The sequence below is a fragment of the Spirillospora sp. NPDC000708 genome (assembly GCF_040299565.1).
Taxonomy (GTDB): Bacteria; Actinomycetota; Actinomycetes; order Streptosporangiales; family Streptosporangiaceae; genus Spirillospora.
The window spans coordinates 1-98,195 of the sequence record NZ_JBEPCJ010000026.1 but is presented as its reverse complement, the minus strand read 5'-3'; the positions used below and the strand labels follow the sequence as shown (position 1 = coordinate 98,195).

Below are 98,195 nucleotides of genomic sequence, written 5' to 3'. Positions count from 1 at the left end.
CCCGGGGGGCCCCCCCCCCGGCACCCCCGCCCCCCGCGGCTGGGGTTTTTCCCCCCCCCCCTCGGCCTCCGGGCCCAAAACCCCCCGTCCGTCGTCGGGCATGCCCGCTCCGCTCGCTGCGCTCGCTCCGCGTGCCTGCCCGTGATGGTGGCCGGGCTTCAAACCCCCCGGCTGGGCTTCGAGTCTTCGGGCTGGGGTTCGAACCTTCGGGCTGGGGTTCGAGTCTTCGGGTTGGGCTTCGAACACCCGGGTTGGGCTTCAAAACCCTCGGGTCTGGCTTTGGACACCCGGGCCTGGGGGCGGGTTCCGGGGGGGTCGGGGGACCCCGGGGCGGGGGTCGCGTAGCCTCGCGCGGGACAATTCTTCGCAGGGGACGAAGACGCCCGAGCGTTGGGGGGCTTGTGTGAACGCCACGCCGTGGAGCGGGCCGGAGTGGGACGACCCGGCGCTGACCCGGCTCGCCCGGCAGCTGCGCGACGCGCACCGGGCCGTGGCGCCGCTGCCGCCGCAGACCCGGCAGCGGCTCATCCGCCACCTCCTGGCGATCACGGATCTGGCGAAAAGGGACTCCGACCTGGCCGCCCGCAGGCTGGAGGCGTTCCTGGCCGATTTCCACGAGGCGCCCGACGTCCGTTAGCGTGCGCAGTGGCCGGATCCGGTCCGGTCACCCGGCGAGACGGGGGCGAGGCCGACAAAAACGCCAGCGACACGGCAACTTCTGCGTGCAGGTGATTGTGTCCATGCTGAGGGTCCCTTAGTTTCGTTCGGGCAAGGGGGGAACTAGAGGAGTAACCCATGAACAAGCGTGAGCTGGTCGACGCCATCTCTGACCGGCTGGGCAGCAAGAAGGCCGCAGCCGAGGCCGTCGACGCGATCCTGGAGGCGATCCAATCCGCCGTCGCCAAGGGCGACAAGGTGGCGATCACCGGGTTCGGTTCGTTCGAGAAGGCCGACCGGCCTGCCCGTACGGCCCGCAACCCCGCAACGGGCAAGACCATCGAGGTTCCCGCGACGTCCGTGCCGAAGTTCAAGGCCGGGGCGGACTTCAAGAACCTGGTGGCCGGCAAGAAGTAGCCTCACCGCGGCAGCGCCCGGGACCGTTCCGAACGGTCCCGGGCGCTGCCGTTTCCACGGCCCGTTCAGGTCCCCGGCAACGGGAACGTCGACAGCGTCACCACCGCGACCCGGTCGCCCTCCATCGCCAGGTTCACCCGCTGCCCGAAGCGCAGCAGCCGCAGGCCCCCCGCCGCGAACGCGTCCGCGTCGAACGGCAGCTCCGTCCCGTCGTCCAGCAGCACGCTCCCCGCCCGCGCGGCCGGGTCGAAGTCCTTCACCGTCCCCTGCATGCGGGAACCCTATCCCCGGCCGTGCCCGGCGGACGGCGCGAAATCGGGGAGCAGCGCGGCGACGGCCGCGGTGCGCGGGCCGGTGCCGAGGGCCAGGGCGGCGCGGAGGTCGTCGGGGGTGTCGACGTCGCGCCGGACGCTGTCGGTCCCGGGCAGCAGCAGTTCGCGAGCGCCGCGCGCGCGGTGCGCGGTGCGGGAGTCCCCGCCGAACGCGGGAGAGAAAGGGACCCCGGGACGCGCCGTATAGAGCGTGGTGCCGATGCCCGCCGCGTCCGGGACGAACGCCTCCGGTGCCCGAGCCGCGGCGTCGAGGACCGCGGCGAGCTCGTCCGGCCGCAGGGCGGGCAGATCGGCGGACAGCGCGCCGACGCCCGCGTCCGGGGCGAGGTCGCGGCCGCGCCCCGCGCCGTAGATCAGGGCCGGGTTCAGCCCGGCGTCGGGCTCGTCGGGGACGATCCGGGCGCCGAGCGCGGCCAGCTCCCCGGCGGGGACGGGGTCGTCGGTGACCACTATCACATCGCGGACGCGCGCGCAGCGGAGCGCGGCCGCGACGGTGTCGGCGGCGACCGCCAGGGCGAGCGCCTCGCGGTGCGGCCCCGCCGCCGCCGACATGCGGGTCTTGGCCCTGGCCAGCACCTTGACCGGCACGACGAGCGACCACTCGGGATGAGGCGCGCTGGGCGCTGGGGTAGACATGGCAACTCGACACTATGCGCAGACAACCGCGACACTTGTGGACACCCCGCGTTCACGTCGGGTACGGATGGAGGAGGGACGGGTCATGAGCCACGGGTACTCGCCTGGCTGGCGCAAGCTCACGATCGTCATCCTGCGGCCCCTGCTGTTCGGGCTGCTGAGACGGGACTGGCGCGGCCGGGGCAACGTGCCCAGGACCGGCGGCGTGATCATCGCCGCCAACCACATCTCCGAGTCCGACCCGCTGGCCCTCGCGCACTTCGTCTACGAGGCGGGGCGCTACCCCGTCTACCTGGCCAAGGCCGCGCTGTTCAGCACGCCGATCGTCGGGGCCGCGATGCGCGGCACCGGCCAGATCCCCGTGCACCGCGACCGCGCCGACGCCGCGCTGGCCCTCAAGGACGCCGAGAAGGCGCTGGTGGACGGCGAGTGCCTGATGTTCTACCCGGAGGGCAGCTGCACCCGCGACCCCGAGCTGTGGCCGATGACCGGCCAGACGGGCGTGGCGCGGATGGCGCTGCAGACGGGCGCGAAGGTCGTCCCGGTCGCGACGTGGGGCGCGCACGAGCTGCTGCCGTACAAGAAGGCCGAGCAGCGCGGGCTCGCCGGGAGCCTGAAGAAGGGGTTCCACCCGTTCCCGCGCAAGACGATGAAGGTGATCGCGGGGCCGCCGATCGACCTGTCGAAGTACGAGGGGCTGCCGCTCTCCAAGGAGACGCTGCGCGCGGCCACCGACGAGATCATGGACGTGATCTCCGAGCTGCTCGGCGAGCTGCGCGGCGAGCGGCCGCCCGCCGAGCGCTACGACCACCACCGGGTGCTGGAGGAGCGGCGCCGCGCCGCCAAGGAGGCCGAGGACGCGGCGGCCCGGGACGCGGCGGCCGCCGGGACCGCCGGGACCGCCGGGACCGCCGGGGTGCCCGACCCGGCCGGGCCGGCGGACGGCGCGTCCGACACCACCGAGAAGACGAAGGCGGGTGACTCGTGACCTACCGCACCGCGGTGATGGGCGCCGGGTCCTGGGGGACCACGTTCGCCAAGCTGCTGCACGACGCGGGCGGCGAGGTCGCCCTGTGGGGGCGCCGGCCCGAGCTCGTCGAGTCGATCAACGAGCGGCACGAGAACGCCGACTACCTGCCGGGCGTGGAGCTGCCCGCGGCGATCCGGGCGACCCTCGACCCGGCCGAGGCGCTGGACGGCGCCGACTTCGTGGCGCTCGCCGTCCCGGCGCAGAGCCTGCGCGACAACCTCTCCGGCTGGGTGCCGCTGCTGCCGCCCGGAGCCGTCCTGGTCAGCCTGATGAAGGGCGTCGAGCTCGGCACCACCCGGCGGATGTCGGAGGTCGTCCGCGAGGTCGCCGACGTCCCGGAGGAGCGGGTCGCGGTGTTCAGCGGGCCGAACGTGGCGCGCGAGATCGCGACCGGCGAGCCGAGCGCGGCGGTCGCCGCCTGCGTGGACGAGCAGGCCGCGGTGGGGCTGCAGGCCGCCACCATGACCCCCTATTTCCGCGTCTACACCTCCACCGACGTGATCGGCGTGGAGCTGGGCGGGGCGATCAAGAACGTCGTCGCGCTGTGCGTCGGGATGTCGGTCGGGCTCGGGTTCGGGTCCAACACCCAGGCGGTGCTGATGACCCGCGGGCTCGCCGAGATCACCCGGCTCGGGATCGCGCTCGGCGCCGACGAGCACACCTTCGCGGGGCTCGCCGGGATGGGCGACCTCGCCGCGTCCTGCATGTCGCCGCTGGCGCGGAACCGGACGTTCGGCGAGAACCTCGGCCGCGGGATGACGCTGGAGCAGGTCGTCGCCGCCACCAAGCAGACCGCCGAGGGCGTGAAGTCCTCGGAGGCGGTGCTGGAGCTGGCCCGCAAGCACAACGTGGAGATGCCGATCACCGAGGCGGTCGTCTCGGTGCTGTACCACGGCACCCCCATCACGGAGGCGGCGATCTCGCTGATCTCCCGTTCACCGAAGCCGGAACGGTACGGAGTGTGACCCGTGGACGACGCGACGTCGCGTCCGGAGGCCGGGGCACGCCCGGATCGTTCGTGGCAGCACCGTACTGATCACCGGTAGGGTCGGGAATCATGTCCCAGGTTTCCAAGATTCGCGTGGCCGTGGTGTTCGGCGGGCGCAGCTCCGAGCACGCGATCTCCTGCGTCACCGCGGGCGCCGTGATGGCCGCGATCGACCGGGACCGCTACGAGGTGCTGCCGATCGGCATCGCCCGCGACGGCCGCTGGGTGCTCGCGCCCGAGGACCAGCGGCTCGCGATCCAGGACGGCCGCCTGCCCGAGGTGTCCGGCGCGGGCAGCGCCCTCGCGCTGCCGTTCGACCCCGACAGCCGCGGGCTGATGGTCGTCGAGCCCGGCAAGGTCCCCGCCACGCTCGGCGAGGTCGACGTCGTGCTGCCGCTGCTGCACGGCCCGTACGGCGAGGACGGCACGATCCAGGGCATGCTGGACCTGGCGGGCGTCCGGTACGTCGGCGCCGGGGTGCTGGCCAGCGCGGTCGGCATGGACAAGGGCTTCATGAAGCTCGTCTGGCAGGCGCGCGGGCTGCCCGTCGGCCCGTACGTGCTGATCGGCGACCGGGAGTGGCGCCGCGAGCGCAAGCGCAAGCTCGACGAGGTCAAGGAGCAGCTCGGGCTCGCCGCCGGACGGGCGGTGTTCGTCAAGCCGGCCCGCGCCGGGTCCAGCATGGGCATCACCCGGGTCACCGACGAGGCCGACCTGGAGACGGCCGTCGAGACGGCCCGCGAGCACGACCCGAAGGTGATCGTGGAGGCGGCGATCGAGGGCCGCGAGATCGAGTGCGGCGTGCTGCAGGGCGTGGACGACGGCCCGCCGGAGGCGAGCCTGCCCGCCGAGGTGCTGATGGCCGGCGACCACGACTTCTACGACTTCGAGACCAAGTACCTCGACGGCGGCACCCGGATGGCGATCCCGCCGGACCTGCCCGCGGAGGCGATCGACGAGGTCCGGACCATCGCGGCGCAGGCGTTCGAGGCGCTGGACTGCGAGGGCCTCGCCCGCGTCGACTTCTTCCACACCCCGGACGGGCGCTGGATCCTCAACGAGATCAACACGATGCCGGGGTTCACGCCGGCGTCGGCGTTCCCGCAGATGTGGGCCGCGACCGGGCTGGACTACCCGTCGCTCGTCGACCGGCTGATCCAGACCGCGCTGCGGCGCTCCACCGGGCTCCGCTGACCCCGGCGCCCGGCGCCCGGTGCCCGGTGCCCGGCTCCGGAAGCGGGCCGCGGCGCCGCCTTCCGGTTCCCGGTGAAGGCGGTTTGACGTGTCCTTCGCGGCGGTGAAATCCGGCTGAAACGCGCCCCGGCCAGGATCGGGACCGTTCCCGGTCACCGTTCTGGAAGGACGCCCGCCTTGACGCTCTCACCCGTTCCGCCCGCCCCGGCCGCCCCCTTCACGCTGGAGGGGAGGGGGCGGCCGGTCCCCGGGCACGACCGCTGGCATCCCGCCATCCCGGCGGTCGCCGAGGTGATCACCGGTGGGACCGTCCGGATGGAGTGCGCGGCCCGCGAGCCGGGCGAGGACGCGGTGCTGTGCGGCCCGCTCGTGGTCGTCGGCGCGGAGCCCGGCGACGTGATCGTGGTGGACGTCCTCGGCGTGGGGCGCGCCGACGGGGTGTACTGCGCGTCCGGGCATCCGGGCCTCATCGGGTGCGCGCCGCGGTCCGTCCGGGCCACGCCGGAGGGCGACCGGGGCCGGATGCTGCTCGGCGGGGTCCATCCGGCGGCCCGCGCCCGTGTCGCGGCGGAGGCGGTGCGCAGCGCGGACCGCGGCCGGGAGATCGGCGGCTGCGCGATCGCGCCGCTCACCGCCGGGTCCCGGATCCTGCTGCCGGTGCACGTACACGGCGCCAAGCTGTCGGTCGGCGACCTGCACTTCCCGCTGCGCGGCGCCCCCGACTGCGGCGCCTCCGGGCTGCCCGGCTGGATCGACCTGCGGATCAACCTGACCCGGCGGGGCGTCGAGCGGTTCCGGGTGACCGGGCCGATGCTGATGCCCGACCCGTCTCCGCGGATCGCCTAGCCGCGGGCGCGGCCCGCCGTCTCTCCGGACCGCGCCCGCACCGCCCGCCGGACCGGGCCCGCTCCCGCCCGCCGCTTCCGGGCCGCGACCGCGGCGCTAGGCGCGGAACACCTCGCCGCCGTCCACGTTCAGGATCTGCCCGGTGATCCACGCGGCGTCGTCCGACAGCAGGAACAGGCAGGCGCCGACCATGTCCTCGGGCGTGCCCATCCGCTTGAGAGCCATCTTCTGGTCGACGATCTTCTGCGACATGTTGCCGGGGACGACCTTGCGGTTCGCCTCGGTGTCCGTCGGGCCCGGCGCGATCGCGTTGACCCGGATGCCCATGCTGCCGAACTCGTGCGCGAGTTGCTGCGTCAGCCCGTTGATCGCGACCTTGGCCAGCCCGTAGAAGCCGGAGTACTGCCAGGCGGCCGTCGACGACTGGTTCACGATCGACCCGCCGCCTCGCGCCTGCATGTGCGGGTAGCAGGCGCGCGCGCAGAGCAGCGCGCCGTCCATGTTCACCGCCATGAACTTCTTGTAGTAGTCCCAGTCGACGGTGAACAGGAAGTCCAGCTTCATCGTGCCGAAGATGGCCGCGTTGTTCACCAGGTGGTCGATGCCGCCGAACCGCTCCACGGCGGCGGCGGCCATGGCCTCGGTGGACGCCGGGTCCGACACGTCCGTCCGCACGAACAGGCCCTTGATGTCGTCGGCGACGGCCTGGCCGCGCTCGTCGACGTCCGCGATGACGACGGACGCGCCCTCCGCCGCGAGGCCCCGCGCGTACGCCTCGCCGATGCCCTGGGCGGCGCCGGTGACGACCGCGACCCTTCCCTCGAACCTCATGCTCACAGTCCCCTCCGCGCGCGGCCGTCCGGCCGCTGTTTCTGGACAGGTGTCCAGACTACAGTTCAGGACCGTCCGGGGCGCAAGGGCGGATCACCTCGAACCCGGCGTCCATCGCATCGCGAAGATTCGGGGCGGGAGCCCCGAAGCCGGGGCGAAATGATCTAGGGTGAGCGCCGGGGGAGCGGTGGCACTGCAGCGGATCAAGGTCGGGGCCGTCTACGGCGGCGCGCTGCTCGGCCCGCTCGGCGGCGGCGTCGTCTCGCCGATGCTCCCCGAGATCGGCCGGTCCGTGCACGCCTCGGCGGGCGCCGCGGCCGCGTCGCTGACCGCCTACTTCGTGCCGTTCGCGCTGGTCCAGCTGGTGTCCGGGACGCTCGGGGAGCGGTGGGGCCGCCGCCGGACGGTCCGGATCGCCTACCTCGTGTACGCGGCGGGCTCGCTGGTGTGCGCGCTCGCGCCGGCGCTGGGCCTGTTCCTCGGGGCGCGGGCCGCGCTCGGGGCGGCCAACGCGTTCACCTCGCCGCTGCTGCTCGCCGGGCTCGGCGACATCGTCCCGCGCGACCGCCTCGGCCGGGCCGTCGGGGCGTACTCCAGCTGCCAGGCGGCCGGGCAGTCGTTCGCGCCGCTGGTCGGCGGCCTCGCCGCGGCGTCGTCGTGGCGGCTCGGGTTCGTCGTGGTCGCGGGAGCCGCCGTGCTGCTGGCGTTCGCGCCGCCGCCGGGGGACCCGCGCCCGGCCGCGGCGGCACCGCCCTGGCGGCCGCTGCTGAGCCGGCGGATGGGCCTGCTGTCGGCGGCCTCGTTCGTGTCGTACCTCGGCGCGTCCGCGCTGCCGTTCCTCGTGGCGCTGTACGCGCGGGATAAGCTGCACGCCGGCGCGGACCTCACGGGCGTCGCGCTGCTCGGGTTCGGGGTGGCGGGGCTGGCGCTCGGCGCGGTCTGGGGACGCGTCGCCGAGCGCGCCGGGGCACGGCTGTGCGGAGGCGTCGCGGCCGTCGTGACCGGAGGGTTCGTCGCGGTGGTCGGGACGTCCGGCTCCGTGGGCGCGCTCGCCGTGTGGTGGACGCTGGCGGGCGCCGGCGCGTCGATGATGACCGTCGCGCTCCAGAGCCTGACGATGCGGGCGGTGCCGCGGAACCGGGGCGGGGCGCTTTCGGCGGTGTCGGCGTTCCGGTTCGGCGGCGGGGCGGTCGCGCCGCTGGTGTGGCTGCCGGTCTACCACGCCGGCGCGGCGGGCGCCTTCGCGGCGGCCGCGTGCTCGTTGCTGCTGGTCGTCCCGGCCCTCGCGCTCGCCGGCGACCCGGCGGGGTGACGATCCTCACCGGACCGTGCCATTGTTGGGCGCCGGGACCGCCGGTAACTTACTAGACGTCTCGTCAATAGCCCGTCGGCGCGCCGGAGGGAAGCCCATGTCGGTCCAGCGTCCGCCCGTACGGCCCCCGGAGCCGGAGAACATCGTCCTGCAGGCGCGCGACGTCCGGTTCGACTGGTCGGACGTCCCCCTGCACTGGATCCCCCGCGACCCGGTGGCCACCCACCTCATCAACGTCCTGCACATGCTGCTGCCGGCCGGCGAGGAGTGGTTCGTCAAGGTCTTCAAGGAGGCCGTCCCGTACATCCGCGACGACCGGCTCCGCGAGGACGTGCTCGGCTTCATCGGCCAGGAGGCCATGCACGCCGCCTCCCACGACGCCGTCCTCGACCACTTCGTCGAGCAGGGCCTCGACGTGCGGCCGTTCGTCCGGCAGGTCGAGTTCGTCTTCGAGGACCTGCTCGGCGACCGCGGACTGGAGGGCGACCGCAAGCGCGCCTGGCTGTTCGAGCGGATCGCGCTGATCGCCGCGATCGAGCACTTCACCGGCGTCCTCGGCGACTGGATCCTCAACGCGAAGGCGCTGGACGAGGCGGGCGCGGACCCGATGATGCTGGACCTGCTGCGCTGGCACGGCGCCGAGGAGGTCGAGCACAGGCACGTCGCGCACGACCTGTTCATGCACCTCGACGGCTCGTATGCGGCCCGGCTCCGCGCGATGGGCGAGACGATCACCATGCTGGGGGCGCTGTGGCACCGCGGGCACCGCTTCCTGATGGCCCGCGACCCGATCGTCCGGGGCCGGATCAAGGGCGGGCTGCGGCACCTGCGGCGCACCGGCCCGGCCGGCCTCACCCCGGACGGCCGGATGGTCGGCGCGTCCGTGCGGCGCTACCTCAGGCGCACCTACAGCCCGCTGAACGAGGGGTCCACCAGCCAGGCGCTGGCCTACCTCGCCGCGTCCCCGGCGGCCCGGGCGGCCCTGCGATGATCCCGCCCGACCTGCGGGGACGCCGCGACCGCGACCCGTTCTGGGTCGCGGTGAACGCCGCGTTCAACGGCATCCAGCGGTTCCGCGCGCTGCGCGCCCCCGCCCCGCCGGCCGTCCGGCCCGTCGACCGGACGCTGCGCCTGACCGTGCGGGAGGTGCGCCGCGAAGCCGACGACGTCGTCAGCCTGCGGCTCGCCGCCCCCGACGGGCGCGTCCTGCCCCCGTGGCAGCCCGGCGGCCACCTGGACGTGCTGCTCCCGTCCGGGCGCCGCCGCCAGTACTCGCTGTGCGGCGACCCCGCCGACCGGCGCGCCTACCGGATCGCCGTCCGCCGCCTGCCCGACGGGGGCGGCGGATCCGTCGAGATGCACGAGCTGGGGGAGGGCGCGCCGGTCGCCGTCCAGGGACCGCGGAACGCGTTCCCGTTCCTCGCGCACGACCGGTACGTGTTCCTCGCCGGCGGCATCGGCATCACGCCGATCCTGCCGATGGCCGTCGCCGCCGACCGGTTCGGCGCGGACTGGCGCCTGGTCTACACCGGCCGGACCCACACGTCCCTGCCGTTCCTGGACGAGCTGCCCGCCGGCCGCGTGACCGTCCGCACCGACGACGAGCACGGCGTGCCGTCCGCCGCGGACCTGCTCGGCGACGTCCCCGACGGGACCGCCGTGTACTGCTGCGGCCCCGCCCCGATGATCGACGCCGTCCGCGCCGCCGTCGGCCTGAACGCGACCCTGCACTACGAGCGCTTCGCGCCGCCGCCGATCGTCGGCGGGAAGCCGTTCGAGGTGGAGCTGCGCCGCAGCGGCCGCACCCTCGCGGTGCCCGCCGACCGGTCCGCGCTCGACGTGATCAGGGACGAGCTGCCGGACGTGGCCTACTCCTGCCGGCAGGGCTTCTGCGGCACCTGCCGGACCGGCGTGCTGGCCGGCGCCGTGGACGACCGCGCGCCGTCCGACCAGGGCGACGACTCCATGCTGGTCTGCGTCTCGCGCGCCACCGGAGGGCGGATCACCCTCGACCTGTGACCCGGCGGAGGCCACGCCCGCTGCCCGGATATGCCAGGCTTGGGGAAAGTGGTCCCGTCCTGAGGAGAACGTGCCGTGCCGCCAGCCGACCTGCCGGATCGCATCGGCCCCTACCGGGTGGCGGACCGGCTCGGCGAGGGCGGGATGGGGACGGTCTACGTCGGGCTGGACGGGACCGGCCGCAAGGTCGCCATCAAGGTGATCCGCCGCGAGTACGCCGCCGACCGGCAGTACCGGGCGCGGTTCCAGGCGGAGGTCGCGGCGGCGCAGCGCGTCCGCCCCTTCTGCACCGCTCCGGTCCTCGACGCCGACCCGGCGGCCGACCCGCCGTACCTGGTCACCGAGTTCGTCAACGGTCCCAGCCTGGACGCCGCCGTCGCCAAGGACGGCCCGCTGCGCGGCGCCGACCTGGAGGCCGTCGCCGTCGGCATCGCGACCGCGCTCACCGCGATCCACGACGCGGGCGTCGTGCACCGCGACCTCAAGCCCGCGAACGTGCTGCTGTCCACGTTCGGCCCGCGCGTCATCGACTTCGGCATCGCCCGCTCGGTGGACGGGACGCGCCTCACCGCGACCGGCGGCATCGTCGGCACGCCCGCGTTCATGGCGCCCGAGCAGCTCGACGGGCGCGGCGCGACCCCCGCGTCCGACGTGTTCGCGTGGGGCGCGACCGTCGCGTTCGCGGCGCGCGGCGGCCCCTGCTTCGGCGGCGACTCGATCCCCGCGATCATCCACCAGATCGTCAGCGGGGAGCCCGACCTGGGCGGGCTGAGCGGGACGCTGCGGAGCGCGGTCGAGGCGGCGCTGGCGAAGGACCCGGCGCGCCGCCCGTCCGCGCAGGCGCTCCTGGACCGGCTGATCTCCGGCGGCGCGCCCCGGCAGGCGCCCGCCGGCGCTTCGCGGACCGGCATGACGTCGGCGGGGACGCCGGGGCACGCCGCCTCCGCGGGCGGCCCGGCGAGTCCACCGCCCGCACGGCATGCGGGCCTCTCCGCTGCACCGCCCCCTGCTCACGCCTCTACGCCGCCCGCTGCGCACGCCTCCATGCAGCGCCCGGCGCAGGCTCCGACACCCCCGCCCTCCCCGGCGCTCGCGGCGGGCGAGGCGGACGCGCTCGTCGAACGGCAGTACCGGCAGGCCGCGCAGGCGGGCGACCCGTCCGCGATGCGCAACCTCGCGGTGATGCTCGGCATGCAGGGACGCACGGCCGAGGCCGAGTCATGGCAGAAGTACGCCGACGCGGTCGCCGCGCGCCCGGCGCCGTATCCGCAGGGCACCGCGCCCGGCTACGCCCCGGCGACCCAGGCGCCGGGGGCCGCCGCCCGCCCGAACGGGTACGGCAAGCCGTCCTACAACCACGCCTCGATCTACGCGCTGACCTGCGGGCTCGTCGGGCTGATCTCGTGCGGGCTGACGTCCATCCCGGCGATCGTCGCCGGGCACATCGCGTGGGCGCGGGTGCGCCGCTCCCGGCAGCGCGGCCTCGGCTTCGCGATCACCGGGATCGCGCTCGGCTGGCTCATGGTCGCGTTCTGGCTGCTCGTCCTGCTCGGCTGGTCGCTGCCGGACGACACGTCCAGCGGATGACGCCGGGCCGGCCGCGCGTTTAATCCGTTGCGGGCCGTCCGGCGCGGATGGCACCGTAGAACACGTCAGCCCGTCGAAGACGGCGACACGAGACCTCGAGAGGAGGACCGGCCATGGCGATGGAGCAGCTACGACTTCGACTGCCCTCGGCGTCGCACGCCCGCCCCGGCCGGTATCCCCTCTCCTAGAGGCCCCTGGCCGAGCCGCCGCGAGCGACGCCTCGCACAGACCTGCGGCTCTACCCCAACAGGCAGAGGGGCCATCCTCAGATGGTGGACGTTCCGGGTTCGAATCCCGGGAGCCGCACGCACGCCTCCGTAGTCCAACGGTAGAGACAGCGGCATGAGGTGCCGTGTGCTGGGGGTTCGAATCCCTCCGGAGGTACTGGGCGGGCCGTCGGCCCGCGCCCGGGGCGGCGCCGACGCGGGAGAGTCGGGCCTGTCTGTAAAACAGGTGCAATGCTGAGTGGGTTCGAATCCCACCCGCCCCACCGGATCCCCCTCCCGGGGTGCGGTCAGCGCTGGCGCTCGTGGATGTAGAGCACCTTGCGGCCGGCGGGCCCGACGGAGCGGTGGTCGGGCACCGGCAGCTCGTAGCGGACCTTCCGCAGGTGGTCGCCGTACTGCCGGTCGGTGTTGTAGACGGACCGGAACTTCCAGATCGACCTGGCGAAGTTCGTCTGCCCGTGCCACAGGTGGCGGCCCATGATGCCGAGCGTCTGCGCCGCCGCGGCGACGCCGAGGTGCTTGCGGTTCATCACCGACTGCGTCTTCACCAGCTCGCGGTAGAACTCGTACAGCGGCAGGTTCGTCGGCACCACCGCGTGCTGGATGTCGAAGAGCCGGTAGTCGCGCGTCGTCAGCTTGCGGGACTCGGTATGCCAGATCTCCGTGCCGGGATAGGGCGTCATCACGGTGAGGTTGACGATCTCGGGCACCGACAGCGCCCATTCCCGGACGAGTCTGAACTGCCGGGCGTCCCAGGCCGGGTCCACGATCAGGTTGATGGCCACGGTGAGGCCCATCCGGCGCGCGAGTTCGAGGGCCTTGATGTTGGTGTCCGGGCTGGTCCGCTTGCGGTACCGGTCGAGCCCCTCCTCGTCGAGCGCCTCCATGCCGAGGAACATGTAGTTCAGGCCGAGCCGCCGCCACCGCTCGAAGACCTCGGGGTGGCGCAGCAGGACGTCCGCGCGGGTCTCCAGGTAGTACTCCTTGCGGATGCCGCGCCGCTCCACCTCGGCGGCGATCGCGTCGCCGTGCTCGGGCTTGATGAACGCGACGTCGTCCACGATGAACAGGCCGGGCTCGCGGATCGAGGCGATCTCCTCCGCCGCGGCCTCCGCCGACACCTTCCGGTACGTGCGCCCGTAGAACGTCCACGCGCTGCAGAACGAGCAGTCCCACGGGCAGCCGCGGGTGAACTCGATGGACGCGGCCGGGTCCAGGACGCCGATGAAGTACTTGTGGCGGCGCCGGGTCAGGTCGCGGGCCGGACGGGGCGCGTCCAGGCTGTCGAGCAGCAGCGGCACCTTCTTGCAGGTGCCGTCGGCGGTCACGGCGCCCGGCACCTCGCCGAGCCCGCCGTCGCGCGCGGCCTCCAGCAGCAGCGGCGCCGCGACCTCGCCCTCCCCGCGCAGCACCGCGTCCAGCGCCCCGTTCGCCTGGTCGAGGACGTGCTGGGCGATGAACGAGACGCTGTGCCCGCCGGCGAACACGAAGCACTCCGGCAGCCGGCGCTTGACCTCCTTGGCCAGGTCGATCATCTCCGGCACGTTGGCCAGGTAGTTCACCCCGAACCCGACGGCCTCCGGCCGGAACTCGCGCAGCTCGCGGCGCAGGTCGTCGTGGGTGAAGACCTGCAGGTCCAGCAGCCGGACCTGGTGGCCGGCGGTGCGCAGCGCGGCGGCGACCCGCTCGACCCCGAGCGGTTCCAGCCGCAGGAAGATCTCCGAGTACATCAGTCCGCTGGGATGGACCAGGAGAGTGCGCATCGGGTTCCCTTCCCAGGCGCGTCGGTCGTTCGCTGTGGTGCCGGAAACGCGGCGCTCCGGACAGCGGACTGTTACCCGTGATAACGGAGAGTTAACGAGTTGCCGGGGCGGCGGGCATTGAACTAATGTCTGGACATGTGTCCGGAGAAGTGTCGACCGAGCCCCCGCGCCGCCGCCTCACGCCGCGGCAGGCCGACACGGTGCGCCGGCTCACCGACGCCGCCGTCGAGGAGGTCCGCGACACCGGCTACGAGGGGCTGACCGTCCGCAACGTCGCCCGCCGCGCGGGCGTGGCGCCGGCCACCGCCTACACCTACTTCGCGTCCAAGAACCACCTGATCACCGAGGTGTTCTGGCGGCGCCTCAGCGCGCTGCCGCCCGTCGAGACCGGCGAGGACCCCGACGTCGCCGGCCGCGTCGAGCGGGTGCTGCGCGAGATCGCGCTGCTGGTCTCCGACGAGCCGGAGCTCGCCGCGGCGTGCACCACCGCGATGCTCGGCACCGACCCCGACGTCCGGGAGCTGCGCGCCCGCGTCGGCGTCGCGATCCGCACCCGGCTGCGGGACGCCCTCGGCGACCACGACGACCCCGCGGTCCTCGGCGCGCTGGAACTCGCCTACTCCGGTGCGCTCCTGCACGCCGGCATGGGCTACACCTCCTACACCCGCATGGCCGACCGGCTCGCCGAGATGGCGCGGCTCATCCTGCCCGGCGGCGACGGCGCCCGCGCGTGACGGGGACGGCCTAGATCTGCCCCTCCGGCTTCGCCGGGATCGTCGCCTTGATCGCCGGGGTCAGCTCGATCAGCACGTCCCCGGCCGGCCGGTACTTCGCCGGGACGGTCACCTCGACGTACGCCTGCCGCCCCACCGCCGTCCAGGTCACCGGACGGTCCACCGGCTGCCCGAACCAGCTGATCCCGTTGATGTCCACCAGCTCCGACGTCTGCCGCAGCGCCGCCGGTATCGGCACGCCGCAGCGCAGCGCGATCGCCGGTGACCCCCACGCCGCCGTCAGCTGCGAATCCGGCTTCGTGTCGCGCAGCGACCGACCGTGCACCTTCGCCGGCAGGCGAAGCCCCTCGCAGAGCCGCTGCGTCGCCGCGTCCGGATGCGGAACCGGGACCTCCACCGCGCCGTCCCCGCACGCGGCCGGCAGCAGCATCAGCGGAGCCAGCAGCAGCGGCGCCCAGCGGAACCGGAGCTCAGATGTGGACAATGGGGCAGGTGAGGGTCCGCGTGATGCCCTCGACCGTCTGGATCTGCGCGACGACGAGCTTGCCCAGCTCGTCCACATTCCGCGCCTCCGCTCGGACGATCACGTCGTAGGGTCCCGTGACGTCCTCCGCCAGGGTCACGCCGGGAACTCCGGAGATGTGCCCCGCGACCTCGGCCGCCTTGCCCACTTCGGTCTGGATGAGGATGTAGGCCTGCACCATCACGTCCTCCCCTGGGCGGAGAATTAGCCGTCGGACGGTCACCGTATCGTGTTAGGCGGCGCCGTGGGCGTTCGGGGGCCGCACAGCCCATTCACGGGCCGGACGAGGCCGGCGGGACACGGGCGCCGGGCGGTGAGAGGGCGGGAACGGGGCGGATGGGCACCATCGGGGAGCTGGGCGAGTTCGGGCTGATCGGCCGGCTGACGCGGCGGCTGCCGCAGGGCCCCGCCGTCCTGCTCGGCCCCGGCGACGACGCCGCGGTCATCGCCGCGCCGGACGGCCGGGTCGCCGCCACCACCGACCTGCTCGTCGAGGGACGGCACTTCCGCCGCGACTGGTCCGGCCCCTATGACATCGGCCGCAAGGCCGCCGCGCAGAACCTCGCCGACGTGGTCGCGATGGGCGCCCGCCCGACCGCGCTGCTCGTCGGCTTCGCGGCGCCGCCGTCCACCGAGACGGCCTGGGCCGAGCGGCTCTACGACGGCCTCGCCGACGAGTGCCGCCGCGCCGGCGCGTCCGTCGCGGGCGGCGACGTGGTCGGCGCCCCCGAGGTCACGCTCGCGATCACCGCGCTCGGCGACCTCGGCGGCGGCGCGCCGCTCACCCGGTCCGGCGCCCGTCCCGGCGACCTCGTCGCGGTGCGCGGCCGGCTCGGGCACGCCTCCGCCGGGCTGGCGCTGCTCGCCGAGGGACGCGACGGGCCCGCCGACCTGCTCGCCGCGCACCGCCGCCCCGAGCCGCCGTACGAGGCGGGCGCCGAGGCGCGGGACGCGGGCGCGACCGCTCTGCTCGACGTGAGCGACGGGCTCGTCCAGGACCTCGGGCACCTCGCCGAGGCGAGCGGGGTGCGGATCGACGTCGACTCCGCGAGACTGGTCGTCCCGGAGTTCCTCGGCCCGGACGGGCTGCGGCACGTGCTCACCGGCGGCGAGGACCACGCGTTCGCCGGCGCATTCCCGCCCGATTCGCCGCCGCCCCCGTCCTGGACGGTGATCGGAACCGTACGGAAAGGTGCGGGAGTGCGCGTCGACGGGCGCGTTCCGGACGCCTCCGGATGGGACCATTTCCGGGGGTGAACGGCCGGTCGACGCCGGGTGTCGACGGGGTGCGCTTTCCCTCATCCGGTAGGCATGTTTGGTACTGGTTTGGTATACATCCTGTGATCGAAGAGGAATGGGATGGGACGACACACCAAGCGCGAGCGACCCGATGACGAGCCCGCGCCGGACGATCCGGCGCCCGCGGGTTCGTTCCTCGGAGCCCCTCCCGGCCCGTCCTACGAGGCCTTCTCCGGCCCGACCGACGACCAGGTGTTCTTCTCCTACGAGCCCTACCCTCCCGCCTCCTCGCCCGGTTCCCCGGCCGGCCCGCCGCCCGCCGCGCAGCGCCAGCACGGCCCCCCGGACCCGCGCCGCTTCGAGCCCTATCCCGGCGACTACCCGGGCGACCTCCCCGCCGCCATGGCCGGCCGCGACGACCGCGTCCCCGGCGCTCCCGCCCCCTCCCTGCCGCCGTCCGGGCCCGCGTCGGGTCCCGCCGTCGACGGCATCGCGCAGCCACCCGCCGCGCCCGCCGCGCCCGCCGCGGACACCGCGGCCTCCCCGCGCTCGACGCGGGCCCGGGTCGCCCGGCTCGTGTCCGCGCTCCCCGTCCCGATGCTGCCGATCGTCGCGCTCGTCATCGCCGTCGGCGTCGTCGCCTACGCGCTGAGCACCCAGCAGATCTCCCTCAACTTCGCCGGCGGCGCCCCCAAGAACCCCGTCGACACCAACCCGCGCGACAGCACGGTCTCCCAGCGCGGGCCGGGCAACCGCGCCAGCCGCGCGAGCCGCCCCGACGGGCTCGTCATCGCCTTCCACGTCGTCTCCCGCACCACCACGGCCTTCCGCGCCACCGGCACCGTCACCAACCAGGGGCAGAAGGCGATCTCCCGCTGGGCGCTCGCGTTCAAGATCCCGAACGTGACGGTGCGCGCGGTCAGCGGCGCCATCGTCGTGAAGACCGGGCAGCTCGCCTACGTCCGCGGCCGCACGGGGCTCGCGCCCGGACGCTCCGCCCAGTTCGTCTTCACCGCGAACGGCACGCCGCGGAAGCCGACCTACTGCGTCATGAACAAGCTGGCCTGCACCATCCTGTGAGCGCCCCCGGCCGGGAGCCGCGCCGCGCGATGGATCGCCATAAAGTGGATGCCATGCAGCAGAACGCGCCCGCGCCCCGCCAGGCCCCGCCCCTCGTGCTCACCATCGCGGGCTCGGACTCCGGCGGCGGCGCCGGGATCCAGGCGGACCTGAAGACGATGCTCGCGCTCGGCGTGCACGGGATGAGCGTCATCGCCGCCGTCACGGCGCAGAACTCCCTCGGCGTCCAGGGCTACTGGGAGCTGCCGGTCGAGGCCGTCCGCGCTCAGCTCGACTCCGTGCTGTCCGACATCGGCGTGCACGCGATCAAGACCGGGATGCTGGCGTCGACCGCGCTCGTCGAGACCGTCGCCGAGGCGCTGGCCGCCTCCGACGCCCCGTCCGTCGTGGACCCGGTCGGCGTCTCCAAGCACGGCGACTCGCTGCTCGCGCCCGACGCCGTCGACGCGGTCCGCTCGGCGCTGCTGCCCGCCGCGACCGTCGTCACCCCGAACCTGTACGAGGTCGAGCAGCTCACCGGCGTCAAGGTGGTGGACGAGGCGGGCCTGCGCGAGGCCGCCGAGGCGGTCAAGGCGCTCGGCCCCCGCTGGGTGCTGATCAAGGGCGGCCACCTTCCCGGCGAGCCCGCCGACCTGCTGTTCGACGGGGAGCACGAGCACCGCTTCACCGCGCCGCGGCACGACAACCGGCACACCCACGGCACCGGCTGCACCCTCGCGTCCGCGATCGCCTCCCACCTCGCGCTCGGCGACGACGTCCCCGCGGCGGTCGGCAAGGCCAAGGAGTACGTCACCGGCGCGATCGCCGCGGGCTTCCCGCTCGGCGCCGGCATCGGCCCCGTCGACCACGGCTGGCGGTGGCGTTAACTCCCAAGCCCGGCCCGAGAGCCTCGCCTCCGGCGTCGCCTCCACCGGTCAGGTCACGCGCTCGCGTGACGGCCGGGCGCTTCTCGTCAAAAGTGTCCGGGCATGCGAAAACCGGCTCACCGGGCTGTCCCGATGAACCGGCTCAGGCTCGCGTCCCGCGGTTCAGACGGTCGGCTTGACGATCTTGCCGGCCTTGATGCAGGAGGTGCAGGCGTTGATCCGCTTGGTGCTGCCGTTCACGACGGCGCGCACGCGCTGGATGTTGGGGTTCCAGCGGCGCGGGGTGCGGCGGTGCGAGTGGGAGACGCGCATGCCGAAACCGGGTCCCTTGCCGCAGACGTCGCAGACGGAAGCCACGGGAAACTCCAAGTGGTGTCGATGCTCTACCGGAGCGCCGCCCGTCGCCGCCTCGGACGGGGCCGGGCATCGTGGGCGCTCACTGATCGCGCCTCGGACGAGGCGCACGGATCAGACTAGCCGAACGGTCCCTGACTAAGCGAATCGAAGCCGCGGTCAGGGCTCTGGCGCCCGGCGGGGAGGGCACTGCAAGATGACCCGATGGTCCTTGATGCGGCGTCGGTGCGGCGGTGGTGCAGGCTCGCGGCGGACGCCCTCGGCCGCACCCGCGGGGAGATCGACGCGCTGAACGTCTTCCCCGTCCCCGACGGCGACACCGGAACGAACCTGCACCTCACCGTCCTCGCGGCGGCGGAAGCGGCGGACGCCCTGCCCTCCGGCGCGTGCGAGGCGGACACGTGGCGAGCGGTCGCGCAGGCCGCGCTGCTGGGCGCGCGGGGCAACTCCGGGGTGATCCTCAGCCAGGTCCTGCGGGGCATGGCCGACGTGCTCGGCTCGCCGCCGGCGCGGACGGGGGGCGAGGCCCTCGCGGAGGCGCTGGAGCACGCGTCGGTGCTGGCCAGGGCGGCGGTCGAGCATCCCGTCGAGGGCACGATCCTGAGCGTGCTGGGCGAGGCGGCGTCGGCGGCGTCGGAGGCGTCCGCGACGGGCATCGAGGGGACGGCCCGCGCGGCGGCGGACGGGGCGCGCCGCGCGCTGCGCCGCACGACCGGGCAGCTCGATGTGCTGGCCCGCAGCGGCGTCGTGGACGCGGGCGCGGCCGGGCTGTGCGTGGTCCTCGACGCGCTCGCCGCCGTGGTCACCGACGAGTACCCCGAGCACTACGAGGTCCCCGCCCGTGCCGCCGGCGCGACGCCGCCGCCGGCCGCGCGCCCCGAACCGCAGGGACCCGGCTACGAGGTCATGTACCTGCTGGACGCGCCGGACGCGGCCGTCCACGACCTGCGGGAGAGGCTCGACGGCCTCGGCGACTCCCTCGTCGTGGTCGGCGGCGACGGCCTGTGGAACGTCCATGTGCACGTCGACGACGCGGGCGCCGCGATCGAGGCGGGCCTGGCCGCCGGGCGCCCGCACCGGATCCGCGTCACCTACCTGCACGCCGCGTCCCCGGACGAGCCGCACCGGCCGCACGCGGGCCGCGCCGTGATCGCGGTGACCGCCGCCGACGGGCTGGCCGCGCTGTTCGAGGAGGCCGGCGCCCGGGTCGTCCGGCGCGAGCCCGGCGCGGTGCCGCCGCTCGCCGTGCTGGCCGAGGCGATCCTCGCGGCCGGTGACGAGGTGGTGGTGCTGCCGAACGAGCCGGAGGTCCTCGCGCTCGCCGAGGCCGCCGCCGAGCGCGCGCGGGACGGCGGCGCGCGCATCGCGGTGGTCCCGGCGAAGGCGTCCGTGCAGGGCCTCGCCGCGCTCGCGGTGCACGACCCGCTGCGCCGCTTCGGCGACGACGTCATCGCGATGACCCGCGCCGCCGGCGCCACCCGGTTCGGGCACCTGGAGGTCGCCGCGCAGGAGGCGGTGACGAGCGTCGGCCTGTGCCGGCCCGGCGACGTCCTCGGCCTGATCGAGGGCGACGTCGCGACGATCGGCGCCGACATCGCGGAGGTCGCGCGGCGCGTCCTGGACCGGATGCTGTCGGGCGGCGGGGAGCTCGTCACCCTGATCGCCGGGCGCAACGCCCCGCCCGGGCTGGCCGAGCGGCTGGAGGACCAGCTGCGCGACGGCCGTCCCGATGTGGAGGTCGCCCTCTACGACGGGGCGCAGCGCCGCTACCCGCTGCTCATCGGAGTCGAGTGATTCGTGTCGCCGCCATGGGCTAGAAAGGGTCCGTGGCGAATCTCGACGAGCCGTTGCGCAAGGTTCTCGGCGACAAGACGGCCAAGGTGCTGGAGAAGGGCCTCGACCTGCACACGGCCGGTGACCTGCTGCACCACTATCCGCGCCGCTACGCCACCCGGGGCGAGCTGACGCCGCTGAACGAGCTGCTCGACGGCGAGCACGTCACCGTCATGGCGGAGGTCGTGAAGGTGCAGGGCCGCTCGCTGACCCGCAGCCCCGGCTACGTCCTGGAGATCACCGTCACCGACGGGACGGGGCAGCTCAAGCTGAGCTTCTTCGGCCGCAAGGGCTCCTACCGCCCGGAGAAGGACCTGTCGCCCGGCACCCGCGGCCTGTTCGCCGGCAAGATCAGCACCTACCGGCCGCGCAGCGGGAACGTGCAGCGGCAGCTCACCCACCCGCAGTACAAGGTCGTCGCGGAGCGGACCGCCGAGCAGGCCGCGCAGGAGTGGGCCGACGAGATCATCCCGATCTACCCGTCGACCAAGGGCCTGGACATCGAGACGATCGGCATGTCGGTCGGGATGGTCCTGGACCAGCTCGACCTGCCCGCCGACCCGATGCCCGAGGCGCTGCTGCGCCGCCGCGGGCTGATCGGCCTCCGCGAGGCGTACGAGGGGATCCACCGGCCGAAGTCCTGGGACGAGCTGACCCGCGCCCGCGCCCGCCTGAAGTGGGACGAGGCGTTCGTCGTGCAGGTCGCGCTGGCGCAGCGCCGGCTCGCGGCCGCCGCCCTCCCGGCGAAGCCGCGCCCGCCGTCGTTCGGCGGCGTCCTCGCCGAGTTCGACGCCCGCCTGCCGTTCGAGCTGACCAAGGGCCAGCGCGAGGTCGGCGACGAGATCGCCGCCGACCTGGCCCTCGAACACCCCATGCACCGCCTCCTCCAGGGCGACGTCGGCGCCGGGAAGGCCCAGCCGATCGACGCCGGCGTGTTGACGCCCGGCGGATTCCGGCCGATGGGCGACCTTCGGGCGGGGGACGAGGTGATCACGCCCGAGGGCGAGGTCACGGTGGTGACGGGCGTGTTCCCGCAAGGCGAACGGGAGGTCTACCGCCTCGTGTTCTCCGACGGGACCTCGGTCGAATGCGATGACGAGCATCTCTGGGCGGTGAAGACCGACACGGGCTGGCACCGCGGGAGTGATCTCAAGGTCCTGACGACGCGCGAACTGCGCCAGGACCTGCTTCGCAAGTCCGGAGTCAGCAAGTGGTACCTGCCCTTGGTCGAGGCGCCCGAGTTGGACGCGCCGATCGCCCGCCCGATCGATCCCTACCTCTTGGGCGTCCTGCTCGGCGATGGGTTCATGAAGTACGGGCGGCTGGCGATATCGACGCAGGACCGGGAGATCGTCGATGCGGTAGGGGAACTGGTGCCCGATGGATGCAGGCTCGTCCAGCGAGCGGATCGTCCACGCGACTGGTCGATTCTCGGTGAGCGTCGCGGTGCGGGAAACCCGGTCATCGCCGCTCTGCGGGACCTGGGCGTCTACGGCAAGGGGGCGCACGACAAGTTCGTTCCGGCCGGCTATCTGAACGCATCGGCGAAAGAGCGGCATGCGCTGTTGCAAGGGCTGCTGGACGCGGACGGGACGTTGCGAGCCGAGGGCAGGGACGTCAGCCTGCTCTCCGCCTCGCGGCGACTGGCGGAGGACGTCGCCTGGCTGACCCGGTCGCTCGGTGGCTACGCCCGGTGCCGTCAGACCATGAAGATGGGCAAGCCCTACTGGACGACGAGCGTCGCACTGCCGAACGCCTTCCCGCCCTTCCGGCTGTCCCGCAAGGCGAGCCGGTTGAGGCCGCGGACGAAGTACGAGCGCAGGCGCAAGGGCATCCGCGCGATCGAGTACGTCGGCCGCAAGGAGGTCCAATGCATCTCCGTCGCCCATCCCGGTCACCTCTACGTGACGGACGGATGGACGCCGACTCACAACACGGTGGTCGCGTTGCGGGCGATGCTGCAGGTGGTGGACGGGGGCGGGCAGGCGGCGCTGCTCGCGCCGACCGAGGTGCTCGCGCAGCAGCACTACCGGTCGATCACCGGGATGCTCGGGGACCTGGCGCAGGCCGGGCAGATCGGCGGCGCCGAGCACGCGACGCGGGTGGCGCTGCTCACCGGGTCGCAGGGCGCGAAGGCGCGCAAGGCGGCGCTGCTGGACGCGGCGTCCGGCACGGCCGGGATCGTCGTCGGCACGCACGCGCTGCTGCAGGAGACCGTGCAGTTCGCGGACCTCGGGCTCGTGGTGGTGGACGAGCAGCACCGGTTCGGCGTCGAGCAGCGGGACGCGCTGCGCGAGAAGGTCGACGGCGGCCGCCCGCACGTGCTGGTGATGACGGCGACGCCGATCCCGCGGACGGTGGCGATGACGGTGTTCGGCGACCTGGAGACGTCGGTGCTGGGCCAGTTGCCCGCGGGCCGCTCGGAGATCCAGACGCACGTGGTGCCGCCGGAGCGGCCGAACTTCCTCGCGCGGACGTGGGAGCGCATCCGGGAGGAGGTCGGGCAGGGCCGACAGGTCTACATCGTCTGCCCGCGCATCGGGGAGAAGGAGGGCGACGAGGGCGACGCCGTCGCCGCCGGCGACGAGGAGGGCCGGCGGTCGCCGCTCGGCATCATGGAGCTGCTGCCGCAGCTGGAGGAGCTGCTGTCCGGGCTGCGGATCGGGGTGCTGCACGGCAAGCTCCACCCGGACGAGAAGGAAGCGGTGATGCGCCGCTTCACCGAGCGGGAGCTGGACGTCCTGCTCGCGACCACGGTCATCGAGGTCGGCGTGGACGTGCCGAACGCGACCGTGATGGTGATCATGGACGCGGACCGGTTCGGCGTGTCCCAGCTGCACCAGCTGCGCGGGCGGGTCGGGCGCGGATCGCTGCACGGGCTGTGCCTTCTGGTGACCGACGCCGAGCCGGGGAGCAAGGCGCGCGAGCGGCTGGACGCGGTGGCCTCGACGACGGACGGGTTCCGGCTGTCGCGGCTCGACCTGGAGCAGCGGCGCGAGGGCGACGTGCTGGGGGCGGCGCAGGCGGGCCGCGCGTCCAGCCTGCGGCTGCTGACGCTGCAGCGCGACGAGGACGTCATCCGCGACGCGCGCGAGGAGGCGACGTCGCTGGTCGAGGCCGATCCGGACCTGTCCGGCCATCCGGGGCTGGCGACCGTGCTGGCGTCGCTGCTGGACGAGGACCGCGCCGGCTTCCTGGAAAAGACGTAATTCCTACCGATTAAGTTGACTTTCAGTCGGATCGCCGCCACGATGGTCGCGTGACCCCGAACTCGGCCCTCGTCGCCCGGCTGCACGTCGACCTGCGGCGCGTGGCCAGCGCCCTGTGTTCCCGTCGCTGATCCCGACCGGGGTCCGGGCGCCCGCCCGGCCCGTCCAGGACCGACGGCTTCCAGGAGGCCACACCATGACGATCACCCGGCTCGACGACGTGGAGGAGTCCCTCCGCGCGACCGACCCCGCGACCCGCGCCGCCGCGGTCACCGCGCTCACCGCCGCCGTCCGCGCGGGCGACGCGCCGCGCGGCGCCGGCGACACCCTCGCCTGGGCGCTCGCCGACGAGGACGGCGACGTCCGCGGCCGCGCCGCCGACGCGCTGCGCCGGCTGCCCGAGCTGTACATCGGCGAGGACGGCATCGGCGCGCTGCGGCTCGCCGCCGCCCGCGGCCGCGACCGCCTCGTCCGCGACACCGCCGCCGAACTGCTCACGATCCTCTCCCGCGGCGCCGGGGAGCTGTACGCGCAGGGCCTGCAGGACGACGAACCGCAGGTCCGGATCCAGGCCGTGCTCGGGCTCGTCGCGCTCGGCGCCGTGCCCGAGGTCGCCGACGCGGCCGACGACCCGTCCCGCGAGGTGCGGGTCGCCGTCGCCGAGGGCCTCGCCCGGCTGTCCGGCCCCGCCGCGCTCACCGCGCTGGAGCACCTGCTCGGCGACCACGACCCCGTCGTCCGGATGGCCGCGCTCGACGCGGCGGCGGAGCTGGGCGTCCCCGGACCGCTGGAGGGGCGCGTCGTCACCTCGACCGCGCACGCCAGCTGGCAGGTGCGGCGCCGCGCCGTGCGGGCGCTCGGCCGGGCCCGCGCCGACGTCGCCGTCCAGCCGCTCGTCCGGGCCCTCGGCGACCGGATCGTGGACGTGCGGCGCGCCGCCGTGCGGGCCCTGGAGCAGTGGGCGGCGGACCGTCCCGAGGTGGTCACGGCGCTCACCGAATCCCTCACCGACCCGGACCCGGGTGTGCGCACCCAGGTCCGCTGGGCGCTCGCGTAGGCGTACGCGGGCCCGCGGGCGGCCCGCTCTCACCTCCACCGCGCCGGTCTCGATGCGGGCGGGACGTTCTGGGGTGGGGCGCCCTGCTCGCTTCAAGACCTGCGCGGGACGGTCGGCGGGCGGTGACCGAGAACTCACGGACGATCACCGACGTCTAACGTGGCACCGGAAGGTAAGGGCCGGACGGTGCCCGCGCGGGTAGGTGTTCCCGTGGCGGTCCACGCGACGGAGGAGGGCCGATGACGCCCGTTGCCCCACTGCGGCCGGACGACCCGGGGCGGCTGGGGCGGTACGAGCTGCTCGGACGGCTCGGCGAGGGCGGGCAGAGCGTCGTCTACCTGGGCCGCCGCGACGACGGCATGCACGGCGCCGTCAAGCTGCTGCGCGCGCAGCTGAGCCGCAGCCCCGAGTGGCGGGCCCGGTTCGAGCGCGAGCTGAAGCTGATCGAGCGGGTCGCCGGGTTCTGCACGGCGCAGGTCGTCGACGCCGACGTGTCCGCCGAGACGCCGTACGTCGTCAGCGAGTACGTGCCGGGCCCGTCGCTGACCGGGCTGGTGACCGAGCGCGGCCCGCGGGCCGGCACCGACCTGGACCGGCTGGCGATCGGCACGGTCACCGCGCTCGCGGCGATCCACCGCGCGGGGATCCTGCACCGCGACTTCAAGCCGTCGAACGTGCTGATGGGGCCGGACGGCCCGCGCGTCATCGACTTCGGCATCGCCCGGCTGATCGGCGACGCGGCGGCGCGGGGCAGCGGCGTCGTCGGGACGCCGTCCTACATGGCGCCCGAGCAGGTGACCGACGCCGAGCTCGGCACCGGCGTCGACATGTTCACCTGGGCCGCGACGATGCTGTTCGCCGCGACGGGCCGGCATCCGTTCGGCAACGACTCGATCTCCGCGGTGTTCCACCGGATCCTGCACTACGAGCCGGACCTGTCGCCCCTGCCGGGGACGCTGCGCGGCTCCGTCGCCGCCTGCCTGGCGAAGGACCCGGCGCGGCGTCCCGAGGCGCAGCAGGTGCTGCTCGACCTGATCGGCCGCGACGTCCCGCCCGCGCCCAGGGACGGCGGCGCGCTGACGACCGGCGCGCAGCTGGCGGGGGACCGGCGCACGCCGCCCCTGCCGGACCGGTTCGGCGCGGCGGGGACCGGACCGGAGCCGCCGACGCCCGACACGGTCCCGCGCCCGGCCCACCGCGTCGGCCGCCGTGCGGCGCTCGCGGCGGTGCCGCTCGTGGTCCTCGCGGGCGGCGGGACGGCCTGGGCGGTGCTGGCGAACGGCTCGCCGGACGCGCCCGCCACGGCGTCCACCGACCAGGCGGCCCCGCCCGCGGCGGCGAGCGCGGCGATCGCGCCGGCCTCGGAGGCGGTCAAGACGGTGCTCAGCTTCGACCACTCCTCGCAAGAAGGAACGTGGCGGCGGCGCACCAGGTGTCGACGCCGCGCTACGGCGCCGACTACGACCGGCAGCTCGCGGCGAGCGGCTACCGCAAGGAGCTCCAGGACAAGAAGGGGTCGGTGACCACCGACGTCGTCGACTCCGCGGTGGTCGGCGCGGCGTCCGGCAGCGTCAGCGTGCTGTCGTTCGTCAAGCGGACGGTGCGCGCCGAGGGCGCGTCGCCGCGCCTGCTGTCGGACCCGATGCGCGCGACGATGGTCAGGCAGGGGAACCGGTGGCTCCTCGACACCCTCTACACGCTCAAGGCGGGGTCGCAGCGCGCCGACACCTCGGGCCTCCCGTGGCCGGGGACGCAGGCGCGCGGGGCCCTCGGCGCCGTCTACCGGGATCCGTCCGTCGCGTCGGGGACGCCGGTGGAGCTGGGCCTGCGCGCGGGCGACGGTCCGCGGGGGCTGACCGCGCTCATCGCCGTCGGCGACTGCAAGGGCGCGTGCACCGACAAGGACCCGGTCTCGTTCCACCGCCTGCTGCTGCGGCGGACGGGCGGAGGGTGGACGGTCGCGTCCTCGCAGCGGCTCTGAAGCCGAAACGGTCCAGGGGCGTCCCGGACGAGGGCGCCCCTGGACCGTGGACGCGGGTCAGGACTCGCGTGCCGCGGCGCGCCTGCGGGTCGCGGCGATCGCCGCGGCCCCGGCCGTGACGGCGGCGAGGCCGAGCGCGGCGATGGGCAGCGCGTCGGTGCCGGTGAACGGCAGGCCCTTCGGCGGGACGTACGCCGACGCGGAGACGCCGGACCCGAGCCCGCCGCCATGCGCGGACGGCAGGTCGGGCAGCAGCGGCGCCGACGGCGGCCCGGGCGGCGCCGGAGACGGGCTCGGCGGGGTGGTGGGGCCCGGGGGCGGCGTCGGCGGCGACGGCGGAAGCGGTGAGGTGGGCGGCGGGGTCGGCGGGCTCGGCGGCGCGGGGGCCTGCTCGCAGCCGCTGCCGACGCAGGCGCCGAGGTTCACGTGCGCCGACACGGGCGTGCCGCCCGCCGGCGCCAGCCCGGCGGCCAGTTCGGCGTTGCCGCTGATGAGCCGCCGTCCCGCCGACAGGGTCGTCCCGGCCTGCACCTTCAGGTTCGTGCCGCCGGCCGGTGTCCTGGCGTTCCCGTCCACGCGGGCGCCCGCGTTGAGCGTGGCGTCGTTGAGGCCGACGCTCGCGCCGGTCCGTACCCGGAGGCCGGCCTCGCCGTCCGGCGTCCTGACGCCCGCGCCCAGGTCGAGACCGGCGCCGGCGGTGTTCGTGCGCTGGTCGTAGGCGAGGGTGGCGTTCAGGTGCAGGTCCAGTACGGGTGCCGCCGGCTTCGCCTTCGCGACCGTCTTGGCCGCCGGCCGAGCGCGCTTCACCTTGTGCACGGCGCTCTTCGCGCGGTGGCGGTGTTCGGCGGGACGAGCCGGCTTCCGGGCCTTCAGCTTGTGGGTTCCCGCCGGCTGCGCGGCGGGCGCGAGCCGGAGGGACGGTCGGTCGGCGGGGGGCCGGGAGGCGTCGGCGTTCGACACGCCGCTCATGGCGGCGAGGCCGAGAACCGTCGCTCCGGCCGTCACCGCGATTCTCCTACCGTGGTGCACAGATGCTCCTGAGGGGGAGGGGGTTGGTCGCACAACCTGCGAGCACGTTGACACGTCACGTAGTCGAAGTGAACGGCGATCCCCGTATTTGGGGACAGGTTCACAACGGTCCCGGTGGTCGTTTGTGCACCTTCCGCAACGACCCGTGCGGTCGATCGAGTCAGGACGGCCCGTCGGAGCCCGCCGCCCGGAGCCCCGGACCGGCGCCCGGCCCCGCGGCACGGCACCCGCGGCGGCGCGGCAGGGCCCCGGATCCTGCGAAACTGGACGGATGACCAGGGTCATCGCGGGGAGCGCGGGCGGACGGCGGCTGGCCGTCCCGGCCGGACGGGACACCAGGCCGACGAGCGACCGGGCGCGGGAGGGCCTGTTCTCCACCGTGCTGGCCCTGCTCGGCCCGCTGGACGGGCTGCGCGTCGCCGACCTGTACGCGGGGTCCGGCGCGGTGGGCCTGGAGGCGCTGTCGCGGGGCGCGGCGCACGCCCTGCTGGTCGAGTCGCACCCGCGGGCGCTGAAGGTGATCCGGCAGAACGCCGCGGCGCTCGGGCTGCCCGGGGCCGTCCCGATGGGGGAGAAGGTGGAGCGGCTCGCCCGCACCGCGCCGGACGAGCCGTACGACCTGGTCTTCGCCGACCCGCCCTACGCCCTCGCCGACGCCGCCGTCACCGGCCTGCTCGAAGACCTGCGCGACCACGGCTGGACGGCCCCGGACGCGCTGGTCGTCGTCGAGCGGTCCGTCCGGGGCCATAACCTGGTCTGGCCGGACGGGTACGAGGGGGAACGCGACCGGCGCTACGGCGAGGCCGTGTTCTGGTACGGCAGAGCGCTCGGCGGCTGAACGCCCCCTGAACGGCCGCCCAGAGTCACCTGGGAGTCGATGGCGATGACGGATCGGGCGTCATGCGCGGGGTAGGGGCCTGGGCATGAGACCGGGGATCGACCGCGCCTTGGCGGCCACATGGGTCGTCGCGCTGGCGATGACGGTCGCGCTGCTCGCCAACATCACCTACGTTCAGGGCTTCCAGGCGCAGGACCTGCGGGACAGCAGCCTCAACGCGCGCCGCCTGCAGAACCGCAACAAGGTCGAGCGCGGTCCCATCGTCGCCGACGGGCAGCGGCTGGCCTGGTCGGAGCTCACCTCGGACGGCAAGACATACCAGCGGCACTACGCCGACAGCAAGGTCTTCTCGCCCATCACGGGATACTTCTCGCCCTTCACCGAGACCGGGCTCGAAGGCGCGGAGAACCACTTCCTGGACGGCAGCGACTCGCGGCTCGCCACCACGAACCTCGTCGACAAGATCATCGGCAAGCACATCCCCGGCGGCACCGTCGAGGCCACGATCAACGTCAAGGCGCAGCGCGCCGCCTACCAGGCGCTCCAGGCCACCGGCGCGCGCCGCGCGGCGGCCGTCGCCATCGACGCCAAGACGGGCGCCGTCCTGGTGATGGCCTCCACACCGTCCTACGACGCCAACGACGTGTCGGTCCTGAGCGGGGACAAGTCGCAGGCGGCCTTCAACAGGCTGAACTCCGAGCCGCTCAAGCCGCTGCTGAACAAGGCCACCGGCGAGGTGTACCCGCCCGGTTCGACGTTCAAGACGATCGTCGCCTCCAGCGCGCTGAGCGCGGGCAAGAGCGAGGACTCGCAGGTCCGCGCCGGGCGCAGCTACCAGGCGCCGGGCGGCGGGCAGCCGATCAACAACGACGCCGGCGACATCGGCGGCGAGTGCGACCAGAACCCGATCCCGCTCATCGACGCCTACGCCCAGTCCTGCAACACGACGTTCGCCTACATGGGCGCGCAGAACCCCGGCAACGCGGCGGTGCACGACCAGGCGGGCGAGTTCGGCTTCGGCTCCCGGATCAAGATCGCGGACGGGATGTCCGCGGCGCCCAGCGCGTTCCCGGAGACCGGCCAGCCGGTGCTCAGCGCGCTCGGCTCGATCGGCCAGGGCAGCACCGTCGCCACCCCGCTGCAGATGGCGCTGGTCGCCGCGGCGGTGCTGAACGACGGGAAGATCATGCAGCCGTACCTGGTGGACAAGCTGCGGGCCGCGGACGGGTCGGTCGTGCAGCGGGCGGACCAGAAGGTGATGGCGCGTCCGCTGACGTCCGACCAGGCGAGCCAGATGCGGGACCTCATGAAGGCCGTCGTGGCGAAGGGCACCGGCAAGCAGCTGCGGGGCACCTCGGTGGCCGGCGGCAAGACCGGCACCGCCGACGTGGAGAACGAGCCCTACAACGACCGGTGGTTCATCGGCTTCGGGCCCGCCAGCGACCCGAGGTACGCGGTCGCGGTCATGACGGAGAAGAAGGGCTACGGCATCGAGTCCGGCCCGATCGCCGCGAAGATCTTCGACGCGCTCGGCGGCTGACCGGCGGCGACCGGCGGCCGACCTGCGGCCGACCTGCGGCGGGCACCGAGCAGCCCGGGTGAAAGCGGGCCGAACCGGATTTGGTACGTTCGCGCCGCAGGTCAGAAACCGGGACCGAAGGGGTTCGCGCCGTGCGCCGTGTCGTCTGTCCGGGATCGTTCGACCCCGTTACCAACGGGCACCTCGACATCATCAGCCGCGCCTCCCGTCTCTACGACGAGGTGGTCGTGGCCGTCCTGATCAACAAGAACAAGAAGAGCCTGTTCACCGTCGACGAGCGCGCCGACATGATCACGGCCGTGGTCAAGGAGTACGGCAACGTCAAGGTGGACAAGTTCTACGGGCTGACCGTGGACTACTGCAAGGAGCAGGACATCCCGGTGATCGTCCGCGGGCTGCGGGCGGTCAGCGACTACGAGTACGAGCTGCAGATGGCCCAGATGAACCACCGCATCGCGGGCGTGGAGACGCTGTTCATGGCCACCAACCCCGAGTACGCCTTCCTGTCCTCCAGCCTGATGAAGGAGGTCGTGAAGTTCGGCGGCGACATCTCCGGCCTCGTCCCCGACCTCGTGCACGACCGCCTCGTGGAACGGCTGCAGCAGCAGACCTGACCGGCGCCCCGAGCGGAGTCGCCCGCCGCGGCGCCGGCCCGGGCGGCGCTGGTGGGAGGGGCGCGAGTTGGGGCATCGGCCGGTGTTCGGTACCCTGGGACATCGGCCATTACGGCGGCCGCAGTTCGCCATGCCTCACGAAAGCAGGACTCCGCTGACTCGCCTCGATCCCAACGCCCCGCTCGTGCTCGACACCCGAGCTCTCAGCAGGCAACCCGGGTCGTCGCGGGAGATGCGCCTGTCCGTGCCGGCTCCGGAGAACTTCGGCGTCGAGATGGTGGGCGTCCCCGAGGGCGCCGCGATCGAGCTGGACCTCCGGCTCGAGGCGGTGCTGGAAGGGGTGCTCGTCACGGGCACGGCGACCGTCCCCCTGGAGGGGGAGTGCGCCCGCTGCCTGGACCCGATCGCCTCGACCTTCGAGGCGGACTTCCAGGAGCTCTTCGTCTATCCTGACACCCGCTCCGGCGGGAACGCCGACGACGACGAGCTCCGACTCGAGGACGATCTGATCGACCTCGAACCGGTGCTCCGGGACGCGGTGCTGCTCGCGCTGCCGCTCTCGCCGCTGTGCCGGGACGACTGTCCCGGCCTGTGCGCGGAGTGCGGCGCACGGCTGGCGGACGACCCGGACCACCACCATGACGTCGCCGACCCGCGCTGGGCGGCGCTGCAGGACCTCGCCGGCGAACTGTCGCCGGAGCCTCCCGAGGGGGGACGCGGGGACTCCGGTCCCCGTGGATCAGTCGACCAACAAGGAAAGCAGGAGGGCTGACGTGGCCGTCCCGAAGCGGAAGAAGTCGCGCAGCAACACGCGGCACCGGCGCTCGCAGTGGAAGGCCACCGCGCCGACCCTCGTCGAGTGCCCGACGTGCCGTGACAAGAAGCTGCCCCACACCGCGTGCGCGACGTGCGGCACCTACGACCGGCGGCAGGTCATCGCCCCGTCGGCCTGAGCCTTTTCGCATCCCCGGGGGGCGGATCCGCCCGTGCGCGCCGAACGGCGCGGGCGGGCGCCCGCCCCTCGCGGACGCGCGGCAACCCGACCACCCCGGCGCGTGACGTCGGCGTGGTGAGCGGCGCGGACCCTGCGCCCGGAGCCGTGGTGCACGCCGGGATCATCCGAACCGGCGCGCACCTCGTCTTCGCGGACGGCGTCCTTCCGGGGCGACCCGGACGCGTCGTGCTTGCTCGCCGTCGCGGCCTCCCCGGCCGCCGCGCCACAGCGGCGACCGCGCCCTGCGCGGTGCCCGGCCTCCAAGGAGGGCCTGTGAGCAAGAAGTCGTCCGAACCCGCTCCCGACCGCGCGGAACTGAGCGCCGCCCTCGGCGTCGAGGTCACCGCCGACCTGCTCGAGCGGGCGCTGACGCACCGCTCGTACGCCTACGAGAACGGCGGCCTGCCCACCAACGAGCGGCTGGAGTTCCTCGGGGACTCGGTGCTCGGCCTGGTCGTCACCGACACCCTGTTCCGGGGCCACCCGGACCTGCCCGAGGGGCAGCTGGCCAAGCTGCGCGCCGCGGTGGTGAACATGCGGGCGCTGGCGGGCGTCGCGCGCGCCCTCGGCGTCGGCGCGCACATCCGGCTCGGCCGGGGCGAGGAGGGCACCGGAGGCCGCGACAAGGCCTCGATCCTCGCCGACACCCTGGAGGCGCTGATCGGCGCCGTCTACCTGGACCGCGGGCTGGACGAGGCGTCCGCGCTCGTGCACCGGCTCTTCGACGCGCTGATCGCCCGCTCGGCGGGCCTCGGCGCCGGCCTCGACTGGAAGACCTCGCTGCAGGAGCTGACCGCGGTCGAGGAACTGGGCGTCCCCGAGTACCACGTCGCCGAGAGCGGCCCCGACCACCAGAAGACGTTCCGGGCGTCGGTGCGGGTCGGCGGGGCGACCTACGGGTCCGGTGAGGGCCGCAGCAAGAAGGAGGCCGAGCAGCACGCCGCCGAGGCCGCCTGGAACGCGATCCGCGAGATCGTCGTCCAGCGGGAGGCGACCGAGCAGGCCGGGCGAACGGGCCAGGCGGGCGCCGTCGCGGAGCCGGAGAACCGGCCGCAGCCCCAGCCGCAGGCAGGGCCGAAGGGATCGCGCTCGGCCGGGCTCGCCGGTGCCTGAGCTCCCCGAGGTCGAGGTCGTCCGGCGCGGGCTGGAGCGGTGGACGGCAGGCCGGACGATCGCGTCGGCCGAGGTGCTGCACCCGCGGTCGGTCCGCCGCCATGAGGCCGGCCCTGCCGACTTCGCCGGGCGGCTCGCCGCCCGGACCGTGCTCGCCCCGCGCCGCCGCGGCAAGTACATGTGGCTGCCACTGCGCGCCGAGGCGGAGGGCGACCCGGGCGAGGCGCTGCTCGCGCACCTCGGGATGAGCGGGCAGCTGCTCGTCGGCGAGCCGGACCGGGAGCGCGAGAAGCACCTGCGGGTCCGGATGGTGTTCGACGACGGCGGCCACGACCTGCGCTTCGTCGACCAGCGGACGTTCGGCCACCTGATGGTGACCGACCTCGTGCCGGACGCGTTCGACGCCGCCGCGCTCGTCCCCGAGCCGATCGCGCACATCGCCGCCGACCCGCTGGAGGACGCGTTCGACGCGGAGGCGTTCTACCGCGCGCTGCGCCGCCGCAAGACGGGCATCAAGCGGGCGCTGCTCGACCAGTCCCTCATCAGCGGGGTCGGCAACATCTACGCCGACGAGGCGCTGTGGCGGGCGAGGCTGCACTGGGCGCGGCCGACCGAGACGATGACCCGCGCGGAGGCCGCGCGCGTGCTGGAGGCCGCCAGGGAGGTCATGGGCGCCGCCCTGGCCGTCGGCGGCACCTCGTTCGACAGCCTCTACGTCAACGTCAACGGTGAGAGCGGCTACTTCGAGCGGTCCCTGGAGGCGTACGGGCGCCGCGGCGAGCCGTGCGGCCGCTGCGGGACGCCGATCCGCCGCGACGAGTTCATGAACCGCTCGTCCTACAGTTGCCCGGTGTGCCAGCCCAAGCCCCGCCGAGCGCGGTATTAGGCTTCCCAGGTTCGGGAAAGAGGGGGCCGGGAAGGGCGCGATGGGGGACGTGGAGCAGGAGACGGTGCGGCTGACCGCGTGGGTGCGGGGCCGGGTGCAGGGCGTGGGCTTCCGCTGGTGGGTGCGGGCGCGCGCGCTGGAACTGGGCCTGGTCGGCAGCGCGACGAACCTGAGCGACGGCCGCGTGGAGGTCGTGGCGGAGGGGACCCGCGAGGACTGCGAGCGGCTGCTGGAGCTGCTGGAGGCCGATCCGCTCGACGGCCCGCCGCAGGTCGCGGGCCCGCCGGACCGGCCGGGGAAGGTGACCGGCGTGACGCGGCGGTGGAGCGAGCCGCGCGGCGAGGCCGCCGGTTTCCTGGAACGGTGACCGGGTAGGGGGTTCCGGTTTTTACCTGCTAAACTAGTAGAGGAAGGTTGTTACCGGCCTGTGATGTGCGTCTTGACCAGGACACCGGCCGGTGCGACTCTAGACGATACGCGCACCGACTTCAGATGCTTCTCGTGCGCGATCCCTGCTGGTTACTCAGCGTGGAGGACCCTTAGTCATGGCGAAGGCTCTACTCGGCCACGTCGGCGGTCCCGACCCCCGGATGGTCGCGGAGATGCGGCGCCTGCAGCAGCGCGTACGGGACCTGGAAGCCGAGCTCGTACGGCTCCAGGCGGAGAACGACGCGCTTGCGACGGCGACCGACGACGACGTGATGTCGCTCGCGGTGAAGGATCGTGAGCCGGCGCTGACCTGATCGGCGCCTTTTTCTCGAAGTGGACAGGGGACGCCGTCATCAGGCGTCCCTTCTGTTTTGCCCATGCCACCCGGTGACGGGCGTCACGGCGTGCCGCCGGGCGGTCGGACTCCGGTCAAACCTTCGTAGGGTTTTGGTCTGACCGAGTTCGGGGCCTTTGCGGCCATTCGCCGTATTAACGGGCCTACGTCCGGCGTTCCGGGCCGTGCCCCGAATCCGCCTCCCATCCGTGCGGGTGCCGTGCTCGCACCGCCCGCGGCCGGTATCGTTCGTTCGGATTCCCGGAGCCGGCAGCGCAGGAGGAGGACGGCGGGCGCGTGTACCTGAAGACCCTGACGCTGCGCGGCTTCAAGTCCTTCGCGTCCTCCACGACGCTGAAGTTCGAGCCGGGCATCACCGCCGTCGTCGGCCCCAACGGGTCGGGCAAGTCCAACGTGGTGGACGCGCTGGCCTGGGTGATGGGCGAGCAGGGCGCCAAGTCGCTGCGCGGCGGCAAGATGGAGGACGTCATCTTCGCCGGCACGGCGAACCGGGCGCCGCTCGGCCGCGCCGAGGTCGTGCTGACGATCGACAACGCCGACGGGGCGCTGCCGATCGACTACACCGAGGTCACCATCAGCCGGCTGATGTTCCGGTCCGGGTCCAGCGAGTACGCCATCAACGGCGACTCGTGCCGGCTGCTGGACATCCAGGAGCTGCTGTCGGACTCCGGCATCGGCCGCGAGATGCACGTCATCATCGGGCAGGGGCAGCTCGACCGCGTCCTGCACTCCGGCCCGGAGGGCCGCCGCGCGGTGATCGAGGAGGCCGCCGGCGTCCTCAAGCACCGCAAGCGCAAGGAGAAGGCGCTGCGGAAGCTGGACGCGATGCAGGCGAACCTCACCCGCGTCCAGGACCTCACCACCGAGCTGCGCCGCCAGCTCAAGCCGCTCGGCAAGCAGGCCGAGATCGCCCGCCGCGCCGCCGTCATCCAGGCCGACCTGCGCGACGCCCGGCTGCGGCTGCTCGCCGACGACCTGGTCACGCTGCGCACCAAGCTGGAGCAGGAGGCCGCCGACGAGGCGGCGATCCGGGAGCGCCGCACCGAGACCGAGCGCGCCCTCGCCGAGGCGCAGGAGCGCGAGGCGGTCCTGGAGGCCGAGGAGGCCGAGCAGGCGCCCAAGCTCGCGCAGGTGCAGGACACCTGGTTCCGGCTGTCGGCGCTGAAGGAGCGGCTGCGCGGCGTCGCCGACCTCGCCGCCGAGCGGAACCGCAACGCCTCCGAAGCCCGCGAGGAGGAGCGCCGCGGGCGCGACCCCGAGGACATGGAGCGCGAGGCCGCCGAGATCCGCGAGCAGGAGGAGATGCTCCGCGCCGCGCTCGACGAGGCGCAGGACGGGCTGGCCGACGCGGTCGAGCAGCGCACCGGGGCCGAGGAGGCGCTCGCCGCCGAGGAGCGCCGGCTGCAGGCCGCCGCCCGCGCCGCCGCCGACCGCCGCGAGGAGCTGGCGCGGCTGCGCGGCCGCGTCGAGGCGCTGCGCAGCAAGGCGCAGGCGGGCCGCTCGGAGATCGGCCGGCTCGCGGACGCCCGGGCCGAGGCCGAGCAGCGCGCCGAGACCGCGCAGGCCGAGTTCGAGGCCTTCGAGGCCGAGGTCGTCGAGGACCCGGCGCTCGCCGCCGAGCACGAGATGGCGCAGGAGGCGCTCGCCACCGCGAAGGACGCCGCCGAGGCCGCCCGCGCCGCCGTCGACGAGCCGCGCCGCGCGCTGAAGGAGGCGCGCTCCGCCGTCGCAGCCGCGCGGACCGCCGACCAGGCCGCGCAGAAGAAGGTCACCGCGCTGCAGGCGCGGATCGAGGCGCTGAACCTGACCCTCGCCAGCGCCGCCGACGGCGGCGAGGCGCTGCTCGCGGCCGGCGCCGACGGGTCGGTCGACGGCGTGCTCGGCACGGTCGCCTCGCTGCTGACCGTCCGCCCGGGCTACGAGACGGCGGTGGCCGCCGCGCTGGGCGACGCCGCGCAGGCCATCGCGGTCGGGTCGCTCGACACCGCCGAGGCGGCGCTGACGCTGCTGCGGTCCCGCGACGCGGGCCGCGCCGGCCTGCTCGTCGGCGGGGGAGACCCCGACCGGTCCGAACGCGTGCCCGGCGTCGACTACGCGGCCGACGCGGTGACCGTGCCCGGCGCGGTGCGTCCCGCGCTGGAGCACCTGCTGCGCGGCGTCGCCGTCGTCGACGACGTCCCCGCCGCCGCCGCGCTCGTCCGCCGCGAGCCCGCGCTGCGCGCCGTCACCCGCGACGGCGACCTCGTCGGCGCGCACTGGGCGCAGGGCGGCGCCGCCGGAGGCGGGCAGAGCCTGCTGCAGATGCGCGCCGCCCTCGACCAGGCCACCGAGGACCTCGCCGCGGCCGAGACCGCCGCCGCGGCCGCCGCGGAGGGGCTCACCGCGTCGGCGGAGGCCGAGCAGTCCGCGCAAGCGGCGCTGGACGCGGCGCAGGCCGCCGCGAACCAGGCCCAGACCGGGGTGAACCAGGCGCAGTCCGACCTCGACCGGGTCCGCGCGCGGCTCCGCGAGTTCGACGCGCAGGCCGCGCAGGAGGCCAAGCGCGCCGCCCGGCTGGAGGCCGACGTCCGTGCCGCGCGCGGCGAGGCCGAACGGCTCACCAAGGCCCTCGACGCGGCGAACGAGTCGCTGGAGCGCGACACCGAGGCCGCCGAGGAGCTGGCGCTGCGGCTCGCCGAGTCGGAGGAGGCCGCCGAGGTCGCCGACGAGGCCGGGCACGACACCGACGCCCGCGACGAGCTCGCCGAGCGCTGCCGGGTGCTGCGCTCGTCGGAGATGGAGGCGCGGCTGGCCGTCCGCACCGCCGAGGAGCGCGTCCAGGCCATCACCGGCCGCGCCGACGCGCTGGAGCGCGGCGCCCGCCGCGAGCGCGAGGAGCGCGCCCGCGCCGCCGAGCGCCGCGCCCGCCGCGAGCTCCAGGCGAGGACCGCCAAGGCCGTCCTCAAGGGCGCGCGCACCGCGCTGGACCGGATCGAGCTGTCGCTGGCCGCGGCCGTCCGCCGGCGGGAGGCCGCCGAGCAGGCCAAGGCGGCCCGCGAGGCCGAGCTGAAGGTCGTCCGCACCCAGGTCCGGGAGCTGTCGGGCACGCTGGAGCGGCTCGTCAACGTCGTGCACGGCAACGAGGTCGCGCGCGCCGAGCAGCGGCTCCGCCTCGAACAGCTGGAGCAGCGCGCGCTGGAGGAGTTCGGCCTGGAGACCGAGTCCCTCGTCAACGAGTACGGTCCCGACCAGCCCGTCCCGCCCGACCCCGACCAGGGCGAGGACGCGCGGCCCGCCCCGTACGTGCGGGCCGTCCAGGAGAAGCGCGCCAAGGCCGCCGAGCGCCAGCTCAACCAGCTCGGCAAGGTCAACCCGCTCGCGCTGGAGGAGTTCGCGGCGCTGGAGGAGCGGCACGCGTTCCTCACCTCGCAGCTCGACGACCTGAAGAAGACGCAGCGGGAGCTGCTCGCCCTGGTCAAGGAGGTCGACGACCGGGTGCAGCAGGTGTTCGCCGCCGCCTACGACGACACGGCCCGCGAGTTCGAGCGGATCTTCGCGCGGCTGTTCCCCGGCGGCGAGGGCAGCCTGTCGCTCACCGAGCCGGAGGACATGCTCGCCACCGGCGTCGAGGTCGCGGCGCGCCCGCCCGGCAAGAAGGTGAAGCGGCTGTCGCTGCTGTCGGGCGGCGAGCGGTCGCTGGTGGCGATCGCGTTCCTGGTCGCGGTGTTCAAGGCCCGGCCGTCGCCGTTCTACGTGCTCGACGAGGTCGAGGCCGCGCTGGACGACACCAACACCCAGCGGCTGATCACCGTGTTCGAGGAGCTGCGCGAGTCGTCCCAGCTCATCGTGATCACCCACCAGAAGCGCACCATGGAGGGCGCCGATGCCCTCTACGGCGTCAGCATGCGCGGCGACGGCGTCACCCAGGTCGTGAGCCAGCGGCTCCGCGAGCAGGAACCCGCCTGACCAGTCATTCGCCCGCGAAATTGGACCATTCCAATTGGTCTATCGGTGTAGACCGCCGTCTCGTTGCGTGGACGTTCCGGATGTTCACCCGAAATATTTCGCGTCCGAATAGCGCATTGCCGTCGCCGCATTTTCCCCGGTGACGGGTGAATGGTGCCGGCGGTGTGCACCGACCGTGATCCCGCGGCGACGCTGACGGGCTTGTGCCCGCCCGGTGGTTCCACTAGTCATGTGCCCCGTGGTTCTCCGGCTCCCCTCCCGGACACCCCGCCCGGGCTCGGCGAACCGCTGGAGAGGACACCCGTGGACCCGCAGAAACTCAAGGACAATTTCGCGCAGGTGGGAGCGAACGGCATTGTCGTCGCCGAATATTTCTACGCCGATCTGTTCGCCCGGGAACCGCAGCTCAGAAGCATGTTCCCGGCCGCGATGAGCAAGCAGCACGAGGTGCTGCTCGGCGCGCTGTCGCACATCGTGTCGACGGTCGACGACACCGATACACTCGTCCCGTTCCTTCAGGATCTCGGCCGCCGGCACCACGGATTCGGGGTCGCCGCCGAGCACTACGCCCCCGTCGGCGCCAGCCTGCTGGCGACCCTCGCCCACTTCAGCGGCCCCGACTGGAACGAGGACCTGGAGCGCGACTGGGCCGCCGCCTACGGCCTGGTCGCCCAGGTCATGACGGAGGCCGCCGCCGAGCCCGTCGCCTGACCGCCGCGTGGACGCCCAGCGCCTGAAGGACAACTTCGCCGCCGTCGCCGGGCAGGGCGACGCCGTCGCCCTGTTCTTCTACTCCGACCTGTTCGTGCGCAACCCGCACCTGCGCGACATGTTCCCGATCGGGATGACCGGGCAGCGCGACAAGCTGCTGCGCGCGCTCGGCCAGATCGTCTCCAAGGTCGACGACCTGCCGTCGCTCGTGCCCTTCCTGCAGCAGCTCGGCCGCGACCACCGCCGGTTCGGCATCGTCGCCGAGCACTACCCGCACGTCGGGGCGAGCCTGCTCGCCACGCTCCGGCACTTCTCCGGCCCGGCCTGGAGCGCGGACGTCGAGAGCGACTGGAACGCCGCCTACAGCCTGGTCGCCAAGGTCATGCTGGAGGCCGCCGACGAGGACGCGCTCGCCAGCCCCGCCTGGTGGAACGGCCAGGTCGTCGCGGTGGAGCGGCGCCGCTTCGACATCGCCGTGCTGCGGATCCTGCCGGACCGCCCGCTGCCGTACACGCCGGGGCAGTCCGTCGCGCTGGAGGTGCCGTCGCGGCTGCGGCACTGGCGGTACTACTCGATGGCGAACGCGCCGCGCCCCGACCACACCGTCGACTTCCACGTCCGGCTGGTGGACGGCGGGCCGGTCAGCCCCGTCCTGGTCCGCGCCACCGGCCCCGGCGACCGGGTCCGGATGGGCGCGCCCGTCGGCACGCTCACGCTGGACGAGTCGTCCGGCCGGGACGTGCTGCTCGTCGCGGGCAGCACCGGGCTCGCGCCGCTCAAGGCGATCCTGGAGCAGATCGCCGGCCGTCCCGCGCCGCCGCGCGTGCACCTGTTCTTCGGCGCCCGCGACCGCGACGGCCTGTACGACCTGGAGGACCTGAGCAAGCGCGCCGCCGTGCTGCCGTGGCTGACCGTCGTCCCCGCCGTGTCGGACGAGCCCGCGCCCGACGAGTCCGGCGGGCACGGCTTCTCCGCGCTGCTGGGGTCCGGCGGCGGCCGCGGACCCGGCCCGGAGGGCATCGAGCACGGCGACCTGCCCGACGTGGTGGCCCGGCGCGGCCCCTGGCCCGGCCACGACGCCTACGTGTGCGGGCCGGCGGCGATGACGGAGACCGCCGTCGACCGGCTCATCGCGGCGGGCGTCGCGCGCGACCGCATCCGCCTGGAAACCTTCGCCGACGCACAGAGGTGACCGCAGTGAACTCCCCGAACCTCCCCGTCGTGCCCGACGGCACCCGGCTGACCCCCGGCGAACTGCAGTCGGTGGTGTTCGCGCGGGCCGCCCTCGGCCGCCGCGGCTACGACGAGGACCAGGTCCGCGGCTTCCTGCAGTACGTCGAGCGGGAACTCGTCCAGATCCTCAACCAGAAGGCCGCGCTGGGCGAGGAGGTGAACCGGCTGCGCGCCCAGGCGGGCCGCGGCGCGGGCGGCGTCATGGCCCCCGAGGACGCGCACTTCCAGGCCGTCCGGATCCTCTCGCAGGCCCAGCAGACCGCCGACCTGTACGTCGCGGACGCCGAGCGCTACACCCGCGAGCTGGCGCACGAGGCCCGGCTGCACCGCGAGGCGATCCTGTCCGACGCGAAGGGCCGCGCCGAGCAGATGCTGGAGGACGCGCACCGCAAGGCCGCCGAGGTCGCCGACGCCGCGGTCCGGTCGGTGCCGCCGCCCGCCGCGACGGCGCCGCCCGGACCGGCCGCCCCTGCCGACGAAGGGCGGCGGCACGAGCTGGAGCGCGAGATCGCCTACCTGCGCACCTACAGCGAGGTCTACCGCACCCATCTGCGCTCCTACCTGGAGGCCCTGCTGCGCAACGTCGACGAGTGGGAGAGCTCCGAACGGGCATCGGTACCGGGGGAGACCCCGGGGCCGCCGCTCCGGGGCTGATCGGCACGCCCGCCGGGGGCGTGCCGTTCAGGTGCGGGGCGGGCGCGTGATCGGCGGTGGTTAGGTCCAGCGCCGCCGGTCTGGAAAACTGGGGACGCTATGGAATATGTGATCGTCATCGTCGCGCTGTGCGCGGTCGCGCTGATCGTCGGCGGGGTCACGCTGCTGCGCCGCCCGGTCCGCCGCCGCCGTCCGCCGGTCCCGCCCGCCGAGCGGCCGCCCGCCGAGCAGCACGGCGCGACCGCCGTCGACGAGGCGGAGGCCGCGGCCCCCACCATCGAGCGGGCGCCGCCCACCGAGGCCCCGGCCCCGCCGCCCACCGTCGAGATCGAGCGGCCGCCCCCCGGCGCGGGACGGCTCGTCCGGCTCCGGGCCCGGCTCGCGCGCTCCCAGAACACGTTCGGCAGGACCCTGCTCGGGCTGCTGTCGCGCGACACCCTCGACGACGACGCCTGGGAGGAGATCGAGGACACCCTCATCACCGCCGACATGGGCGCCGCCGTCGCCCGCCAGGTCACCGACGACCTGCGGACCCGGGTGCAGGTGCTCGGCACCCGCAGCCCGGAGGAGGTCCGCGCGCTGCTGAAGGAGGAGCTGGTCAAGCAGATCGGCGCCGACCTGGACCGCTCGCTGCGCACCGAGTCGCACGGCGACCGGCCCGCGGTGCTGATGGTCGTCGGCGTCAACGGCACCGGCAAGACCACCACCTGCGGCAAGCTCGGCCGCGTCCTGGTCGGTGACGGGAGCACCGTGCTGCTCGGCGCCGCCGACACCTTCCGCGCCGCCGCCGCCGACCAGCTGGAGACGTGGGGCTCGCGGGTCGGCGCGCAGGTCGTCCGCAAGGACGAGGGCGCCGACCCCGCCAGCGTCGCCTTCGACGCGGTCAAGCAGGGCATCGACACCCGGGTCGACGTGGTGATCATCGACACCGCGGGCCGGCTGCACACCAAGACCGGGCTGATGGACGAGCTCGGCAAGGTCAAGCGGGTCGTGGAGAAGCAGGCCGAGGTGGACGAGGTCCTGCTCGTCCTGGACGCCACGACCGGGCAGAACGGCATGCAGCAGGCCCGCGTGTTCGCGGAGGTCGTCAACATCACCGGCGTGGTGCTGACCAAGCTGGACGGCACCGCCAAGGGCGGCATCGTGGTCCAGGTGCAGCGCGAGCTGGGCGTCCCGGTGAAGCTGGTCGGGCTGGGCGAGGGCCCGGACGACCTCGCCCCGTTCGAGCCGGAGGCGTTCGTGGACGCGATCCTCGGCGACTGAACGGCACCGCCGCACGGCGCCCCGTGACCCCTTCCGGTCGCGGGGCGCCGTTCTTTCCGGGCGCCGTTTCACCTGGACCGGAGCATGACCCGGGGAAAAGAAAACGGTTGCCGACGGGCGGGTAAGGCGGTGAGGGTTCCGAAACAGCCGTGAAACACGCCGCGGCGGGGTTTCACACTCCGGAAACACGGGCGGCGCGCCCGTGAAACGGCCGCCCAGGAATCTCGGGGCATCCACGTTTCCGGTCGAGGAGGGGCACTCTCCGAGATGAAGATCGATACAGGCGCGACCGCCTGGATGCTGGCGGCAGCGGCGCTGGTGCTGCTCATGACACCCGGGCTCGCCTTCTTCTACGGCGGCATGACGCGGGCGAAGAGCGTCCTCAACATGATGATGATGTCGTTCGGCGCCATCATCAGCGTCACCATCCTCTGGGTCCTCTTCGGGCACTCCATCGCCTTCACCGACAACGGTAGTTCGTTCGTCAACAAGTTCATCGGCGGATTCGACGCCGTCGGGCTGAAGGGCGTCGCGACCCAGGTCTCCGAAGGGCTGCTGAAGGACCAGAGCGACAACATCCCGACCATGGTCTTCTCGATGTTCCAGCTGACGTTCGCGATCATCACGGTCGCGCTCATCAGCGGCGCCATCGCGGACCGTGCCAAGTTCGGCGCCTGGATGACGTTCACCGTCGCCTGGGCGACGCTGGTGTACTTCCCCGTCGCGCACTGGGTGTGGGGCACCGGCTGGCTGAACAAGCTCGGCATCGAGGACTTCGCGGGCGGCACCGTCGTGCACGTCAACGCCGGAGCGGCGGGCCTCGCGCTGGCGTTCGTCCTCGGCAAGCGCCGGGGCTGGCCGAAGGAGCCGATGCGGCCGCACAACCTGCCGTTCGTGCTGCTCGGCGTCGGCCTGCTGTGGTTCGGCTGGTTCGGCTTCAACGCCGGGTCGGAGCTCGCCGTCGACGGCACCACCGGCCTCGCGTTCATGAACACCCAGATCGCCACCGCCGTCGCCGCGGGCGCCTGGGCCCTGGTCGAGAAGCTGCGCGACGGCCACGCCACCACCCTCGGCGTCGCGTCCGGCGCCGTCGCCGGCCTCGTCGCGATCACCCCGGCGTGCGGGTTCGTCGACCCGTGGGCGGCGATCGTCCTCGGCGCCATCGCGGGCGTCGTCTGCGCCTACGCGATCGGCCTGAAGTACAAGCTCGGCTACGACGACTCCCTCGACGTCGTCGGCGTCCACCTGGTCGGCGGCGCGATCGGCGCGCTGTCGCTCGGCTTCCTGGCCGCCTACCCGTTCCTGCCGGGCCAGCACAAGGGCCTGTTCTACGGCGGCGGCGCGCACCAGCTGGGCCTGCAGGCGCTCGGCCCCGTCGTGATCGGCCTGTACTCGTTCGTCATGGCCTGGGTCATCGGAAAGATCATCGACATGACGATCGGGTTCCGGATCTCCGCCGACGACGAGGCCGCCGGGATCGACGTCACCGCGCACGCGGAGACGGCGTACGATCTCGCTCCCGCGGGAGGAGGCGCCTCCCGCGCCGCCGTTACCGGCACCGCGGCACCGCGCGCGGTGTCGCCCGACAAGAAGGTGGAGGCCGACGCGTGAAGCTGATCACCGCCGTCATCAAGCCGTTCAAGCTGGACGAGGTCAAGGCGGCGCTGGAGACCTTCGGGGTCAAGGGGATGACCGTCAGCGAGGCCAGCGGCTACGGCCGCCAGAAGGGCCACACCGAGGTCTACCGCGGCGCCGAGTACAAGGTCGACCTCGTGCCCAAGCTGCGCGTCGAGGTGCTCGTGGACGACGAGGACGCCGACGACATCATCGACGTCATCGTCAAGTCGGCGCGCACCGACAAGATCGGCGACGGCAAGGTCTGGGCGGTCCCCGTGGACACCGTGGTCCGCGTGCGGACCGGCGAGACCGGCTCGGAAGCCCTGTAGGAGCGGTGTGACCCTCGTCCATCCTCCGGCCGGAGACCGGGCTCCCGAGGCCGCCCGCGCCGCCCTCGCGGCGGCGCGGGCCGCCCGCGCCGGCGACCTGGACCGCCGCCTCGCGGCCCTGCTCGCCGCCGCCCTCGACGTCCCCGGCCGGTCGGCGCCCCCCGCCACCCCGCCCTCCGGCACCGTGCCCACCGACGCCGGGCCCTCCGACGCCGCGCCCTCCGACGCCGCCCTCTCACGTGCCGCGTCCTCTGGCGCCGCGTCCTCTGGTGCGGCCTCCTCTGGTGCGGCGCCGTTCGCCGTCCGGGCCTCGGCCGCCGCGCCCGGCACGCCGCCCGCCGATGCCCTGCCCTCCGGCGTCGCGCTCGCGGCCGTCGGCAGCCACGGGCGCCGCGAGCTGACCCCCGGCGGGGACCTCGACCTGGTGCTGCTGCACCGCGGGCGCCCCGACATCGCCGAGATCGCCGACCGCCTCTGGTACCCCATCTGGGACTCCGGCCTGCGCCTCGACCACTCCGTCCGCACCGTCGCGGAGGCCAGGACCGTCGCGCGCGCCGACCTGAAGGCGGCGCTCGGGCTGCTGTCGGTCCGCCGCGTCGCCGGCGACCACACCCTCGTGGACGAGCTGCGCGCCGCCGTCCTCGCCGACTGGCGCGCCGACGCCCGCGTCCGGCTCCCGGAACTGGCCGAGCTGTGCCGGGAGCGCTGGGAGAAGCAGGGCGAACTGGCTTTCCTCCTAGAACCCGACCTCAAGGAGGCCCACGGCGGCCTGCGCGACGTCCACGTCATGCGGGCCGTCGCCGCGTCCTGGATCGCCTCCGCGCCCGACGGGCGGGTCATGGCCGCGCACGACCTCCTCCTCGACATCCGGCACGCCCTGCACGAGTCCACCGGGCGCTCCACCGACCGGCTCGTCCTCCAGGAGCAGGAGGCCGTCGCCCGCGCCGTCGGCCTGCCGGACGCCAACATCCTGCTCAGCGCGATCGCCGAGGCCGCCCGCACGGTCACCTACGCCGCCGACCACCTGTGGCGCCGCGTCGCGCGCAGCACCGGGCCGCGCCGCGCGCCCGTCGAGCGCCGGCCGGTGGGGGACGGCGCCGTCGAGCACGACGGCGAGGTCGTCCTGGCCCGCAACGCCGACCTGAGCGACCCCGCGCTGGTCCTGCGCGTCGCGGCCGCCGCCGCCCAGGCGGGCCTCCCGCTCGCCCCCGCGACCGTCGCGCGCCTCGCCGCCGACGCCGCCCTCCCGGACGCCCCGTGGCCCCCGGAGGCCCGCGGCGCGCTGGTCTCGCTGCTCGGCGCCGGACCCGCCGCCATCGGCGTCTGGGAGGCCCTCGACCAGGCCGGCCTGATCGTCCGGCTGCTGCCCGACTGGGAACGCGTCCGCAACCGCCCGCAGCGCAACCCCGTGCACCGCTTCACCGTCGACCGGCACCTCGTCGAGACCGCCGCCGGCGCCGCCGCCCTCACCCGCGAGGTCGCCCGCCCCGACCTGCTGCTGGTCGGCGCGCTGCTGCACGACATCGGCAAGGGCTGGCCCGGCGACCACTCCACGAGCGGCGCCGTCGTCGCGCACGACCTCGGCGCGGCGCTCGGCTTCCCCGACGGCGACGTCCGGGTCCTGGAGACGGTCGTCCGGCACCACCTCCTGCTGCCCGAGACCGCTACCCGCCGCGACCTCGACGACCCCGTCACCGTCGGCACCGTCACCGCCGCCGTCTCCGCCGTCCCCGGCCGCGAACGCGAGATCCTCGAACTCCTCGCCGCCCTCGCCATCGCCGACGGCACCGCCACCGGCCCCGCCGCGTGGGGTGCCTGGAAGGCCAGGCTCGTCGCCGAACTCGCCCGCCGCGCCGCCGCCGCCCTGTCCGGCGGCACCCCGCCGCCCCCGCCCGTCCTCGGACCCGACCGGCTCGCCCTCGCCCGCCACGACGGCGCCGCCGTCCGCGTCATCGGCTCCCGCATCACCATCGCCGCCCCCGACCGGCCAGGGCTGCTCTGGCGCGCCGCCGGCGTCCTCGCCCTGCACCGCCTCGCCGTCCGCACCGCGCACACCGTCTCGTCTCCGGCCACCGACGCCCGAACCGCCGTCCTCGACTTCACCGCCGTCCCCGAGTACGGCGCCCCGCCCGACCCCGCGGCGCTCGAAGCCGACCTGCGCCGCATGCTCGCCGACCGGCTCGACGTCGCCGACCGGCTCGACCGCCGTGCCCGCTCCGTCCGGATCCGGCCCGGCGCCGCCGTCCCGCCCCCGCGCGTCATGATCGTGGAGGACGCCTCCGACACCGCCACCGTCGTCGAGGTCCGCGCGCACGACCGGCCCGGCCTGCTGTGGCGGATCGGCCAGGCCCTCGGCGCCTGCGGCCTGCACATCCGCGCCGCCCAGGTCGACACGCTGGGAGCCGAGGCCGTGGACGTCTTCTACGTCGTGGACGGGGACGGCGCCCCGATCACCGACACCGCCGCGCTCGCGGCGGTCCGCTCCCAGGTCCTGTCCGCGCTCGCCTGACGGGGACGGTGGCGCCGCCTCCTCTGCCGTCCGCAGTCCCGTATCCGGCGACCGGGCGGGGACCGGCCGGTGACCCTATACGCTGATAGGCGATCCCAGAAGCTTTCCAAGGACGGTCCAGACACGTGTTCGAGACGCTCTCCGACCGGTTGACGACGGTCTTCTCGTCGCTGCGCAGCAAGGGCCGGCTCTCCGAGGCCGACATCAACGCGACGGCCCGCGAGATCCGCATCGCGCTGCTCGAGGCAGACGTCGCGCTGCCCGTGGTCAAGGACTTCATCGCGCAGGTCAAGGAGCGGGCCCGCGGCGCGGAGGTCTCGCAGGCGCTGAACCCGGCGCAGCAGGTCGTCAAGATCGTCAACGAGGAGCTCATCAACATCCTCGGCGGCGAGACCCGCCGGATCCGGTTCGCCAAGACCCCGCCGACCGTGATCATGCTCGCCGGCCTTCAGGGCGCGGGCAAGACCACCCTCGCCGGCAAGCTGGCCCGGTGGCTGAAGGCCGAGGGCCACACCCCGATGCTCGTCGCCGCCGACCTGCAGCGCCCGAACGCCGTCCAGCAGCTCCAGGTCGTCGGCGAGCGCGCCGGCGTCGCGGTCTTCGCGCCCGAGCCGGGCAGCGGCGTCGGCGACCCCGTCGACGTCGCCCGCCGCTCCATCGACCAGGCCCGGCACGCCCAGCACGACATCGTCGTCATCGACACCGCCGGCCGCCTCGGCATCGACGCCGAGATGATGCAGCAGGCCATCGACATCCGCGACGCCGTCAAGCCCGACGACGTGCTGTTCGTCGTCGACGCCATGGTCGGCCAGGACGCCGTCAACACCGCCCAGGCGTTCATGGACGGCGTCGGCTTCGACGGGGTCGTGCTCACCAAGCTCGACGGCGACGCCCGCGGCGGCGCCGCGCTGTCGGTCCGGCACATCACCGGCCGTCCGATCATGTTCGCCTCGACGGGCGAGAAGCTGGAGGACTTCAGCGTCTTCCACCCGGACCGGATGGCCGGCCGCATCCTCGACATGGGCGACATCCTCACCCTGATCGAGCAGGCCGAGCAGGCGTTCGACGCCGAGCAGGCCGAGCGGATGAGCAGCAAGTTCGCCTCGGGCGAGGACTTCACCCTCGAGGACTTCCTCGAGCAGATGATGATGATCCGCAAGCTCGGCCCGATCGGCAACCTGCTCGGGATGATGCCCGGCATGGGGCAGGTCCGCGACCAGATCAGCCAGATCGACGACAAGGACCTGGACCGGATCGCCGCGATCATCCGCTCCATGACCCCGCAGGAGCGCGCCCAGCCGAAGATCATCAACGGCTCCCGGCGGGCCCGCATCGCCAAGGGCTCCGGCGTCGGCGTCGGCGAGGTCAACAGCCTCGTCACCCGGTTCTTCGACGCGCAGAAGATGATGCGGCAGATGGCCGGCGGCATGGGCCTGCCCGGCATGCCCGGAGGCCGCCGCAAGGCGGCCAAGGCCGCGAAGGCCGCCAAGAACAAGAAGGGCAAGCAGCGCAGCGGCGACCCGCGCAAGCGCGCCGGCGGCAAGCAGCCCCAGGAGCAGCAGCCGGCGGCCGGCGGCGCGCCGAAGGGACTGCCGCCCGGCCTCGGCGGCCCCGGCGGCGGCCTGCCCCCGGGCCTCGGCGGCCAGCTGCCCCCCGGCTTCCAGATGCCCGACCTCGGCAAGCTCCAGAACCGCAAGAACAAGTGACCGCGCCCGGCGCACCGCCCTGACGGGACGGTGCGCCGGCCCGCGCACACCCCGCCGCCGCCTCCCGAGCGCCCTCCCGCGCACCCCTCGGCGCCGGGCCATCGGAGCGCCCGAAGGGAAGCGCCGCCCAGCTCAGCGGGGCCTTCGGGGCGGCGTCGCGCGACAGGGCAACACGGCTTCCGCCGATTGCGCGTTCACGGCGACGATCTGGCAGAATGACAGGCTGGAAACCCGGACCCGCGAGGCGCCCTCTCTCGTCCTGCGCGGCCGGAGTCCATCGGGCGGCGGTGAGCCGGTGTTCCCCACCTGGCACGGGCCGCCCACCCTGTAATGAAGTCTGGAGTACACCACACCCGTGGCAGTCAAGATCAAGCTCAAGCGTCTGGGGAAGATCCGGAACCCGCAGTACCGGATCGTCGTCGCCGACGCCCGCACCAAGCGTGACGGGCGGGCCATCGAGGAGATCGGGCTCTACCAGCCCAAGCAGGAGCCGTCGCTCATCCAGATCGACTCCGAGCGCGCGCAGTACTGGCTCGGCGTCGGCGCGCAGCCGACCGAGCCCGTGCTCAACCTGCTGAAGATCACCGGCGACTGGCAGAAGTTCAAGGGCGAGCCCGGCGCCGAGGGCACCCTCAAGGTCGCCGAGCCCAAGGCCGACCGGAAGGCCGCCTTCGAGGCCGCCGTCAAGGAGTCGATGGGCGACGACGCCGCCGAGGCCACCGCCGCCCGCGGCAAGAAGAAGGCCGAGCCGAAGAAGTCCGAGGCGAAGGCCACCGAGACCGACGAAGCCAAGAGCGAGGGCTGACGTGCTCGAAGAAGCGCTCGAGCACCTGGTCCGCGGGATCGTGGAGAACCCGGACGACGTCCGGGTCCGCGCCCGCCGGATCAGGGGCGGCCGGGTCCTGGAGGTGCGCGTGCACCCCGAGGACCTCGGCAAGGTCATCGGCCGCAGCGGTCGTACCGCCAAGGCCCTGCGCACCGTCATCAGCGCCCTTTCCGGGGGCCGGTACGTGCGCGTGGACCTGCTCGACGTCAACGAGGTCCGCTGAGTGAGCCCCTGGCATCGCGCATGCCGGGGCACGCTCGCCCCGGTGGTGGCCGTCCCGGCCGCCGCCGGAAGCGGTACGCCGGCGGGCCTCGCGCCCGCCGGCCCTCGTAGCCTCGCCCTCCGGGGGCGGGGCCGATGAGCGACCCGCTGGTCGTCGGGCGCATCGGCCGCCCGCACGGCGTCCGCGGCGAGGTCACCGTCGACGTCCGCACCGACGACCCGGAAGGCCGGTTCGCCGCCGGCACCCGGATCGAGACCGATCCCGCGTCCACCGGCCCCCTCACCGTTGAACGGGCCCGATGGCACTCGGGACGCCTGCTCCTGCGCTTCGCCGGAATCGACGACCGCGATGCCGCGGAGACCCTCCGCGGCACCTGGCTGGTCGTCGACTCCGGTGACATCCCCCCCTCCGCCGACCCCGACGAGTACCACGACCAGGAACTGATCGGGCTCGCCGTCGTCACCACCGCCGGCGCCGACGTCGGCGAGGTCGCCGGCATCCTGCACCACGGCCAGGACCTGCTGGTCGTGCGCGGCCCCGGCGGCGAGACCCTCGTCCCCTTCGTGGCCGCGCTCGTCCCCGAGGTCGACGTCGCCGGCGGCCGGCTCGTGATCGACCCGCCCCCCGGCCTGCTCGACGGATCATGAAACTCGACATCGTCACGATCTTCCCGGAGTACTTCGCGCCCCTGGAGATCTCCCTGCTCGGCAAGGCCCGCCGCACCGGGCTGCTCGACGTGCACGTGCACGACCTGCGCGACTGGACCCACGACCGCCACCGCACCGTGGACGACACCCCCTACGGCGGCGGCCCCGGCATGGTCATGAAGCCCGAACCCTGGGGCGAGGCCCTCGACGACCTCGCGCCGCCCGGCGCCGCCCCCCGCATGATCATCCCGACGCCCAGCGGCCGCCCGTTCACCCAGGCGCTCGCCGCCGAGTACGCCGCCGAGCCGTGGCTGCTGTTCGCCTGCGGCCGCTACGAGGGCATCGACTCCCGCGTCGCCGAAGACGCCCGCACCCGCATGCCGGTGGACGAGGTCAGCCTCGGCGACTTCGTCCTCGCCGGCGGCGAGGTCGCCGTCCTGGTCATGGTCGAGGCGGTCGGACGCCTCCTGCCCGGCGTCCTCGGCAACGCCGACTCCGTCGCCGACGACTCCTTCGCCCCCGGCGCGATGGAGTCGCTGCTCGAAGGCCCCGTCTACACCAAGCCGCCAGTCTGGCGGGACCGCGCCGTCCCCGACGTCCTGCTGTCCGGCCACCACGGCGCGATCGCCCGCTGGCGCCGCGACGAGGCGCTGCGCCGCACCGCCCGGCACCGCCCCGAACTGCTGCCCCGGCTCGCGTCCGGCGGCCTCGACGAGCATGATCGCCGGGTGCTGCGGGAGGCCGGTTTTCCGGTTGACGCCGAAGATATGGCAGACTAAAGCGTCCGTGCGCTCGTACGCGCGGTACGAAGACCACTCTCCGCGGCGCGACGCCCCCACCGATGTCCCATGGGGCCTCTCGACGCCCGCGTTCGACCAAGAGGAACCGCTGCGATGCACACCCTGATCCAGGAGATCGAGAAGGCCGCCATGCGCGCCGACGTCCCGGACTTCCGTCCGGGCGACACGCTGAAGGTGCACGTGCGCGTCACCGAAGGCAACCGGAGCCGTATCCAGGTCTTCCAGGGCGTGGTGATCCGGCGGCAGGGCGGCGGCGCCCGCGAGACCTTCACCGTCCGGAAGGTCAGCTACAGCGTCGGCGTCGAGCGGACGTTCCCGCTCAACAGCCCCTCGATCGACAAGATCGAGGTCGTCACCCGCGGCGACGTCCGCCGCGCCAAGCTGTACTACCTGCGCAACCTGCGCGGCAAGGCGGCGCGCATCAAGGAGAAGCGCGACTTCTGAGCCCGCTGATCGCCGACGCCCCGGGAACCCGCTGCGGTCTCCGGGGCGTTGCCCGTTTCGGGCTGATACGCGGTCGCGGTGCACGGCGACACGCCCAGCCGACCGGTGCTCGGGGCAGGTCGCCGCTAGGCTTTGTCCCTGATGACTGACGAGGACGATCGGAGAGACGTGCGATCCGAAGCCGAGGGCGCGGTGCCCGATGAAGAGGAGACCGTGACCTCCGCCGAGGAGAAGACGGCCGACGCCTCGGGCGACTCCGCCGACGACGGGAACGGCGGAGACGAGAAGGACTCCGCCGACGACGACGGCGAGAAGAAAAAGAAGAAGCCGGGCTCGTTCTGGAAGGAATTGCCCGTCCTGATCGTCGTCGCGGTCGTCCTCGCCCTCGTCATCAAGGCCTTCGCGGTCCAGGCGTTCTACATCCCGTCCGGTTCGATGGAGAACACCCTCCAGATCGGCGACCGGGTCCTCGTCAACAAGATCGTCTACCACACCCGCGACATCCACCGCGGCGACGTCGTCGTCTTCAACGGCCTCGACTCCTGGGACCCCGAGACCCACATCTCGAAGCCGACCAACCCGTTCTCGAAGGCGCTGCGCGCCGTCGGCACCGCCTTCGGCGTGGCGCCCAACGAGAAGGACTACATCAAGCGCGTCATCGGCGTCCCCGGCGACCACGTCCGCTGCTGCGACGCGCAGGGCCGCGTCACCGTCAACGGCGTCCCCCTGAACGAGAAGTCCTACCTCTACACCGACCCGGTGACCCACGAGCAGAACAAGCCGTCCAACGAGCCGTTCGACGCCTACGTGAAGCCGGGCCAGCTCTGGGTCATGGGCGACCACCGGGAGCTCTCCTACGACTCCCGCTCCCACCGCGGCGACCCCGGCGGCGGGACCATCCCCACCGACCGCGTCATCGGCCGCGCCTTCGTGATCGTCTGGCCGCTGAACCGCATCGACACCCTGCCGATCCCGGACACCTTCAAGCAGGCCGGCTTCAAGACCGCCTCCATGGCGGCCCCTGCCACGCCCATGGCCCTCGGAATCCTCGGCACCCTTCCGATCGCCTACCTGCGCCGCAAACGCCGACGCCCGTAACCGCAGGTACGCGACCCGCCGCGCCGCAGGCCAGCCCGGCGCCCTTTCGTTCCCGGCGCGCCCGCAACCGCCTTGTGGCCGGTCATGGGGGCGGCGTGATCGGGGACATGCCCGGAACAGTGGCATTCGGTGAGCGGCGGGGTGTTCGGGCGACGTACGCTGCGGAGCATGAAGGGTCGTCCACTTCGCTTCACGCCGCGCCGTGACGCGGGGCTGCACGCCTACGAGCGCGCCTTGGAGCACGCCGGGTTCAGTCCCGTGGCGGGCGTCGACGAGGCGGGCCGCGGGGCCTGCGCCGGCCCGCTGGTCGTCGGCGCCGTGATCCTCCAGGGCGGCCGGGGCGGGCGGATCGAGGGCCTCACCGATTCCAAGCTGCTGACGGCGGCGCGCCGCGAGGAGCTGTACGCCGAGATCACCGCGCGGGCGCGGGCGTGGAGCGCGATCGTCGTGCCCTGCCATGACATCGACAGGATCGGCCTGCACCGCTGCAACGTCACCGGCATGCGGCGGGCTCTGGCGGTCCTGGACACCCGTCCCGCCTACGTCCTCAGCGACGGGTTCCCGGTGCCGGGGCTGGAGGCCCCGGGCCTGGCGGTGATCAAAGGCGACCAGGTCGCCGCCTGCGTGGCCGCCGCCTCCATCGTCGCGAAGGTCACCCGGGACCGCATCATGGTGGATCTCCATCAGCGCTACCCCGAGTACGGCTTCGACGTCCACAAGGGATACGTGACGCGCGCGCACGGTGCGGCGCTGGCCGAGCACGGGCCCTGTCCGGAGCATCGGTTCTCCTACGTCAATGTCGGGCGTGCCTTGCGTAACAATGGGGAGATGGCCTTGGGGGAGGAGACCGAAGGGGAGGTCCCCGGCGAGGGCCGTACGGAAGGGGCACGGGCGTGAGCGCCGAGGATCTCGAGAAGTACGAGACCGAGATGGAGCTGCAGCTCTATCGCGAGTACCGCGACGTCGTCGGGCTTTTCACCTACGTCGTCGAGACCGAGCGGAGGTTCTACCTCACCAACTCGGTCGACCTGCAGGTGCGCGGCGCCGACAACGGCGAGACCTACTTCGAGGTCACCATGCAGGACGCCTGGGTCTGGGACATGTACCGCCCCGCGCGCTTCGTCAAGAACGTGCGTGTCGTCACCTTCAAGGACGTCAACGTCGAGGAACTCGCGAAGAGCGACTTCGAACTCCCCTCCGATCAGTGACCCTCGCGCCCACCCCGCCCGCACCCACCACTCAGCGCCCCCACTGACCGTTCGGTGCGTTGGCGGCTCCAGACGCCTGGGGGCTGGGATGGGGGCATGTTGTCTCCTTGGCTGGACGAGTGCGTTAGCGGGGGGATTTGGCGGTCTTGGTGAGGCGCCAGCCGCTCGGGGCCCGTTCTATGAAGCCGGACGCCGCCAGCAGGCCGAGCTTGGCGTTGATGGCGGCCAGGTCCATGCCCGCCTTGGCGGCTAGGACCGCCGGGCCGGTCGCGCCCCGCGCGGGAAAGGCCTCCAGGACGGCGCGGGTGACCGGTTCCAGGCGGTCGCGGGGAAGGACGGGCGTCTGCGGAGGCGGCGCGAGGTCGGCGCCCAGCCGACCGACGGCCTCGATGATCTCCTCGGTGCGGCTCACGAGGACGGTGCCCTCCTGCCGGAGAAGCTGGTGGCAGCCGACCGATGAGCGGGACGTGACCGGCCCCGGCATGGCCATCAGCACGCGGCCGAGCCTGCGGGCCCACGCTGCGGTGTTGAGGGCGCCGCTGCGGGCCTCCGCCTCGACGATCACCGAACCGCGGGAGAGAGCGGCGATCACCCGGTTGCGGACGAGGAAGCGCAGCCGGTGCGGATGGGTGCCGGGCGGCGACTCGCTCACCAGCAGGGACCGGCGTGCCATCTCCGCGAACAGGCCCTCGTTCGAGGCCGGGTAGGGCACGTCCACGCCGTTGGCCAGGACCGCGACCGTGCGGCCGTCGGCGGCCAGGGAGCCGCGGTGGGCGGCGGCGTCGATGCCGAGCGCTCCGCCGGAGACCACTGTCCAGCCGTCGTCGGCGAGCTCGGACGCGAAGTCGGAGGCCATCCGCTGCCCGTACGGGGACGAGGCGCGCGAGCCGACCATGGCGACCGATCTCAGGCAGGCGTGGCGCAGGTCCTCGGGGCCGCGGAGCCAGAGCGCGTAGGGCCGTTCACCACCGAGATCGTCGAGGGTGGTGGGCCATTCCGGTTCCCCGGGGCAGACCAGGCGGCCGCCGAACTGCGCGCAGACGGCCAGGTCGCGGTCGGGTTCGGCGGCGGCCAGGCGGATGCGCCAGTGCTCCAGCCGCTGGATCTCCTTCGGCGCGGTGGGCAGGTCGGCGGGGACGGCGCCAGAACGGATCACGTCTAGCGCCCCTTCGGCGCCGCAGTGCCCGACGATGCGGTTGAGGAACGCGTCGCCGGGTTCGGCGACGGCGGTGAGCGCGGCGCGGGCCGCCCGCTCCGGCGTCATGGGCATCGAGGTCATGACCGCCCCGCGTGCCAGAGCGCCAGGGCGCCGCCGATGTCGTCCGCGTCCGGCTCGTCGTGACCGGCGAGGTCGGCGATCGTCCACGCGACGCGCAGGACGCGGTCGAGGCCGCGTGCGCTGAGCGTTCCGCGTTGCAGCGACTCGTCCACCATCCGCATGGCCTCCGCGGCGGGCGTGAAGCGGCGGCGCAGCTCGGGACCGGGGATCTCCGAGTTCGTTCGCCATGGGGTACCGGTCAGGCGTTTCAGCGTCCGCTCCCTGGCGAGCATGACCCGGTCCGCCACCACCTTGCTGGCCTCGGCGAACTCCAGGTCGTAGCGGAGTTCGGCCTTGGTGGCGGGAGCGAGTTCCAGTTTGAGGTCGATGCGGTCGAGGAGCGGCCCGGTGACGCGGGTGCTGTACTTGCGGCGCACTCCGGGGGCGCAGGAGCAGTCGACCTGCTTGGCGGCGGCGCACGGGCACGGGTTGGCCGCGAGGACGAGGGTGAAGCGGGCGGGGAACCGGGAGGTGCCCTCGGCTCGGCTGATGCGCACCTCGCCCTCTTCGAGGGGCTGGCGCAGGGCGTCGAGGGTCCCCGCCATGAATTCGGGAGCCTCGTCCAGGAACAGGATGCCCCTGTGGGCGAGGGAGACGGCGCCCGGTTGCAGCACCCGGCCCGATCCGCCGCCGACCATGGACGCTCGGCTCGCCGTGTGGTGCGGCGCGTGGAACGGGGGCTGGGTGATCAGGGGCTGGCCGGGAGGGAGCGTCCCCGCGACGGAGTGGATCGCGGTGACCTCCAGCGCCGAGTCGGGCTCCAGCGGCGGCATCAGCGTCGGCAGCCGTTCCGCCAGCATGGTTTTCCCGCAGCCCGGCGGCCCGGTGAAGTACAGGTGGTGCCCGCCGGCGGCGCTGATCTCCAGCGCCCGCCGCGCCTCCGCCTGGCCGCGGACGTCGGCCAGGTCGAGATCGGCCGGGACGTCGAGCCGCCGGATCGCCGACCCGTCGGCCGCCACCGACACGTCGTCGGGCTCCGCCTCCTCGATGGGCGGCGGTTCGTCCCGCAGGATGCAGAGCAGGCCGCGCAGCGTCGCGGCGGAGACCACCTCCACGCCCGGGACGAGCTCGGCCTCGGCGGCGTTCGCCCGCGGGACGACGACGGTGCGGCACCCGTAGTTGGCGGCGGCCAGGACCGCGGGCAGCACGCCCTGGATCGGCCGGAGCCGGCCGTCCAGGCCGAGCTCGCCGATCATCACCAGCCCGGCGCAGGACCGCGCCGGGACGACCTCCGCGGCGGCGAGCAGGGCCACGGCTATGGCGAGGTCGAAGATCGACCCTTTCTTGGGCATGCTCGCGGGGAACAGGGAGACGGTGACGTGCCGGTTGGGCCAGCCGAACCCGAAGTGATGACAACTACGTCAGCGGGGTAACCTCGCTGGCCAGGAAGGCGGGGATCATGGCAGACAAGCGGCGCGCGGTCGGAGCCATCAGGCTCTCAAGCCTCACGGAGGACACGACGTCCCCCGAGCGTCAGAAGACCCTCATCCAGGCATTCGCGGATGCCAACGAGATTGAGATCATCGGTTGGGCTATCGACCTGGACGTATCGGCGGGCATCCCGCCGTGGGACCGTCCCGAACTGGGCCAGTGGCTCAAGCGTCCTGATGAGTTTGAGCTACTGATCTTCGCCAAGCTTGACCGGGCCGTCCGCAGGCTCCGGGACTTCGTTGATCTGGACGAGTGGACCACAGACCACGCGGTTGACCTAGTGGTCCTCGATCCGCCCTTGGACCTCACAACCTCATCCGGCCGCCTCATGGCGCGAGTCCTCGCCATCTTCGCCGAGTTCGAGCGCGAAATGATCGCGCAGCGAACCAAGGAGGGTTACGAAGAGATCTTGCGGCAAGGCCGCTGGCCCGGTGGCCGCGTCCCCTACGGCTACACGAAGACCCAGATTCCAGGCCGCAAGGGTTGGTATCTGGTCATCGACCCTGAACAGGCCGAAGTGATTCGGGGGGTTGTGGACCGGATCATTGGGGGTGCCTCGACCCTGTCTCAGGCGAAGCGGCTCAACGAGGAAGGGATACCGACCGCCAGGGACGGCAAAGGGTGGGCGTACACCGCTCTCTACGACATCCTCAGGTCCCCGAGCCTGCTGGGCCAGCGGAAGACGGCGGACGGGGATGTCGTCCGCCACCCGGACGGGATGCCGGTCCAGTACGCCGACCCGATCCTTACCCGCGCCCAGTGGGAACGCCTACAGGACAAGCTGAAGGACAACGCCCAGAACAAGACGGGGAGCCGCAGCGATGCGGCTCCGCTCCTTCAGGTGGCTTTCTGTGGACGCTGTGAGCGGCCTATGTACCGGCGGGGCGTGAAGAAGGAGAACGCCAAGGGCGAGATGGTTCCGTACTTCTACTACCGGTGCGCGTCGACCAACGACACGACGGTGGAGACGTGCCCGGACAAGCCGTACCGGTCTCACGAGCTTGAGTCGGTGGTGTACGGGGAGTTCCTCGCGAAGCTGGGCAGCATGGAAGTTGAGCGGCGGGTCTACGTGCCGGGGGAGGACCACACGGAAGCCCTGGAAACGGCTCAGGCCGCCTACGACGCCCTCACGACGCAACTCACGATCACCAAGTCCGCCGGTGCGCGGGAGCGCATTACAGCGCAACTCACGGCCCTGGACGAACAGATTGCAGAGCTGGAAACCCTCCCCAACCGTCCGGCCTCATGGCGGTACGAGGGGACCGGCCAGACCTACGGGGAGCTGTGGGAGACGCTGGACGACGCGGAACGGGGCGCCAACCTCCGTGAGGCAGGGGTCAAGGTGATGGTTCGCCGCACGGTGAACGGGACACCAGCCGTGGGGCTGGCCCTCCCGCAGGATCTTGCGGACCGAGTGAAGGCTTGGGCCGCTGCTCGCTGATCTTCCTTCCTTCGACTGAGGGCCCCGGAGTGATCCGGGGCCTTCCTTCATGTTTCGGTCTTTTGGTGAAGCGCGCTCCATCAGCCGCACAGTCACGTATTCTGGTGGACGTGCCCGGGAGAGCGACCCGGGCATGGAACGGTGTCCAGGGGGAATCCAACAGAACCCCACCCGGTGGACAGCGTGACAAGGAGTCCCGGACCGATCTGAGTGTCCGAAGGCTAGGGCAAGGGTTTGCCCGTGGCGGACAGCAAGATAACGACCAGACCGACCCCTGCTCCGGGTGGCAACGGGCTTCGGTTCTGCCAGGGATTACGTAAGTCCTGGTGGAGCTGAGGCACGCCTCTCTCCCCAGGTCTATCGGCCAAAGAGAGAGGACATGCCGGCCGTGGACCCCAGCAAGCGCAAGTTGTGTGTATCGCTCGCGATCTCCCTTGGTTTCAACATCACGTTCGTGATCGTCTTCCTTATTGTGTTCGGCGGCAAAGTGGGAGAGATCATTGCTGCTGCCCTCGGTGTGGGAATTGGAGTCACCGGGGCCATCCTTGGGATCATGACGGCCTACGGTCTCTTTGGCCCTCCCCACCCCCCGAGAAGCTGAGCCCTCCTCTCCAGATCGTCCTTCGAGCTTCAGGTGGAGGTGCGGTCTGCTAAGCTCGCCGACCGGGTGCAGGACGGGTTAACTAGCCTTCCTGTGTCGTTCGCTGCCCTGTCCGAGTTCGGCGGACAATGGGTGTTACCTCCAGCGAACGGGGATGCCGCGCCCTTAGTACAACTGAGACTTCCCTCCAACGTTCCCGGAGTACCCGGGCGGGTTCCGAACAGGGCAGGACTCAGCCCACCAGGTTCTTACCTGGTCGAGCTGAGGCATGCCCGCCCTTCTCGACCGGGAGAAGGGAAGCAAGGAAGTGGACACCCGGACCCGCCTCCTCACCATGGGGCTGATCCTTGCGCTGGCCGTCATCGCGGGCATTGTGGCCGCCCTGCTCAAACAGGCCAGCGGTTCCCCCCTTTCGGACACCGTCCTTTATGGTTTCGCCGCGTTCGGTGGCACGGTCGGGCTCATTCTGCTGGTAGTTGAGGGCTTCAAGCGGTTGTGAAGTACCCGAGCTAGCCCGCCGGCTGTTCCTTCGGTTCCTTCAACCGTCAGAAGCGCCGGCGGGCCGGGCAGACAGAAACCCCCGCCGCCTGGCAAGGGCGGCGGGGGCTCTCACGTCCCGCGGAGCGGCCGGACCTCTGAACGGTGTGGGGCGAGATCACGGGGCCGCGCGGGACGGGTCACCACATCGCGCGATGCCGCCCCCTGTACCGGCGCGGACGGCGGTCCAGCGCGAACGCGAAGATCCCGACTGACAGGAACGCGGCGGACAGGATCGCGGTCCCCCACATGGCGAACGCACTCACTCCGCACCTCCCGCAGGCGGGCCGGACGTCCGTTCGGTCCAGTCAGGCGGCGCGGTCCGCAACACGTCCGCTACCGCGTCTTCACGCTCCACCAGGCGGGCCAGCTCCTCCCGCGTGTCCGCGTAGAGCTGTTTCGACAGACCAGCGAGGCTCTCCCGCGTAGTCAGCGGGCACGCGATGCGGCGCGCGATCGTCCATACCTGGCGTCCCTCGCGCTCGGTGAGGAATGGCAGGGCCCAACGGCCGGACGGTTCCCGGAAGCCCGGAAGGGGGTCGGTGTGCTCGATTCGAGGGATGCCGCTCCCCGGTCCCCTAGAGTCGTTCATTGGGTCGGTCGCCTCCCTGTAGGCGGTCGGTCCTAGACCCCGGGTGACGTGGCGCGTTGCCCGGGGTCGCTTCGTTTCCGCCGCCCACGTTACGCGAGGTTAGGAAGCAAGGGGAAGCTTTGCGCGTGGTTACGCGCCATAGGGAGGCATTGCCCCTGGTCAGGTAGCGTTTAGCGCATGATCGACTTGGAGGGCCCCACACCCCTCTACGTCCAGATTGCCGACGTGATCATGGGACGGATCGCCGACGGCACGTATCCGCCTGGGCGTCGCATCCCCTCCACCGCCGCCATTGCCGACGAGTTCGGGGTATCGCGGCGGACGGCAACGGAATCACTCCGCCTACTTCGCAATCGCAAGGCCGTGTTCGGGGTCCGAGGTCGAGGGACGTTCGTCGCGACGGACGAGAGCCCCCGCCCGTAGGCGGGGGCTCCTTCCTTCACTCAGGCCGTGATGTTGGCGAACTTGCAGGCGGCCAACAGGTCCGAGAGGTCGTCGTCCTCCTCGGGGTCGTCCGTGGGGATCTCCTCCTGTACGGCAACGACTTCACCGGGCTTAGGAGCCGTGTAAACGGGCTCCGGGGCGGCCTGGGCGTCCAGCATCGCCCGGAGGGCATCCACACCACGCATGGCCGGGGCAGGCTTCGGGGTCTCGACCTTGACCGGCTCAGTCTTCCGGGGAGCGTCCAGGAAGGCCCTCAGAGCGGCAACAGCAGAGTGCACGGGGGGCGTGTTCTCCTCAGGCCGGGGGTCCTGTACGTCACCGTTTTCACGTACTCCCGTGGCCCCGTACATGACGGCTTCAAGCTCAGCCACGCTGATCTCACCGGCCGCCCCCTCCGTGGTGTCTTCCTTCGTGGGGAATTCGTCCGCCACGTAGCGGAACACCTCAGCCCGCCGACCGCCCGTGTAGGCACCCCTCCCAACCTTCAGGTGAGGGTCCCCGGCAACGATCATGTCGAGTTCCTCGCGCTTGATGCCGTACCGGCGAAGGATCTCCGATGACGTCCGGCCGTCCTCACCGGCCTCCCGAATCCAGTTCGCGACCCTCACCGGGAGGTCACCGTTAGCGGACTGGGCGTCCGGGAGGACGTGAGTCACGGTGTCCACCATGTAGGTGACCAGAGCTGTAGCGGCGTCCAGGTCCCTCACGTTGATCAGGTCCCGCTTGTCTGCCAGCGCGTACAGCGCGGCGAGACGGAGCATGTAGGCAAGGGCCCGCTCTGCGTACTGGGCCAGAGCCTCAGTCCCGAGCGTGAGAGCCTCCACAACCGGCCTGTGCTTCGACTCAAAGACGTCCTCGACGTCAGCGGGCATCGTCACCTCGGAGACGTTCACGGCGTAGGCCGCCATGTCCCGGAGTTCCCGTGCCAGCGGGACAACGACCTCAGACGGGGTCCGAGCCTGCGAGAGACGGACTCGCTTGGACCTCTCGACGTACACCGGGAAGAACCGGTTGTACGTCCCCCCAGTGGCATCCTTCGTTCCGGAGATGGCACCCCAGTTCTTCGGCTGGACGTGCATCACGAATCCGACGTGAGGCCGCTTGACCGTGATCGAATCGGCCTTAGTGATGTTGGTGACGGTGGAGCCGTCCCAAGCCTTCCGGAAGGCCACGCCAAGCGTCTTGGAGCGCTTGGCAGCGTCGATGAGGTTGTCTCCCTCTTCCTCGACCAGGAAGACGGGCATGGCCACGTCCCCGACGGCCTTCTCTGCCAGCGTGGCCACCAGACCCTCACCGGTCCGAGGGCATCCCTCGACCTGCTGAGTGTCCATGAAGCCCGCGTAGGCCACGTTCAGAACCTGCATGGCGGCCCCGTGGGCAGTGCCCTTCCTGCCTTTGCCCGTGGGGCCCACCAGGACCGGCCAGAAGCCGAGCGGCTGAGACTTGCCGTGGGCCACCTTGACGTCGTGGCCGATCACGGCGGAGAAGGCAGACAGCAGGGTGACCAGCACCCCGACACGGTCACCTTCGGTGTGAGGGTCGATAGCAGCTGAGATCCGGCCGAACGGCCCCGCGTAGGCCGCTCCGGAGACGGTGGGACGGTTGGCAGCGATGCTGCGGGACATGGGACACTCCCTGTGTTGGCCCCTCAGCGCGTGACTTGGCGGTTGTGACGCTGGGGGGCTGGCCTGTTCTCGGGGTCCCCTTGTGGGGACTGCCCGGGGCCCATGAGGGCCGCTGCCCGGTCGAGCCGGGATCACCAAGGAAGCACGGGCTCAACCATTCCGCAACCCGTCCCCGCCATTCCAGCGCTCAAAGAGCTGGGGCTCAGAGAGCAAAAGAGCTGGTCAGCTCAGCAATGGCGATGACTTGAAAAAAGTTGAGACTGAGAGAATGAGCAAGGGCTGAGGGAAGAAAGAACAGGGGACTGGGAGTGAGCAACTCAGTTACAGGCTGTAGAGCGTTCTTTCTTCAGGTGGCAGGCATGGCCACATCTTGCAGGGGTGGGGGGATTCCTTCGTTCCGTCCGTGCGCTGGGGAGGGCAGTTTCCCATCTCGCTGAATGTACGAATCTGGGACAATGAATTTGAGGCGCTTCGGGCCTCAAAGTAGGGATTGACCTGCAAGAAGTTAAAAGTAACAAGATAGTAAAACTGGTCTATAAGTCAGAGGAGATGCAGGGAAGGTGAAAGCCGCCCCGTAGACCCACGACCTTGGCGGGGCGGCCTTCTGATGCCTTCATGCTGTGCCATCATCACACTCGGAATGTGTCCCTCACGTTCGTCGTCCTTGGTCGACTAGGAGATTTTCCGAGCCTCTTTCGGCCTATGCCTTGCTGCCGAGCCCACTCGCTTGGGCGTGGGCCGCCCATTTTGCTCTTCCACTTTCCAGTGGACCGAGAGTCCGATCACTTTTAGTCTGAACGACATCTCGGTGATGCCGCACCGGCGAGCAATCACCGTCGAGGCAATTGCTCCCAAGAGAGCCAGTGCGATGACAACACCGAAGACCCAAACAGACCCCTGACCGATCGCGTCCAGAACGCGACCGACCATATGTGATCTAGACCTCCAGAACCTCTCGGCTCATCGATACCCTTCCTGCTCAACTTTCCGAGAGACCTCAGCGGTCGCGCCTTCCGACGCACGGGAAGCTCGCTCGGTTCCAGGTATAACGAGAGTGATCTAGATCAACGCAAGAAGCCCCCGAGCCAGCCAGGAAGGCCAGCCCGGGGGCTCACTTGCATGAAGTTCTGAAGGATCAGCCGGCGGACTCGGTAGCGACAGTGGCCTTCAGGATGCCGACCGTTGCCTTGGTCTCGTCGAAGGCGTTCGGGTTACCGGTGAGGGTGGCGTCCAGCTCCGGGAACCGCACGACCTTCGCGCCGTAGAGGCTCAGGCCGTCGATCTGGTCCTGGCGGAACTTCTCAACGGGCTGCTGCCGGAAGCCCTCGAACTGGTGGGCCACGGTGAGGAACTCACGCTGTCCGGCGATCATGTCCACACCACTCGGCATGTTGGTGGTGCTGAGGATCGTGAAGCCCGCCAGGCGAGCGACCGTGCCGTTCCGGGTGACACCACCCTCGCCGAACGCCGAAGCGTTGGCGACGGCCTCAGCGCGGACCAGGTATCGCTTCACGCGCGGGGAGACGATGACCCACCGGCCGGAGGTGTCCACGTCGTTCTCATCGAGCTGCTGCATCATGTCGAAGGCAGCTTCAAGGATGACCTCACCCTTCTCCGGAGCGGAGGTCAGGGCGGAGGCGTCAACGGCACCGTAGGCGGTGGCCTTGGCAGCTGCCGCGCCACCAACGAAGGTGTCCATAGACTTGGCGAGGTTCTGAATCGCTCGGCGAACGGCCGGGGTGTTCAGGGCACCGGCCGCCTGAACGGTCTCGATGTCGCCGACGTAGAAGGCGACGTAGTCGGCCTCAGTGATGTCGAGTTCCTGCTTGACGGTCGAAAGCTGCTCGATCGTCATACCGGTCGAGTCGTTGTACTTCCCGACCTCGGGAGTGACAATGCCATTAATGACGACCTTGTCACCGCGGCCCCGAATGTCGCCCTCATAGTTGCGGTTGCTCACAACGTCCGAGGCGAACACAAGCTGAGGGTCAAGGGCCTCCAGGAGGCCCGCATTCCACTCAGCGGGAACGTAGGTGGCGGTGCCGGTATTGGTGTAACTGGGGGCCGGGTCAATGGCCATGTGCTACTTCCTTCCAAAGGGGTTGAACTTGCTACTACGGTTCCGAGCGTCCAGCCGGGAGCCGGTGCGGCCTTCAAAGCCCGCGTTGGGATCGGGCTGGTTACCCGAAGTCTGTGCGCCCACGTGAAGGTCGCTGGCGGACCGTTCGAACCGCTTGACAGAGAACAGCTCTACGAACTGCCTCACGGCATCCCGGTTGGGGAGGCCGTTCTCATCCGCAAGCGCGGACTTGTCAACGAACTGCATGTGTGGCTCGGAAACCTTGGAACCAATCTCGGCCTGTACCGAGCTAAGGGTTTCGTGCAGTAGTCGAGCCTTGAGAGCCTCGACCTCGGCGAGAAGCTCGTTTACACGGCTCTCTGCGTCCTGGTGCTTGGTGGTGAGGTCATCTCGCTCAGCCGTGAGCGAGTCACGCTCAGAGGCCAGCTCAGCTAGCTCGGACTCCCAGTCCCGAGCTGGCTCCTCCTCTTCCTCGAATGAAGAAGAAGGTTCTTCGGCCGGCTCATCACTCGGGATGTCCTCGGTTGAAGGATCTGAAGGAAGTGCCGGCCCCTCGGCCGGGGCCTCCTCTACGGAACCTACTGAAGGAACCTCGACAGGGCCCGCCTCAGCGGGCATGGCCTCAGTCTCCATTTGCAAGCTCTCTAATCACGGCCACGTAGCCCATGTGCTCGGCGTGCTTGCGCCACTTCTTGGCCTGCTTCTCATGCTTGCGGCTCTTTCGCTTCCAGTAGGTCACTTCGGTCTTCAGTCGCTCTAGCTCATTACTCATACGAACTCCATAAATAGAAAAGGCCCCGGAAGGGGCTAGGACCAACAAGCCGGGGAGTTCGCAGGTACCCGGCAAGATCCCAGCCCTTCCGGGGCCGAGGGGTCCCCAGCCTTGCGCCGGTAGACCGAAACTGAGTGCGAACTCTGGTGATGCGCTAGGGGCACCTGCCATTGCGGCAGGTGCCCCCGAGGAGAACACCGACAGGAAGCTTGGTGGCCCTCCTTCGCAGGAGGGCCGGTGAGTTAAGACGAAGTTTCTCCGTCCAGACGCGCGGGAGACCTATTTCCGCGCTTGCCGCTAACTCAAGCGGCGAGTCTCAAAGTCTGTGTGTGGTCTATGAGGTAGCCCGGCCCCGAGGGAGGCCGGGCCTACCTACCGTTCATCCCAGGAAGAAGTACCAACCGACCACTAAGGAGAAACGGAGGGGCGGGAAGCTGAGGAGGAAACCCGCCCTCCAGCTACGTATTACCAAAATTGCTACTGGTGGCAGACCAGAGCCTTAACCCTGGCATCAGGCCACACAGGTTCAGCCGTCGAGTTGAGGTCGTAGACCCGGTGAATCCTCTCGGGCCGGGGCCAGTCATCGAGACTGACCGGCTTACCGTCCAGCATCGACCGTCGCCAATCGTCGCCCGGTACTGGAATCTGTGCGATCGGCGTAGTGGACGGCTTAACGCCCCACCCGCCCAGGTGATCGGGCTTAGGTTCCTCCCACCAGTTCGGGTGAGACTCAAGCCATGTCCGGCTTTCGTCGTCCAGGGCAGCGAACGGGATAGCCACGGTACGGCCCTCAGAGGGTCCCTGAGATGTTCTCCAGCTCTCCTCAGAGCCCTGATACGCCAAAGCCCGCGTCAGGGTGTCAGCGTCACTGTCGCCGCTCGGCACGCGGGCTTTCCTTGGCCGCCTATCGGGCGTCCCGTAGCCACGGACAAGGTTGAGGTCTAGCCGAGAAGTCTCTAGCTTCTCGGCCTGGATCAGGTTCCAGACATCGCCACCACCACCGTCTCCCCACTCGTCAATGTTGGCAAGACCGATTCCCGCCGCATTCGAGATGGCTTTCCGGGCACCGGGGCCCCGGTGCTCAGTCTGGTCCCATAGTGGAGCCTCAGCCCGGTATTCTGGAATATGCTGGCCGGCACGGATGGCGCGCTGTTTCTCACGGGACTTCCCGCGGTTGGATTCCACGCTGCAATGGGGGTGCATCTTGGGAATCCGCCCACGACTTCCCTTGGGTCGATGGATGATCAATTCCTCACGGCAGTGAGAGCACTGCCTTTTTATCGTTCTCACGCCGCCTCCCTCTCGTCGGCCTCCAACGCCTTCATTTCGTTCCAAGCTTCATTGAGGGCCTCTTCATGGGCCCTCCTCCGTTCTTGGGACTGGACGTTGTAGACCGTGTTCGCGGGCACCTCGAATCCGCGCTCGGCTAGGTATTCCTGAACCTCGGCCCGCTTGGCGTCCAGACCCAGAACCTCAAGCGCGTACCGGACACGGGCAGCATCGGACGGCATCGCTGCCAGGAGATCCCTCTCAGTGGGCTCAGGAAGCGCGTCAGGGTCGCTCACTAGCTCCGGAAGGGTCTGGGGTACTTCCCGTACCGGGGACGGCTCTACGGGCGTCTCCGGGGCTATGGGGACCTCCGCCGGGGTCTCCAGGAACCTCATGCGGACGGTGGCAATCAGCCGGTCACTGGTCGCCGCATAGAGCACAGCGGGCATGACGTAGGCGACCATGGCCGGGGCCGACCCAGGAGGGGCGGCGAGAGCGTTCATGCCAACGGACGCACCAACGCAAGCCACGTTGAGCGTCCGCTCTGTGAGGGCCTGCTTTCCGAGGCGGGCCGCCACCAGGCCGAGGAGGGCAAAGACCACCGAGGCAACGTCCAGGCCCAGGGCCTCCAGGTGCACGTCAAGCCCTGGGCCCTTCACCTCCTCAACGAATGCCGCTTGAGCGGCATAGCTGACGTAGCCCATCGCTCCGGCGAGGGCTACTAGCAATGTGCTGGCCGTCCCCAGCAGGACGGCCCCAATCCTGTCCTTGATCTTCACTGCTTACCTTTGCTAGTTGCGGCTGGCGATAGCCAGCACTGTGGTTGTTAGAAAGAAGTAAGTAGCCAGCGGTTGGGTCGCTGGCCTTGAACTGTCAATAGCAAGGGACCGGGCCCGAAAGCCCGGTCCCAATGACTGTCTGTATTGTCTAGAGGCACGTAAGTGGCTCGGAGGATTGCCAGAACAGTGTCATCCTCCGGCCGATGAGTAGAGAGCATGGAGAGAAATCGACGTTTCAGCAGGGAGCAGACTCGATGAGTCCAGCCTCCCAAGTCGATCCGGTCTAAATCACTCTCCCCAGTCCTACGGAACTAGACTGTCAGGATCTGGGCTGGCCCACCACGAGTCGCCCTCTCCACTGCCACCGTGGAAGATCGAACCGTCCGGAGTCTGGATCACGTTGGACACGGAACCAGGCTTGCGGGTGTGGTGCACCGGGCACCATTCCTGGGACTGGCTGACCTTCCCTCGGGACCAGAACTCCCGAGGGAGCCACAGGCAACGCTCCCCACCGCCAGGCAGCAGTAGCCCGGACTCCCGAAGCTTCTTCAGGTTGTTGAACACGGTCGCCCGAGAGACGGGCTTTCGAGACCCGTCGCTAGTGGGCTTTGCCAGCAGGTAACGCAACTCCCCTTCCTCAAACAGAGCATGGCCCGCGTTGTCTGCGCGGCTCATCGCAATCAGCAACATCCGGGAGTCCAGGGAAAGCCTGGATTGAGTGAACCCGACCGTCCCGGAGTAGTCCTGCTGAACCTTGCCGAACATGTCGTTCATGTCTCCTCCTCGATCAGTTGCTGAACGTCAGGACCAGAGCGTCACTCTTGCGATCCCGATAGGTCTTCACCATCTGGTGGTCCGGGTGCTCGTCGGCGAAGGCGCCGACGGCTGCGGCGAGATCGTCAGCCGTAATCCCCACGGGAATGCTGATGTACTTGATATCTCCGGTGCGGACTTCCACGGTCTTCTTCTCCTTCAGTCGGGCGAAGTGCTTGGGGCTGGTCATGTTTCCTCCGGGCACACAGAAGGCCGCCCACAAAGGGACGGCCGGCGCATGGTTCATTCAGTAGGTCATAGTCAGGATGATGAATCCCTCTGCTGCCTCTCCTAGTTCTTCCTCCTCTGCTATCCGGTCCAATGCTTCTTTGAGGTCCCGGAGAACCGGGTCAGGTTCACTCATCGTCTTCGTTCGGATCGAAGAACTTCCTCTCGACCTCACGGAACCCGTTCGCAACCAAGTACCGATCAAAGTCAACGAACTCGTCCCACAGGTCCGCATTGAGGAGGTGGGCCCTGTAGGCGCGGACGGTTTCCCAGAGCATCGTTTCGACGTTGGTTGGTTCGGTCATGGGCTGTGCATCCTCCTTGGCAAACGAAAAGACCCGCACCGTGTTGGTGCGGGTCTGTGGTGGCGAGGGCTGCACAGGGCCTCACCCTATCCCCGTTTTTCGGTAGATCCGCAGGTGGGGCAGTCGGTCGCCCTCTTGGGACGTGAGTTCCTCCGGGCATCCGTCGTCCGTTTAGACGGTCGAGTTACGGTGACCGGCCCGTCACCCTACAAGAGTTAATCAAGACATCGCAGGTCACGACGGGGTTGTCGGGTGCCTTCACCCTATACTCGTTTTTTCGCAGATCCCCAGATCAGACCCTTTATTCTTTGATCTGACGAAAGTCCGAGGGCTGGGCGTTCGCTCGGGTAGCAAGGCGGGCTGCACTGTGAAGTCCCTCGCCCTATACTCGTTTTTTCCATCAGCCCAGGTCAGGCAAGGTTTGCGGTCTGTCTGCTAGTCTTCAGCACTAGTTCGGGTTGGGCCAGTCCTCGCCGGAGTTGAAGATCGCCGCGCGGACGCGGTCGCGCGCCTCGCTGAGCGCGGTGTCGGGCAGCCCGACCAGGTGCAGGCCGGGCACTCCGCTGGTGAGGGCGGCCTCGACGTCCACGACGAAGCCGTCCACCCCCACCAGGGACACCGAGCGGGTCTTGGCGAGCGTCATTCAGCACACCTCCTTCAGATGATCGATCGAGAAGCCGTCGCCCTTGACGACCAGGCCGAGCACGTCCACCCGGACCTGCGCGCCGCCGACGCCGTGCGCGGCGGCCCACCGCCAGGCCAGCCGCCGTAACCGGGACGACTTGGCGGCCGTGATGGCCTCGAGCGGGTCGCCGTACAGGGCCGAGCGGCGGGTCTTCACCTCGCAGACGACGTGGGCGCGGCCGTCGTGCGCCACGATGTCGAGCTCGCCTTCGGGACAGCGCCAGTTGCGGTCCAGCACCGTCCAGCCGAGCCCGGTCAGGTAGGCGGCCGCCGCGTCCTCTCCGCGCCGGCCCAGTTCGATGTGGGCGGTCATGTGCCTCACCTCCGGCCTCCGACGCTGCCGGAGGCCGGATCCGCGAAGCATGAGAACCGGGTTCTGTGGATAACCACCGGCGACATTCGCGGCGATCCGGCGGAAAGCGGCGGTGCGTGCTTGCTCGGGGCGGTCGGGTGCCGCAGCGTGGCCCTTGTGGATCTGAACGAGGCCGTGGACGAGTTCGGGCGGCACCTGCACGTGGAACGCGGCGTCTCGCCGCACACCCTGCGCGCCTACCTCGGCGACTTGGCGGACCTGTGCGCGTACGCGTCGGACGTCGGGGTGACGGACCCGGCGGGCCTGGACGTGTCGTTGCTGCGCGCCTGGCTCGCCCGCCAGCACGCCCTCGGGCGGGCGCGCGCCACGCTCGCCCGCCGGACGGCGGCGGTCCGGGCCTTCACCCACCACCTCCACCGGCGCGGGCTGCTGGAGAACGATCCGGGCCTGCTGCTGGGCACGCCGAAGAAGCGCCGCGACCTCCCCGGTGTGCTCACCCAGGACGATGCGGCGCGCCTTCTCGACACCATGGACGCCGAAGGGCCGATGGGGTTGCGCGACCTGGCCGTCCTGGAGGTCCTCTACGGGACGGGCGTGCGCGTCAGCGAACTCTGCGGCCTCGATATCGACGACCTGGACACCGGCCGCCGGACCATACGCGTTCTGGGCAAGGGGAACCGGGAACGCACCGTCCCGGTGGGCGAGCCGGCCGTCCGGGCCGTGGAGGACTGGCTCAGGGCCGGCCGTCCGGCCGTGGCGACCGAGGACAGCGGCCCGGCCCTCTTCCTCGGCGCACGCGGAGGGCGCCTCCACCCCACCAGCGCGCGCCGCATCGTCCATTCACGGATCTCCGACGCCGGCACGATGCCCGACCTCAGCCCGCACGGCCTGCGCCACACCGCGGCCACACACCTGCTGGAGGGCGGCGCCGACCTCCGCAGCGTCCAGGAGATCCTCGGCCACGCGTCTCTGCAGACCACCCAGCTCTACACGCACGTCTCGGCCGAACGGCTCAAGCAGGTCCACCGCCAAGCCCACCCTCGCGCCGCCCGAGAGAACTAAGCGGTCCCTCCGCAGCTCACCCCGGCTGTTCAGGGCGCTCCTAGGTGCGTTCCTCGCGGCGTTGGGGGACGCGGCGCAGGCGCCGCTCGTGGGCGAGGTCGATGACCCCGGGCGGCGGCCGGCGGGACCGGACGCGTGCGCGGCTGCGGCGCCAGGCGAAGGACAGCGAGTAGGCGAGGACCAGTCCCGTGACGGCCCCACCGGTGGCCGTCGACGCGTCGCGGAGCGTCATGCCCGGAGCCGAGGGCTGCTCGGACGGGGAATGCCGCTCGTGTTCCTGCGACGATGCCTTCTGCGGCGGTGCGGCCTGCGGCCACTGGGGGAGGAGCCGTACTTCCCGCCTGACCAGGCTCAGCGGATCCAGGTAAACGCTGCCCTTGCGCAGGCCCCAGTGCAGGCAAGGCGTCGGGCAGTGGAGAGGCGCGTCCTCCAGGATGCCGATGCGGGCGCCCAAGGTCACCTGTAGCCCGGCCTTGACGCTGGGCTTGACGGGCAGGTACGTCGTGCGCAGCGGCCCGTGGTCGACGGCGACGACGCCCCGCCCCGCCAGGCGCCCGGCATACGAGACCCGTCCGGCCCCGGCGGCGTACACCGGCTCGCCGGGCCGTGCCGAGAGGTCGACCCCGCGGTGGCCGGGGCCCCACGGGACGGCGGGCGGGGAGAACGCGCGCAGGACCCGTGGCGTGGGCGGGCCTAACGGCCAGCGCCAGGCGCTCACCCCCGGAGAGCAGGCGGTGATCACGCAGGTGAGGAGCAGTGTGAGCAAGGTCATGCCCAGGAGCCTGCCGCCCGCGAACCCGGCCGTCGAGGAGGTCCGCCAACTGTGGATAACCGCTCGGTCCGTTGATTCCCGGGGGCGTCCGGGCCCTGATAATCTGTATGCGTGCCCGGAAGGACACCGGCCAGGGCCAGGCCGTCGCCGATCCGCCGTCAGGCGGGGAGGCGGGAAGCCGCTCTCGTGAGCGGAGAGGTCACGGATCCGGGGAACGTTTCCGGATCACAGCCGCCAGGGGCGTCCCGGCGGCTGATTTCACGCGTCCGCATGCCACCGAAAACATGGTGGGGCGCCGCCCCTCGGTCCGTCGCCGCGGCGACGGTGGGGCGATGCCCGGGCGCAGGGCGACAACCAAATGCGGCCCGGAAGGGCCAGAGAAGGAGAACACGGGCAATGGCACCCGTCGTCACCATGCGGCAGCTCCTGGAGAGCGGCGTCCACTTCGGCCACCAGACCCGCCGGTGGAACCCGAAGATGAAGCGCTTCATCCTCACGGAGCGCAACGGCATCTACATCATCGACCTGCAGCAGTCGCTGTCCTACATCGACCGCGCCTTCGAGTTCGTCAAGGCCACGGTCGCCCACGGCGGCACGATCCTGTTCGTCGGCACCAAGAAGCAGGCTCAGGAGTCCATCGCCGAGCAGGCCACCCGCGTCGGCATGCCCTACGTCAACCAGCGCTGGCTGGGCGGCATGCTGACCAACTTCTCCACCGTCCACAAGCGGCTCACCCGGCTCAAGGAGCTGGAGGAGATCAACTACGACGACGTGGCCGGCTCCGGCATGACCAAGAAGGAGCTGCTCGGCCTGCGCCGCGAGAAGGACAAGCTGGAGCGCACCCTCGGCGGTATCCGCGACATGGCGAAGGTCCCGAGCGCCATCTGGATCGTGGACACCAAGAAGGAGCACATCGCGGTCAACGAGGCCAAGAAGCTCGGCATCCCGGTCGTGGCCATCCTCGACACCAACTGCGACCCCGACGAGGTCGACTACCCGGTCCCGGGCAACGACGACGCCATCCGCAGCGTCAGCCTGCTGACCCGCGTCGTCGCCGACTCGGTGGCCGACGGCCTCCTCGCGCGCGCGGGCGCCGCGTCCGGCGGCGACGAGAAGCCGGCCGAGGGCGCCGCCTCCGGTGCCAGCGAGCCGCTCGCCGAGTGGGAGCGCGACCTGCTGGTGAACAAGCAGGCCGAGGACGAGGCCGCCGCCGCTCCGGCGGAGGCGGAGACCTCCGAGGCGCCCGCCGACGCCGCGCCGGCCGACGAGGCCGCGGCCGAGGCTCCGGCCGCGGCGGCCGACGAGGCGCCCGCCGAGGCTCCGGCGGAGGCCCCCGCCGAGGGCCAGCAGGCTTGATCCAACGGTCCCGGCGGCGTCGTGGCGACGCCGCCGGGACCGTCGCGGGTCCACGACCAACGACGAGAGAAGCGAAGAGAGCGATGGCCAACTTCACCGCCGCTGACGTCAAGCGGCTCCGCGACCTGACCGGCTCCGGCATGATGGCCGTAAAGAACGCCCTGACCGAGGCGGACGGCGACTTCGAGAAGGCCACGGAGCTGCTGCGCCTCAAGGGCGCCAAGGACGTCGGCAAGCGCGCCGAGCGCACCGCGGCCAACGGCCTGGTCGCCGAGCACTTCAACGGCTCGGGCGACGGCGCGCTGCTGGAGCTCAACTGCGAGACCGACTTCGTCGCCAAGAACGAGCAGTTCATCGAGCTGGCGAACCGGCTGGTCGAGTTCGCGGCGGGCAGCGGCGCGGCGGACGCGGCGTCCCTGCTCGGCGCCGAGATCGAGGCCGGCAAGACCGTCCAGGCCCTGATCGAGGAGAACAGCGCCAAGATCGGCGAGAAGCTGGAGCTGCGCCGCTTCGCCCACTTCCAGGGCGCCTATGTGGCCAGCTACCTGCACAAGTCCGACCCGTCCCTGCCGCCGACCACCGGCGTGCTGGTCGAGCTGGACAAGGAGAACGCCGAGGTCGCCAAGGACGTCGCGCAGCAGATCGCGGCGATGGCGCCCAAGTACCTGAACCGCGACGAGATCCCCGCGGACGTGATCGAGAAGGAGCGGGCGCTCGCCGAGCAGCTCACCCGCGACGAGGGCAAGCCCGAGCAGGCCATCCCGAAGATCGTCGAGGGCCGGGTGAACGCCTACTTCCGCGACTTCGTGCTGCTCGAGCAGGCGTTCGTGAAGGACGGCAAGAAGACCATCGCGAAGGTCCTGGACGAGGCCGGCGTGAAGGTCGTGCGCTTCGCCCGGTTCAAGGTCGGGCAGGCGTAAGGGCACTCTGGAGACAGGGACCCGAGATTCAGCGACGCAACGAGGAGGCCGCCGACGTGCCGGAGAAGACGACCACCAGTGCGACGGCGGCCCCGTCGTCCGGGCAGCACGCGCCGCGCGCGGGCTGGAAGCGGGTGCTGCTGAAGCTCTCGGGCGAGGCGTTCGCCGGGCGCGATCCCCTGGGCATCGACCCGGAGGTCGTGCAGCACGTGGCGGAGGCCATCTCCGAGGCCGTGAAGGACGGCGTGCAGGTCGCGGTCGTGTGCGGCGGCGGCAACATGTTCCGCGGCGCGGTCATGGCCGAGCGCGGCATGGACCGCGGCCGCGCCGACTACATGGGGATGATCGGCACGGTCATCAACTGCCTGGCGCTGCAGGACTTCCTCGAGAAGCTCGGCCTCGACACGCGCGTGCAGACGGCCATCACCATGAGCCAGGTGGCCGAGCCGTACATCCCGCGGCGCGCCATCCGGCACCTGGAGAAGGGCCGGGTCGTCATCTTCGGCGCGGGGCTCGGGCAGCCGTTCTTCTCCACCGATACGACCGCCGCCCAGCGCGCGCTGGAGATCGGTGCCGAGGCGGTCCTGAAGGCGACTCAGGTCGACGGCGTCTACGACGCCGATCCTCGTAAGAGTCCAGAGGCGGTCAAGTTCGACCGTTTGGATTACGGTGAGGTTCTACAGCGGGGTCTGAAGGTCATGGACGCCACGGCCATCAGCCTCTGCATGGACAACGCGCTCCCCATCGTGGTCTTCGACCTCATGGGGCAGGGCAACATCGTCCGGGCCGTCCGGGGTGAGAAGATCGGCACGCTGGTCAGCCCGGCACAGGGCTGACCGCGGCCCGGAACGCGGTGCCAGGGCCGACCAGATGACATGGGAGTCACAGTGATCGACGAGACCCTCCTCGAAGCCGAGGAGAAGATGGAGAAGGCGGTCGCGGTCGCCAAGGAGGACTTCCAGGCCATCCGCACCGGCCGGGTCACCCCCGCCATGTTCAACAAGATCACCGCGGAGTACTACGGCACCCCGACGCCGGTCAACCAGCTGGCGTCGTTCACGCTGCCGGAGCCGCGGATGGTCATCGTGCAGGTCTTCGACAAGTCGTCCATGCAGGCGGTGGAGAAGGCGATCCGCGACAGCGACCTCGGCGTGAACCCCACCAACGACGGCAACGTCATCCGGGTGGTCTTCCCCGAGCTGTCGGAGGAGCGCCGCAAGGACTTCATCAAGGTCGCCGGCACCAAGGCCGAGGACAGCAAGATCTCCATCCGCAACATCCGCCGGCGCGCCAAGGACACCCTCGACAAGCTCGCCAAGGACGGCGAGGTCGGCGAGGACGAGGTGCGGCGTGCGGAGAAGGAGCTCGACGACACCACGCACAAGTACGTGGCGCAGATCGACGAGCTGCTCGAGCACAAGAAGGCCGAACTGCTCGAAGTTTGATGGGACTCGACGACGCCGGGGAGTCCACGGGCTCCCCGGATGAGCCGGAGGTCGACATGCCCGGCCCACCCCCGGGAGAAGCTCTGGACTCGCCCTCCGGCGAGGCGCCGGACGTCCCCGCAGGCACCGCCGCCGAAGACGCGGCGCCCTCCGGTGTGACGTCCGTGACGGGCGCGCGCGCTGGATCCGAGGGGGAGCCGCCACCGGACCCGTCCGGCGGCGGGCGCCAGAGCAAGACCGGCAGGAACCTGCCGATGGCCATCGGCGTGGGCGTCGCCCTCGGCGCGCTGGTACTGCTCTCGCTCTACACGGTGAAGCCGATCTTCCTCGCCGTGATGGTGGTCTTCCTCTTCCTCGGTATGAGGGAGCTGACGGACGCCTTCAAGTCGCGCGGCATCCGGGTGCCGTTCATCCCGGTGGCGACCGGCATGGTGGCCACTCCGGTGGTCTCCTATGTGTGGGGGACCACCGCGGTGGTCGCGGCGGTGTCCCTCACGGTGCTCAGCATGATGCTGATCCGGATGACGGAGGGCGCGGACGGCTACGTCCGGGACGTCAGCGCGGGCTCGTTCGTCGCGGGCTACCTGGTGCTGATGGGCGGGATCGTCGCGCTCCTGATGCGGCCCGGCGACGGGGACGACCGCACGGTCATCTTCATCGCGACGACGGTGGCCAGCGACATCGGCGGCTACTTCGCCGGCACGTTCCTCGGCAAGCACAAGCTCGCCCCCACGATCAGCCCGAAGAAGACGTGGGAGGGCGTCACCGGCTCCGCGATCACCTGCATGATCGTCGGCGGGTGGCTGGTGTGGTGGCTGCTGGACGGCGGTCAGCCCTGGCAGGGCGCGCTGGTCGGCCTCGCCGCCGTGGTGACCGCGACCGGCGGCGACCTCATCGAGTCGATGATCAAGCGGGATCTCGGCATCAAGGACATGGGCACGCTGCTGCCGGGCCATGGCGGGGTTATGGACCGCCTCGACTCGCTGGTCGCGACGGCCCCCGTGGTGTGGCTGCTGCTGGAGCTGTTCGTCCCCAGCTAGACCTCTCAGGCGTCTTGGGCGGGACCGGCCCCTGGATGGGGCCGGTCGTCTCCGGCCTAGGAGAACGGCCGGCCGTCTCCGGCCTAGGAGACGACCCAGGAGCGTCCCTGCTGCGCCAGGCGCCGGATGAGCGCGTCCGAGCCCTCGCTCTTGGCGTACCGGTGCTCCTCGCCCGAGATGGGGACGAGCCATAGCCACCGGACGGGATCGCCGTGCAAGGTCAGCCCCGTGAGGGCGGGCGCCTCCGGCCCGGCCAGCCGCGCGGGATCTTCCAGGAGGAGCACGCCTTCCCACGCGCCGTCGCCGCTCCCGAGGGGGAACGTGCGGGCCTCGTGGTACCACTTGACCACGTCCCCCGGGGCGAACCAGGTCACCGATCGCCACGGGTACTGGGCGAGCCACGGGAAGATGCTTCCCGCGCGCTGGCTGGGCAGTGTGCTCGCCACAGCGAGTTCTATGCGGGCGTACGGGGCGACGTCGTCCTCGTACAGCTCCACGGTGGGCATCCGCTGGCGGCTCATCCCGACCGTGCTGAGCACGGTGAAACCGCGGTCGCCGCGTGCGGGCCGCTCCGTCACGCCCACGGTGGGGGACGGGCTGACCTTGCCTCCCGCGAGCTGGCGTCCCACGTCGTGCCAGTAGTGGCCCCCGGGGCCGAGCCGCTGCAGCAGGTGGCCTAGGACCGACTGCTGGAACTCCGCCCACGAGCCTTCCGCGCGGCACATCTTCCAGTGCTCGCGCGCGCGCTCGATACGGGGGCCGAACTCCGCGATCTCTTCTTCCATAGGGAAGGCGAACGGGCTCTGCTCCGTCGCGTCGCGCGCGTAGCCGGGGATGCCGCGGCCCATGTCCGACCATCCCGGGATCACGAACAGCGGGTCGCCCGCCTCCAGCACGGCGACGCCGTCGCCCTCCTCGAACCACACCACCTCGAGGGCGGAGGCGTCGAGGGCCTCGCGTCCCTGCGGATGGGCGACATGGGACTCGGGGAGCAGCGGTGCGCCGCCGGCGTCGAGCCGCGACCGGTCCAGCGACGACGGCGCCTTGCGGTGGTTGGCGACCCAGACGGCGCCGATCACCGAATCCCGCGCGTCCCGCAGGTAGGCCGAGGTCACATCGCCGTCGGACTCGACGACGAGCCTCCGGCTGCCGTACGGGCTGGCCTCGGCGTGGACGATCGTGGCGGCGGGGGTCCTGGGCGAAGCGGTGCCCCTGCGCAAAACCGACATGATCAGACCTTAGTCGCAGTGAAGGTCATGCGCAGCGATGTCGCAGCGCTCGCCGCAGGACGCCGGGCGCGCGCGGGGGAAGAGCGCCCGGATGCGGACGAGGCATCGGCAGGTGTTTGCGACACTGGAAGGACCATGTCTGCCACCACCGAGCCCGCCACCGCGGGCGCCGCGCCCAAGAAGACCCCGGCGAAGCTCGTCTTCGCCGCGCCGCGGCGCGGCAAGCCGCCGCGGCACCTGGCCGACCTCACCCAGGCCGAGCGCCGCGAGGCGGTCGCGGAGCTGGGCGAGAAGCCGTTCCGGGCCGACCAGCTGTCGCGGCACTACTTCGCCCGGCTCGTCGACGACCCGGCGAAGATGACCGACCTGCCGGCCGCCGTGCGCGACCGGCTGGTGTCGGAACTGCTGCCCTCGCTGCTGACCCCGGTCCGCGAACTGGACTGCGACGGCGGCAGGACGCTGAAGACGGTCTGGAAGGCGTTCGACGGCGTCCTGTTCGAGTCGGTGCTGATGCGGTACCCCGACCGGGCCACGATGTGCGTCTCGTCCCAGGCGGGCTGCGGCATGAACTGCCCGTTCTGCGCCACGGGGCAGGCCGGTCTCACGCGCAACCTCTCTACGGCCGAGATAGTGGAGCAGGTCGCGGCGGGCGCGCGCGCGATGGCCCGTGGGCGCGTCCCCGGCGGGCCCGGCCGCGTCTCCAACATCGTCTTCATGGGCATGGGGGAGCCGCTCGCGAACTACAAGGCCGTCATCGGCGCGGTCCGCCGCATCACCGATCCGGCGCCGGCCGGCCTGGGGATCTCCCAGCGTTCCGTCACCGTGTCCACGGTCGGCCTCGTCCCGGCGATCGAGAAGCTCGCCGCCGAGGACATGTCCGTGCGGCTCGCGGTGTCCCTGCACGCCCCGGACGACGAGCTGCGCGACGACCTCGTCCCGATCAACAACCGGTGGAAGGTCGCCGAGGTCCTGGACGCCGCCTGGGCCTACGCCGACCGCAGCGGGCGCCGCGTCTCGATCGAGTACGCGCTCATCAAGGACGTCAACGACCAGGCATGGCGGGCCGATCTTCTCGGCAGGCTCTTGCGCGGCCACCTCGTACACGTCAATCTGATCCCGTTGAATCCGACGCCGGGGTCCAAGTGGACCGCCTCGCGGCCGGAGGACGAGCGCGAGTTCGTCCGCCGCCTGGAGGCCCACGGGGTTCCGGTCACGGTGCGCGACACTCGGGGCAGGGAGATCGACGGGGCCTGCGGACAGCTGGCCGCGGCGACCAAGGACTGAGCGCGCCGGCGGCGCCCCCGGGGCCCCGCGGGCGCGGGGACGAGGGCTGAGGAGCACGGTGGCGCTGATGAGCACGCGGCTGCCGGTGGCGTTGCGGGGCTACGACCGGACACAGGTGGACGGCCTTCTCGAACGGATCTCGGGCGCGCTGAACGGCGGGCCGCCGATGTCCGCCGACGAGGTGCGCACGGCGCGCTTCGACGTCGTCCTGCGCGGATACGACCGCCGCGCGGTGGACGACCTGGTGCGCGAGTGCATCCGGGAGCTGGAGACGAAGGCGCCGATCGCCGAGCGTCCCGGCCGTTCCCGGGCGAACCCCGCATGGCTGATCAACTGGATCCAGAACGCCCGGTTCGCCGGCTCGGGCATGCGCCCCGGCTACGACGTCCGGGACGTCGACGCGTTCCTCGACCGCGTCATCTCCGGGCTGCGCGGTGCGGCGCCGCCGGTGTCGGCGCGCGACGTCCGGGAGAGCGTCTTCCGCGTCGTCCGCCTCGGCCCCGGCTACGACGAGCAGGAGGTCGACCGCTTCCTCACCCAGCTCGCCGGGGCCCTCGAAGGCCGCTGAGAACGATCATCGCCGCAGAGTTATCCACATTTTCGCCGCGGGGTGGTGACCGCCGCCAGGCCCCAGCAGCCTTCGGTGCATGGACGACTTCGACGCGCAGCGCCAGCGGCTGAGCACCTTCCTCGGCCTGCTGTTCACCCCCGAGATCATCTCGGTCCTGCTGTCCCTGGCCCGGCCCGCGGTGCGGCTCGGAGCCGGCGGCGGCGTACCAGTCCGGCTGGGCGGTGCCCCGCTACTGCCGGCCGCCGCGGCCTGGCCCGCATGGAGGGGCCGTCCGCTCGACTTCCTCGGCGCCGTCGACTTCACCGAACTCGCCGTCTTCGGCGCGATCCCGGGCCTTCCTCGGGGCGGTCCGGCCGCCTTCTACTACGCGAGCGAGATCCCGAGGCCGTGGGGCGACGCGTCCGGGCAGCGGGACGGCTGGCGCGTGTTCACCGGCGACCTGCATCCCGCCGAGCCACCGCCCGGCGCCCTGTCCTATCCACCGACCGAACTGGGCGCCACTCCGTTCCTGTCGCTGCCCTCGCCGCAGGAGATGGTCGTGCAGCGGCTGGAACGCGTCCATCGCGGCTTCCTGGCCGAGTACGAGCAACTGCACGCGGTCTGGTCCCGGCACGTCACGTCCGAGGCGCCCGCGCATCAGCTGGGAGGCTGGCCCGACCTCGTCCAGCGGCCGATCGGCCCCGACTGCCTGTACGCCTCCACGGGACGTCCGCTCGACGGCCTCGACGCCCCGGAGCTGTCGGAAGACGATCTGGCGGCCGTCGACGACTGGCGCCTCCTGCTCCAGCTCGACTCCGACCACCGCCTCGGCTGGTACTGGGGCGACCCCGGCCGCGTCTACTTCTGCACCCGCCAGAGCGACCCGCTGGAGCGAGCATGGCTGACCGTCCAAGCAGCCTGACGTCAGGAGGGACCATGCGCCTCAGCGATCCCTTGACCCCGTATGGACGGTCAGTGACGCAGCCGGGCGACGAATACGTAGGCGGCGCCGACGACGGCCGACCAGAGGGCCAGGTGCAGCACTAGGCCGGGGAACTCCGCGACGAAGCGGTCCGGGCCGTCGTGCGCCACCCTCAGCCACTCGATCATCGGAACCGAGAGAAAGGAGAGCCGGCCCAGCCCCAGCAGGAGGACCACGGTCACGCCGCTCAGCAGCGCCAGCAGCGACACTCCCGGATCCGGGATGAACGCCCGGCTCGTCCAGGCGCCGAGCAGTGTGCCCGCGAGCGCGACCGGCACGCTCAGCGCGCACCCCGCGAGGATCGCCCGCCCCGGCGCACCCGCCTCGAGCCCCTGAAAGAGAGGAATGGCCAGCACGATGACGCCCAAGCACAGGTTCACGGCGTACGCGGCGACCAAGCCCGCCCATGTGGGCGTCCAACGGTGCCGTGCCGCGGTCGCCGACAGCGCCCGCTGCTCGTCGGGCTGCGTGTCCAGCAGGGCCCGCGCCGTCCACGCCCAGATCGGGAACATGAACGCCGCCACATCGCCGAACGTCCCGACGGACAGCTTGACCCGCTCCGGCCCGCCCGGCCCCTGGAAGAGGACGAGCGTCATGACCAGCGCCACGACGATCACCGGATGCAGGACGCGCAGCGAACGCACGTACCCCTCGACCTGGAACCGCGCGAGCGCGATCACCGTCCCCACCTTGCACGCTCGCCCCGGCCCCGGCCCACCGCACACTGCCGATCGCGGTCCGCCGACCCTCGCTGATTCCAGCGCCCTGCCCGATCGCGAACGGTGCCCGGCCCCTTCGAGGCACCGGGCCGCCTGCCGCATCGGCACGCTTCGTCCCCTGCGCGGGACATGGTGATCATTGGTCGGGCCTCCGCACGGTGTAGCCGTCCGCGCGGAGCTTGGTCTCCACGGTGTCGGCGTCGGCCTCGGGCACCACGACCTCGAGCACCGTCAGCCTCGGCGCGCCCGGCTCGTCGGCGGCGGCCAGGCGGGTCACCGTGCCGCCCGCGACCTGGAGCCGGTCGATGCCCGGCAGGGACTCGATGCAGCGCTGGTGGTCGCTGATGACCACGGTGGCACCGTCGGCGGCGAGACCGGCGATCAGCCCCGGCAGGGTGTCGCGGGTGGCCGCGTCCAACCCGGCGAACGGTTCGTCGAGGATGAGGAGTCCCGGGTCGTCCATGAGCGCCTGGGCGAGGCCGACCTTCTGCGCACTGCCCTTGGACAGCTCCGGCAGCCGCACGTCGAGGAGGTGATCGAAGGCCAGACGCTCGGCCCACGTCCCGATCGCGTCCTCGGGCACCCGCCTGACGGCGGCCATGTGGCCGAGGTACGAGCGGACGGTGAACGGCTGGTCCACCGGGAAACGCTCGGGTGCGTACCCGATGCGGCTCGGTCTCTCTCGGACCGATCCCTTCTGGGGCCCGCGCAGGCCGGCGATGAGGCGGAGAAGGGTGGACTTCCCAGCGCCGTTCCGTCCCGTGACCTCGGTGACGCTGCCGGGCGGGAGGGAGAGCGTGACGTCCCTTAGCACCCAGGGACCCCTCCGGTGGTAGCGGAAGGCGACGTCGTCGAGCCGCATAGGACACGAAGGGTAGCGGCGAAAACCTAAGGGGGCCGTTAGGGAGGAGGCTGCGCACGCAGGCCGGGGGGCGGCAGAATGCCGCGCATGGCTGACTCCGTGTCCGGCAAGTCCTGCGTCTTCTGCGAGATCCTGAAGGGAGAGCGTCCCGCGCACGTCGTCCTCGACGCCCCGGACGCGCTCGCGTTCCTCGACGCCCGGCCGCTCTTCAAAGGACACACGCTGCTGGTGCCGCGGACGCACGTCGAGACACTGCCGGACCTGCCCGCCGACCTCGTCGGCCCGTACTTCCAGCACGCGCAGCGGCTCGCGGCGGCCATGGAGTCGGTGCTCGGCGCCGCCGGCTCCTTCGTCGCCGTGAACAACCGCATCAGCCAGAGCGTCCCCCACCTGCACGTTCACGTCGTCCCACGCAACCGCAAGGACGGCCTGAGGGGCTTCTTCTGGCCCCGCCACAAGTACGACTCCGACGCCGAGGCCGCCGACTACGCGGCCCGCCTGTCCACGGCCCTCACCGACCACACCTGAACCCGCCCCACCACCTCACCCAGACCGGACACCCCGCCGAACCAGCACCTCGCCGCCCAGCCCGCACCCTCGCCGACCCCCTCGCCCTCGGCGAGCAGGTGACCTCGGCAAGCCCGCGACCTGGACACGAGCCGGTGACCTCGGCGAGTCGGAGACCTCGTCGGGGCTGCGATCTTGGCGAGCTGGTCTGGACGCGAGGGGGTGATCTGGACGGTTCGGTGAGCTCGGCGAGTGGGTGAGCTCGTTGGGGTCGCGATCTCGGCGAGCTGGTCTGGACGCGAGCTGGTGATCTGGGCGAGTCGGTGACCTCGTCGGGGCCGCGGACTCGGCGAGCTGGTCTGGACGTGAGGCGGTGATCTAAACGGTTCGGTGAGCTCGGCGAGTGGGTGAGCTCGTTGGGGTCGCGATCTCGGCGAGCTGGTCTGGACGCGAGCTGGTGAGCTCGGCGAGTCGGTGACCTTGTCGGGGCTGCGATCTTGGCGAGCTGGTCTGGACGCGGGCCGGTGAGCTCGTCGGGGCCGCGGACTTGGGGAGCTGGTCTGGACGCGAGCCGGTGGGCTCGTTGAGGCGAGGAGCGCGCGGAGCTGGTCGGGTGCTGAGCCGCCTGGCTCGCCGGGGTGGTGGGCTCGCCGGGGAGGCGGGTTTTGGCCGGTGGGCGAGGTGGAGGTGGCGGGTCAGTGATTTGGGGTGAATCCGAGGTGGGCGGCTTCGGGGATCAGAGGCTCAGATGGATCGGTGATTCGCCTCGGAGATGGCCGTCTTGCCGAGTCTATTGGCGAGTGGGGGGTGGGGCTGTGGTGCTCTGCCGGGGGCTGTGGTGGCCTGCCGGGGGCTTCGGTGCTCCCGCCGAGGGGCTGTGGTGCCCCCGCCGGAGGTGGCGGGGGCAGGGGTGGGCGGGAGTCAGGTCAGGGCTAGGAGGAGGGCTATGTAGGGTTCGGTCGCCTTGGGGTCCGGGGGCGGGTCGGGAGCGGCGGCGCGGAGGGCGGCGGCGTGCTCGTAGAGGTCGCGTTCCGCGCGGTCGAGGGCGGCGGACAGGATGTAGTCGGCGACGCTCCAGCCGATCAGGTCGGCGGCCTTGCGGATGGCGAGGAGCTGCTCGGCGGTCGTGCTCAGCGCGATGCGGTCGGTTCCGGGGGCGGGAAGGTCCGGGCGGACCGACTCAGACATGGCCGGTCTCCTTCCTTACGGCATCCCAAAGTACGCCGCGAGGGGTTGCCGGAACATCCTCATTCGGGACGAGAATCGACGGATGGCGGGCGAAGGCGGACGGCGGCGCGCGGCCTCAGCGGGTCCCCCAGGAGTAGGTCTGTTTCCGCAGCTTGAGGTAGACGAAGCTTTCGGTGGAGACGACGCCCGGGACGGCGCGGATCCGGCCGAGCAGCTCCAGGAGGCGCTCGTCGTCCTCGCAGACCAGTTCGAGCAGGATGTCGAACGAGCCGGCGGCGATGACGACGTAGTCGATCTCGTCGAGGGCGGCGAGCTCGTCGGCGATCGTCTCCAGGTCGCCCTCGCACTTCACGCCGATCATCATCTGCCGGGAGAAGCCGAGCATCAGCGGGTCGGTCACGCCGACGATCTGCATGACGCCGGTGTCGAGGAGCTTCTGCACGCGCTGGCGGACCGCGGCCTCGGAGAGGCCGACGGCCTTGCCGATGGCGGCGTAGGAGCGGCGGCCGTCCTGCTGGAGCTGCTCGATGATCCGCTTGGCGGTCTCGTCGAGATGCACGGGAGACCGGGCGGACCCCCGGCGGGAGGGAGGGCGCTCCTCCGTCATCGTAGGTACTCCTAGCTGCGGCATCGAGGGTGTGAGGCGGTCGGTCCAAGTGAATCAGTCGTGAAACTGGATCGTAACAACGGAATCACTTGTATTGGGCTGGAACCTCTGTCAGGGTCAGGCCAACGGGACAGTTCGGGCGGCGGCGCCCAGGAAGGATCGAGATGAGCGGCGAACGGCTGCGCAACTTTATCGGTGGCGAGTACACCGACGCCAAGGACGGGCGGACGCTGGAGGTGGTCGACCCCAGCACCGGCGAGGCGTACGCGGAGGCGCCGGTGTCCGGCGCCGAGGACGTCGACGCCGCGTTCCGCGCCGCCGCGGAGGCGTTCCCCGCCTGGCGGGACGCGACGCCCGGCGAGCGCAGCCTGGCGATGCTGCGGTTCGCCGACGCGGTGGAGGCCCGGGGACGCGAGCTGGTCGAGGCGGAGAGCCGCGACACCGGCAAGCCCGTGCAGCTCACCATGGAGGAGGAGCTGCCGCCGATGGTGGACAACCTCCGGTTCTTCGCGGGCGCGTCCCGCGTCCTGGAGGGCAAGGCCACCGGCGAGTACCTGGCGGACCACACCTCGTCCATCCGGCGGGAGCCGATCGGGGTGTGCGCGCAGGTGACGCCCTGGAACTACCCGATGATGATGGCGGTCTGGAAGATCGGGCCGGCGCTGGCGACGGGCAACACCGTGGTGCTCAAGCCGTCGGAGACGACCCCGGTCAGCACGCTGATGCTGGCGGAGATCGCCGCGGAGTTCCTCCCGCCCGGCGTCTTCAACGTGATCTGCGGCGACCGCGACACCGGCCGCGCGCTGGTGGAGCACCCGACCCCGCAGATGGTGTCGATCACCGGCAGCGTGCGGGCGGGCATGGAGGTCGCCGCGGCCGCCGCGAAGGACCTCAAGAAGGTCCACCTGGAGCTCGGCGGGAAGGCGCCCGTCGTGGTGTTCGACGACGCGGACGTGGAGTCGGCGGCGCAGGGCATCGCGGAGGCCGGCTACTTCAACGCCGGGCAGGACTGCACCGCGGCGACGCGGGTGCTGGTCGCGGACCGGCTGCACGACGAGTTCACGGCGGCGCTCACCGAGGCGGCGCGCGGTACCGTCGTCGGCCCGCCGAGCAACACCGACGCCTTCTACGGCCCGGTGAACAGCGCCGCGCAGCTGGAGCGCGTCCAGGGCTTCATCGACCGGGTGCCGGGGCACGCGGAGGTGCTGACCGGCGGTTCGCGGTCCGGGGACGCCGGCTTCTTCTTCGAGCCCACCGTCGTCGGCGGGCTCCGCCAGGACGACGAGATCGTGCAGAACGAGGTGTTCGGCCCGGTCATCACCGTCCAGCGCTTCTCCGACGAGGCGCAGGCGATCGAGTGGGCCAACGGCGTCCGGTACGGGCTGGCGGCCAGCGTGTGGACGCAGAACCACGGGCGCGCGATGCGCATGAGCAAGGCACTGGACTTCGGGGCGGTGTGGGTGAACACCCACATCCCGTTCGTCTCGGAGATGCCGCACGGGGGCTTCAAGCACTCCGGCTACGGCAAGGACATGTCGATGTACGGAATCGAGGACTACACCCGCGTCAAGCACGTCATGCACTACATCGGCGCCTGAGGGACGTACCGCGGCGGTGCGCGGACCGGTGCCCGTCCCCTGGACGGGCACCGGCCGGCGCGGGGGCGCCGCCGCGGTGGTCGGGCGCCACGAGCTCGTGAAGGAAACCCCTGCCCATGACCGAAACCCAGCCCGCCCCGGCGCGCGACGACCCGGGTCGCGCAGTTCCCGCCATCGAGCTCACGGGAGTCGAGAAGACCTACCACGCGTACGGTGAGGCCGTCGCCGCGGTCCGCGGCGTGGACCTGACGATCGCGCAGGGGGAGTTCTTCTCCCTGCTCGGCCCGTCCGGCTGCGGCAAGACCACCACCATGCGCATGATCGCCGGCTTCGAGGAGCCGACGGCCGGCGAGGTCTACCTGCACGGACGCAGCGTCACCGGCGTGCCCGCCAACCGCCGTGACGTCAACATGGTGTTCCAGTCGTACGCGCTGTTCCCGCACATGAACGTCTTCGACAACGTGGCGTTCGGGTTGCGCCGGCGCGGCGTCGGCAAGGCCGACGTCAAGGCGCGGGTCGGCGAGATGCTGGAGATCGTCGACCTCACCGGGCGGGAGCGGCGCCGGCCCGGGGAGCTGTCGGGCGGACAGCAGCAGCGGGTCGCGCTGGCCCGCGCGCTGGTGAACCGGCCGCGCGCGCTGCTGCTGGACGAGCCGCTCGGCGCGCTGGACCTGAAGCTGCGGCAGGCGATGCAGGTCGAGCTGAAGCGCATCCAGCGGGAGGTCGGCATCACGTTCGTGTACGTGACGCACGACCAGGGCGAGGCGCTGACGATGTCGGACCGGATCGCGGTGATGAACGACGGGCTGATCGAGCAGCTCGGCACGCCGCGGGAGATCTACGAGCATCCGGCGACGCGGTTCGTGGCCGGGTTCATCGGGACGTCCAACCTGCTCGGCGGGGAGGTCGCCGAGGTGTCCGGGGGCGGCGCAGTGATCTCCTACGGGCCGGACGGGCGGATCGAGGTGCCGGTGCGGGACGGGCTGGCGGTCGCGGCGGGGGAGCGGCTGGAGCTGACGGTGCGGCCGGAGAAGATCGGCATCGGGACGGACAAGCCGGCCGACGACCTGTGCCGCGTCCGCGGCACGGTCACGGAGGTCGTCTACCTGGGGACCTCGACGAACTACAACATCACCACCTCCACCGGCGCCGACGTGGTCGTGTTCCTGCAGAACGCCACGAACGCCGACGACATCGCCGTTCGCGGGGACGGCGTCTGGCTGTCGTGGGACCCGCGCCACTCGTACGCCATAGGAGCCCCCCAGTGACGAACATCGACCCCGCGTTCCTGCGCGGACTGACCCGCCCGCGCCTGGCACGGTCCACCGCGTCCCGCCGGGACGTGCTGCGGCTGATGGGCGCGGCGGGCGCGGGCCTCGCCCTGTCGGCCTGCGGCGTGAAGGGGCAGGGCGGCAAGGAGAAGGTCACCCAGACCGACGTGCAGAAGTACTGGGCGGGCAAGGCCAAGACGGGCAAGCTGAGCTGGGCGAACTGGCCGGGCTACATGGAGGACGACCACTCGACCATCAAGGCCTTCGAGAAGGCCACCGGCATCAAGGTGGACTACAAGGAGGTCATCCAGGAGATGGGGCCCTGGTTCGGCAAGATCCAGGCGCCGCTGGCGGCCGGCCAGTCCATCGGGTTCGACCTGATGGTGATGACGAACGGGATCCAGCTGGAGCAGGCGCGGCAGCTCGGCTACCTCGCGCCGCTGGACCAGTCGCGGCTGAAGAACTTCCAGGCCAACGCCGGCCCGACGTTCAAGAACCCGTCGTACGACCCGGGCAACGCGTTCACGGTCCCGTACGAGTCGGGCGTCACCGGGATCGCGTACAACACCAAGTACGTCAAGGAGGAGATCACCAGCATCGCGCAGCTGTTCGACCCGAAGTACAAGGGGCGGGTCGGCATGATGGGCGACTCGCAGGAGCTCGGGAACTTCGGGATGTTCCTGCTCGGCATCGACCCGGAGAAGTCGACGCAGGCCGACTGGGAGAAGGCGGCGGCGAAGCTCCGCGAGCAGCGCGACAAGGGGATCGTCCGCAAGTACTACAACCAGGACTACGTCGACGCCGTCAGCAAGGGCGACGTGTGGATGACGATGGCGTGGTCGGGTGACGTGTACAGCATGACCAGTCCGGACGTGCGGTTCGCCATCCCGAAGGAGGGCGGCACCATCTGGACGGACAACATGTGCATCCCGAAGACCGCGGGCAGCCCGGTGGACGCGATCACGCTGATGGACTGGCTGTACGTCCCGGAGAACAACGCGCCGCTGACCGAGTTCGTCAACTACATCACGCCCGTGCCGGGGGTGAAGCAGGTCGTCGCGGCGGACGCGGCGAAGGCGACGGGCCAGGAGAAGAAGGACCTGACGCGGCTCAGCACGAGCCCGCTGGTGTTCCCGTCCGAGGCGGACATGCAGCGGCTGCGGCGCTACCGGCGGCTCACGCAGGCGGAGGAGACGCGGTACCAGAAGATCTTCGAGCCGATCGCCAAGGGCTCGTGATGGCCCGGCGGCCGCGGGGCGGCGCGCTCGCGCCGTACCTGATGATCCTGCCGAGCGGGCTGTGGATGCTGGCGTTCTTCATCGTGCCGATCGTGCTGATGGTGTCGCTGTCGCTGCAGACGGGGAACCTCATCGACGGCTTCCGGCAGACGTTCCACTGGCAGAACTACACCGACGGCCTCAACACCTACGGCGACAAGGTCGTGCGGTCGCTGTGGTACGGGCTGATCGCGACCGTCCTGTGCATCGCGCTCGCCTACCCGGCCGCGTACTGGATCGCCTTCCGCGGCGGGCGGCACAAGTCGACGTACCTGTTCCTGCTGCTGCTTCCGTACTTCGTGTCGTTCGTCCTGCGGACGGTGTCGTGGAAGCTGGTGCTGACCGACAACGGGCCGATCCTCGGGCCGCTGCGGAACCACGGCCTCCTGCCGTCCGGCTTCCACGTGCTGGACACCGGCGTCGCCGTCGTGTCGGGGCTGACGTACAACTTCCTGCCGTTCATGGTGCTGCCGATCTACGTGGCGCTGGAGCGGATCGACGAGCGCGTCGTCGAGGCCGCGTACGACCTGTACGCGAGCCGGGCGCAGGCGTTCGCGCGGGTGGTGCTGCCGCTGTCGCTGCCCGGCGTGTTCGCGGGCGTCATCATGACGTTCGTGCCGGTGTCGTCCGACTACGTCAACGCCGAGGTGCTGGGCGGCCCGCAGAACACGATGATCGGCAACGTGATCCAGACGGAGTACTTCGACAACAGCGCCTACCCGGTCGCGTCGGCGCTGTCGTTCGCGCTGATGGCGATCCTGCTGGTCGGCATCTTCGTGTACGCGCGGTCACTCGGCACGCAGGACGTTCTGGAGGCGGCGGGACGATGACGACGATCGCACCCACCGCGGCACCGCGCCCCGCGCCGCCGCGCCGGCGCCGCCGGATCTCCGGCCTGCACCTCTACACGCTGCTGCTGATCGCGTGGCTGATCCTGCCGATCGCCATCATGATCATGTTCGGGTTCAACGACACGCACAGCAAGCAGAACTTCCAGTGGCAGGGCTTCACGTTCAAGTGGTACGTCCACCTGTTCGACAAGGAGGACCTGACCACCGCGGTCATCAACTCGCTGACGATCGCGGTGCTCAGCACCGCCATCACCACGGTCATCGGGACGTTCGCCGGGATCGCGCTCGGCCGGCACCGGTTCCGCGGCAAGGGCGTGACGAACCTGGTGCTGTTCATGGCGATCTCCTGCCCGGAGATCGTGATGGGCGCGTCGCTGCTGTCCATGTTCGTCACGTTCAACCTGCCGCGCGGCTACCTGACGATCCTGCTCGCGCACGTGATGTTCTCGATCGCGTTCGTGGCGGTGACGGTGCGGGCGCGCGTGGTCGGGCTGGACCCGGCGGTCGAGGAGGCGGCGCAGGACCTCGGGGCCGGGCCGCTGACGCGGTTCCGGCTGGTCACCCTGCCGATGATCATGCCGGGCGTGGTGGCGGGCGCGCTGCTGGCGTTCGTGCTGTCCATCGACGACTTCGTGATCACCAACTTCACCAGCGGCTCCACCATCACGTTCCCGCTGTGGATCTACGGCTCGACCCGGACCGGGACGCCGCCGCAGGTCAACGTGATGGGCACGATCATCTTCGCGGTCGGCGTGCTGATCGCGGTGGTGTCGGCGCGGCGGAGCATCCGCGCGTCCCGCTGAGCGCGGGGACGTGCCCGACTCCATGAAAGCGCCGGACTCATGAAAGGGCTGGACTCCGCGAACGTGCCGGACGGAGTCGTAAAGGCGCTCGCGGACGCCGAGCCCGTGCCGTACTGGCTCGCCGACGCGGCGCGTCCCGAGCCGGAGCCGCCGCCGGCGGGCGAGCGGTCATGCGACCTCGCCGTGGTCGGCGGCGGCTACGGCGGCCTGTGGACGGCCCTCCTCGCCAAGGAGCGCGACCCGTCCCTGGACGTGGTGGTGCTGGAGGCGGGACGGGTGGGGTCCGCCGCGTCGGGCCGCAACGGCGGGTTCTGCGCGGCGAGCCTCACCCACGGCCTGGAGAACGGCCAGGCGCGCTGGCCGGACGACATGCACGAACTCGAACGGCTCGGCTGGGACAACCTGCGCGCCATCGGCGCGACCCTCGCCCGGTACGGCATCGACGCCGAGTGGGAGCCGACCGGGGAGATGACGGTCGCGACGCGGGAATGGCAGGTCCCGGCGCTGGAACGGGCGGCGGAGAAAGCGTACGAGCTGGGCTGGGAGCCGATCCTGCTCGGCCCGGACGCCGTCCGCCGGGAGGTCGCCTCGCCCACGTACCTCGCCGGGCTGTGGGACCGCGACGCGGTCGTCATGGTCCATCCCGCGAAGCTCGCGTTCGGGCTGGCGGAGGCGTGCCGGTCCCTCGGCGTCCGCGTCCACGAGAACGCGCGGGTGACCGGGGTGCGCTCGGACGCCCGCAGGCTGCGGCTGAGCGGCGCGCACGGGTCGGTGACGGCCCGGCGCGTCGCGCTCGCCACGGGCGCGTTCCCGCCGCTGCTGCGGCGCATGCGCGGCTTCCTCGTCCCCGTGTACGACTACGCGCTGGTGACCGAGCCGCTGTCCCCGGCGCAGCGCGAGGCGATCGGCTGGAAGCACCGGCAAGGGCTCGGGGACGCCGGCAATCAGTTCCACTATTACCGGCTCACGGCCGACGACCGGATCCTCTGGGGCGGGTACGACGCCGTCTATCACTACGGCAACGGAATGCGGCGCGACCTGGAGAGCCGCCCCGCCACTTTCGCCACGCTGGCGCGGCATTTCTTCGCCACGTTCCCGCAGCTGGAGGGCGTCCGTTTCACGCACGCGTGGGGCGGTGTCATCGACACGTGCAGCCGTTTCTGCGCCTTCTACGGGACGGCGTTCGACCGCAGGCTCGCCTATGCGGCGGGGTATACCGGCCTCGGTGTGGGGGCCACCCGTTTCGGCGCGGACGTCATGCTCGATCTGCTCGGCGTGGGCCTCGCCCCCGGCGAGGAGACCGAGCGGACGCGGCTGGCGATGGTGCGCTCCAAGCCCGTCCCGTTCCCGCCCGAGCCGCTCAGGTACGGCGTCATCGAGCTGACCCGCCGCGAACTCGCCCGCGCGGACCGCGACGACGGCCGCCGCGGTCTCTGGCTCCGCACCCTGGACCGCTTCGGGCTCGGCTTCGACTCCTGACGGGGCCGCGCCGGCGGGATCAGTCCGGAGCCGCGTCGACGGTGCCGAAGACGAACGACGAGACCTCGAGGTACAGCTGCTCGGGATACGGCACGAAGCGGACCCTCCGGAGCCCCTGCTTCTGCCCCGCGGACTCGATGATGAACTCGCCGTAGCCGAGCGCCCGGCCCGTGTAGGAGCGCTTCAGCTCTATGTTGTCGACCTTCGCCATCGGCATCATCGCGATGTCCCGGTTGAGGACGCCGCGGATCACCATGATGCGGTGCTCGGTGACCAGGAAGAACTGCAGGGACCAGGCGGCGAGGTTCCAGAGCAGGTAGCCGAGGCTCACCAGCCACAGGAGCCAGATCCACGCCAGGCCGATGGTCACCTGGACGGCCGCGCACAGGATGAGGGCGGCGACCGCGTAGACGATCGGCAGCAGGAGGAGGGCGGGGTGCCGGCGCACGGCGATGACCCGTCCTTCGTAGGACATCAAGTACCTGTCGACCATCCGCGTCGTCGTGTCGTCGCGGTGGACCACCATGTCCTGCAGATTCACTGCGGTTTCCCATCGTGTCCGGTGGTCCAACGGTAGCCCAACGCGCGCGGGCCGTGCAGGTACCGCGGGGGTGATCGCGGCGGGTCGCGGCGGGGAACGGCGCATCGGCCTTGTGCGCGCCGGGCGCGCGGCTGATGATGTTCCGCATGGACGGCGTTGGGGAGCCCGGTCGGCAGCCGCAGGAGGGCCGTGCGGGCGCTCAGGGAGCGCAGGGGGAGTTCGCCCACGACGTCATGGGCCGCCCGATCTGGCGGCTGCTGCTGCGCGGCCTCGGCGTGTACCTGCCGGGCTGGCGGACGCCGGAGACGGTGCTGCGGGTGCCGGGCGGCGCGGTCGGGTTCGGGCCGCCCGCGTTCCTTGACGGCGACGCCGGGTTCGGATTGCAGCTCCCGGACCGGCGGAAGGGCCTGGAGCCCGACCGGGAGATCTACGTGCGGGGCCGGGAGAACCCGAGCTTCGGCATCGTCGTGGCGGGCCCGGCGGCGGCGATCGGCAGCCGGGTCGTGGACGCGGAGGTGCTGATGCGGTTCGCGCGGCGGCTGACCTTCGAGGAGCTGTTCGACACCGGCGACGCCGACTCGGTGCCGTACGCGGTGCGCGGCGCGCGCGCGGTGGAGAACGTGGTGTTCCTCGACCGCGCCGCGGGCGTCGGGCTGTGCGCGGAGGTCGAACCGGTGACGCGCGCGCTGCACTGCCCCCTGTACGTGCGGATCGGCGGCCCCGCTGAGCGGACCGTCCGCGCCTATGCCCCGAACCCCGAACACGTCCCGAACGGCGCCCAGCGCGAGAACGGGCCCGGCGCGGCCTACAGTGCGTCCTACGGAGCGGACGACCAGGCGGTGAGATCCCACAGCTGATGGGACGGCAGCCGCCGCAGCCGCTCGGTGGCGGACGACGGGTCCCAGAACACCTCGTCGCTCTCCAGCTCCAGCGACTGCGCGGCGGTCAGCACCGCGCACAGCAGCTCGTCGCGGGTGCGGACGGCCATCAGCGGCCCGATCTGCGCCACCGCGCCCGAACACTCCGACAGGGTGCGCAGGAGCGCCTTGAGCGCCTCCTCGTCCTCCGGAGCACGCGCGGGCTCCACACCGGGCGGCAGGCCCGGCTCGACGCGGGCGAGGCCGCCGCGGCGGTCGCCGCCGTTGGCGGTGAGGCCGTTCTTCGGCGGCTCGGTGCCGGCCGAGATGAGCAGCGCGCTGAACGCGCCGGCGAGGTCCTCGGCGGCCTGCCCGCCGAGGAAGTAGCGGCGCCGCTCGGGGGAGCCCGGCGCCGTCCCGTCGGTGCCCTCGGCCGTGCGGAACCGGACGTTCAGCCGGCTCGCCCGCACGCACCGCTCGTACATCTCGGTGAGGATGTCGTCGAGCTGCCCGTCGCGGGTCCACAGCCGCCCCGTGGCGGTCACGGACGTCCCGCCGGGGTGGTCGCGGGGGCGGCCGGTCAGCGCGGCCGTGACGGTGTCGTCGAGCTCGCCCTCGGTGAACTGGAGCAGCTCGGTGACGACGTCCTCGACGTCCTCCAGCGTGCGGGTGAGGGTGCGCTGCAGCTCGAGGATCTCCTCGCCGCCGCGCTCCAGCTCGGCGAGCCGGTCCAGCGCGCCCTCCACCTTGCCCTCGACGGCGGCGGCGCCGGCGCCGGTCACCGACCGCACCGACGTCTCGATCTCGGCGAGCTTGCGGCGCAGCGCGGCGAGCGTGATGCGCTGCTGCTCCAGGTCGTGCAGCCGGCCGGCCTGCACGCGCAGGTGCTCGTCGGCCTGGTGGACGCGCCCGGCCAGCTCCTCGACCTGCTCGTGGTTGTGGCGCAGCCGGCCGTCGAGCGCGGGCAGCACGTCCTGCTTGACCCGCGACAGCTCGGCGGTGAGCTGCTCGCCGACCGTGACCAGCACGTTGTTCTGCTTGGTGACCTGCTCGTTCAGCTCGTCGACGCGGCGGGTGAACGCGTTGGCCTGGTTGCGGGACTGCCGGCCCGCGTACAGTTCGAGCGCCCCGACCACGACGCACAGCACCACCAGGACGACCGTCGTCATGGCACTCCTCGGGCGGGGCGGTTCCTACCGGAATGGGTTTTGATCGCGACCATAACTTACGATCACGCGCGCCGACCGGAACTTACGTAACCGACTGATCTCAGTGACCCTCCGGTTTCATCGGCCCTTCACGCCCCGCCGTTCCTCGCAATGCGCATCCGCGCGGTCACGACTCGTCACAACCCTCGAATTGGGGCACGGTGGTGGTGACTTTCAGGCCCGCGGGATCGAACCATTTGTGCAGCAGCCGCGGCACGGTCCCGTCCTGGTACATCTTGGTGAGGACCTTGTTCACCTTCTCGCAGCCGTCCACGTCGTCCTTGCGCAGCCCGATGCCGTACGGCTCGTCGGAGAACGGCGCGTTGACGATCGCCACCTTGTGGCCCTCCTTGACGGCCTTCGCCGCCAGGCCCGCCAGGATCAGGTCGTCGGTCGAGACGGCGTCGAGCCGGTCCGAGGTCAGGCCGTCCAGGCAGGCGGCGTAGCCCTCGCGCTCCCCGACGTCCGCGGGAAGCGCCGCCACGCCCAGCTCGTCGTGGACGCGCGGGTACGACACCGACCCGGCGACCCGGCACAGCCGCTTCCCCGCGAGGTTGTGGACGTTCTTCACCGCCGACGCGTCGGACGCGCGGACCAGGATGTCCTGGTGCGCGACGTAGTACGGGCCCGCGAACGCCACGTCCAGCTTCCGCTCGGGCGTGATGGAGTAGCTCGCGACGACGAGGTCGACCTTGCCCTTCTCGATCAGGCTCTCGCGGGTCTTGGACGTCACCGGCGCGAAGCGCAGGTGCGAGCCGGTGACGCCGAGCCGCCGCGCGACCTCCCGGGCGACGTCGATGTCGAAGCCCGCGTAGGTGCCGCCGCTGCGCGACCCGACGCCGGGCTGGTCGGTGTTGACGCCGATCGTGAGGTCGCCCTTGTGCACGATCGACGTCTCGCCCGCGTCGGCGATCCCGCAGGCCGCCGCCGACAGCGCGGCCGTCCCGGCGGTCAGCAGCGCCGCCGCCGCGCGCAGGACGTTCCCGTTCCGCCGGATCCCCATGGTCCCCATCCCGCGCCTTCTCATCGCTGCCACCGGTACTCCGCCAGGCGCGGCCGCACTCCGGCGAGCGCGAGCGCGACGATGGCGATGCCCGCGACCGGCAGGATCGCGTACCAGCTGCCCGTGCCGTCCTCGCCGTCCTTCACGGCCTGCTGGAACGCCCCCCAGTGGATGCCGATCAGGGACTGCATGTCCTTGTCGTACCGGGTGAAGTCGGCCGTGGCCGCGCCGCGCGCCGCGGCGGCCTGCGCCTTCTGCCCGCCGTCGACGAGCGCGCGCATCCGGTGGTCGTTCTCCTGGACCCTCTGGTAGTCGGCCAGCACGCGCTTCAGGGCGTCCTCGGTGTCCACGGGCCTGGCGAGGTCGTCGACCCGGTTGGCCTCCGTGCCGAGGAAGCCGAGGAACGGCGCGCGTCCCTGCTCGACCGGCAGCCCCTTCTGCACGGCGGCGTTGTACTCGTCGAGGTTCCCGGCCTTCAGGTAGAGGACGGTCTGCGACTTCTTCAGGTAGACCTGCTCGTAGGAGTCGGCGCGGGCCGGGTCGAGCAGGAAGCGCGTCTCGTCGGCGTTCGCGCTGTTGCTGATGGCGCGCGCCCGCGACAGCGACAGGATCGGGTCGAACCCCTGCTCCTTCGCCCTGCGCAGGTCGTCCGCCTGCCCGGCGAGCATCGCGGCGCACGCGGCGACGAGGACGAGCGCGCCGAGCGTGGCGACGGCCAGCGCCGGGTTCAGCAGCCGCCGGAAGCGGCGCGCCAGGTACGCCTGGAGCCCCAGCAGGACGGCCAGCAGCACGATCCCGGTGACGACGACCCACAGGGTCCCCGACCGGACGTCGGAGCGCTTGTTCTCGTAGGTGTGCCGGACGAGCGTGCCGTTGTCGAGCGTCAGGTTGTACGCCTTGGGCAGCAGGTCGAGCTTCATCATGTCGGTCGCCTGCCGGTACAGGTCCAGGACCTTCTTCGGCGGCTGGCCGGAGGTGCGCCCCGACTGCTGGTCGAGCAGGAGCGCCTGCGAGGCGAGCCGCTCGTAGCGGCCGATGCCGTCCAGCAGGTCGCGGGCGGTGTCGTCCTCGGTGGTCTCGTCGGCGAGCTTCGCGGCCTTCAGCAGCGCGACGCCGGCGCGCTGCCGGTCCTGGTCGTAGCGGGCGAGGGCCTGGTCGCGGCCGCCGCCGGCCGCGGGTCCCGCGAGCAGCGCGTTGGCCAGCTGGGCGTCCATGTCCGACAGCTGGAAGTACATGTCGCCGGTCGCGACGACCTGCGGGCCCGCGTCCTTCCCGATGACCTTCACGCCGTCGCGGGCGTCGGCGATCGCCGCCCACGCCGCCACGAGCAGCGCCACGAGGACCACGGCGACGGCCGCGGTCAGCGCCCGGACCCGGCCCGCGACGGTGCGGGGGAGCGCCCGCGCGATGCCCGACGGCTCGCCGGGGACCGCGCGCCGCAACCGCCGCTCCGATGGGCGCTCCGGCGGCGGCGCCGCGCCGCCGGGAGCCGGGACGCCGCCTCCGGGACGGCCGGACGGTGCGCCCGGCGGTCCTCCCGGCGCCTGCTGGACGGCCGTCATGTCGCCTCGTCTCTGGTCAGCGTGATGGTGGTCCAGGCGCCGACGTGGATGCGGTCGCCCGCGGACACGGGGACCTCCTCGTTCAGCGGGATCGGATCGGTGGAGCCGTTCAGGCAGGTCCGGTTCCGGGAACCGGGGTCGACGAGCGTCCAGGAGCCGTCCGGCTTGGCCAGCAGCACGGCGTGGACGTGCGAGACGCCCGGGTCCTCCGGCGGCTCGCGCAGGTCGATCTCCGGCGGGGACGGCTGCGCCGAGCTGCGCCGCCCGATGCGGATCTGCTGCCCGGCGAGCGGGATCCGCCGCTCGGGCGCGTACGGCGGGAACGCCAGCCTCGCCGAGTCCGGGCCCTCCTCGGCGATGACCGCGTTGTAGTACTCGCGGTCGGCGGCCACCACGGCCGTCCAGCCCGTCGCGTTCGGCGCGGGCGGTGGAGGCGGCGGAGGCGGTCCCGGTGGTCCCGGGGGCGGTCCGGGCGGTCCTGGCGGTCCCGGGGGCGGGGGAAGCGGCCGGTCGGGCGTGGGCCTGCCGCCGCCGGTCGCGAAGTCGTAGCCGCAGATCTCGCAGAACCGGTCGGTGCCGGGCTCTCCGCAGTCGGGGCAGCGCCGCTCCCCGGACGGCGCCGCCGGCCCCCCGCTGGACGGGGACGCGGGGGGCGCGGCGGGCGCGCCGATGAGCTCGCCGCAGTCGTCGCAGTAGTCCGCGGACCGCGAGGTGTGGCCGTTGGGGCAGATCGCCATGCTCAGCCCTCGCCCCGCCGCGTCGGGACGGTCTCGTCCTTGCGGGTCGTCGGGGTCTCGGCGCCGCGCGTCCGGACGGTCTTGGTGGAGCGGGTGTCGAGCGTCATCTCGTCGGCCTTGTCGACGTCGCGCTTCAGCCGGACGGTCCCGGTGACCGGGTCGACGACGTCCACGACGCGGCGCAGCAGCGCGGTGATCTCCTCGTTGCCGGCCTGGTCGGCGAGCACGACCGCGCGGCCGAGCCGCGCGGTGGCGGTGTCGACGTCGCCCTTGCCGCGGGCCTCCAGGCCCTCCTGGATGGCCTGCGCCAGCTCGGCCTGCCCGGTGTAGTCGGCGACCCGCGAGTTGATCTTGGTGGAGAGGGCCTCGTCGTCGGTCCACTGCGCGAGGACGTTCCCGGTCGCCAGCACCTGCGCCTCCTCGCCGGGGGCGCCCGGCACGACCAGCTTCACCCAGGCGGCGCGGACCTCCTTGCCGATCTCGCCGGGCGGCACCTCGACGCAGACGTGGTAGTCGCGGCTCTCCGCGCCCCACGCGCCGAGCGGGTAGTCGCCGGCCTGCGGCGCCGACTCCACGCGCTTGCCGCTGAGGTCGTCCACCGACGGCATGACCTGCTTGACGAACTTCAGCGTCGCGGTCTTCGGCGTCCACACCCGCAGCGCCACGTCCGCGACGGCCTTGCCCATCGCCGCCTCCGTCATCGCCCGGAAGTCGGCGGCGAGGTCGTTGGTGTCGCGGATGAACTCGACGCTGCCGAGCATCGCGGACGCGATCCGGCGCAGCTCGGCGACCTCCCAGTCGGTGCCGATGCCGCGGCAGTCGCAGACGAACCGGCCCGCGCAGCGCGCCAGCGCGGCGTTGAGCTGCTCGGGCGTCTCGTGCTGGTTCTTGCCGTCGGTCAGCAGGATCGCCTGCCGGATCGCGCCGGGACGGGCGTCGAAGATCTGGTCGGCGAGCCGCAGCCACGACCCGATGGCGGTGCCGCCGGACGCCTTCAGCCGCTTCAGCTCCTGCTTGGCGCGCTGCCGGGCGCCGTCGGACGCCTTGACCAGGCCGGGCTGCTGCGGGAAGACCATCGACGCGGAGTTGGAGCCGGAGACGATGGCGAACTCGACGCCGTCGCGCAGCGTGTCCACCGCGGTCTGCGCGGCGGCGACCGCGGCGCGCAGCTTGCTGTCGGGGTACGACATCGAGCCGGACGTGTCGATGATGATCACCACGGCGGCGTCCACCGCGGACGGCGACGGCAGCGCCGGGCCGGTCGCCTCGACGGACACGATGGCGTGCACCTCGCGGCCGCCCGCGGGCAGGTACTTGTTCTGGTCGACCTTGATCGTGAATTGCGGCTGCTCGCTCATCGGTGCTGCTCCGTGCTCTCGGGGTGCGTGCGCGGGGGGACTGGGGGAGGGGGGAAGGGGATGACCGCGACGGTGATGTTGTCGCGCCCCCCGGCGTCGAGGGCGTGCCGCACGAGCGTCCGCGCGGCGCCGAGCGGGTCGGCGGCCGGGTCGGGCCGCTCGTTCTCGG

At 71.8% G+C, this 98,195-nt stretch carries 98 protein-coding genes, 3 tRNA genes and 4 pseudogenes; 71 read left to right on the top strand and 34 right to left on the bottom strand.

Translation table 11 applies throughout. The features are described 5' to 3' along the window. The first annotated feature begins 403 nt into the window (after window positions 1-403). Both ABT299_RS20515 and ABT299_RS20510 read left to right on the top strand, forming a co-directional pair. Window positions 404-637, top strand: coding sequence for an SCO5555 family protein (locus ABT299_RS20515; RefSeq protein ID WP_190859668.1), 234 nt, complete (start codon window positions 404-406; stop codon window positions 635-637). A gap of 158 nt (window positions 638-795) precedes the next feature. After that, on the top strand, window positions 796-1,074 hold the full coding sequence (locus ABT299_RS20510; RefSeq protein WP_151542535.1) for an HU family DNA-binding protein: 279 nt from the start codon (window positions 796-798) through the stop codon (window positions 1,072-1,074). Between the two features lie 65 nt (window positions 1,075-1,139). Here ABT299_RS20510 and ABT299_RS20505 read toward each other — a convergent pair whose 3' ends face one another. Continuing rightward, the gene (locus ABT299_RS20505; protein ID WP_190859670.1) at window positions 1,140-1,346 is read right to left on the bottom strand and encodes a hypothetical protein; all 207 of its coding nucleotides are present in this window, start codon (window positions 1,344-1,346) and stop codon (window positions 1,140-1,142) included. A gap of 9 nt (window positions 1,347-1,355) precedes the next feature. Next, window positions 1,356-2,042 (bottom strand): 2-phospho-L-lactate guanylyltransferase, encoded by a 687-nt coding sequence (cofC, locus tag ABT299_RS20500; RefSeq protein WP_190859672.1) that lies wholly within the window; start codon window positions 2,040-2,042, stop codon window positions 1,356-1,358. 85 nt (window positions 2,043-2,127) lie between these two features. Here cofC and ABT299_RS20495 point away from each other — a divergent pair, with 85 nt between their 5' ends. From ABT299_RS20495 to ABT299_RS20480, 4 genes are all read left to right on the top strand, one after another. Next, window positions 2,128-3,030, top strand: coding sequence for a lysophospholipid acyltransferase family protein (locus ABT299_RS20495; protein ID WP_500251693.1), 903 nt, complete (start codon window positions 2,128-2,130; stop codon window positions 3,028-3,030). A 17-nt stretch (window positions 3,031-3,047) separates the two neighbouring features. After that, window positions 3,048-4,037, top strand: coding sequence for an NAD(P)H-dependent glycerol-3-phosphate dehydrogenase (locus tag ABT299_RS20490; RefSeq protein ID WP_190859846.1), 990 nt, complete (start codon window positions 3,048-3,050; stop codon window positions 4,035-4,037). Window positions 4,038-4,129: 92 nt separating this feature from the next. Beyond that, window positions 4,130-5,254, top strand: coding sequence for a D-alanine--D-alanine ligase family protein (locus ABT299_RS20485; protein ID WP_190859677.1), 1,125 nt, complete (start codon window positions 4,130-4,132; stop codon window positions 5,252-5,254). Between the two features lie 177 nt (window positions 5,255-5,431). Beyond that, complete coding sequence (locus ABT299_RS20480; RefSeq protein WP_241755850.1) at window positions 5,432-6,100, top strand: acetamidase/formamidase family protein; 669 nt, start codon at window positions 5,432-5,434, stop codon at window positions 6,098-6,100. Between the two features lie 96 nt (window positions 6,101-6,196). On the opposite strand, the gene ABT299_RS20475 is transcribed toward ABT299_RS20480, so the two are convergent. Then, complete coding sequence (locus ABT299_RS20475) at window positions 6,197-6,931, bottom strand: SDR family oxidoreductase (RefSeq protein WP_190859679.1); 735 nt, start codon at window positions 6,929-6,931, stop codon at window positions 6,197-6,199. A 169-nt stretch (window positions 6,932-7,100) separates the two neighbouring features. Here ABT299_RS20475 and ABT299_RS20470 point away from each other — a divergent pair, with 169 nt between their 5' ends. The 7 genes from ABT299_RS20470 (at window position 7,101) to ABT299_RS20440 (ending at window position 12,339) form a co-directional block, all read left to right on the top strand. Next, window positions 7,101-8,243 carry an MFS transporter gene (locus tag ABT299_RS20470; RefSeq protein ID WP_500251692.1) on the top strand — a complete coding sequence of 381 codons (1,143 nt, stop codon included), beginning with the start codon at window positions 7,101-7,103 and terminating at the stop codon, window positions 8,241-8,243. 97 nt (window positions 8,244-8,340) lie between these two features. Continuing rightward, window positions 8,341-9,234 carry a metal-dependent hydrolase gene (locus ABT299_RS20465; RefSeq protein ID WP_433139744.1) on the top strand — a complete coding sequence of 298 codons (894 nt, stop codon included), beginning with the start codon at window positions 8,341-8,343 and terminating at the stop codon, window positions 9,232-9,234. Next, complete coding sequence (locus tag ABT299_RS20460) at window positions 9,231-10,262, top strand: PDR/VanB family oxidoreductase (RefSeq protein ID WP_500251691.1); 1,032 nt, start codon at window positions 9,231-9,233, stop codon at window positions 10,260-10,262. Before ABT299_RS20465 ends, ABT299_RS20460 begins: the two co-directional genes overlap by 4 nt. A gap of 75 nt (window positions 10,263-10,337) precedes the next feature. Continuing rightward, window positions 10,338-11,849, top strand: coding sequence for a protein kinase domain-containing protein (locus tag ABT299_RS20455; protein WP_387027289.1), 1,512 nt, complete (start codon window positions 10,338-10,340; stop codon window positions 11,847-11,849). A 232-nt stretch (window positions 11,850-12,081) separates the two neighbouring features. Continuing rightward, window positions 12,082-12,155, top strand: a tRNA-Leu gene (locus ABT299_RS20450). Between the two features lie 5 nt (window positions 12,156-12,160). Further along, window positions 12,161-12,233: transfer RNA gene (locus tag ABT299_RS20445), tRNA-Leu, on the top strand. 25 nt (window positions 12,234-12,258) lie between these two features. Next, window positions 12,259-12,339 (top strand) — tRNA-Tyr (locus ABT299_RS20440). A gap of 24 nt (window positions 12,340-12,363) precedes the next feature. On the opposite strand, the gene hpnR is transcribed toward ABT299_RS20440, so the two are convergent. Then, window positions 12,364-13,839 (bottom strand): hopanoid C-3 methylase HpnR, encoded by a 1,476-nt coding sequence (gene hpnR, locus ABT299_RS20435; RefSeq protein WP_500251690.1) that lies wholly within the window; start codon window positions 13,837-13,839, stop codon window positions 12,364-12,366. A gap of 137 nt (window positions 13,840-13,976) precedes the next feature. On the opposite strand from hpnR, the gene ABT299_RS20430 reads away from it, so the two are divergent. Then, window positions 13,977-14,573, top strand: coding sequence for a TetR/AcrR family transcriptional regulator (locus tag ABT299_RS20430; protein WP_347256818.1), 597 nt, complete (start codon window positions 13,977-13,979; stop codon window positions 14,571-14,573). A gap of 10 nt (window positions 14,574-14,583) precedes the next feature. Here the strand turns inward: ABT299_RS20430 and ABT299_RS20425 are convergent, their stop codons facing one another. Together ABT299_RS20425 and ABT299_RS20420 are read right to left on the bottom strand one after the other, a co-directional pair. Continuing rightward, entirely contained in the window at window positions 14,584-15,057 is a 474-nt protein-coding gene (locus ABT299_RS20425) for a DUF3515 domain-containing protein (RefSeq protein ID WP_241755851.1), read from the bottom strand. Next, window positions 15,044-15,277, bottom strand: a complete 234-nt coding sequence (locus ABT299_RS20420) for an Lrp/AsnC family transcriptional regulator (protein ID WP_151542521.1) — start codon at window positions 15,275-15,277, stop codon at window positions 15,044-15,046. The genes ABT299_RS20425 and ABT299_RS20420 overlap by 14 nt, the downstream gene beginning before the upstream one ends. A gap of 155 nt (window positions 15,278-15,432) precedes the next feature. Here ABT299_RS20420 and ABT299_RS20415 point away from each other — a divergent pair, with 155 nt between their 5' ends. The 3 genes from ABT299_RS20415 (at window position 15,433) to thiD (ending at window position 18,281) form a co-directional block, all read left to right on the top strand. Then, entirely contained in the window at window positions 15,433-16,353 is a 921-nt protein-coding gene (locus tag ABT299_RS20415; RefSeq protein WP_433139728.1) for a thiamine-phosphate kinase, read from the top strand. A 102-nt stretch (window positions 16,354-16,455) separates the two neighbouring features. Next, entirely contained in the window at window positions 16,456-17,415 is a 960-nt protein-coding gene (locus ABT299_RS20410; protein WP_500251689.1) for a cellulose binding domain-containing protein, read from the top strand. Window positions 17,416-17,468: 53 nt separating this feature from the next. Beyond that, window positions 17,469-18,281: a bifunctional hydroxymethylpyrimidine kinase/phosphomethylpyrimidine kinase gene (gene thiD, locus ABT299_RS20405; RefSeq protein ID WP_387027297.1), complete on the top strand. Its 813-nt coding sequence runs from the start codon at window positions 17,469-17,471 to the stop codon at window positions 18,279-18,281. Window positions 18,282-18,443: 162 nt separating this feature from the next. Here the strand turns inward: thiD and rpmB are convergent, their stop codons facing one another. Next, window positions 18,444-18,638 carry a 50S ribosomal protein L28 gene (gene rpmB, locus ABT299_RS20400; RefSeq protein ID WP_067632165.1) on the bottom strand — a complete coding sequence of 65 codons (195 nt, stop codon included), beginning with the start codon at window positions 18,636-18,638 and terminating at the stop codon, window positions 18,444-18,446. Between the two features lie 201 nt (window positions 18,639-18,839). Here rpmB and ABT299_RS20395 point away from each other — a divergent pair, with 201 nt between their 5' ends. From ABT299_RS20395 to ABT299_RS20365, 7 genes and pseudogenes are all read left to right on the top strand, one after another. Next, complete coding sequence (locus ABT299_RS20395) at window positions 18,840-20,429, top strand: DAK2 domain-containing protein (RefSeq protein WP_500251688.1); 1,590 nt, start codon at window positions 18,840-18,842, stop codon at window positions 20,427-20,429. A gap of 32 nt (window positions 20,430-20,461) precedes the next feature. Further along, window positions 20,462-20,965: pseudogene (locus tag ABT299_RS20390) on the top strand (OB-fold nucleic acid binding domain-containing protein); the annotation flags it as partial. 1,071 nt (window positions 20,966-22,036) lie between these two features. After that, window positions 22,037-23,677 (top strand): annotated as a pseudogene (locus tag ABT299_RS20385) (helicase-related protein); the annotation flags it as partial. Window positions 23,678-23,727: 50 nt separating this feature from the next. Then, window positions 23,728-23,808 carry a putative leader peptide gene (locus ABT299_RS20380; RefSeq protein ID WP_372442199.1) on the top strand — a complete coding sequence of 27 codons (81 nt, stop codon included), beginning with the start codon at window positions 23,728-23,730 and terminating at the stop codon, window positions 23,806-23,808. Window positions 23,809-23,873: 65 nt separating this feature from the next. After that, window positions 23,874-24,734, top strand: coding sequence for a HEAT repeat domain-containing protein (locus ABT299_RS20375; RefSeq protein ID WP_500251687.1), 861 nt, complete (start codon window positions 23,874-23,876; stop codon window positions 24,732-24,734). 239 nt (window positions 24,735-24,973) lie between these two features. Further along, window positions 24,974-26,257: a serine/threonine protein kinase gene (locus ABT299_RS20370; protein WP_500251686.1), complete on the top strand. Its 1,284-nt coding sequence runs from the start codon at window positions 24,974-24,976 to the stop codon at window positions 26,255-26,257. Further along, window positions 26,149-26,715, top strand: a complete 567-nt coding sequence (locus ABT299_RS20365; protein ID WP_500251685.1) for a hypothetical protein — start codon at window positions 26,149-26,151, stop codon at window positions 26,713-26,715. The genes ABT299_RS20370 and ABT299_RS20365 overlap by 109 nt, the downstream gene beginning before the upstream one ends. A 57-nt stretch (window positions 26,716-26,772) precedes the next feature. Here ABT299_RS20365 and ABT299_RS20360 read toward each other — a convergent pair whose 3' ends face one another. Further along, window positions 26,773-27,720, bottom strand: a complete 948-nt coding sequence (locus ABT299_RS20360) for a hypothetical protein (RefSeq protein ID WP_500251684.1) — start codon at window positions 27,718-27,720, stop codon at window positions 26,773-26,775. 295 nt (window positions 27,721-28,015) lie between these two features. Here ABT299_RS20360 and rsmD point away from each other — a divergent pair, with 295 nt between their 5' ends. From rsmD to ABT299_RS20230, 26 genes and pseudogenes are all read left to right on the top strand, one after another. Beyond that, window positions 28,016-28,582: a 16S rRNA (guanine(966)-N(2))-methyltransferase RsmD gene (gene rsmD / locus ABT299_RS20355; RefSeq protein WP_190859708.1), complete on the top strand. Its 567-nt coding sequence runs from the start codon at window positions 28,016-28,018 to the stop codon at window positions 28,580-28,582. An 85-nt stretch (window positions 28,583-28,667) separates the two neighbouring features. Next, window positions 28,668-30,122, top strand: coding sequence for a penicillin-binding transpeptidase domain-containing protein (locus ABT299_RS20350; RefSeq protein WP_500251683.1), 1,455 nt, complete (start codon window positions 28,668-28,670; stop codon window positions 30,120-30,122). 131 nt (window positions 30,123-30,253) lie between these two features. Continuing rightward, window positions 30,254-30,736, top strand: a complete 483-nt coding sequence (gene coaD, locus ABT299_RS20345) for a pantetheine-phosphate adenylyltransferase (protein ID WP_190859712.1) — start codon at window positions 30,254-30,256, stop codon at window positions 30,734-30,736. 130 nt (window positions 30,737-30,866) lie between these two features. Further along, entirely contained in the window at window positions 30,867-31,508 is a 642-nt protein-coding gene (locus ABT299_RS20340) for a YceD family protein (protein WP_190859715.1), read from the top strand. A 1-nt stretch (window position 31,509) separates the two neighbouring features. Continuing rightward, a complete protein-coding gene (rpmF, locus tag ABT299_RS20335; RefSeq protein WP_151545395.1) occupies window positions 31,510-31,689 on the top strand; it encodes a 50S ribosomal protein L32 in 180 nt (59 codons plus the stop codon). A 356-nt stretch (window positions 31,690-32,045) separates the two neighbouring features. After that, a pseudogene (rnc, locus tag ABT299_RS20330) lies at window positions 32,046-32,699 on the top strand (ribonuclease III); the annotation flags it as partial. A 136-nt stretch (window positions 32,700-32,835) separates the two neighbouring features. Then, window positions 32,836-33,729: a bifunctional DNA-formamidopyrimidine glycosylase/DNA-(apurinic or apyrimidinic site) lyase gene (gene mutM, locus ABT299_RS20325; RefSeq protein WP_190859717.1), complete on the top strand. Its 894-nt coding sequence runs from the start codon at window positions 32,836-32,838 to the stop codon at window positions 33,727-33,729. A gap of 40 nt (window positions 33,730-33,769) precedes the next feature. Next, a complete protein-coding gene (locus tag ABT299_RS20320) occupies window positions 33,770-34,096 on the top strand; it encodes an acylphosphatase (RefSeq protein ID WP_190859719.1) in 327 nt (108 codons plus the stop codon). A gap of 178 nt (window positions 34,097-34,274) precedes the next feature. Then, window positions 34,275-34,472 (top strand): hypothetical protein, encoded by a 198-nt coding sequence (locus ABT299_RS20315; protein ID WP_021598747.1) that lies wholly within the window; start codon window positions 34,275-34,277, stop codon window positions 34,470-34,472. Between the two features lie 317 nt (window positions 34,473-34,789). Continuing rightward, window positions 34,790-38,458, top strand: a complete 3,669-nt coding sequence (gene smc / locus ABT299_RS20310; RefSeq protein WP_387027311.1) for a chromosome segregation protein SMC — start codon at window positions 34,790-34,792, stop codon at window positions 38,456-38,458. Between the two features lie 303 nt (window positions 38,459-38,761). Then, window positions 38,762-39,169, top strand: a complete 408-nt coding sequence (locus ABT299_RS20305) for a globin domain-containing protein (RefSeq protein ID WP_387027313.1) — start codon at window positions 38,762-38,764, stop codon at window positions 39,167-39,169. 7 nt (window positions 39,170-39,176) lie between these two features. Beyond that, window positions 39,177-40,361, top strand: coding sequence for a globin domain-containing protein (locus ABT299_RS20300; RefSeq protein WP_500251682.1), 1,185 nt, complete (start codon window positions 39,177-39,179; stop codon window positions 40,359-40,361). A 5-nt stretch (window positions 40,362-40,366) separates the two neighbouring features. Continuing rightward, window positions 40,367-41,056: a DivIVA domain-containing protein gene (locus tag ABT299_RS20295; RefSeq protein ID WP_433139691.1), complete on the top strand. Its 690-nt coding sequence runs from the start codon at window positions 40,367-40,369 to the stop codon at window positions 41,054-41,056. A gap of 99 nt (window positions 41,057-41,155) precedes the next feature. Continuing rightward, the gene (ftsY, locus tag ABT299_RS20290) at window positions 41,156-42,319 is read left to right on the top strand and encodes a signal recognition particle-docking protein FtsY (RefSeq protein ID WP_433139688.1); all 1,164 of its coding nucleotides are present in this window, start codon (window positions 41,156-41,158) and stop codon (window positions 42,317-42,319) included. 267 nt (window positions 42,320-42,586) lie between these two features. Then, entirely contained in the window at window positions 42,587-43,930 is a 1,344-nt protein-coding gene (locus ABT299_RS20285; RefSeq protein ID WP_190859731.1) for an ammonium transporter, read from the top strand. After that, window positions 43,927-44,265, top strand: coding sequence for a P-II family nitrogen regulator (locus tag ABT299_RS20280; protein ID WP_387027320.1), 339 nt, complete (start codon window positions 43,927-43,929; stop codon window positions 44,263-44,265). Before ABT299_RS20285 ends, ABT299_RS20280 begins: the two co-directional genes overlap by 4 nt. A 7-nt stretch (window positions 44,266-44,272) precedes the next feature. After that, entirely contained in the window at window positions 44,273-46,774 is a 2,502-nt protein-coding gene (locus ABT299_RS20275; protein ID WP_500251681.1) for a [protein-PII] uridylyltransferase, read from the top strand. A 125-nt stretch (window positions 46,775-46,899) separates the two neighbouring features. Further along, window positions 46,900-48,480, top strand: a complete 1,581-nt coding sequence (ffh, locus tag ABT299_RS20270) for a signal recognition particle protein (RefSeq protein ID WP_500251680.1) — start codon at window positions 46,900-46,902, stop codon at window positions 48,478-48,480. Between the two features lie 355 nt (window positions 48,481-48,835). Beyond that, on the top strand, window positions 48,836-49,285 hold the full coding sequence (rpsP, locus tag ABT299_RS20265) for a 30S ribosomal protein S16 (RefSeq protein WP_190859737.1): 450 nt from the start codon (window positions 48,836-48,838) through the stop codon (window positions 49,283-49,285). Window position 49,286: 1 nt separating this feature from the next. After that, window positions 49,287-49,529 carry an RNA-binding protein gene (locus ABT299_RS20260; protein WP_021598307.1) on the top strand — a complete coding sequence of 81 codons (243 nt, stop codon included), beginning with the start codon at window positions 49,287-49,289 and terminating at the stop codon, window positions 49,527-49,529. 134 nt (window positions 49,530-49,663) lie between these two features. Next, on the top strand, window positions 49,664-50,176 hold the full coding sequence (rimM, locus tag ABT299_RS20255; RefSeq protein ID WP_190859739.1) for a ribosome maturation factor RimM: 513 nt from the start codon (window positions 49,664-49,666) through the stop codon (window positions 50,174-50,176). Next, on the top strand, window positions 50,173-50,955 hold the full coding sequence (gene trmD / locus ABT299_RS20250; RefSeq protein ID WP_190859741.1) for a tRNA (guanosine(37)-N1)-methyltransferase TrmD: 783 nt from the start codon (window positions 50,173-50,175) through the stop codon (window positions 50,953-50,955). The genes rimM and trmD overlap by 4 nt, the downstream gene beginning before the upstream one ends. Before the next feature lie 114 nt (window positions 50,956-51,069). Next, on the top strand, window positions 51,070-51,420 hold the full coding sequence (gene rplS / locus ABT299_RS20245; protein ID WP_067461562.1) for a 50S ribosomal protein L19: 351 nt from the start codon (window positions 51,070-51,072) through the stop codon (window positions 51,418-51,420). 168 nt (window positions 51,421-51,588) lie between these two features. Further along, window positions 51,589-52,518, top strand: coding sequence for a signal peptidase I (lepB, locus tag ABT299_RS20240; RefSeq protein WP_500251679.1), 930 nt, complete (start codon window positions 51,589-51,591; stop codon window positions 52,516-52,518). Window positions 52,519-52,686: 168 nt separating this feature from the next. Continuing rightward, on the top strand, window positions 52,687-53,415 hold the full coding sequence (locus ABT299_RS20235; RefSeq protein ID WP_387027329.1) for a ribonuclease HII: 729 nt from the start codon (window positions 52,687-52,689) through the stop codon (window positions 53,413-53,415). Beyond that, a complete protein-coding gene (locus tag ABT299_RS20230; protein WP_151539670.1) occupies window positions 53,412-53,726 on the top strand; it encodes a DUF2469 domain-containing protein in 315 nt (104 codons plus the stop codon). Before ABT299_RS20235 ends, ABT299_RS20230 begins: the two co-directional genes overlap by 4 nt. Before the next feature lie 124 nt (window positions 53,727-53,850). Here the strand turns inward: ABT299_RS20230 and dprA are convergent, their stop codons facing one another. Next, window positions 53,851-55,005 carry a DNA-processing protein DprA gene (gene dprA, locus ABT299_RS20225; RefSeq protein ID WP_500251678.1) on the bottom strand — a complete coding sequence of 385 codons (1,155 nt, stop codon included), beginning with the start codon at window positions 55,003-55,005 and terminating at the stop codon, window positions 53,851-53,853. Next, a pseudogene (locus ABT299_RS20220) lies at window positions 55,002-56,381 on the bottom strand (YifB family Mg chelatase-like AAA ATPase); the annotation flags it as partial. The gene dprA and the pseudogene ABT299_RS20220, both read right to left, overlap by 4 nt. A gap of 62 nt (window positions 56,382-56,443) precedes the next feature. Between ABT299_RS20220 and ABT299_RS20215 the strand changes: the two are divergent. The 3 genes from ABT299_RS20215 (at window position 56,444) to ABT299_RS20205 (ending at window position 59,016) form a co-directional block, all read left to right on the top strand. Then, entirely contained in the window at window positions 56,444-57,916 is a 1,473-nt protein-coding gene (locus tag ABT299_RS20215; protein ID WP_500251677.1) for a recombinase family protein, read from the top strand. Window positions 57,917-58,295: 379 nt separating this feature from the next. Beyond that, a complete protein-coding gene (locus ABT299_RS20210) occupies window positions 58,296-58,517 on the top strand; it encodes a hypothetical protein (RefSeq protein WP_500251676.1) in 222 nt (73 codons plus the stop codon). A 268-nt stretch (window positions 58,518-58,785) separates the two neighbouring features. Further along, a complete protein-coding gene (locus tag ABT299_RS20205) occupies window positions 58,786-59,016 on the top strand; it encodes a hypothetical protein (protein WP_500251675.1) in 231 nt (76 codons plus the stop codon). Window positions 59,017-59,194: 178 nt separating this feature from the next. Here ABT299_RS20205 and ABT299_RS20200 read toward each other — a convergent pair whose 3' ends face one another. Beyond that, the gene (locus ABT299_RS20200; protein WP_500251674.1) at window positions 59,195-59,320 is read right to left on the bottom strand and encodes a hypothetical protein; all 126 of its coding nucleotides are present in this window, start codon (window positions 59,318-59,320) and stop codon (window positions 59,195-59,197) included. A 503-nt stretch (window positions 59,321-59,823) separates the two neighbouring features. Here ABT299_RS20200 and ABT299_RS20195 point away from each other — a divergent pair. Then, complete coding sequence (locus ABT299_RS20195) at window positions 59,824-60,069, top strand: winged helix-turn-helix domain-containing protein (RefSeq protein ID WP_500251673.1); 246 nt, start codon at window positions 59,824-59,826, stop codon at window positions 60,067-60,069. Between the two features lie 20 nt (window positions 60,070-60,089). Here ABT299_RS20195 and ABT299_RS20190 read toward each other — a convergent pair whose 3' ends face one another. From ABT299_RS20190 to ABT299_RS20140, 11 genes are all read right to left on the bottom strand, one after another. Continuing rightward, entirely contained in the window at window positions 60,090-61,715 is a 1,626-nt protein-coding gene (locus ABT299_RS20190; RefSeq protein WP_500251672.1) for a DUF3987 domain-containing protein, read from the bottom strand. 1,135 nt (window positions 61,716-62,850) lie between these two features. Further along, complete coding sequence (locus ABT299_RS20185; protein ID WP_500251671.1) at window positions 62,851-63,795, bottom strand: phage major capsid protein; 945 nt, start codon at window positions 63,793-63,795, stop codon at window positions 62,851-62,853. Window positions 63,796-63,798: 3 nt separating this feature from the next. After that, window positions 63,799-64,428 carry a hypothetical protein gene (locus ABT299_RS20180; RefSeq protein ID WP_500251670.1) on the bottom strand — a complete coding sequence of 210 codons (630 nt, stop codon included), beginning with the start codon at window positions 64,426-64,428 and terminating at the stop codon, window positions 63,799-63,801. Further along, entirely contained in the window at window positions 64,418-64,567 is a 150-nt protein-coding gene (locus ABT299_RS20175) for a hypothetical protein (protein WP_500251669.1), read from the bottom strand. The genes ABT299_RS20180 and ABT299_RS20175 overlap by 11 nt, the downstream gene beginning before the upstream one ends. Before the next feature lie 477 nt (window positions 64,568-65,044). Then, complete coding sequence (locus ABT299_RS20170) at window positions 65,045-65,752, bottom strand: hypothetical protein (RefSeq protein ID WP_500251668.1); 708 nt, start codon at window positions 65,750-65,752, stop codon at window positions 65,045-65,047. Between the two features lie 101 nt (window positions 65,753-65,853). After that, complete coding sequence (locus tag ABT299_RS20165; protein ID WP_500251667.1) at window positions 65,854-66,615, bottom strand: hypothetical protein; 762 nt, start codon at window positions 66,613-66,615, stop codon at window positions 65,854-65,856. Between the two features lie 303 nt (window positions 66,616-66,918). Continuing rightward, the gene (locus ABT299_RS20160; RefSeq protein ID WP_500251666.1) at window positions 66,919-67,389 is read right to left on the bottom strand and encodes a hypothetical protein; all 471 of its coding nucleotides are present in this window, start codon (window positions 67,387-67,389) and stop codon (window positions 66,919-66,921) included. A 13-nt stretch (window positions 67,390-67,402) separates the two neighbouring features. Continuing rightward, complete coding sequence (locus ABT299_RS20155; protein WP_500251665.1) at window positions 67,403-67,618, bottom strand: hypothetical protein; 216 nt, start codon at window positions 67,616-67,618, stop codon at window positions 67,403-67,405. 166 nt (window positions 67,619-67,784) lie between these two features. Further along, window positions 67,785-67,961 (bottom strand): hypothetical protein, encoded by a 177-nt coding sequence (locus tag ABT299_RS20150; protein ID WP_500251664.1) that lies wholly within the window; start codon window positions 67,959-67,961, stop codon window positions 67,785-67,787. Window positions 67,962-68,409: 448 nt separating this feature from the next. Beyond that, a complete protein-coding gene (locus ABT299_RS20145; RefSeq protein WP_500251663.1) occupies window positions 68,410-68,604 on the bottom strand; it encodes a magnesium chelatase domain-containing protein in 195 nt (64 codons plus the stop codon). Further along, window positions 68,605-68,958 carry a YraN family protein gene (locus tag ABT299_RS20140; protein ID WP_190859757.1) on the bottom strand — a complete coding sequence of 118 codons (354 nt, stop codon included), beginning with the start codon at window positions 68,956-68,958 and terminating at the stop codon, window positions 68,605-68,607. Window positions 68,959-69,105: 147 nt separating this feature from the next. Between ABT299_RS20140 and ABT299_RS20135 the strand changes: the two genes are divergently transcribed. Continuing rightward, the gene (locus ABT299_RS20135; protein WP_500251662.1) at window positions 69,106-70,020 is read left to right on the top strand and encodes a tyrosine recombinase XerC; all 915 of its coding nucleotides are present in this window, start codon (window positions 69,106-69,108) and stop codon (window positions 70,018-70,020) included. Window positions 70,021-70,060: 40 nt separating this feature from the next. On the opposite strand, the gene ABT299_RS20130 is transcribed toward ABT299_RS20135, so the two are convergent. Further along, on the bottom strand, window positions 70,061-70,792 hold the full coding sequence (locus ABT299_RS20130) for a murein hydrolase activator EnvC family protein (RefSeq protein ID WP_500251661.1): 732 nt from the start codon (window positions 70,790-70,792) through the stop codon (window positions 70,061-70,063). A 396-nt stretch (window positions 70,793-71,188) separates the two neighbouring features. Here ABT299_RS20130 and rpsB point away from each other — a divergent pair, with 396 nt between their 5' ends. From rpsB to ABT299_RS20105, 5 genes are all read left to right on the top strand, one after another. Then, the gene (gene rpsB, locus ABT299_RS20125; protein WP_500251660.1) at window positions 71,189-72,148 is read left to right on the top strand and encodes a 30S ribosomal protein S2; all 960 of its coding nucleotides are present in this window, start codon (window positions 71,189-71,191) and stop codon (window positions 72,146-72,148) included. An 83-nt stretch (window positions 72,149-72,231) separates the two neighbouring features. Then, entirely contained in the window at window positions 72,232-73,068 is an 837-nt protein-coding gene (tsf, locus tag ABT299_RS20120; RefSeq protein ID WP_190859764.1) for a translation elongation factor Ts, read from the top strand. A gap of 56 nt (window positions 73,069-73,124) precedes the next feature. Next, window positions 73,125-73,904 carry a UMP kinase gene (gene pyrH, locus ABT299_RS20115; protein ID WP_151539737.1) on the top strand — a complete coding sequence of 260 codons (780 nt, stop codon included), beginning with the start codon at window positions 73,125-73,127 and terminating at the stop codon, window positions 73,902-73,904. A gap of 51 nt (window positions 73,905-73,955) precedes the next feature. Beyond that, window positions 73,956-74,513: a ribosome recycling factor gene (frr, locus tag ABT299_RS20110; protein WP_190859765.1), complete on the top strand. Its 558-nt coding sequence runs from the start codon at window positions 73,956-73,958 to the stop codon at window positions 74,511-74,513. Window positions 74,514-74,569: 56 nt separating this feature from the next. Beyond that, the gene (locus tag ABT299_RS20105) at window positions 74,570-75,553 is read left to right on the top strand and encodes a phosphatidate cytidylyltransferase (RefSeq protein WP_387027341.1); all 984 of its coding nucleotides are present in this window, start codon (window positions 74,570-74,572) and stop codon (window positions 75,551-75,553) included. 83 nt (window positions 75,554-75,636) lie between these two features. Here the strand turns inward: ABT299_RS20105 and ABT299_RS20100 are convergent, their stop codons facing one another. Further along, entirely contained in the window at window positions 75,637-76,782 is a 1,146-nt protein-coding gene (locus tag ABT299_RS20100; RefSeq protein ID WP_190859770.1) for a suppressor of fused domain protein, read from the bottom strand. Between the two features lie 135 nt (window positions 76,783-76,917). Here ABT299_RS20100 and rlmN point away from each other — a divergent pair, with 135 nt between their 5' ends. The 3 genes from rlmN to ABT299_RS20085 all read left to right on the top strand — a co-directional run bounded on the left by rlmN (window position 76,918) and on the right by ABT299_RS20085 (window position 79,538). Then, window positions 76,918-78,066, top strand: a complete 1,149-nt coding sequence (gene rlmN / locus ABT299_RS20095; protein WP_190859772.1) for a dual-specificity RNA methyltransferase RlmN — start codon at window positions 76,918-76,920, stop codon at window positions 78,064-78,066. A 67-nt stretch (window positions 78,067-78,133) separates the two neighbouring features. Next, complete coding sequence (locus ABT299_RS20090; RefSeq protein WP_387027344.1) at window positions 78,134-78,634, top strand: DivIVA domain-containing protein; 501 nt, start codon at window positions 78,134-78,136, stop codon at window positions 78,632-78,634. 79 nt (window positions 78,635-78,713) lie between these two features. Further along, window positions 78,714-79,538: a DUF1963 domain-containing protein gene (locus ABT299_RS20085; protein WP_500251659.1), complete on the top strand. Its 825-nt coding sequence runs from the start codon at window positions 78,714-78,716 to the stop codon at window positions 79,536-79,538. Between the two features lie 50 nt (window positions 79,539-79,588). On the opposite strand, the gene ABT299_RS20080 is transcribed toward ABT299_RS20085, so the two are convergent. Both ABT299_RS20080 and ABT299_RS20075 read right to left on the bottom strand, forming a co-directional pair. After that, window positions 79,589-80,278: a hypothetical protein gene (locus ABT299_RS20080; RefSeq protein ID WP_500251658.1), complete on the bottom strand. Its 690-nt coding sequence runs from the start codon at window positions 80,276-80,278 to the stop codon at window positions 79,589-79,591. Between the two features lie 175 nt (window positions 80,279-80,453). After that, window positions 80,454-81,179 carry an ATP-binding cassette domain-containing protein gene (locus tag ABT299_RS20075; protein ID WP_500251657.1) on the bottom strand — a complete coding sequence of 242 codons (726 nt, stop codon included), beginning with the start codon at window positions 81,177-81,179 and terminating at the stop codon, window positions 80,454-80,456. 87 nt (window positions 81,180-81,266) lie between these two features. On the opposite strand from ABT299_RS20075, the gene ABT299_RS20070 reads away from it, so the two are divergent. Continuing rightward, on the top strand, window positions 81,267-81,707 hold the full coding sequence (locus tag ABT299_RS20070) for an HIT family protein (protein ID WP_500251656.1): 441 nt from the start codon (window positions 81,267-81,269) through the stop codon (window positions 81,705-81,707). A gap of 900 nt (window positions 81,708-82,607) precedes the next feature. Here ABT299_RS20070 and ABT299_RS20065 read toward each other — a convergent pair. Together ABT299_RS20065 and ABT299_RS20060 are read right to left on the bottom strand one after the other, a co-directional pair. Then, window positions 82,608-82,874, bottom strand: a complete 267-nt coding sequence (locus tag ABT299_RS20065; protein WP_190859790.1) for a type II toxin -antitoxin system TacA 1-like antitoxin — start codon at window positions 82,872-82,874, stop codon at window positions 82,608-82,610. A 115-nt stretch (window positions 82,875-82,989) separates the two neighbouring features. Next, the gene (locus ABT299_RS20060; RefSeq protein ID WP_190859793.1) at window positions 82,990-83,481 is read right to left on the bottom strand and encodes an Lrp/AsnC family transcriptional regulator; all 492 of its coding nucleotides are present in this window, start codon (window positions 83,479-83,481) and stop codon (window positions 82,990-82,992) included. 164 nt (window positions 83,482-83,645) lie between these two features. Between ABT299_RS20060 and ABT299_RS20055 the strand changes: the two genes are divergently transcribed. The 6 genes from ABT299_RS20055 (at window position 83,646) to ABT299_RS20030 (ending at window position 90,760) form a co-directional block, all read left to right on the top strand. Continuing rightward, entirely contained in the window at window positions 83,646-85,079 is a 1,434-nt protein-coding gene (locus tag ABT299_RS20055) for a gamma-aminobutyraldehyde dehydrogenase (protein WP_387027352.1), read from the top strand. A gap of 116 nt (window positions 85,080-85,195) precedes the next feature. Beyond that, on the top strand, window positions 85,196-86,347 hold the full coding sequence (locus tag ABT299_RS20050; RefSeq protein WP_190859798.1) for an ABC transporter ATP-binding protein: 1,152 nt from the start codon (window positions 85,196-85,198) through the stop codon (window positions 86,345-86,347). Further along, window positions 86,344-87,588, top strand: coding sequence for a polyamine ABC transporter substrate-binding protein (locus ABT299_RS20045; RefSeq protein ID WP_347256823.1), 1,245 nt, complete (start codon window positions 86,344-86,346; stop codon window positions 87,586-87,588). The genes ABT299_RS20050 and ABT299_RS20045 overlap by 4 nt, the downstream gene beginning before the upstream one ends. Then, window positions 87,588-88,457: an ABC transporter permease gene (locus ABT299_RS20040; protein WP_190859801.1), complete on the top strand. Its 870-nt coding sequence runs from the start codon at window positions 87,588-87,590 to the stop codon at window positions 88,455-88,457. Before ABT299_RS20045 ends, ABT299_RS20040 begins: the two co-directional genes overlap by 1 nt. Continuing rightward, window positions 88,454-89,281, top strand: coding sequence for an ABC transporter permease (locus ABT299_RS20035; RefSeq protein WP_190859803.1), 828 nt, complete (start codon window positions 88,454-88,456; stop codon window positions 89,279-89,281). The genes ABT299_RS20040 and ABT299_RS20035 overlap by 4 nt, the downstream gene beginning before the upstream one ends. Before the next feature lie 39 nt (window positions 89,282-89,320). Further along, window positions 89,321-90,760 (top strand): NAD(P)/FAD-dependent oxidoreductase, encoded by a 1,440-nt coding sequence (locus tag ABT299_RS20030; RefSeq protein WP_500251655.1) that lies wholly within the window; start codon window positions 89,321-89,323, stop codon window positions 90,758-90,760. Window positions 90,761-90,779: 19 nt separating this feature from the next. On the opposite strand, the gene ABT299_RS20025 is transcribed toward ABT299_RS20030, so the two are convergent. After that, window positions 90,780-91,301, bottom strand: a complete 522-nt coding sequence (locus ABT299_RS20025) for a PH domain-containing protein (RefSeq protein ID WP_347256824.1) — start codon at window positions 91,299-91,301, stop codon at window positions 90,780-90,782. Between the two features lie 146 nt (window positions 91,302-91,447). On the opposite strand from ABT299_RS20025, the gene ABT299_RS20020 reads away from it, so the two are divergent. Continuing rightward, window positions 91,448-92,158, top strand: coding sequence for a hypothetical protein (locus ABT299_RS20020; RefSeq protein WP_500251654.1), 711 nt, complete (start codon window positions 91,448-91,450; stop codon window positions 92,156-92,158). Here the strand turns inward: ABT299_RS20020 and ABT299_RS20015 are convergent. The 5 genes from ABT299_RS20015 to ABT299_RS19995 form a co-directional block, all read right to left on the bottom strand. After that, the gene (locus ABT299_RS20015; RefSeq protein WP_387027358.1) at window positions 92,119-93,327 is read right to left on the bottom strand and encodes a hypothetical protein; all 1,209 of its coding nucleotides are present in this window, start codon (window positions 93,325-93,327) and stop codon (window positions 92,119-92,121) included. The two genes, ABT299_RS20020 and ABT299_RS20015, sit on opposite strands and share 40 nt — an antisense overlap. A gap of 166 nt (window positions 93,328-93,493) precedes the next feature. Next, a complete protein-coding gene (locus ABT299_RS20010; protein ID WP_190859863.1) occupies window positions 93,494-94,369 on the bottom strand; it encodes a glutamate ABC transporter substrate-binding protein in 876 nt (291 codons plus the stop codon). A gap of 20 nt (window positions 94,370-94,389) precedes the next feature. After that, complete coding sequence (locus tag ABT299_RS20005; protein ID WP_500251653.1) at window positions 94,390-95,931, bottom strand: GlnX family signal transduction membrane protein; 1,542 nt, start codon at window positions 95,929-95,931, stop codon at window positions 94,390-94,392. Further along, the gene (locus ABT299_RS20000; protein ID WP_500251652.1) at window positions 95,928-96,668 is read right to left on the bottom strand and encodes an FHA domain-containing protein; all 741 of its coding nucleotides are present in this window, start codon (window positions 96,666-96,668) and stop codon (window positions 95,928-95,930) included. Before ABT299_RS20000 ends, ABT299_RS20005 begins: the two co-directional genes overlap by 4 nt. A 2-nt stretch (window positions 96,669-96,670) precedes the next feature. After that, window positions 96,671-98,026, bottom strand: coding sequence for a vWA domain-containing protein (locus ABT299_RS19995; RefSeq protein WP_190859813.1), 1,356 nt, complete (start codon window positions 98,024-98,026; stop codon window positions 96,671-96,673). Window positions 98,027-98,195 lie beyond the last annotated feature (169 nt).

Coding starts and splice junctions, on each gene's coding strand:
- ABT299_RS20495 (WP_500251693.1), top strand. CDS start 2,128: ATGAGCCACGGGTACTCGCCTGGCTGGCGCAAGCTCACGATCGTCATC.
- ABT299_RS20510 (WP_151542535.1), top strand. CDS start 796: ATGAACAAGCGTGAGCTGGTCGACGCCATCTCTGACCGGCTGGGCAGC.
- ABT299_RS20035 (WP_190859803.1), top strand. CDS start 88,454: ATGACGACGATCGCACCCACCGCGGCACCGCGCCCCGCGCCGCCGCGC.
- ABT299_RS20105 (WP_387027341.1), top strand. CDS start 74,570: ATGCCCGGCCCACCCCCGGGAGAAGCTCTGGACTCGCCCTCCGGCGAG.
- ABT299_RS20010 (WP_190859863.1), bottom strand. CDS start 94,369: ATGGGGATCCGGCGGAACGGGAACGTCCTGCGCGCGGCGGCGGCGCTG.
- ABT299_RS20050 (WP_190859798.1), top strand. CDS start 85,196: ATGACCGAAACCCAGCCCGCCCCGGCGCGCGACGACCCGGGTCGCGCA.
- rplS (WP_067461562.1), top strand. CDS start 51,070: ATGCACACCCTGATCCAGGAGATCGAGAAGGCCGCCATGCGCGCCGAC.
- dprA (WP_500251678.1), bottom strand. CDS start 55,005: ATGACCTCGATGCCCATGACGCCGGAGCGGGCGGCCCGCGCCGCGCTC.
- ABT299_RS19995 (WP_190859813.1), bottom strand. CDS start 98,026: ATGAGCGAGCAGCCGCAATTCACGATCAAGGTCGACCAGAACAAGTAC.
- ABT299_RS20100 (WP_190859770.1), bottom strand. CDS start 76,782: ATGTCGGTTTTGCGCAGGGGCACCGCTTCGCCCAGGACCCCCGCCGCC.
- cofC (WP_190859672.1), bottom strand. CDS start 2,042: ATGTCTACCCCAGCGCCCAGCGCGCCTCATCCCGAGTGGTCGCTCGTC.
- ABT299_RS20085 (WP_500251659.1), top strand. CDS start 78,714: ATGGACGACTTCGACGCGCAGCGCCAGCGGCTGAGCACCTTCCTCGGC.
- ABT299_RS20175 (WP_500251669.1), bottom strand. CDS start 64,567: ATGAGTAATGAGCTAGAGCGACTGAAGACCGAAGTGACCTACTGGAAG.
- ABT299_RS20350 (WP_500251683.1), top strand. CDS start 28,668: ATGAGACCGGGGATCGACCGCGCCTTGGCGGCCACATGGGTCGTCGCG.
- ABT299_RS20140 (WP_190859757.1), bottom strand. CDS start 68,958: ATGACCGCCCACATCGAACTGGGCCGGCGCGGAGAGGACGCGGCGGCC.
- ABT299_RS20190 (WP_500251672.1), bottom strand. CDS start 61,715: ATGTCCCGCAGCATCGCTGCCAACCGTCCCACCGTCTCCGGAGCGGCC.
- trmD (WP_190859741.1), top strand. CDS start 50,173: ATGAAACTCGACATCGTCACGATCTTCCCGGAGTACTTCGCGCCCCTG.
- ABT299_RS20060 (WP_190859793.1), bottom strand. CDS start 83,481: ATGACGGAGGAGCGCCCTCCCTCCCGCCGGGGGTCCGCCCGGTCTCCC.
- ABT299_RS20150 (WP_500251664.1), bottom strand. CDS start 67,961: ATGACCGAACCAACCAACGTCGAAACGATGCTCTGGGAAACCGTCCGC.
- thiD (WP_387027297.1), top strand. CDS start 17,469: ATGCAGCAGAACGCGCCCGCGCCCCGCCAGGCCCCGCCCCTCGTGCTC.
- ABT299_RS20070 (WP_500251656.1), top strand. CDS start 81,267: ATGGCTGACTCCGTGTCCGGCAAGTCCTGCGTCTTCTGCGAGATCCTG.
- ABT299_RS20145 (WP_500251663.1), bottom strand. CDS start 68,604: ATGACGCTCGCCAAGACCCGCTCGGTGTCCCTGGTGGGGGTGGACGGC.
- ABT299_RS20485 (WP_190859677.1), top strand. CDS start 4,130: ATGTCCCAGGTTTCCAAGATTCGCGTGGCCGTGGTGTTCGGCGGGCGC.
- ABT299_RS20075 (WP_500251657.1), bottom strand. CDS start 81,179: ATGCGGCTCGACGACGTCGCCTTCCGCTACCACCGGAGGGGTCCCTGG.
- ABT299_RS20285 (WP_190859731.1), top strand. CDS start 42,587: ATGAAGATCGATACAGGCGCGACCGCCTGGATGCTGGCGGCAGCGGCG.
- ABT299_RS20210 (WP_500251676.1), top strand. CDS start 58,296: ATGCCGGCCGTGGACCCCAGCAAGCGCAAGTTGTGTGTATCGCTCGCG.
- ABT299_RS20375 (WP_500251687.1), top strand. CDS start 23,874: ATGACGATCACCCGGCTCGACGACGTGGAGGAGTCCCTCCGCGCGACC.
- rsmD (WP_190859708.1), top strand. CDS start 28,016: ATGACCAGGGTCATCGCGGGGAGCGCGGGCGGACGGCGGCTGGCCGTC.
- tsf (WP_190859764.1), top strand. CDS start 72,232: ATGGCCAACTTCACCGCCGCTGACGTCAAGCGGCTCCGCGACCTGACC.
- ABT299_RS20215 (WP_500251677.1), top strand. CDS start 56,444: ATGGCAGACAAGCGGCGCGCGGTCGGAGCCATCAGGCTCTCAAGCCTC.
- ABT299_RS20040 (WP_190859801.1), top strand. CDS start 87,588: ATGGCCCGGCGGCCGCGGGGCGGCGCGCTCGCGCCGTACCTGATGATC.
- ABT299_RS20055 (WP_387027352.1), top strand. CDS start 83,646: ATGAGCGGCGAACGGCTGCGCAACTTTATCGGTGGCGAGTACACCGAC.
- ABT299_RS20340 (WP_190859715.1), top strand. CDS start 30,867: ATGCCTCACGAAAGCAGGACTCCGCTGACTCGCCTCGATCCCAACGCC.
- ABT299_RS20370 (WP_500251686.1), top strand. CDS start 24,974: ATGACGCCCGTTGCCCCACTGCGGCCGGACGACCCGGGGCGGCTGGGG.
- ftsY (WP_433139688.1), top strand. CDS start 41,156: ATGGAATATGTGATCGTCATCGTCGCGCTGTGCGCGGTCGCGCTGATC.
- ABT299_RS20415 (WP_433139728.1), top strand. CDS start 15,433: ATGGGCACCATCGGGGAGCTGGGCGAGTTCGGGCTGATCGGCCGGCTG.
- ABT299_RS20420 (WP_151542521.1), bottom strand. CDS start 15,277: ATGGTGCAGGCCTACATCCTCATCCAGACCGAAGTGGGCAAGGCGGCC.
- rpsB (WP_500251660.1), top strand. CDS start 71,189: ATGGCACCCGTCGTCACCATGCGGCAGCTCCTGGAGAGCGGCGTCCAC.
- ABT299_RS20005 (WP_500251653.1), bottom strand. CDS start 95,931: ATGACGGCCGTCCAGCAGGCGCCGGGAGGACCGCCGGGCGCACCGTCC.
- ABT299_RS20015 (WP_387027358.1), bottom strand. CDS start 93,327: ATGACGACGGTCGTCCTGGTGGTGCTGTGCGTCGTGGTCGGGGCGCTC.
- ABT299_RS20320 (WP_190859719.1), top strand. CDS start 33,770: ATGGGGGACGTGGAGCAGGAGACGGTGCGGCTGACCGCGTGGGTGCGG.
- rimM (WP_190859739.1), top strand. CDS start 49,664: ATGAGCGACCCGCTGGTCGTCGGGCGCATCGGCCGCCCGCACGGCGTC.
- ABT299_RS20475 (WP_190859679.1), bottom strand. CDS start 6,931: ATGAGGTTCGAGGGAAGGGTCGCGGTCGTCACCGGCGCCGCCCAGGGC.
- ABT299_RS20505 (WP_190859670.1), bottom strand. CDS start 1,346: ATGCAGGGGACGGTGAAGGACTTCGACCCGGCCGCGCGGGCGGGGAGC.
- hpnR (WP_500251690.1), bottom strand. CDS start 13,839: ATGCGCACTCTCCTGGTCCATCCCAGCGGACTGATGTACTCGGAGATC.
- ABT299_RS20065 (WP_190859790.1), bottom strand. CDS start 82,874: ATGTCTGAGTCGGTCCGCCCGGACCTTCCCGCCCCCGGAACCGACCGC.
- ABT299_RS20460 (WP_500251691.1), top strand. CDS start 9,231: ATGATCCCGCCCGACCTGCGGGGACGCCGCGACCGCGACCCGTTCTGG.
- ABT299_RS20130 (WP_500251661.1), bottom strand. CDS start 70,792: ATGACCTTGCTCACACTGCTCCTCACCTGCGTGATCACCGCCTGCTCT.
- ABT299_RS20185 (WP_500251671.1), bottom strand. CDS start 63,795: ATGGCCATTGACCCGGCCCCCAGTTACACCAATACCGGCACCGCCACC.
- ABT299_RS20155 (WP_500251665.1), bottom strand. CDS start 67,618: ATGACCAGCCCCAAGCACTTCGCCCGACTGAAGGAGAAGAAGACCGTG.
- ABT299_RS20090 (WP_387027344.1), top strand. CDS start 78,134: ATGAGCACGCGGCTGCCGGTGGCGTTGCGGGGCTACGACCGGACACAG.
- ABT299_RS20205 (WP_500251675.1), top strand. CDS start 58,786: ATGCCCGCCCTTCTCGACCGGGAGAAGGGAAGCAAGGAAGTGGACACC.
- ABT299_RS20490 (WP_190859846.1), top strand. CDS start 3,048: ATGGGCGCCGGGTCCTGGGGGACCACGTTCGCCAAGCTGCTGCACGAC.
- ABT299_RS20465 (WP_433139744.1), top strand. CDS start 8,341: ATGTCGGTCCAGCGTCCGCCCGTACGGCCCCCGGAGCCGGAGAACATC.
- ABT299_RS20235 (WP_387027329.1), top strand. CDS start 52,687: ATGAAGGGTCGTCCACTTCGCTTCACGCCGCGCCGTGACGCGGGGCTG.
- ABT299_RS20020 (WP_500251654.1), top strand. CDS start 91,448: ATGGACGGCGTTGGGGAGCCCGGTCGGCAGCCGCAGGAGGGCCGTGCG.
- ABT299_RS20000 (WP_500251652.1), bottom strand. CDS start 96,668: ATGGCGATCTGCCCCAACGGCCACACCTCGCGGTCCGCGGACTACTGC.
- ABT299_RS20395 (WP_500251688.1), top strand. CDS start 18,840: ATGGTCCTTGATGCGGCGTCGGTGCGGCGGTGGTGCAGGCTCGCGGCG.
- ABT299_RS20410 (WP_500251689.1), top strand. CDS start 16,456: ATGGGACGACACACCAAGCGCGAGCGACCCGATGACGAGCCCGCGCCG.
- ABT299_RS20180 (WP_500251670.1), bottom strand. CDS start 64,428: ATGGAGACTGAGGCCATGCCCGCTGAGGCGGGCCCTGTCGAGGTTCCT.
- ABT299_RS20315 (WP_021598747.1), top strand. CDS start 34,275: ATGGCGAAGGCTCTACTCGGCCACGTCGGCGGTCCCGACCCCCGGATG.
- ABT299_RS20160 (WP_500251666.1), bottom strand. CDS start 67,389: ATGAACGACATGTTCGGCAAGGTTCAGCAGGACTACTCCGGGACGGTC.
- rlmN (WP_190859772.1), top strand. CDS start 76,918: ATGTCTGCCACCACCGAGCCCGCCACCGCGGGCGCCGCGCCCAAGAAG.
- ABT299_RS20195 (WP_500251673.1), top strand. CDS start 59,824: ATGATCGACTTGGAGGGCCCCACACCCCTCTACGTCCAGATTGCCGAC.
- ABT299_RS20030 (WP_500251655.1), top strand. CDS start 89,321: ATGAAAGGGCTGGACTCCGCGAACGTGCCGGACGGAGTCGTAAAGGCG.